The 115,343-nt window shown below is 72.1% G+C and carries 89 protein-coding genes, 2 pseudogenes and 1 riboswitch (2 of these 92 running past the window's edge); of the genes and pseudogenes, 62 read left to right on the top strand and 29 right to left on the bottom strand.

The window, feature by feature from the left end; all coding sequences use genetic code 11:
- From CITRI_RS0102040 to CITRI_RS15905, 6 genes are all read left to right on the top strand, one after another.
- Window positions 1-2,069, top strand: the 3' portion of a protein-coding gene (locus CITRI_RS0102040) for a LuxR C-terminal-related transcriptional regulator (protein WP_141565899.1). 538 nt of this gene lie to the left of the window's left edge; only the last 2,069 of its 2,607 coding nucleotides appear in the window; the start codon falls outside the window, past its left edge; its stop codon occupies window positions 2,067-2,069.
- The gene (locus CITRI_RS20455; protein WP_010142897.1) at window positions 2,066-4,723 is read left to right on the top strand and encodes a LuxR family transcriptional regulator; all 2,658 of its coding nucleotides are present in this window, start codon (window positions 2,066-2,068) and stop codon (window positions 4,721-4,723) included. Before CITRI_RS0102040 ends, CITRI_RS20455 begins: the two co-directional genes overlap by 4 nt.
- A gap of 343 nt (window positions 4,724-5,066) precedes the next feature.
- Window positions 5,067-5,567: a nucleoside-diphosphate sugar epimerase/dehydratase gene (locus tag CITRI_RS0102030; protein ID WP_141565898.1), complete on the top strand. Its 501-nt coding sequence runs from the start codon at window positions 5,067-5,069 to the stop codon at window positions 5,565-5,567.
- Window positions 5,567-6,718 carry a Gfo/Idh/MocA family protein gene (locus CITRI_RS0102025; RefSeq protein ID WP_010142895.1) on the top strand — a complete coding sequence of 384 codons (1,152 nt, stop codon included), beginning with the start codon at window positions 5,567-5,569 and terminating at the stop codon, window positions 6,716-6,718. The genes CITRI_RS0102030 and CITRI_RS0102025 overlap by 1 nt, the downstream gene beginning before the upstream one ends.
- Window positions 6,718-7,902, top strand: a complete 1,185-nt coding sequence (locus tag CITRI_RS0102020) for a DegT/DnrJ/EryC1/StrS aminotransferase family protein (protein ID WP_050813549.1) — start codon at window positions 6,718-6,720, stop codon at window positions 7,900-7,902. Before CITRI_RS0102025 ends, CITRI_RS0102020 begins: the two co-directional genes overlap by 1 nt.
- Window positions 7,899-9,068 carry a glycosyltransferase gene (locus CITRI_RS15905; protein WP_010142893.1) on the top strand — a complete coding sequence of 390 codons (1,170 nt, stop codon included), beginning with the start codon at window positions 7,899-7,901 and terminating at the stop codon, window positions 9,066-9,068. The genes CITRI_RS0102020 and CITRI_RS15905 overlap by 4 nt, the downstream gene beginning before the upstream one ends.
- A gap of 53 nt (window positions 9,069-9,121) precedes the next feature.
- Here the strand turns inward: CITRI_RS15905 and CITRI_RS0102010 are convergent, their stop codons facing one another.
- Window positions 9,122-9,664, bottom strand: coding sequence for a VanZ family protein (locus tag CITRI_RS0102010; protein WP_010142892.1), 543 nt, complete (start codon window positions 9,662-9,664; stop codon window positions 9,122-9,124).
- A 233-nt stretch (window positions 9,665-9,897) separates the two neighbouring features.
- Between CITRI_RS0102010 and glmU the strand changes: the two genes are divergently transcribed.
- Together glmU and CITRI_RS0102000 are read left to right on the top strand one after the other, a co-directional pair.
- A complete protein-coding gene (gene glmU, locus CITRI_RS0102005) occupies window positions 9,898-11,418 on the top strand; it encodes a bifunctional UDP-N-acetylglucosamine diphosphorylase/glucosamine-1-phosphate N-acetyltransferase GlmU (protein WP_050813548.1) in 1,521 nt (506 codons plus the stop codon).
- 73 nt (window positions 11,419-11,491) lie between these two features.
- Window positions 11,492-12,472 carry a ribose-phosphate diphosphokinase gene (locus tag CITRI_RS0102000; RefSeq protein WP_010142890.1) on the top strand — a complete coding sequence of 327 codons (981 nt, stop codon included), beginning with the start codon at window positions 11,492-11,494 and terminating at the stop codon, window positions 12,470-12,472.
- A 135-nt stretch (window positions 12,473-12,607) separates the two neighbouring features.
- Here the strand turns inward: CITRI_RS0102000 and CITRI_RS0101995 are convergent, their stop codons facing one another.
- Window positions 12,608-13,114, bottom strand: coding sequence for a DUF2505 domain-containing protein (locus tag CITRI_RS0101995; RefSeq protein WP_010142888.1), 507 nt, complete (start codon window positions 13,112-13,114; stop codon window positions 12,608-12,610).
- Window positions 13,115-13,203: 89 nt separating this feature from the next.
- Between CITRI_RS0101995 and mfd the strand changes: the two genes are divergently transcribed.
- Window positions 13,204-16,917, top strand: a complete 3,714-nt coding sequence (gene mfd / locus CITRI_RS0101990) for a transcription-repair coupling factor (RefSeq protein ID WP_010142887.1) — start codon at window positions 13,204-13,206, stop codon at window positions 16,915-16,917.
- Window positions 16,918-16,964: 47 nt separating this feature from the next.
- Here the strand turns inward: mfd and CITRI_RS0101985 are convergent, their stop codons facing one another.
- From CITRI_RS0101985 to CITRI_RS15900, 5 genes and pseudogenes are all read right to left on the bottom strand, one after another.
- Window positions 16,965-17,957: an acyltransferase family protein gene (locus CITRI_RS0101985; RefSeq protein WP_010142886.1), complete on the bottom strand. Its 993-nt coding sequence runs from the start codon at window positions 17,955-17,957 to the stop codon at window positions 16,965-16,967.
- A gap of 94 nt (window positions 17,958-18,051) precedes the next feature.
- Window positions 18,052-18,321, bottom strand: coding sequence for a hypothetical protein (locus CITRI_RS0101980; RefSeq protein ID WP_010142885.1), 270 nt, complete (start codon window positions 18,319-18,321; stop codon window positions 18,052-18,054).
- 54 nt (window positions 18,322-18,375) lie between these two features.
- Window positions 18,376-19,026, bottom strand: a complete 651-nt coding sequence (deoC, locus tag CITRI_RS0101975; RefSeq protein WP_010142884.1) for a deoxyribose-phosphate aldolase — start codon at window positions 19,024-19,026, stop codon at window positions 18,376-18,378.
- Between the two features lie 10 nt (window positions 19,027-19,036).
- Complete coding sequence (locus CITRI_RS0101970) at window positions 19,037-20,815, bottom strand: phospho-sugar mutase (RefSeq protein ID WP_010142883.1); 1,779 nt, start codon at window positions 20,813-20,815, stop codon at window positions 19,037-19,039.
- A gap of 19 nt (window positions 20,816-20,834) precedes the next feature.
- Window positions 20,835-21,676 (bottom strand): annotated as a pseudogene (locus CITRI_RS15900) (purine-nucleoside phosphorylase).
- 117 nt (window positions 21,677-21,793) lie between these two features.
- Here CITRI_RS15900 and CITRI_RS0101960 point away from each other — a divergent pair.
- The 3 genes from CITRI_RS0101960 (at window position 21,794) to CITRI_RS0101950 (ending at window position 25,182) form a co-directional block, all read left to right on the top strand.
- Complete coding sequence (locus CITRI_RS0101960) at window positions 21,794-23,200, top strand: NAD(P)H-quinone dehydrogenase (RefSeq protein ID WP_010142879.1); 1,407 nt, start codon at window positions 21,794-21,796, stop codon at window positions 23,198-23,200.
- Between the two features lie 114 nt (window positions 23,201-23,314).
- Window positions 23,315-24,964, top strand: coding sequence for a DUF4389 domain-containing protein (locus tag CITRI_RS0101955; RefSeq protein WP_141565897.1), 1,650 nt, complete (start codon window positions 23,315-23,317; stop codon window positions 24,962-24,964).
- Window positions 24,964-25,182: a PLDc N-terminal domain-containing protein gene (locus tag CITRI_RS0101950; RefSeq protein WP_010142877.1), complete on the top strand. Its 219-nt coding sequence runs from the start codon at window positions 24,964-24,966 to the stop codon at window positions 25,180-25,182. The genes CITRI_RS0101955 and CITRI_RS0101950 overlap by 1 nt, the downstream gene beginning before the upstream one ends.
- Window positions 25,183-25,236: 54 nt before the next feature.
- Here CITRI_RS0101950 and CITRI_RS0101945 read toward each other — a convergent pair whose 3' ends face one another.
- The 11 genes and pseudogenes from CITRI_RS0101945 to CITRI_RS0101895 all read right to left on the bottom strand — a co-directional run bounded on the left by CITRI_RS0101945 (window position 25,237) and on the right by CITRI_RS0101895 (window position 38,028).
- Window positions 25,237-26,292: a zinc-dependent alcohol dehydrogenase family protein gene (locus CITRI_RS0101945; RefSeq protein WP_010142876.1), complete on the bottom strand. Its 1,056-nt coding sequence runs from the start codon at window positions 26,290-26,292 to the stop codon at window positions 25,237-25,239.
- 42 nt (window positions 26,293-26,334) lie between these two features.
- The gene (locus tag CITRI_RS0101940; protein ID WP_010142875.1) at window positions 26,335-26,775 is read right to left on the bottom strand and encodes an Hsp20/alpha crystallin family protein; all 441 of its coding nucleotides are present in this window, start codon (window positions 26,773-26,775) and stop codon (window positions 26,335-26,337) included.
- Between the two features lie 186 nt (window positions 26,776-26,961).
- Entirely contained in the window at window positions 26,962-28,362 is a 1,401-nt protein-coding gene (locus CITRI_RS15895; protein WP_369732060.1) for an MBL fold metallo-hydrolase RNA specificity domain-containing protein, read from the bottom strand.
- Window positions 28,363-28,469: 107 nt separating this feature from the next.
- On the bottom strand, window positions 28,470-29,927 hold the full coding sequence (locus CITRI_RS15890; RefSeq protein ID WP_010142872.1) for an MFS transporter: 1,458 nt from the start codon (window positions 29,925-29,927) through the stop codon (window positions 28,470-28,472).
- A gap of 207 nt (window positions 29,928-30,134) precedes the next feature.
- The gene (locus tag CITRI_RS0101925) at window positions 30,135-31,952 is read right to left on the bottom strand and encodes a biotin carboxylase N-terminal domain-containing protein (protein WP_010142871.1); all 1,818 of its coding nucleotides are present in this window, start codon (window positions 31,950-31,952) and stop codon (window positions 30,135-30,137) included.
- Window positions 31,953-32,096: 144 nt separating this feature from the next.
- A complete protein-coding gene (locus CITRI_RS0101920; RefSeq protein ID WP_010142869.1) occupies window positions 32,097-32,774 on the bottom strand; it encodes a nucleoside triphosphate pyrophosphatase in 678 nt (225 codons plus the stop codon).
- Entirely contained in the window at window positions 32,771-34,486 is a 1,716-nt protein-coding gene (locus CITRI_RS0101915; protein WP_010142867.1) for a DUF885 domain-containing protein, read from the bottom strand. Before CITRI_RS0101915 ends, CITRI_RS0101920 begins: the two co-directional genes overlap by 4 nt.
- Window positions 34,487-34,612: 126 nt before the next feature.
- Window positions 34,613-35,056, bottom strand: coding sequence for a hypothetical protein (locus tag CITRI_RS19540; protein WP_029138965.1), 444 nt, complete (start codon window positions 35,054-35,056; stop codon window positions 34,613-34,615).
- Between the two features lie 188 nt (window positions 35,057-35,244).
- Window positions 35,245-35,508, bottom strand: a complete 264-nt coding sequence (locus CITRI_RS0101905) for an acyl-CoA carboxylase epsilon subunit (RefSeq protein WP_083843224.1) — start codon at window positions 35,506-35,508, stop codon at window positions 35,245-35,247.
- A 56-nt stretch (window positions 35,509-35,564) separates the two neighbouring features.
- Window positions 35,565-37,219 (bottom strand): annotated as a pseudogene (locus tag CITRI_RS15885) (acyl-CoA carboxylase subunit beta).
- Window positions 37,220-37,416: 197 nt separating this feature from the next.
- On the bottom strand, window positions 37,417-38,028 hold the full coding sequence (locus CITRI_RS0101895) for a bifunctional 2-polyprenyl-6-hydroxyphenol methylase/3-demethylubiquinol 3-O-methyltransferase UbiG (RefSeq protein WP_010142865.1): 612 nt from the start codon (window positions 38,026-38,028) through the stop codon (window positions 37,417-37,419).
- Between the two features lie 196 nt (window positions 38,029-38,224).
- Here CITRI_RS0101895 and CITRI_RS15880 point away from each other — a divergent pair, with 196 nt between their 5' ends.
- The 26 genes from CITRI_RS15880 to CITRI_RS15855 all read left to right on the top strand — a co-directional run bounded on the left by CITRI_RS15880 (window position 38,225) and on the right by CITRI_RS15855 (window position 74,551).
- A complete protein-coding gene (locus CITRI_RS15880) occupies window positions 38,225-39,025 on the top strand; it encodes a biotin--[acetyl-CoA-carboxylase] ligase (RefSeq protein WP_010142864.1) in 801 nt (266 codons plus the stop codon).
- Between the two features lie 80 nt (window positions 39,026-39,105).
- Window positions 39,106-39,672, top strand: coding sequence for a PH domain-containing protein (locus CITRI_RS15875; RefSeq protein ID WP_010142863.1), 567 nt, complete (start codon window positions 39,106-39,108; stop codon window positions 39,670-39,672).
- Window positions 39,665-40,945, top strand: a complete 1,281-nt coding sequence (locus tag CITRI_RS15870; RefSeq protein WP_010142862.1) for an adenylate/guanylate cyclase domain-containing protein — start codon at window positions 39,665-39,667, stop codon at window positions 40,943-40,945. Before CITRI_RS15875 ends, CITRI_RS15870 begins: the two co-directional genes overlap by 8 nt.
- A 1,082-nt stretch (window positions 40,946-42,027) precedes the next feature.
- A complete protein-coding gene (locus CITRI_RS0101870; RefSeq protein ID WP_010142861.1) occupies window positions 42,028-47,307 on the top strand; it encodes an Ig-like domain-containing protein in 5,280 nt (1,759 codons plus the stop codon).
- 90 nt (window positions 47,308-47,397) lie between these two features.
- A complete protein-coding gene (locus CITRI_RS0101865) occupies window positions 47,398-48,450 on the top strand; it encodes a MoxR family ATPase (RefSeq protein WP_010142860.1) in 1,053 nt (350 codons plus the stop codon).
- A gap of 70 nt (window positions 48,451-48,520) precedes the next feature.
- A complete protein-coding gene (locus CITRI_RS0101860; protein WP_010142859.1) occupies window positions 48,521-49,780 on the top strand; it encodes a DUF58 domain-containing protein in 1,260 nt (419 codons plus the stop codon).
- Window positions 49,780-51,681 (top strand): transglutaminaseTgpA domain-containing protein, encoded by a 1,902-nt coding sequence (locus CITRI_RS15865; protein WP_010142858.1) that lies wholly within the window; start codon window positions 49,780-49,782, stop codon window positions 51,679-51,681. Before CITRI_RS0101860 ends, CITRI_RS15865 begins: the two co-directional genes overlap by 1 nt.
- Window positions 51,678-52,283 carry a DUF4129 domain-containing protein gene (locus tag CITRI_RS19255; RefSeq protein ID WP_141565895.1) on the top strand — a complete coding sequence of 202 codons (606 nt, stop codon included), beginning with the start codon at window positions 51,678-51,680 and terminating at the stop codon, window positions 52,281-52,283. The genes CITRI_RS15865 and CITRI_RS19255 overlap by 4 nt, the downstream gene beginning before the upstream one ends.
- Window positions 52,284-52,288: 5 nt before the next feature.
- Window positions 52,289-53,578, top strand: a complete 1,290-nt coding sequence (locus CITRI_RS20450) for an RDD family protein (RefSeq protein WP_010142856.1) — start codon at window positions 52,289-52,291, stop codon at window positions 53,576-53,578.
- Window positions 53,575-54,519 (top strand): PP2C family serine/threonine-protein phosphatase, encoded by a 945-nt coding sequence (locus CITRI_RS0101845; RefSeq protein ID WP_010142855.1) that lies wholly within the window; start codon window positions 53,575-53,577, stop codon window positions 54,517-54,519. Before CITRI_RS20450 ends, CITRI_RS0101845 begins: the two co-directional genes overlap by 4 nt.
- Window positions 54,516-54,701, top strand: coding sequence for a hypothetical protein (locus CITRI_RS19535; RefSeq protein ID WP_157998891.1), 186 nt, complete (start codon window positions 54,516-54,518; stop codon window positions 54,699-54,701). The genes CITRI_RS0101845 and CITRI_RS19535 overlap by 4 nt, the downstream gene beginning before the upstream one ends.
- Entirely contained in the window at window positions 54,656-56,368 is a 1,713-nt protein-coding gene (locus CITRI_RS0101835) for an FHA domain-containing protein (RefSeq protein ID WP_010142854.1), read from the top strand. The genes CITRI_RS19535 and CITRI_RS0101835 overlap by 46 nt, the downstream gene beginning before the upstream one ends.
- Window positions 56,358-58,055 (top strand): serine/threonine-protein kinase, encoded by a 1,698-nt coding sequence (locus CITRI_RS0101830; protein WP_010142853.1) that lies wholly within the window; start codon window positions 56,358-56,360, stop codon window positions 58,053-58,055. Before CITRI_RS0101835 ends, CITRI_RS0101830 begins: the two co-directional genes overlap by 11 nt.
- A 53-nt stretch (window positions 58,056-58,108) precedes the next feature.
- On the top strand, window positions 58,109-58,918 hold the full coding sequence (locus tag CITRI_RS0101825; protein WP_010142852.1) for a hypothetical protein: 810 nt from the start codon (window positions 58,109-58,111) through the stop codon (window positions 58,916-58,918).
- Between the two features lie 58 nt (window positions 58,919-58,976).
- On the top strand, window positions 58,977-60,617 hold the full coding sequence (locus CITRI_RS15860) for an arylsulfotransferase family protein (RefSeq protein WP_050813546.1): 1,641 nt from the start codon (window positions 58,977-58,979) through the stop codon (window positions 60,615-60,617).
- Between the two features lie 174 nt (window positions 60,618-60,791).
- Entirely contained in the window at window positions 60,792-63,236 is a 2,445-nt protein-coding gene (gene ligA / locus CITRI_RS0101810) for an NAD-dependent DNA ligase LigA (RefSeq protein WP_050813554.1), read from the top strand.
- On the top strand, window positions 63,233-64,144 hold the full coding sequence (locus CITRI_RS0101805; RefSeq protein ID WP_010142849.1) for an inositol monophosphatase family protein: 912 nt from the start codon (window positions 63,233-63,235) through the stop codon (window positions 64,142-64,144). Before ligA ends, CITRI_RS0101805 begins: the two co-directional genes overlap by 4 nt.
- Before the next feature lie 511 nt (window positions 64,145-64,655).
- Window positions 64,656-66,743: a beta-glucosidase gene (locus CITRI_RS0101800; protein ID WP_029138959.1), complete on the top strand. Its 2,088-nt coding sequence runs from the start codon at window positions 64,656-64,658 to the stop codon at window positions 66,741-66,743.
- 301 nt (window positions 66,744-67,044) lie between these two features.
- On the top strand, window positions 67,045-67,563 hold the full coding sequence (locus CITRI_RS0101790; protein ID WP_010142847.1) for a hypothetical protein: 519 nt from the start codon (window positions 67,045-67,047) through the stop codon (window positions 67,561-67,563).
- 555 nt (window positions 67,564-68,118) lie between these two features.
- Window positions 68,119-68,385, top strand: a complete 267-nt coding sequence (locus CITRI_RS0101785) for a hypothetical protein (RefSeq protein WP_141565893.1) — start codon at window positions 68,119-68,121, stop codon at window positions 68,383-68,385.
- A 62-nt stretch (window positions 68,386-68,447) separates the two neighbouring features.
- Entirely contained in the window at window positions 68,448-69,212 is a 765-nt protein-coding gene (locus tag CITRI_RS0101780) for a nucleotidyltransferase (protein ID WP_010142845.1), read from the top strand.
- 136 nt (window positions 69,213-69,348) lie between these two features.
- A complete protein-coding gene (locus tag CITRI_RS0101775; protein ID WP_010142844.1) occupies window positions 69,349-69,978 on the top strand; it encodes an N-acetyltransferase in 630 nt (209 codons plus the stop codon).
- A 78-nt stretch (window positions 69,979-70,056) separates the two neighbouring features.
- Window positions 70,057-70,353 carry an Asp-tRNA(Asn)/Glu-tRNA(Gln) amidotransferase subunit GatC gene (gene gatC, locus CITRI_RS0101770; protein ID WP_010142843.1) on the top strand — a complete coding sequence of 99 codons (297 nt, stop codon included), beginning with the start codon at window positions 70,057-70,059 and terminating at the stop codon, window positions 70,351-70,353.
- A 5-nt stretch (window positions 70,354-70,358) separates the two neighbouring features.
- Window positions 70,359-71,945 (top strand): Asp-tRNA(Asn)/Glu-tRNA(Gln) amidotransferase subunit GatA, encoded by a 1,587-nt coding sequence (gatA, locus tag CITRI_RS0101765; RefSeq protein WP_010142842.1) that lies wholly within the window; start codon window positions 70,359-70,361, stop codon window positions 71,943-71,945.
- A complete protein-coding gene (gene gatB, locus CITRI_RS0101760; protein WP_010142841.1) occupies window positions 71,942-73,456 on the top strand; it encodes an Asp-tRNA(Asn)/Glu-tRNA(Gln) amidotransferase subunit GatB in 1,515 nt (504 codons plus the stop codon). The genes gatA and gatB overlap by 4 nt, the downstream gene beginning before the upstream one ends.
- A 114-nt stretch (window positions 73,457-73,570) precedes the next feature.
- A complete protein-coding gene (locus tag CITRI_RS15855) occupies window positions 73,571-74,551 on the top strand; it encodes a phosphotransferase (protein ID WP_010142840.1) in 981 nt (326 codons plus the stop codon).
- Here the strand turns inward: CITRI_RS15855 and zapE are convergent.
- Together zapE and CITRI_RS19250 are read right to left on the bottom strand one after the other, a co-directional pair.
- Window positions 74,523-75,572: an AFG1/ZapE family ATPase gene (gene zapE, locus CITRI_RS15850; protein ID WP_010142839.1), complete on the bottom strand. Its 1,050-nt coding sequence runs from the start codon at window positions 75,570-75,572 to the stop codon at window positions 74,523-74,525. The two genes, CITRI_RS15855 and zapE, sit on opposite strands and share 29 nt — an antisense overlap.
- A 29-nt stretch (window positions 75,573-75,601) precedes the next feature.
- Entirely contained in the window at window positions 75,602-76,621 is a 1,020-nt protein-coding gene (locus tag CITRI_RS19250) for an aminoglycoside phosphotransferase family protein (RefSeq protein WP_010142838.1), read from the bottom strand.
- A gap of 81 nt (window positions 76,622-76,702) precedes the next feature.
- Between CITRI_RS19250 and CITRI_RS0101740 the strand changes: the two genes are divergently transcribed.
- A complete protein-coding gene (locus CITRI_RS0101740; RefSeq protein ID WP_010142837.1) occupies window positions 76,703-77,587 on the top strand; it encodes a CPBP family intramembrane glutamic endopeptidase in 885 nt (294 codons plus the stop codon).
- Window positions 77,588-77,703: 116 nt separating this feature from the next.
- Here CITRI_RS0101740 and CITRI_RS0101735 read toward each other — a convergent pair whose 3' ends face one another.
- Window positions 77,704-78,360 (bottom strand): VOC family protein, encoded by a 657-nt coding sequence (locus CITRI_RS0101735; RefSeq protein ID WP_010142836.1) that lies wholly within the window; start codon window positions 78,358-78,360, stop codon window positions 77,704-77,706.
- 140 nt (window positions 78,361-78,500) lie between these two features.
- Window positions 78,501-78,615: riboswitch (SAM riboswitch) on the top strand.
- 72 nt (window positions 78,616-78,687) lie between these two features.
- Between CITRI_RS0101735 and CITRI_RS0101730 the strand changes: the two genes are divergently transcribed.
- From CITRI_RS0101730 to CITRI_RS0101720, 3 genes are read left to right on the top strand one after another with little or no spacing between them, the layout of a single operon-like run.
- A complete protein-coding gene (locus tag CITRI_RS0101730; RefSeq protein WP_010142835.1) occupies window positions 78,688-80,064 on the top strand; it encodes an O-acetylhomoserine aminocarboxypropyltransferase/cysteine synthase family protein in 1,377 nt (458 codons plus the stop codon).
- A 17-nt stretch (window positions 80,065-80,081) separates the two neighbouring features.
- Window positions 80,082-81,203 (top strand): homoserine O-acetyltransferase, encoded by a 1,122-nt coding sequence (locus tag CITRI_RS0101725; protein ID WP_010142834.1) that lies wholly within the window; start codon window positions 80,082-80,084, stop codon window positions 81,201-81,203.
- A 46-nt stretch (window positions 81,204-81,249) separates the two neighbouring features.
- On the top strand, window positions 81,250-81,942 hold the full coding sequence (locus CITRI_RS0101720; protein WP_010142833.1) for an alpha/beta hydrolase: 693 nt from the start codon (window positions 81,250-81,252) through the stop codon (window positions 81,940-81,942).
- Between the two features lie 4 nt (window positions 81,943-81,946).
- Here CITRI_RS0101720 and CITRI_RS0101715 read toward each other — a convergent pair whose 3' ends face one another.
- The gene (locus CITRI_RS0101715; protein WP_010142831.1) at window positions 81,947-82,213 is read right to left on the bottom strand and encodes an RNA-binding S4 domain-containing protein; all 267 of its coding nucleotides are present in this window, start codon (window positions 82,211-82,213) and stop codon (window positions 81,947-81,949) included.
- Between the two features lie 271 nt (window positions 82,214-82,484).
- On the opposite strand from CITRI_RS0101715, the gene CITRI_RS0101710 reads away from it, so the two are divergent.
- From CITRI_RS0101710 to CITRI_RS0101695, 4 genes are read left to right on the top strand one after another with little or no spacing between them, the layout of a single operon-like run.
- Window positions 82,485-83,876: a glycine--tRNA ligase gene (locus CITRI_RS0101710; RefSeq protein WP_010142830.1), complete on the top strand. Its 1,392-nt coding sequence runs from the start codon at window positions 82,485-82,487 to the stop codon at window positions 83,874-83,876.
- 5 nt (window positions 83,877-83,881) lie between these two features.
- On the top strand, window positions 83,882-85,030 hold the full coding sequence (locus CITRI_RS0101705; protein ID WP_010142829.1) for a GNAT family N-acetyltransferase: 1,149 nt from the start codon (window positions 83,882-83,884) through the stop codon (window positions 85,028-85,030).
- A complete protein-coding gene (locus CITRI_RS15845) occupies window positions 85,027-85,476 on the top strand; it encodes a PaaI family thioesterase (RefSeq protein ID WP_010142828.1) in 450 nt (149 codons plus the stop codon). Before CITRI_RS0101705 ends, CITRI_RS15845 begins: the two co-directional genes overlap by 4 nt.
- Window positions 85,477-85,483: 7 nt before the next feature.
- Window positions 85,484-86,893 (top strand): YibE/F family protein, encoded by a 1,410-nt coding sequence (locus CITRI_RS0101695; RefSeq protein ID WP_010142827.1) that lies wholly within the window; start codon window positions 85,484-85,486, stop codon window positions 86,891-86,893.
- A 25-nt stretch (window positions 86,894-86,918) separates the two neighbouring features.
- Here the strand turns inward: CITRI_RS0101695 and CITRI_RS0101690 are convergent, their stop codons facing one another.
- From CITRI_RS0101690 to CITRI_RS0101680, 3 genes are all read right to left on the bottom strand, one after another.
- On the bottom strand, window positions 86,919-87,464 hold the full coding sequence (locus CITRI_RS0101690; protein WP_010142826.1) for a dihydrofolate reductase family protein: 546 nt from the start codon (window positions 87,462-87,464) through the stop codon (window positions 86,919-86,921).
- Window positions 87,465-87,533: 69 nt separating this feature from the next.
- Window positions 87,534-88,706: a hypothetical protein gene (locus tag CITRI_RS0101685; protein WP_010142825.1), complete on the bottom strand. Its 1,173-nt coding sequence runs from the start codon at window positions 88,704-88,706 to the stop codon at window positions 87,534-87,536.
- 116 nt (window positions 88,707-88,822) lie between these two features.
- The gene (locus tag CITRI_RS0101680; protein ID WP_010142824.1) at window positions 88,823-89,851 is read right to left on the bottom strand and encodes an LLM class flavin-dependent oxidoreductase; all 1,029 of its coding nucleotides are present in this window, start codon (window positions 89,849-89,851) and stop codon (window positions 88,823-88,825) included.
- 88 nt (window positions 89,852-89,939) lie between these two features.
- Between CITRI_RS0101680 and dusB the strand changes: the two genes are divergently transcribed.
- Both dusB and CITRI_RS0101670 read left to right on the top strand, forming a co-directional pair.
- Entirely contained in the window at window positions 89,940-91,148 is a 1,209-nt protein-coding gene (gene dusB / locus CITRI_RS0101675) for a tRNA dihydrouridine synthase DusB (protein ID WP_040385337.1), read from the top strand.
- A 58-nt stretch (window positions 91,149-91,206) separates the two neighbouring features.
- Window positions 91,207-92,529 carry a deoxyguanosinetriphosphate triphosphohydrolase gene (locus CITRI_RS0101670; RefSeq protein ID WP_050813553.1) on the top strand — a complete coding sequence of 441 codons (1,323 nt, stop codon included), beginning with the start codon at window positions 91,207-91,209 and terminating at the stop codon, window positions 92,527-92,529.
- Between the two features lie 53 nt (window positions 92,530-92,582).
- Here the strand turns inward: CITRI_RS0101670 and CITRI_RS0101665 are convergent, their stop codons facing one another.
- A complete protein-coding gene (locus tag CITRI_RS0101665; RefSeq protein WP_029138953.1) occupies window positions 92,583-93,449 on the bottom strand; it encodes an NAD-dependent deacylase in 867 nt (288 codons plus the stop codon).
- 194 nt (window positions 93,450-93,643) lie between these two features.
- On the opposite strand from CITRI_RS0101665, the gene CITRI_RS0101660 reads away from it, so the two are divergent.
- The 5 genes from CITRI_RS0101660 (at window position 93,644) to dnaG (ending at window position 101,148) form a co-directional block, all read left to right on the top strand.
- Window positions 93,644-95,044, top strand: coding sequence for an aromatic acid/H+ symport family MFS transporter (locus CITRI_RS0101660; protein WP_010142820.1), 1,401 nt, complete (start codon window positions 93,644-93,646; stop codon window positions 95,042-95,044).
- A 206-nt stretch (window positions 95,045-95,250) separates the two neighbouring features.
- On the top strand, window positions 95,251-96,351 hold the full coding sequence (locus CITRI_RS0101655) for an iron ABC transporter substrate-binding protein (protein ID WP_010142818.1): 1,101 nt from the start codon (window positions 95,251-95,253) through the stop codon (window positions 96,349-96,351).
- A gap of 32 nt (window positions 96,352-96,383) precedes the next feature.
- Complete coding sequence (locus tag CITRI_RS15840; protein ID WP_010142817.1) at window positions 96,384-98,048, top strand: iron ABC transporter permease; 1,665 nt, start codon at window positions 96,384-96,386, stop codon at window positions 98,046-98,048.
- Between the two features lie 49 nt (window positions 98,049-98,097).
- A complete protein-coding gene (locus CITRI_RS0101645; protein WP_010142816.1) occupies window positions 98,098-99,162 on the top strand; it encodes an ABC transporter ATP-binding protein in 1,065 nt (354 codons plus the stop codon).
- A gap of 81 nt (window positions 99,163-99,243) precedes the next feature.
- On the top strand, window positions 99,244-101,148 hold the full coding sequence (gene dnaG / locus CITRI_RS0101640; RefSeq protein ID WP_010142815.1) for a DNA primase: 1,905 nt from the start codon (window positions 99,244-99,246) through the stop codon (window positions 101,146-101,148).
- A 10-nt stretch (window positions 101,149-101,158) separates the two neighbouring features.
- On the opposite strand, the gene CITRI_RS19245 is transcribed toward dnaG, so the two are convergent.
- Window positions 101,159-101,824, bottom strand: coding sequence for a PepSY domain-containing protein (locus tag CITRI_RS19245; RefSeq protein ID WP_010142814.1), 666 nt, complete (start codon window positions 101,822-101,824; stop codon window positions 101,159-101,161).
- A gap of 62 nt (window positions 101,825-101,886) precedes the next feature.
- Entirely contained in the window at window positions 101,887-102,117 is a 231-nt protein-coding gene (locus tag CITRI_RS15835; protein ID WP_010142813.1) for a hypothetical protein, read from the bottom strand.
- 180 nt (window positions 102,118-102,297) lie between these two features.
- Here CITRI_RS15835 and aroQ point away from each other — a divergent pair, with 180 nt between their 5' ends.
- A complete protein-coding gene (aroQ, locus tag CITRI_RS0101625) occupies window positions 102,298-102,753 on the top strand; it encodes a type II 3-dehydroquinate dehydratase (RefSeq protein ID WP_010142812.1) in 456 nt (151 codons plus the stop codon).
- An 86-nt stretch (window positions 102,754-102,839) separates the two neighbouring features.
- On the opposite strand, the gene CITRI_RS15830 is transcribed toward aroQ, so the two are convergent.
- Window positions 102,840-104,249, bottom strand: coding sequence for an MFS transporter (locus tag CITRI_RS15830; protein ID WP_010142811.1), 1,410 nt, complete (start codon window positions 104,247-104,249; stop codon window positions 102,840-102,842).
- 146 nt (window positions 104,250-104,395) lie between these two features.
- On the opposite strand from CITRI_RS15830, the gene CITRI_RS0101615 reads away from it, so the two are divergent.
- The 8 genes from CITRI_RS0101615 to CITRI_RS0101580 all read left to right on the top strand — a co-directional run.
- Window positions 104,396-105,154 carry an IclR family transcriptional regulator gene (locus CITRI_RS0101615; RefSeq protein ID WP_010142810.1) on the top strand — a complete coding sequence of 253 codons (759 nt, stop codon included), beginning with the start codon at window positions 104,396-104,398 and terminating at the stop codon, window positions 105,152-105,154.
- Between the two features lie 30 nt (window positions 105,155-105,184).
- Window positions 105,185-106,084 carry a shikimate dehydrogenase gene (locus CITRI_RS0101610; RefSeq protein WP_010142808.1) on the top strand — a complete coding sequence of 300 codons (900 nt, stop codon included), beginning with the start codon at window positions 105,185-105,187 and terminating at the stop codon, window positions 106,082-106,084.
- Window positions 106,085-106,094: 10 nt separating this feature from the next.
- A complete protein-coding gene (locus tag CITRI_RS0101605) occupies window positions 106,095-107,960 on the top strand; it encodes a sugar phosphate isomerase/epimerase and 4-hydroxyphenylpyruvate domain-containing protein (RefSeq protein ID WP_010142807.1) in 1,866 nt (621 codons plus the stop codon).
- 84 nt (window positions 107,961-108,044) lie between these two features.
- Complete coding sequence (locus CITRI_RS0101600) at window positions 108,045-108,500, top strand: universal stress protein (RefSeq protein ID WP_010142806.1); 456 nt, start codon at window positions 108,045-108,047, stop codon at window positions 108,498-108,500.
- Between the two features lie 269 nt (window positions 108,501-108,769).
- The gene (gene sbnA / locus CITRI_RS15825; RefSeq protein ID WP_010142805.1) at window positions 108,770-109,780 is read left to right on the top strand and encodes a 2,3-diaminopropionate biosynthesis protein SbnA; all 1,011 of its coding nucleotides are present in this window, start codon (window positions 108,770-108,772) and stop codon (window positions 109,778-109,780) included.
- On the top strand, window positions 109,777-112,626 hold the full coding sequence (locus tag CITRI_RS0101590; protein ID WP_010142804.1) for a Pls/PosA family non-ribosomal peptide synthetase: 2,850 nt from the start codon (window positions 109,777-109,779) through the stop codon (window positions 112,624-112,626). Before sbnA ends, CITRI_RS0101590 begins: the two co-directional genes overlap by 4 nt.
- Entirely contained in the window at window positions 112,623-115,202 is a 2,580-nt protein-coding gene (locus tag CITRI_RS0101585) for an amino acid adenylation domain-containing protein (RefSeq protein ID WP_010142803.1), read from the top strand. The genes CITRI_RS0101590 and CITRI_RS0101585 overlap by 4 nt, the downstream gene beginning before the upstream one ends.
- Window positions 115,203-115,230: 28 nt before the next feature.
- Window positions 115,231-115,343, top strand: partial view of a TauD/TfdA family dioxygenase gene (locus CITRI_RS0101580; protein ID WP_029138952.1) — the 5' end (the start) only. It continues 895 nt past the right edge of the window; 113 of the gene's 1,008 nt are visible here — the first part of the coding sequence; the start codon lies at window positions 115,231-115,233; its stop codon lies beyond the right edge, outside the window.

Below are 115,343 nucleotides of genomic sequence, written 5' to 3'. Positions count from 1 at the left end.
TGCTGCGCGCGGGCCTCGTGGCCGGGATCACGGTGCGGCCGTTGACGCCCACGGCCGGTGAGAGGCTGATCGAGGACGTGCTCGACGGTCCGGTGTCCCGGTTCGCGGCGACCGTGCTGTGGCGCCACAGCGGCGGTTCGGTCAGCCGCCTGCGTCAGCTCGCGAGTGACTGCGTGGCCAGCGGCAAGCTGCAGCGTGCCGAGGAGGGCTGGATCATGGTGCCCGGGGCCCTGCCGAGGATGGACCCCACCGGTCTGCTGGCCACCTCGCTGCGGCACCTGCCCGTCCGCCAGCGCTCCCTGCTCGAGATGCTGGCCGTCTGCGGGCCCATGCCCGTCAGCGACCTCATCCACATCGGCTTCGCGCACGAGCTGGACACCTTGCAGGACGGGGGCGCGCTGGAGATCCGCAGCGACCAGTCCGGCCGGATCGCCCGGCTGGACTCCGTGCAGTCGGCGGAGACCCTGGCGGCGATCGAGCCGGACCGCCGCCGCGAGCTGGCCGGCATGCTGCAGGCCCTCGATCCCGGGTACCACAGCGTGCTGCGGGCCGCTGACGAACTGATCATGCTCGGTGACGTCCAGGGTGCGGTGTCCCTGTTCGTGGAATCCGGGTGGCATGCGGCGTCGAACCCCGGTCCGGCAGGGGAGTCCGCCTGGACACACCTGGCCTGGGCCGAGTGCTGTGCCCGGATCGCCATGGGGGACCTGGACGGGGCCGAGGCCGTGCTGACGCGGGCGCCGGTCGCGGATTCCGCGTCCCTGAGCGTGCTGGCGGCCAGCGTGGCCGTGGCGCGCGGCGACCTCCGCGAGGCACACGCCCGGTTGGACCAGGTCCCTGCCGAGCACCTGCCCGAGCTGCTGGCTCCGCGCGGTTCGGACGTCACCGGGGAGTCCGTGCGCTGCCGCGCCCAGGCCCTGCGGGCCGAGGCCCTGGCCCTGGGTGATGACCAGGACGGCGCACTGCGCCTGCTGGACCGGCTCGACGCAGAGCTCACCCGCTTCCACTCCGCCGGGATCATCGACGACGTGCTGAGTCCCGCGGACCGTTCCGTCCTGGCGCAGTCGATGCTGAACGTCCTGCTCGCCTGCGGACAGCTGGACCGGTGCCGGGACCTCGCCGAGACGGTCATCGACGGCCATCACGGGAACCCGCAGTCCGCACAGTACGCAGAACTGGTCCTGACCACGGTCGACGCCATGACCGGAGACCGTGAGCCGGCGTACCGCCGGGCCGCGGGCCTGGTGGCCCAGCTGGAGGCCATGGGCAATCCGCACGAGCTCCAGGCGGCCCGGGCCCTGCTGGTCTTCTGCAGTGACGGTGGCGACGATGGCACGGACAACCGGGCCCCGGAGGTCTTCCAGGCGCTGGTGGACAGTCAGGCCGGGCAGCTGGCGGGTCAGCCCCTCGGCCGGCTCGGCTGGGTGACCGAGTTGTTCCTGGCCCAGGCCACCGCGCGGATCCACTCGCCCGAGGCAAGCCTCGCCCGTATCTCGGCCCTGGCCGACCGGGCTGCCGAGGCCGGCCTGTTCGCCGTCGAGTTCTCGGCCCTGGCGATCGCCTTCCAGTCCGGGGACCTCCTGCTCGCCCCGCGGCTGGCCCAGGCCGCAGCACGCACCCAGACCGCGGCCTCGGCACCCAACCAGCTCCTGGCCCGGTCCGTCCTGGAAGACGACGAGAACCTGCTCGTGCGGGCCCTCGAGGCCCTCGCAGAAGCCGGGTGCGCCTCATACGTCGACCAGGCGGACTCGCCGTTGCTGAAGGGTCTCTCACCCCAGGTGCTGCGCCGGATCGCCGACGCCGCCCCGTCACGGCGGGCGAAGAACGGGCCGGCCGATGACGCCGGCACCGACCCCGAGTGGATGGGCCAGCTGACCCGCCGCGAACGGGAGATCGCCCGGCTCGTCGTCGACGGCAAGACGAACGCGGTGATCGCCCGCATCACCGGCATCTCCATCCGCACCGTCGAGGGACACCTCTACCAGATCTACGCCAAGCTGCAGGTCCGGGGCCGGGCGGACCTGACCCGGCTCGCCGCCGCCCAGGCGCAGCTGCAGGTGGGCCGATGAGCGAGCAGACCACGGGGCTGCGCCCCCAGCACGCGGGGATCCCCACCGATTCCCCTCACCTCACGACGCTCGTCGAGGACTTGCTCGGAGCCGACCGGGCCGGTGCGGTGATCCTGGGCGGCCCCGGCACGGGGAAGTCCTCGCTCGTCCAGGCCGCCCTGGAGATCGCCGGCCTGGCGGACGACGTGCACACCGTCCAGTGCACACCGTCGCTGCGCGAGATACCGTACGGAGCCCTCGTCCCCCTGCTGACCGCACTGGACGAGCTCAACACGCCCGTCGGGGTGTTGCGGGCGCTCCAGCAGCTGGGCACCAACCCGGTGATCGTCGTGGTGGACGTCCAGTACCTGGACGCCGCCAGCGCCTTCGTCCTGGCCCAGCTGGTCCAGAACCGGGCAGCCACCCTGCTGGCCAGCGGGACCGGTCTGCTCGGCCGGGAATCCGGGATCGCGGCGCTGTCCGACACCGGCATGCTCCGCACCGTCCACCTTGGACCCGGTGATCCGGACCAGGTGCGGCGCCAGTGTGAGCAGACGCTCGGTGGCGCCCTGACCCAGGGGGCGGCGCGCACCATCCACGGGATGACCGGGGGCAACCCCCGGCTGGTCCAGGCCTTCCTGGAATCGGCCCTGCACCAGGGGGTGCTGGTCCAGGCCAAGGGCGGTTCGGTCCTGCCGGGCCGCGCCGTCCCCTGGGTCCTGCTCCGTCCGGCCCCGGATCCGGATGCCTGGCTCGTCGACACGGTGGAATCCATGCAGGCCTCGCTCCTGCCCGGAGAGCGGGAGTGCCTGGACCTGCTCGCCCTGGCCGGGGTGGCCTCCCGGGCCCACCTGCGTGCGGTGAGCGGCGACCACGTCCAGGACCTGTTCGAGAACGGTTTCCTCCGGGACGCCGGTGCCGATTCCGTGACCCTGTCCGCCGTCCTGCACGCCGAGGTCCTGCGCTCGTGCATCCCCCCGGGACGCAGCGTGGACCTGTTCACCCGCTGGCAGGCCGTGGGCGGTTCCATCCACGAGCGTCCCACCGCGCGCACCGTGCTGTGGGCCCTGGAGTGCGGGCATCCCGTGGACCTGGGGGACATCATCGCCGCCGGCTACCGGGCGCTGGGGACCAAGGACTGGCCGACTGCGCGGGCCCTGGCCCCGTTCCTGGCCGGGCGAGAGGACCCGCGTGCGGACCTGCTGGTGGCCGAACTCATGCTGGTGGGTGGTCGGACGGGCACGGCCCGGGCCGAACTGGAGGAATTGGCGGCCCGGTCCGATGACCCGGACTACCGGATCGAGGTCTACGGGCTGCTGGCCCTCGACCTCGTCCGCAACGGCCAGGCGCCCCACGGCTGGGCGGCCCTGCCGCAGGCGCTGGCCGGGGTGCGGGCGCGCATGACCACCGAGCCCGCGCTTCCTGAGTCCCTGCGGACCATGGTCAACCTGCTGGTGGACCCGGGCATGGACGACCGGCGCGACGAGCTCCTGGAGCAGTCCCGCCGGTTGATCGAGGACCCCGGCACCGACCCCGGCACCCGGGCCATCCTGCTCCTGCTGCAGTCGGACCTGCTGGGCCTGGCCGGACAGGCCGCGGAGGCCATCGAGGTGGCCCGCTCGGCCCATGAGCTGGCCGTCAGCACGCCACAGTTCTCGGCCAGGTTCGGCATCTACGCCCTGGTCAACCTGGTCCTGAACCTGACGACGGCCGGCGAGCTCGACGAGGCCCGCAGGGTCCTGGACACCCAGGACCGGCTGGGTCCCCGTCAATGGCACCAGCGGGGTGGCACCGTGCTCGCGCTGCGGGCGATGGTGGACCTGGTCCACGGCGGCACCGCGGCGTCGGTCTCCATGCTGCACGACGCCGTGGTCGACCTGCGCCAGTACGACCCGGCGCAGCTGCTGCCGTGGGCTGAGGCCACGCTCACCCCCCACCGGGTGGCGCTGTCCCCGACCCCGGTCGACATCGGTGCCGACGTGCGGGCGCGCCGACCGCAGCGCGGTTCCCGGGGCCGCTGGCTGCTCGCCCTGGCCCTGTTCAGCATCGCCGAGGACCGCGTGAAGGCCATGACGGACGACCACCGGCCCCTGTGGCGTCAGATCCTCGAGGATCCCCGGCTCGACACCGACCCCGTGGTGCGTCGCGAGATCCTGTTCACCCTGTTGGTCCTGCGTCCCCCGCAGGCCGAGGACGACGGCGTGATGTCACGACTGCACGGCATCTGCTCCGGCCTGGACGGTCGCCGGTCCCGGGCGCTCACGCGGGTCCTCGACCCGGCCCTGGACCATGACCCGCGCGGACTGGCCTCGGTGGCCGAGCACACGGCGTCCACCGGGGACATCCTCCCGGCAGCGATCGCCTGGTCCCGGCTGGTCCTGCTGCATCACGGGGCCGGGGACCTGCGACGGCGCGGTGAGGCCCTGCGGAGGCTGAAGCGGCTCCAGGTGTCCACGGGCCTGCAGTTCCCGCCCTTCGTGACCGGCGCCCTGGCCCTCGGCGAGCTGACCGCACGAGAGCAGGAGATCGTGGACCTGGCGGCCGCCGGGATGAGCAACGCCGAGGTGGCCGAGAAGCTCTTCGTCTCCCAGCGGACCGTCGAGGGACACCTCTACCGGGTGTTCACCAAGCTCGGCATCACGGATCGCTCCGAACTGCGCGACCTGCCGGTCTGATTCCTGCGCCGGCGCACCACCACCCCCCGGGCCAGCCGCCCGCGGGTGACATCGGGCCAGGCCCATGCACCCGCGGGCGGCTCACCCGTCCCGGCGAGTGACCGTAGCGAGAGCCCGGGATCCGAGCACGTGCTCTGCGGGGTGATTTAGAGTACGGGCCCACGGATGCGGGAGGCGGGGGCCGATCCTAGGCTCGAGGGGAAGCGAGAGGCCGTCACCCCCGGCGGCCTCCCCGGGCCGGTCGTGCTTCACGCTCATGGGCACACCGGCCCCTCACCCCTGTGGGAGTCCAAATGCCTTTTCCAGCCGATGCCCTACACGGGCCCCGGGTTGAGACATGACCATGGTGCAGACATCCGGCACCGCCCTGTCGAGCGGCCAGCGCACGCAGTACGCCGTCCCGGCCACCCCGTGCCGGGGCAGCCTCCTGGACCGCGCGCTCGTGACGGTCCTGACCGCGCTCCTCCGGATCACCACCCCCGCCGAGCCGGCCCGGCGGCTGCCCGCCGGGCGGCCCTGGCGGGCCCTGGCGCGCCGGAGCCGGCTGGAGGGCCGTGCCCTCTCCGTCGTGGTCGTCGGCGCCCCGGCCGACGTGCGCCAGGTCCTGCACCGGGCCGGGCGGCGGCCCGCCGCCTACACGATCGTGGGCGTGGTGCTGGACGGCGAGGTCGCCTCGGGGGACGCCACCCAGGACTGGGGTGAGGCCCACCGCGCCCTGTGCTACGTGGGAATCGACGAGGTCGATACCGCCGTCAAGGACCTCGGCGCCGACGCCGTCGTCGTGGCCGGGCCGTTGACGCGGGACGACCAGGGCCTCCACGGACCCGGGCCGGGGGTGTACTGATGGGCCTCCCCACCGAGAACACCCTCCGTCCCACCCTGCGCGTGGCCGTGGTCGGTGCCGACAGCGGCACCCCGGGCCTGGCGGGGGCCTTCGCCCAGAGCGCGGACTGGGAGGTCGTCGCCGTCTGTGACGCGGACCGGTCCCGGGCCGAGGGCCTGGCCCGGGAGGCCGGGCACCCTGCCGTGACCACCTCCGTGACCGAACTGCTCGCCGGACACGACGTCGACGCGGTCGTGATCGCGACACCGGCCCCTACGCACCACGGGATCACCCTGCAGGCGCTCGCCGCCGGCAAGCACGTGCTGCTGGAGAAACCCCTGGCGGACACGACCGGGGCCGCCGTCGAGATGGTGGCCGCCGCCGAGTCCCGCGGCAGCGTGCTGATGGTGAACCACGCGTACTGCTACACCCCGGCCGTGCTCAAGATCCGTGAGCTCATCGCCGGCGCTGAGCTGGGCGAGATCCGCTACGTGGACTCCGTCAGGATCAACCACGACTTCGTCCGGTCGGACGCGGACGTGTTCTGGGACCAGGCGGCGCACGACCTGTCCGTCCTGGACTTCGTCCTCCCCGGAGGCCTGGAACCGCAGGTCGTCTCGGCCCAGGGCGCGGACCCGTTGCGCTCGGGCAAGGCCTGCGTGGGTTACCTGAACCTGCCGTTGTCCAATGGCGCCCTCGCCCACGTCCACGTCAACTGGCTGTCCCCGACGAAGGTCCAGCAGATGGTGATCGGAGGCAGCCGGAAGACGCTGATCTGGGACGACCTGAACCCCCAGCAGCGGTTGAGCATCCACGACCGGGATGTCGTCCCGGACCGCCGCCACATGGGCCTGGCCGATGCGGGGACCGGCCCGGGCGTGGCGATCCCGTCCCGGCGGCAGGACCCCTGGTCGCCTCCCCTGAGCGAGTCCACGCCGCTCGCGCTGATGGTCTCGAACTTCGCGGACGCGATCCGCGGTCACCGTCCGGCCCTGACCGACGGCCGGTCGGCCCTGCGCGTGCTGTCCGTGCTGGAGTCGACCTCGACCAGCCTCGCGCGGGGCGGGGCCACGACCGCGATCCCCGACCCCTGGGCCCCGGCCCACGGGGCGTCCGGTGCTGGCGAGACGGCACCGGACACGAGCGAGCGGACCGGACGGGGTGGGACCTGATGAGCAGGATCAGCCTGATGCGTCCCTGGCTCGGGCCGGAGGAGGCGGAGGCGGTCCGCCAGGTCCTCGAGTCGGGCCGGGTCGCCCAGGGCCCAAGCACCGCCGAGTTCGAACGCGCCTTCGCCCAGGCCCAGGGCGTCTCCCACGCAGTCGCCACCTCCTCGGGCACCTCGGCCCTGCACCTGGCGCTCATCGTGGCGGGGATCCAGCCCGGCGATGACGTCATCGTCCCGTCCCTGTCCTTCCTGGCCGTCGCCAACGCGGTGACCTATGCGGGAGCGAGGCCGGTGTTCGCGGACGTCGACCTGATCACCGGCAACGCCACGGCGGAGACGCTGGACGCGGTCATCACGCCCCGGACCACGGCGGTGATCGGAGTCGACCAGGGCGGGATGCCACTGGACCTGGACCCCATCCGCGACCTGTGCGACCGCCACTCGCTGGCCCTGATCGAGGACGCCGACGGCGCGGTCGGCTGTACCTACCGGGATCGTCCGGTCGGGACGGGCGCCGACATCACCGCCTGGTCCTTCCACCAAGACGCGGTGCTCACCACCGGTGAGGGAGGCATGCTCACCACGGACAACCCGGAGTGGGCGGCCCGCGCCCGGCGGCTGCGCGAGCACTCCCTGGACGTCAGCGCGGCCGAGCGCCATGAGTCCGTGCCCTCGGCGCTGGAGCGCTACCCGGAGATCGGCTTCGACTACCGCATGACGGACCTGCAGGCCGCCGTGGGGCTGGTCCAACTGGGCAAGGTGCCGGAGATGGTCCGGCGCCGCAGGGCACTGGCCCATGAGTACCAGGACGTGCTGGCCACGGTGCCCGGGGTGCGGTACGCGGCGGACCCCGACTACGGGCGGGGCAACTTCCAGTCGTTCTGGATCGAGGTCCTGCCCGGATTCCCCCTGGACCGGGACGAACTGCTCGCCTGGCTGGTGGCGGACGGGATCTCGGCCCGGCGGGGCGTCATGGCCTCCCACCGGCAGGACGCCTACGCGGGACACTCCGGGCGGGTGCGGCCGTTGCCCGTGACCGAGCGGTTGACGGACCACACCCTGGTCCTCCCGGTCTTCCACACGATGACGGCCGAGGAACACCGCCGGGTGACCGCGAGCCTGCAGTCCGCCTCCCAGGCGCCGCGGAACCGCCGCGGCGAGGGCACCCCGGGGGTGCCACCCCGATGAGGATCATCGTCTGCCTGCACGACATGGAGGTGGGCGGCAGCCAGCTCAACGCCCTGGACCTGGCCGCCGCCATCCGGGACCGCGGCCATCACGTCATGCTCTACGCCTCGCCCGGCCCGCTGATGGACCGGGTCCATGCCCTGGGCCTGGACCTGACCCTGGCGGGCTCCTCGGCACGTCTCTCGGTGGGCTGGGCGGCCGGCCTGCTCCGGCTGGCCCGCTCGTGGCGGGCCGACGTCGTGCACACCTACGACTGGGGTCCCTCCATCGGGGCCTCCTTCGGAGCCCACGGTCTCATCGGGATCCCCCAGGTGATGACGGTGCCGTGCGCAGACGTCCCGCGGTTCCTGCCCCGGCACCTGGACCTGATCGTGGGCTCGCGGAAGCTGTGGGCGGACACCGGGGACCACCCCCGGCGGCACCTGATGGCGCCGCCGGTGGACACGATCGCCTGCGTGCCCACCGACCCCTGGCCCGCCCGCAGGTCCCTGGGTCTCTCGCCGGAGGACCTGGTGATCTCCCTGGTCGGGCAGATGACCACCGACCTCGACCAGGCCGCGGGCGTCATCGCGGCCATCGCCCACGTCGACCGCCTGGCGGAACGCGAGCCCGCCGTCCTGCTGATCGGCGGCGGCGGGCCCGAGCTCGTGCGCATCCGCGCGGCCGCCCGCCGGGTCAACACCCGCCACGGGCGCCGCGTGGTCCTCGCCACCGGCAGTCTCCCGGACCCGTCCCCGGCCTATGCGGCCGCGGACGTGGTGCTGGGCATGGGCGGTTCGGTCCTGCGGGGCATGGCCTACGCCAAGCCGGCGATCGTGCTGGGTGCGGACGGATTCTGCGAGCCGGTCACCCGGCGGACGATGACGTCGTTCGACTGGCAGGGCTTCTACGGCGTCGGTGACGGCGGGGAGTATGGACTGCTGCCCCACCTGCTGGAACTGGCTGCGGACGCCGCCGAGCGCCGCCGCAGGGGGGAGTGGTCACGCGCGATGGTCGAGGAGCACCACAGTCTGCGCCGCGCGGCCCTGCTCCTGGAGAACATCTACGGCAATGCGCTGGGCCGTCGGCACGGACTCGCCGAGCGCGCCGGTTCACTGGCCCGGTCGGCCGCCGAACTGGGGTCGTTCCTGACCCACCGGGTGCTGGCAGGGCGGCCCGCGGTATGAACCGCCGGGCGCGGTGTCCCCGCCGCGCGGCCCGGGGACACGACGGCGGCCGCTCAGGAGGGAATGCCCGTCCGGCCCCGCTGGCGGGCCGCCTGGACGCCGCGGTAGAGGACCAGGCCGGCCAGGGCGCCCGCGGAGTTGCAGACCAGGTCCCGTACGGTCCCGCTGGTCTCGGCGAGCAGGTAGAGCTGGGTCAGCTCGACCCCGGCGGACCACGCCGTGGCCAGCAGGAGGACCCCCCAGTCCGGCACGCCGGTGCGCGGTGCGGTCCCGGTGCCCTCGCCTCGGCTCCCGCACCGCCCCCACAGGCAGGTCAGCAGGAAGCCGATGGGCACGAAGACCACCACGTTCGCCACGGCCCCGACCCGGTCGAAGGGCAACCCGGCTAGGATCCCCGTCTCGGCGGACCACGCCACGAGGGAGTCGGTGAACTCGGGCAGGCCCGGGGAGGTCAGGCGGACCGAGAGCACCAGGGCGCACACCCCAAGCAGGTAGGTCAGCAGGAGCCAACCGGCCCACTGCCGGCAGCGTGCCCGGCCGAACGGTGCTGCCGTGGATTCTCCCACGCGTGCTGACTCGGCGTTCATCGTCGGCATCTGTGCCCCCCCAGGCGTCCTCCGCGACGCGTTGCCGGTCAACGGTCGCACTGGCTTCACCGTAGGAACGCCCCGCCCGGTCGGCAAGGGCAACACGCATCCCACGGGCCGGACCCCGAGGCGGTCGGGTACCCCCGCCCGGTACCCCTCAGGCCGTCCACGTGGTCCCGAGTGGCGATCACGTGGAGCAGGCGGTCTAGACTGGCCTGCGGCAGTCCCGCCGTGAAGCATCGATGCAGGAGCGTAGATCCTTGACCGAGTCCTCCGTGGCCAGCGCCGCGCCGTCAGCCGTCATCGTCCTGGCAGCAGGCGCCGGTACCCGGATGAAGTCCAAGACCCCCAAGATCCTGCACCGCATCGGCGGCCGCTCCATGATCGGTCACGCGCTCGCCGCCGCGGCCGGTCTGGCCCCGCAGCGGCTCGTCGCCGTCGTCAGGCACCAGCGCGACCTCGTGGCCGGGCACATCACCGCCCTCGCCGACGAACTCCCGGGCCTCGAGGCGGCCACCCTCACGATCGCCGACCAGGACGAGGTCCCGGGCACCGGCCGCGCCGTGCAGTGTGGACTGGAGTCACTCCAGGCCGCCGGGCACCCGGTCCAGGGCACGGTCGTGGTGACCTACGGGGACGTCCCGCTGTTGACCACCGCCCTGCTGGACGAACTGGTCACCGCCCACCAGTCCGAGGGCAACGCCGTGACCGTGCTGACCGCACTGCTCGCCGACCCCACCGGCTACGGCCGGATCCTGCGCGAGGCGGACGGCTCCGTGGCCGGCATCGTGGAGCACAAGGACGCCACCGACGCCCAGCGGCAGGTCAACGAGGTCAACTCCGGCATCTACGCCTTCGACGGCGCCCTCCTGGTGGACGCCCTGTCCCGGGTCACCACGGACAACGCCCAGGGCGAGATGTACCTGACGGACGTGCTCTCCCTGGCCCGCGAGGCCGGCGGCCGGGTCGCCGCGGTCACCACCGAGGACCAGTGGCAGGTCGAGGGCGCGAACGACCGCGTCCAGCTCTCCGCGCTCGGAGCGGAGATGAACCGGCGCACCGTGGAGGCCCACATGCGGGCGGGCACCTCCGTACAGGACCCCGAGACCACCTGGATCGACTCCACCGTCACCCTCGAGCCGGACACCACCGTCCTGCCGAACACCCACCTGCAGGGCACCACGCACATCGCAGAGGACGCCGTCGTCGGTCCGGACACCACGCTGGTGGACACCACGGTGGGCGCCGGTGCGACCGTGACCCGCACCCAGGCGACCGGGGCCGTCATCGGCGCCGGGGCCGTCGTCGGGCCGTTCACCTACATCCGGCCGGGCACGGTGCTGGGGGAGCAGGGCAAGATCGGGGCGTTCTACGAGACGAAGAACGCGGTCATCGGCCGCGGGTCCAAGCTCTCCCACCTCGGTTATGCCGGGGACGCCGAGATCGGTGAGTACACGAACATCGGCTGCGGCAACATCACCGCGAACTACGACGGCGTCGCCAAGCACCGGACCGTGATCGGTGACCACGTGCGCACCAGCTCCAACACGGTGTTCATCGCACCCGTGACCGTGGGGGACGGCGCCTACACCGGCGCCGGCGCCGTGGTGCGCAAGGACGTCCCGGCCGGTGCGCTGGCCCTCACCGTGGCCCCGCAGCGCAACGCCGAGGGCTGGACCGAGGAGCGCCGCCCCGGTTCCCCCGCGGCCGAGGCCGCCGCCCGCGCCCGGTCCGCCCAGGACGCCCCCGGCGACGGCTCCTGAGCCCGCCCCGAGACTCCCACCTCCCCTCCCCACCGGCCGGCACCCCCCGAGAAGAACCAGGAAGCACATCCCCATGAATGAGATCACCCAGCACAGCGAGAAGAAGCTGGTCCTGGCCGCCGGCCGCGCCCACCCCGAGCTGGCGGAGCAGGTGGCCGAGGAACTGGGCACCGAGCTGCTGCCGATGAGCGCCTATGACTTCGCCAACGGGGAGATCTACGTCCGCTCGGCGGAGTCCGTGCGCGGCAAGGACATCTTCGTGATGCAGTCGCACCCGGCGCCGCTGAACAACCACCTGATGGAACAGCTGCTCATGCTGGACTCGTTCAAGCGGGCCTCGGCCAAGCGGATCACCGTCATCTCGCCGTTCTACCCCTACGCCCGCCAGGACAAGAAGGGCCGCGGCCGCGAGCCGATCTCCGCGCGCCTCGTCGCCGACCTGTACCGGACCGCCGGCGCGGACCGCATCATGAGCGTGGACCTGCACACCGCCCAGATCCAGGGCTTCTTCGACGGCCCGGTGGACCACCTGTTCGCCATCCCGCTGTTGAGCGATTACATCCGGTCCCGGACCGGTGGCGAAGAGCTCACCGTGGTCTCCCCGGACACCGGCCGCGTGCGCGTGGCCGAGCAGTGGGCCGAGCGCCTGGGCGGTGCCCCGCTGGCCTTCGTCCACAAGTCCCGTGACCTGACCGTGCCGAACCAGGCCGTGTCCAAGCAGGTCGTCGGCCAGGTCGAGGGCCGCACCTGCGTGCTGATCGACGACATGATCGATACCGGCGGCACGATCGCCGGGGCCGTCCGGGTGCTCGAGGAGGCCGGGGCCAAGGACGTCATCATCGCCGCCACCCACGCCGTGTTCTCCGATCCGGCCGCCCAGCGCCTGGCCGAGTGCGGCGCCCGCGAGGTGGTCGTGACGAACACCCTGCCGATCCCGGAGGAGAAACAGTTCGAGACCCTGACCGTGCTGTCCATCGCCCCGCTGATCGCCCGCGCCATCCGCGAGGTGTTCGAGGACGGCTCGGTCACCAGCCTGTTCGACGGCGTCTCCTGACGCGGGCCGGCCTCGCCCCGGTGGCGACCGGCCGTCCCGGACGCAGCGTTCCGTCCGGGACGAGAGGACCCGTCACCCCGGGAGAGCGGGGTGACGGGTCCTCTCGTTCCGGACGACGGCGCGGGTCCGCGCGGCCTAGCGGTCCAGCCAGTCCGTGACCTCACGCGACTGCCGGGCCAGCACCTTGCCGACCCGCGGTTCGGCGGCCTCGGCCAGCTTGCCGCCGACCAGCGGGATCCGGCACTCCACGTAGCCGTCCACCTGCACGTCGGTACCGGTCTCGGTCGGCACCAGCCGCTGCTCGGCGGTCGCGGTGACCTTGACCGCGGTGACACTGAGCAGCAGCTGCCCGGTCCGCGAGCCGTCCGCCGCGGGGGCGGACCAGTTCTCCTGCTGCTCCACGCTCAGCTTGTCCCCGAGGAACTTGCCGGCGAACTTCTGCACCGTCTCGGGCAGCCGGTGCACCGGCACGGTGCGGAGCATGGTGACGGACACGGGACCGGAGAGTTCGCCCTGGCGTTCGAAGGCGGACAGCTCCCCGCCCAGGCCCTCGGTGACCGTGCGGTTGAACTCCTCGCCCACCAGGGCCTCGAAGACGTCAGCCGGCGGGTGGGTGATGGTGGTGGACTCCTTGAACGCCATGGGGCTCCTCCTGGGGGGTCGGCGGTACGTGGCCTCCGCTGGCAGCGGACGCCGGAGTCGAGCCTATCGGAGCAACTATGCTGGGATGAATGACCACACCCCACCCGCTGGCAGGGCTGTTCCCCGCCCTGCTGCAGGACCCGTCCGTCGCCGCCGCCGTCGTCTCCGCCGGCCGGACCGGAGCCGACCGCACCGAGGACCTCGAGATCAGCCTGCCCGACGGCGCCCGGGCGCCCCTGGCGGCCATGCTCGCCGGCGCGCACCGCGGGATGCCGGGGGTCCCCCAGGACGCCGGGCGGGGCCTGGACCGGCCCGGCGTCGTCCTGCTGGTGACCGCGACCTCCCGGGAGTCCGAGGACCTCGCCGCCGACCTGGCCGGCTGGATGGACCCGGAGACGGTGGCCCACTTCCCGTCCTGGGAGACCCTGCCGCACGAACGGCTCTCGCCGCGCTCGGACACCGTGGGCAACCGCCTGGCGGTGCTGCGCCGGCTGACGCACCCCGGCGAGGCCGGCCGGCCGCCCCTGGCCGTGGTCACCGCCCCGGTCCGCTCGGTACTCCAGCCCCTCGTGGCCGGGCTCGGCGACCTGACCCCGGTGCGCATCTCCGTGGGCGAGGACCACGACTTCGACGCGGTGGTCCAGGCCCTGGCCGACGCCGCCTACTCGAGGGTGGACATGGTCTCGCGCCGCGGGGAGTACGCCGTGCGCGGCGGGCTGCTGGACGTCTTCCCGCCCACCGAGGCCCACCCGCTGCGCATCGAGTTCTTCGGGGACACCGTGGAGCAGATGCGGTACTTTTCCGTGGCGGACCAGCGCTCGCTGCAGGACGCCACCGGTGACGGCTCCGGCCACCCCACCACGCTGTACGCCCCGCCGTGCCGGGAGCTGCTGCTGACCGACTCCGTCCGCCGCCGGGCCCGGGACCTCCAGCCGTCCCTGCCCGGCGCCGTGGACATGCTCGAGCGGATCGCCGAGGGTATCGCCGTGGAGGGCATGGAGTCCCTGGCGCCCGTGCTCGCGGACGGCATGGTCCCGTTCCTGGAACTGCTCCCCGAGGACTCGCTGACCGTCCTGGTGGAACCGGAGAAGGTCCGGCACCGCGCCGACGACCTGCTCAACACCAACGAGGAGTTCCTCACCGCGGCCTGGGCCTCCGCCTCCCAGGGCGGCGCGGCCCCGGTGGACATCACCGCGCTGGGCGGGCCGGGCGCGGACACCGGCCAGGCCGGGGCGGGCGGCTTCGCCACCCTCGCGGAGACCCGGACCACCGCGCTGGGGCGCTTCCAGGGCTGGTGGCAGCTCACCGCGCTGGGGGCCGACGTCGAACTGCTCCCCGACGCCTCCGCGTTGCGCACCGCGTTCACCGAACCGCGCGGCTTCCACGGGGACGTGGACGCCATGATCCAGCACGTCAGCCAGCGGTGCGCCGAGGGCTGGCAGGCGGTCGTGGCCACCGACGGGCCCGGCCCGGCCCGGCGGCTGGCCGAGCTGCTCGGCGAGTCCGGACTGCCCGCCGTCGTGGTGGAGACCGTGCCCGCCGAACCGCAGCCCGGGCAGGTGACCATCACTACCGCCGTCGCCGGTTCCGGCTTCGCGATGCAGCAGGCGAAGGTGGCCCTGCTGACCGAACAGGACCTGTTCGGGCGCAACCGGGTCTCCGGGCCGCGCGGTGCCACCAAGACCCTGGCCCGCAAGCGCCGCAACGCGGTGGACCCGCTGAGCCTGACCGAGGGCGACTACGTGGTGCACAGCCAGCACGGCATCGCCAGGTTCGTGGAACTGCAGCGCCGCAAGGTGGCCGGCGCCGGGACGGCCGGGGGCGCCGGCAGCTCGGCCACGGGAGAGTCCTACCGCGAGTACCTCGTGCTCGAGTACGCCCCGTCCAAGCGTGGGGCGCCGGGGGACCGGCTCTTCGTGCCCACGGACCAGCTGGACCAGGTGAGCCGGTACGTCGGCGGGGAGGCGCCGAGCCTGTCCAAGATGGGCGGTTCGGACTGGGCCTCCACCAAGTCCAAGGCGAAGAAGGCGACCAAGCAGATCGCCGGGGAACTGATCCGCCTGTACTCGGCCCGGATGGCCTCGAAGGGCCACTCCTTCGCCCCGGACACCCCGTGGCAGCGCGAGCTCGAGGAGTCCTTCGCGTTCATCGAGACCCCGGACCAGCTCACCACCATCAACGAGGTCAAGCAGGACATGGAGGCAGCGGTCCCCATGGACCGGCTGATCTCCGGCGACGTCGGCTTCGGCAAGACCGAAGTGGCGGTCCGGGCGGCCTTCAAGGCCGTCCAGGACGGCAAGCAGGTGGCGGTGCTGGTCCCGACGACGCTGCTCGCCCGCCAGCACCACGAGACCTTCACCGAGCGGTTCGCCGGTTTCCCCGTCAAGGTCAGGGCGCTGTCCCGGTTCCAGAACGCCGCGGAGTCCAAGGAGACGCTCGACGGGATGGCCGAGGGCTCGGTGGACGTGGTCATCGGCACCCACCGGCTGTTGTCCAAGGAGATCCGGTTCAAGGACCTGGGGCTGGTCATCGTGGACGAGGAGCAGCGCTTCGGGGTGGAGCACAAGGAGGCGCTGAAGACGATGCGCACCAACGTGGACGTGCTGGCCATGTCCGCCACCCCCATCCCGCGCACCCTGGAGATGTCCCTGACGGGGATCCGGGAGACCTCCACCCTGGCCACGGCCCCCGAGGAACGGCACCCGGTGCTGACCTACGTGGGCCCGTACACGGACCAGCAGGTCACCGCGGCGGTCCGCCGCGAGCTGATGCGCGAGGGCCAGGTGTTCGTGGTGCACAACCGCGTCTCGTCCATCGACAAGGTGGCCGCCCGGATCCGCGAGCTGGTCCCCGAGGCGCGCGTGGTGGTGGCCCACGGCAAGATGGGCGAGAACCGGCTGGAGCAGGTGATGGTGGACTTCTGGGAGCGGAAGTTCGACGTGCTGGTCTCCACCACGATCATCGAGACCGGCCTGGACATCGCCAACGCCAACACGCTGATCATCGACCGCGCCGACGCCTACGGCCTGTCCCAGCTGCACCAGTTGCGCGGGCGGGTGGGCCGTGGCCGGGACCGCGCCTACGCCTACTTCCTGTATGACGCCGAGAAACCGCTGGGGGAGACCGCCCTGGAACGGCTCAAGGCCGTGGCCGCGCACAACGAACTCGGCTCCGGCATGCAACTGGCCATGAAGGACCTGGAGATCCGCGGCGCCGGCAACCTGCTCGGCGGCGAGCAGTCCGGGCACATCGCCGGGGTCGGGTTCGACCTGTACCTGCGGATGGTGGGGGAGGCCGTGGCCGACTTCAAGGGCGGGGAGGAGACCGCCCCCGCCGAGGTCAAGGTGGAGCTGCCGATCAACGCCCACCTGCCGCACGACTACGTGCCGGGGGAGCGGCTACGGCTGGAGGCCTACCGCAACCTGGCCCAGGCCAACGACGACGCCGCGGTCGACGCGGTGGTGGAGGAACTGCAGGACCGCTACGGCGAGCTGCCCGCGGCCGCACAGAACCTGGTGGCCGTGGCGCGGTTCCGCAACGCCGCCCGGGCCGCAGGCGTCACCGAGGTCATGCTGATGGGCCAGAACGTGAAGTTCGGCCCGGCGGACCTGCCCGAGTCCCGGGAGATGCGGCTGAAGCGCATGTACAAGGGGGCCTCGGTCAAACCGGCGCTGAACGCGGTGATGATCCCGCGGCCCAAGACCGCGCCGGTGGGCGGCAAGGACCTCGTGGACCTGCCCCTGCTGGACTGGGCCGCCCAGGTGCTCAAGGCGATCTTCCTGCCGGACCAGCCGGCCGCCTAGGGGCGCCGGCCGCCCGGGTCCGCCGGTCGCGCAGTGCGGTCGGCGGCCTAGTGGTGCCGGCCCGCCAAGTACTCGCGGTGGGCCCGCCAGCGGGCCCACCAGTCCGGGGCCGGGACGCCGGCGAGCCACGGGGACAGCGGGGTGGCGTTGATCAGCAGGCCCACGGACCAGCTGATGAGCAGGCACAGGACGAACTTCGCGGTGTCGTCCAGGACGCCATGGGCCACGAGGGTCTGCAACAGCCACCCGTGGAACAGCACCACCACGGTGCCGGTGCGCACGAGGGCATTGACCGCCGGCGCCGCATCACGGACGAACCGGTCCACCACCGTGCCGAACACGAGCACCAGGCCGGCGGCCATGGCCGTGCCCACCACGGGGCTCAGCAGGAAATGCCCGAACCCGGCGAACTTGATGTTCAGCGGTTCCACGCCCAGGCGCACCGCCAGCAGGCCCAGCAGCAGGATGCAGGTTCCCGTCACGGCCCGGTGCCGGGTGATCCGGGGCTGGACCTGGTAGCGGAACAGCTCACCGGCCAGGACGAAGAACAGGCAGGGCAGGGCCAGTCCCATCCCCAGCGGCGTCCGGCCCAGGAACGAGTCCGGGATCATGGCCAGCAGCAGGCCGCCCACTGAGACCGCCCAGGCCACCCACGGCGGGAAGTACTCGAGCCAGCGGCGCAGCAGCGTCACGAAGAACAGCACCGAGATGAACCAGAAGGCCCACCACGGCGGGGTCTGGTCCGAGCCCCCGTACCAGCCGCTGGCCATCAGGGGCCAGAACTCGGCCGGGGCACCGCGGGTCCACAGCCAGGCCGGCACGCTCATGATCACGGCCCAGACCAGGTAGGGGATCGCCAGGGTCTTCCAGCGGGCGCGCAGTTCGTGGGCGAACGGCCGGCCCAGGGTCCAGAAGTACCCGGTCAGGAAGAAGAACAGCGGCATCCGCCAGATCTCCAGGTACTCGCTGCCGGGCAGCCGCGGCCCGTAGGCGTGGCCGAGGACGACGGCGGCGATGGAGACGATACGCAGAACGTCCACGCCGGTGTTCCGGCGTGGACGTCTGGTGGCCGGCGAGGCCGAGGTGTCTGGGTGGGGGATGGGGCCCTCCGGTCCCGGTGCCCGGGACGTCGGCTCAGTGGCCGCGGCGCGCGACCGTGGTCTCGGCGTGGATGGCCTCGTGGTCCACGGTGTCACCGCGGCCGATGACCCCCTGGGGGATGATGTAGGCGAGCGTGGCCAGGACCAGGGCGGCGATGCCCGGGATCCAGACGCTCTCGAAGTCCCACCAGCCCATGGCGTACAGGGAACCGACGAACAGGGCGAAGCAGACGGCCGTCACCAGGATGTTGCCCCAGAAGTTGCCCTGGCCCGAGTAGCTCTTGGGCTTGCCGTTGACGATCACGATGTCTCCTCAGTACTGGTGCGAGCGATTGCCGACGCGGGACGGGCCCCTGCGTCAGCTCGTCTTCAGGATAGCAAGGGCGGAGCTGGCGCCGATCCTCGTGGCGCCGGCGTCGATCATGTCCAGGGCGTCCTGACGGGTGCGGACGCCGCCGGAGGCCTTGACCCCCACCTCGGGCCCCACCACGCGGCGCATCAGCGCGACGTCCTCGACGGTGGCGCCCCCGGTGGAGAAGCCGGTGGAGGTCTTGACGAAGTCGGCACCGGCCTCGACGGCGGCCCGGCAGGCCAGTTCCTTGGCGGCGTCGTCCAGCAGGCAGGTCTCGATGATGACCTTCAGGATCGCCCCGCCTGCGTGCACCGCCTCGGCCACGGCACCGATGTCCGCCACGAGGGCGGCGCGGTCCCCGGCCAGGGCGGCGGCGATGTCGATGACCATGTCCACCTCATCTGCACCGTCGGCCACGGCACCGGCGGCCTCGGACACCTTGACGGCGGTGGTGGTGGCGCCCAGCGGGAATCCCGCCACGGCACACGTGAGCACGCCGCTGCCGGCCAGGGCCTCGTGCACCGTGGACACCCACACGGGGTTCACGCAGACGCTCTTCACCTTCGCCGCGGCGGCCTCGGCGCACAGGTCCAGGATGTCCTGGCGGGAGGCCTGGGGCTTGAGCAGGGTGTGGTCGATGTACTGGGCGAGATCCATGGGCTCCAGCCTACTGGCCCAGGGCCTCGGCCACGGACCGCTCCAGCTGCTCCAGGGCGGCGCCGGCCTCGGCGCGGACCGCGGGCAGGTCGGCCGCGGAGTCGACCGGACGGACGACCTCCAGGTAGCACTTGAGCTTGGGCTCGGTCCCGGAGGGGCGCACGACCACCCGGGAGTCGTCCGCGGTGGTGTACATCAGGGCATCGGTCGCCGGCAGGCCGCGGTAGCCCTGGGACAGGTCCACCGCCGCGGTGACGTCATGACCGGCGAGGCTGGTGGGCGGCGTGACCCGCAGCCGGGTCATCATCGCCTCCAGCAGGGCCGTGTCCGCCACCCGGAGGGAGAGCTGGCCGGTCACGGTCACGCCGAACTGCAGGGCGATCGCGTCCAGGACGTCCAGCAGGGTCCGGCCCTCGGCCGCGAGCGAGGCCGCCATCTCGGCGGCCACGAGGGCCGCCGTCATCCCGTCCTTGTCCCGCACCAGGTCCGGGGCCACGCAGTACCCCAGCGCCTCCTCGTAGCCGTAGCCCAGCCCGGGGACCCGGCCGATCCACTTGAAACCGGTCAGCGTGGTCTCGTGGGTCACGCCGAGCTCCGCGGCGAGCCGGGACAGCAGCCGGGAGGACACCACCGAGCTGGCCATCACGGCCCCGGTCGGACGGAGCCGGTCGATCAGCTGGTGGCCGAGCAGCACGCCCACCTCGTCACCGGTGAGCATGCGCCAGCCCGGCCCGCCCGTGCCCGCCCGGTCCGGGCGCTGCGGGACCGGGACGGCCAGGGCCAGCCGGTCGGCGTCGGGGTCGTTGGCGATCACCAGGTCGGCGCCGCGTTCGGCCGCCGCGGCGAGCGCGAGGTCCATGGCGCCGGGTTCCTCGGGGTTGGGGAAGGCGACCGTGGGGAACGCGGGATCCGGCTCGGCCTGCTCGGGCACCACGTAGGGCCGGGCGAAGCCGGCGTCCTCGAACAGGTCGGGCAGCACCGCCCCGCCCACGCCGTGCAGGGGGGTGTACACCACGTCCAGGTGCCGCGCGGGGACGGTGACGGAGTGGTCCGGGGTGGCCAGGACCACGCGGGCCGCGAGTCGGTAGGCGCCCACGATGCCCTCGTCCAGCACGGTCCAGCCGTCGGCGGCCAGCGGGATGGACTCCAGGCGGGCGGCGTGGTCGATGTGGCCGGCGATCTGCGCGTCGGACGGGGTGGTGATCTGTGCCCCGCGCCCGGCCTCGTCCGTCATCCGCCCGCCGAGGTAGACCTTGTAGCCGTTGTCGGCCGGCGGGTTGTGGCTGGCGGTGACCATGACGCCGGCGTCGGCGTCCAGGTGCCGCACGGCGAAGGCGAGCACCGGGGTGGGCAGGGGCCGTGGCATCAGGACCGCCTCCAGGCCGGCGGCGGCGAAGACGGCCACCGAGTCCAGGGCGAATCGCTCCGAGCCGCGGCGGGCGTCGTAACCGACGACGACGCGCGGCGGGCGGGCGGCGTCCGCCCCGGCACCCCGGGCGTCACCGAGCCGGGCCAGCAGGTAGCGCGCCAGGCCGGCCGCGGTGCGCCGCACGACGGCACGGTTCATCCGCGCCGGGCCGGGGCCCTCCTCGGCGCGCAGCCCGGCGGTGCCGAAGGCCAGCGGGCCGGCGAACCGGCTGGTCAGGGAGGCGGTCGCCAACGGGTCCCCGGCCCGCGCGGCGACGATCTCGGCCTCCAGGAGCGCGCGGTCGCGGTCGTCGGGATCCTGGCGGGCCCAGTCCTCCGCGGCGGCGAGCAGTTCCGGATCCGGTCCCGGGGTGTCAGTCATGTCCTGCCCTTCCGCGTTCTCAGATGCGTTCGATGATCCCGGCCAGCAGGGCGGAGATCCGGGGGCCGGCGTCACGGCCGGCCTGGACCACCTCGTCGTGGCTGAGCGGCTCGCCGCTGAAGCCGGCCGCGGCGTTGGTCACCAGCGAGATCCCGAAGACCTCCAGCCCGGCGTGCCGGGCGGCGATCGCGTCCAGTGCGGTGGACATCCCGACCAGGTCGCCGCCGATCGCCTTGGCGTAGCGGACCTCGGCGGGGGTCTCGTACTGGGGCCCGGCGAACTGCACGTAGACGCCCTCGGGCAGGCCCGGGTCCACCGACCGGGCGATGTCCCGGATCCGCGGGGAGTACAGGTCCGTCAGGTCCACGAAGTTGGCACCGGCCAGGGGGTGGCCCCCGTGAGGTTGATGTGGTCGGCCACCAGCACCGGCGTTCCGGGACCCCACTCGGGGACCAGTGAACCGCAGCCGTTGGTGAGCACCACCGTCTCCACGCCGGCAGCGGCGGCGGTGCGGACCGTGTGCGCCACGGCGCCGGCGTCGCGGTGCTCGTAGTAGTGCGTCCTCGAGCCGAACACGAGTGCCCGCCGGCCGTCCGTGAGCCGCACGGAGCGCACCGTGGGGTTGTGGCCGGGGACGCTGGGCGCGGCGAAGCCGGGCAGGTCGGCGGTGGGCACGGTGTGGGTGGTCTCGCCGATCAGCTCGGCGGCCCCGCCCCAGCCGGACCCGAGCACGACGGCGATCCGGTGGCTGTCCGGGCCCGTCAGCCCGGCCTCGGTGGCGTGCGCGAGGGCGACCGCGGCCCGGCGGGCCTCGTCGAAACCGGGGTGGTCGCCGACCAGGGGGGAGGAGTCGGTGGGCAGGAGGTTCGTGGAAGGGTCCGTCACGTCGCATATCCTACGCGGCGGTCACCGGGGCCATCCCGGCCGGGCCGCGGTGGCCGGCCGGGCGGTTTCCACAATCCCCCGCGGTTGGACAGAATGGGGACCGTGACCAGCACCCAGATCATCCCCCATCCATCCCTGACGATCATCGGCGGCGGGCCGGGCGGCTACGAGGCCGCCATGGTGGCCGCCAAGCTCGGGGCGAAGGTGACCGTCGTCGAGCGCAAGGGCATGGGCGGCTCGGCGGTGCTGACCGACGTGGTCCCCTCCAAGACCCTCATCGCCACGGCGGACTCGATGCGCCGCGCCGGCCGCGCTTCCGGACTCGGGGTCACCCTGGGCGAGTCGGTGCCGAAGGCGGACATGAAGGTCGTGGACCAGCGCCTGCTGGCCCTGGCGCTGCAGCAGTCCCGGGACATCCATCGGGCGCTGGAGCGCCTGGGCGTCCGGGTGATCATCGGCGAGGGACGCGTGGCGGGCCCCACGACCGTCGAGGCCACCACGCCCGCGGGCACCGAGACGATCGAGTCCGACGCCATCCTCGTCTCCACCGGTGCGGATCCCCGGGAGCTGCCGACGGCCCGGCCGGACGGTGAGCGGATCTTCAACTGGACCCAGGTCTACAGCCTGACCGAGGTGCCCGAGCACATGATCGTGGTGGGCTCCGGGGTGACGGGTGCCGAGTTCGCCTCCGCCTACAACCTGCTGGGCGCCCGGGTCTCCCTGGTCTCGTCCCGTGACCGGGTGCTGCCGGGGGAGGACCAGGACGCCGCGGCGGTGCTGGAGGACGCCTTCGTCGAGGACGGCGTCACCGTGATCGGCAAGACGCGCGCGGAGTCCGTCGAGCGCACCGCGGACGGCGTGCGCGTGCACCTGACCGGCGGCAGGGTGCTGGAGGGAAGCCACTGCCTGGTGGCCGTGGGCGGTGTGCCCAACACCGCCGGCATCGGGCTGGAGGAGGCCGGGGTCCGGCTCACCGACTCCGGGCACGTCGCGGTCGACGGCGTCTCCCGCACCTCGGTGCCCACGATCTACGCCGCCGGCGACTGCACCGGGGTGTTCGCGCTGGCCTCCGTGGCCGCCATGCAGGGGCGGGTGGCCGTGGCCCACCTGATGGGTGATGCCGTCAAGCCGTTCCAGCCCCACCTGGTCTCCTCGAACATCTTCACCTCGCCCGAGATCGCCACCGTGGGGGTCACGGAGGCCCAGATCGCCTCCGGCAAGTACCAGGCGGACACCATCAAGCTCGACCTGGCCACCAACCCCCGGGCGAAGATGCAGAACGTCACCCACGGTTTCGTCAAGATCTTCGCCCGCAAGGGCTCCGGCACCGTGATCGGTGGCGTGGTGGTGGCCCCCCGGGCCTCCGAGCTGATCTATGCCCTGGCCCTGGCGGTCACCCACAAGCTCCACGTGGATGACCTGGCCAACACCTACACCGTGTACCCCTCGGTGTCCGGCTCGATCTCGGAGGCCGCGCGGCGGCTGCACGTCCACCTGTAGCCGGCGGGACGGTCCGGCGCGGCGCCCCGGGGGCGGCGGGCGGCTCTGGATCTGGGGACGGGGCAGCCACTAGAGTCCGGGCCATCCGGCCCAGTCCGTCTCGAGGTGATCGCGATGACCGCCTATCCCGCACCGCCTACGGCGCCCTCCGTCCCGGACCCCTCACCGTCCACCCGGATGAGACCGGGCCACTGGGTGCTGCTCGTCCTCGGCGTGCTCCTGGGCATGCTGGGCCTGGGACTCACCGTCGGTGGTGCGGTCCTGCTCCGCGCCGATGCCGCCCAGCAGGACGGCCGCTACCTGCTGGGGGACACCGAGAGGTACCGCAGCGCCGGTTACGCCATGGTCAGTCCCGCCGTGGTGATCGACGCCGGTGAGCCCGTCACGTCCGGAACCGTGGACCTCTCGGACCTCGGCAGCGTGCAATTGCGGGCCAGCCCGGTGGTCCCGCAGGACGTGGTCTTCGTCGGCATCGCTGAGGAGACTGATGTCCGGGAGTACCTGGCCGATGTCCCGCGCTCGCTCCTGCTCGCCACCGACTGGGACGCGCCCCGGGCCTGGCCCCGCAGCATCCCGGACGCGTATCCCGACGACTGGGACTGGGACTCGGGCAGGATGCGCGACGACGTGCCGGTCACGCCCGGCGATCGCCGGCCGGGTCCGCCGGTCGAGGAGGACTTCTGGGCCGTCTCCGCATCGGGCGCCGGGCCGCAGGAGATCACGTTCGCCCCGCAACCGGGGCGGTGGACCCTCGTCGTGATGAACGCGAACGCCGACCGGCCGGTCTGGGTGGACCTGCAGGCCGGGGCCCGCTCCCAGCTGATCGGCCCGGTCGGCAACGGACTGCTGTGGGCCGGCCTGATCAGCACTGTCACCGGCATTCCGCTGGTGCTCCTCGGGACAACGGGCCTGGGCCGGGACATCGAGCCCGCGGCGCGCGTCGGGAGGGATCGCCGCCGGCAGGGGCCCGGTGCGGCTCCGGCGTCGGTTCCCGGGTCCGGGCGTCTGCCGAGGGGCGCATCCCCAGTGCGCTTCACCGGCCGACTGGACCCGCCGGTGTCCCGTTGGCTGTGGCTGGTCAAGTGGCTGCTGGCGATCCCGCACTACATCGTTCTCGCCCTCCTGTGGTTCGCGCTGCTGGTGACCACGGTCGCGGCCGGGATCGCCATCCTGTTCACCGGCCGGTATCCGCGGGGCTGGTTCGCCTTCACGGTGGGGGTGCTGCGCTGGTCGTGGCGGGTAGGGTTCTACGGATACTCGGCCCTGGGCACGGACCGGTACCCGCCGTTCACCCTGGCCCGCGCCGACTATCCGGCCGGGTTGGACGTGGCCTACCCGGACCGCCTGTCGCACGGACTGGTGCTGGTGAAGTGGTGGCTGCTGGCCATCCCCCACCTGCTCATCGTCGGTATCTTCACGGGTGGCTCGGGCATCGGCTGGGGCTACTACGCGGGCGGTTCGGGCCTCGGCTGGGGTTTCTCGCTGCTGGGAGTGCTCATCCTCGTCGCGGCCGTCGCCCTGCTGTTCACCGGCAGGTACAGCACCGGGCTCTTCGACTTCGTCGTGGGCCTGAACCGCTGGACGTACCGGGTCTCGGCGTACGTCCTGCTGCTGCGGGACGAGTATCCACCGTTCCGGCTCGACCAGGGCCCGGTGGAACCGGTTTCCGTCGCGCAGCAACAGGCAGCCCCCGGGGCCGGTCCGCCCGGCGGGCCGGCCGGGTCGCGGCCGTCCTCCACGGGGCCGGATCCCCGGGTGCCGTGATGCGCGCGCACCGGAGGTGGCGTGACCTCAGCCCGCGTCAACAGGCCGGGGTCCTGACCCTGGCCTCGGTCCAGGTGTCCCTGGCCGTCACGGCATGGGCGGACCTGGCCCGCCGGCCGGCCGGCCAGGTCAACGGTCGCAAGGGGGTCTGGGCCGTGGTCATCGCCCTGAACTTCGTCGGCCCCGTCCTGTACTTCCTCCGCGGCCGCCGTCGGTGAGCCGGGTGGCGAGCGGGGACGGGCAGATGCGGCCCGTGGACGGCCCCCGGGCGATCACCTCGTGATGACGACCTTCAGCGCCTTGGTCTCGGCCGGGCGGGCGAAGGTGTCGTAGGCGTCCATGACGTCGTCGAACGTGAACCGGTGGGTGGCGAACTGCTCGGCCGGCAGCCGTCCGCTGGCCACCAGCCGCAGCAGCATGGGCGTGGTGTTCGTGTTGACCAGCCCGGTGGTGATGGTGAGGTTCTGGATCCAGAGGTCCTCGAGGTGGAACTCCACGGGTGCGCCGTGGACGCCCACGTTGGCCACGTGGCCGCCCGGCCGGACCAGGTCCAGCGCCATCTGGAAGGTCTCGGGGACACCGACGGCCTCGACGGCCACGTCTGCTCCGCGTCCCTCGGTCAGGTCGTCCACGACGGCGCGCCAGTCCGGTGAGGACGTCAGGACCGTCTCCGTGGCGCCGAAGGACCGGGCCAGCTCCAGGCGCGTCTCCTCCAGGTCCAGGGCGAAGACCCGCGCGGCACCGTGGAGGGACGAGGTGAGGATGACGGCCAGTCCGATCGGACCCGCGCCCACCACGGCGACCGTGTCCCCGGGCTGGACCTGGCCGTACCGCACGCCGATCTCGAAACCGGTGGGCAGGATGTCCGAGAGCATGGTCCCCTGCGTGTTGGAGACACTGTCCGGGAGCCGGTGCAGGGAGGTGTCCGCATAGGGGATCCGCACGTACTCGGCCTGGGTGCCGTCGATCAGGTGGCCCAGGACCCACCCGATCCCGGACTGCCCCTCCGGTCCGAGGCAGTGGGAGTTGAGCCCGGCGATGCAGTACGCGCACCGGCCGCAGGAGGAGATGCAGGACACCAGTACCCGGTCCCCGACGCCCACCCCGGTCACGGCCGGTCCCGTCTCCACCACCCGGCCGACTCCCTCGTGGCCCAGGACGCGCCCCGGCCGGACGGCCGGGACGTCGCCCTTGAGGATGTGGAGGTCGGTGCCGCAGATCGTCGTGGTCTCGATCTCCACGATGGCGTCCGTGGGCTGCTGGACGGACGGGTCGGGGACCTCGGTCCAGGACTTCTGCCCCGGTCCGCCGTAGACCATGGCCTTCATGCGGGACTCCTCCTTCGTGGGACGCCGGGATCCGGCGCGGTCCTAGGCGCGGTTGATCGGGATCTTGCGACCGGTGGTGTCCTCCGCGGGGGGCGTGGGGACCGGAACGGTGATCTCCAGGACCCCGTCCTTGTAGGAGGCCTTGATGTCCTCGGCCGTGGCGTTGGCCGGCAGGGGCAGGCTCCGGTAGAAGGACCCGTAGCGGAACTCGGAGCGGAACCCCTCCTTGTCCTCGTGGCGCTCCTCCTGGCGGCGTTCGGCGCTGATGGTCAGCATGCCCTCGGCCACGCTGATGTCGATGTCCTGGTCCGGGTCGATCCCGGGCAGTTCGGCACGGATGCACAACTCGTTCTCGCGGGCCTCCTCCTCGACCCGGATCATGCCCTTGTCCAGTTCGCCCTCGAACAGCCGCCGGAAGGTCTCCGGCATGTCGAAGGGCATGCGGCGTTCGGGGAAGTGGCCGCGCCTCAGCAGGTCGCTCATGATGTCCGTCCTCCAGTGCTTCGGTGGTGTGGGCGGGCACGCTCCGGAGGATCACGGACGGCCCATGGGCCCGGGTACGGGCCCATGGTAGGTATGGCCACGGCGCGCTGTGAACATCCCACGGCCCCCCTCGACCGGACACCCGCACCGCCCCGGCACCGCCCGGTGCCGGGGCTCCGGATCGTGTCAGATCCGCACGCGCTCCAAGTGCTCGGGCGTGCGCGCGCGCCAGCCCAGGGAGCGTTGCAGCCGGGCGCGCAGGGCATCGGAGGCCACCCGTTCCCCGTGCACCGGGTAGACGACGTCCGGCGGGCGGGGGGCGGCGGCGATCCAGGAGAACAGTTCGTCGGCATCCGCGTGCGCGGACATGCCGTCGATCGACACCACCTCCGCGTGGATGGGGACGTCGGCCCCGAAGATGCGCAGGGAGTCGGCGCCGCTGAGCAGCGCGGAGCCGCGGGTCCCCACGGCCTGGTACCCCGTGAGGACGATGGCATTGCGCCGGTCGGATCCGTAGGCGACGACGTGGTGCAGGATCCGTCCGCCCGTGAGCATGCCGCTGGCGGAGAGGATGATCATCGGCCCGCCGCGCAGGTTGAGCAGCCTCGACTCGTCCGGATCGCGGACGAGCCGGGCGAGCCCGTACATCCGGCGCAGTGCGCGCGCGTCCAGGCGGTGCTCCTGGGGATAGCGCTGGTAGATGGCCGCCGCGTCGATGGCCATCGGGCTGTTCAGGTACACGGGGATGTCCGGGATCCGTCCGCCCTCCAGCAGCCGGGAGAGGTGGTAGAGGACCGTCTCGGTGCGTCCCACCGCGAACGCGGGGATCAGCACGACACCGCCCCGCTGCGCCGTGCGGGTCACGATGTCGGCCAGGACGTCCTCCGGGGCCTGGTCCGGGTGGAGCCGGTCGCCGTACGTCGACTCGGTCACCAGGACGTCGGCCTGCTCCAGGGGCCGTGGCGGGAGCATCAGCGGGTCGTGCTGGCGTCCGAGGTCACCGGTGAAGCGCACCGATCGCCCGCCGGCCTCGAGACGCACGCCGGCGGCGCCGAGGATGTGTCCGGCGGGGATCATCGTGAAGCGGACGCCCTCGCCCAGCTCCCGCGGGGCGTCGAAGTCGACGCGGACGAAGCTCTCCAACGACCGTTCCGCGTCCGCCGCCGTGTACAGCGGCCGGGGCCTGGCGTGCTTGGAGTACCCGTAGCGCGCCGCGCGTCGGGCCTCCTCCTCGGCGAGATAGCCGCTGTCCGGAAGCATGATGGCGGCCAGGTCGGTCGTTCCCGGGGTGGCGTAGACCGGCCCGCGGAAGCCGTCGCGCACCAGGGCGGGGACATACCCGGTGTGGTCGAGGTGCGCATGCGTGAGGACGATCGCATCGATCGAGTCCGGCCGGACGGGGAAGGGGCCCGGTTGCGCTCCCGCAGCACCTTCAGGCCCTGGAACATCCCGCAGTCCACCAGCACGCGCGTGGAGGGCGTCTCGACCAGGAACCGCGAGCCGGTGACCGTGTCGGCTCCGCCGAGGAACCGCAGGGTCACCCCCGGATCGCCGGCCTTGTGCTCGACCATGGCCGCAGGCTAGCACCCGCCACCGGCGGGCCGGCAGGGCTGGTCTGCCGGACACGACGCCGGCCCGGAACCCTCGCGTGGGAAGGTGCCGGGCCGGCGTCGTGCTGGGAGGCGATCAGCCGATCACGGCTCGGAGACGATCTCCTCGGCGATGGCCCGGGACTGGGCGCTGTCGGAGTCCAACGACTTGGTCTTCGTCTCCGGCGCCAGCACCAGGGCGACCAGCGTCAGCACGGAGGCGAAGGCCAGGTAGTAGCCGACGTGGGCCACCGAGTAGTTCTGCACCAGCCAGGCGGCCACGAACGGCGTCAGGGCCGCACCGAGGATGGAGGAGACGTTGTAGGCGACGCCGGAACCGGTGTACCGGGTGTTGGTCGGGAACAGTTCCGGCAGGACGGCGGACATCGGGCCGAAGGTCAGGCCCATCAGCGTCATGCCGACGATGAGAAACAGCATCATCTGCACGCTGTTCAGGTCGGTGCCCTGGCCGATGGACTCGGCGCTCAGCCACCAGCCGAACGTCAGGCCGAAGGCCAGGAGCAGCACGGTGATGACGATCAGGGTCGGCTTGCGGCCGAACCGGTCGGCGAGCAGGCCGGCCACCGGTACGAACGCCGCGAAGAACAGGATGCCGATCAGCTGCAGGACGAGGAAGTCGGAGTAGGGCACGCCGAGCCCGCCGGTCTTCTCCGGGTTGCCGATGGCGTAGGACAGGATCCAGGTCGTCATCAGGTAGAACAGCACGTAGGTGGCCAGCATGATGAAGGTGCCCAGGATGAGCTCCCACCAGTTCTTCCGGAACACCTCGCCCAGGGGCGCCTTGACGCGCTCGTCGTTCTCCACGGCCCGGCGGAACACCGGGGTCTCCTGCAGGCGCACGCGGACGTACATGCCGATGGCGACCATCAGGATCGAGAGCAGGAACGGCAGGCGCCACACCCAGGTCAGGAACGGCCCGTCCATGTCCGGGTTCGTGGAGTCGTGGTTGAAGGCCAGGGTCAGGATCAGGAACAGGCCGTTGGCCAGCAGGAAGCCGATCGGGGCGCCGAGCTGGGGCCACATCGCCGCCCAGGCGCGCTTGCCCTCCTTGGCGGTCTCGGTGGCCAGCAGGGCCGCCCCGGACCACTCACCGCCCAGGCCGAGGCCCTGGCAGAAGCGCAGGATGGTCAGCAGGGCCGGGGCCCACAGGCCGATCTGGTAGTAGGTCGGCAGCAGGCCGATGAGGAACGTGGCGATGCCCATGGTCAGCAGGGAGCCGATCAGGGTGGCCTTGCGCCCGATCCTGTCGCCGAAGTGGCCGAACAGCACGGAGCCGACGGGCCGGGCGACGAAGGCGGCGCCGAAGGTCGCCATGGACGCGAGCAGGGCGGCGCCCTCGTCCCCCGAGGCGAAGAAGATCAACGGGAAGACCGAGACGGCCGCGGTCGCGTAGACGTAGAAGTCGTAGAACTCGATCGAGGTCCCGATCAGCGACGCCAGCACCACGCGCGAGCGGGGGACACCCAGCTCGGCGGTGCCGTCGTCCTTGGCGTCGACCGGTTCCGGCGAGGCCGGACCGTCGGTGGACAGGTCAGCGGGCATGGCAAGACTCCTCGGGAAGGCAATGATGATGGCCGCGTGAACGGGCGGGACCGGCGGCCCGGGGCCGACGGGGCGGGCCCGGTGCGGTGAGCGGGAGGGCCGGTGCGGGTTCTACGGCCCCACCATCCTATGCGCATGGTCAGCATGCGGACAGTCCGTCCACATCCTGAGACGCTCTGGACGCCGGCGGAGTTCTGGTCCCCGGTGTCAGTCCCCGATGACGGCGATGGCGGCGCCCGCCGTCACCGTGGCCCCCGGGGCGGCCGCCAGCTCGGTGATCGTGCCGGACTTGTGGGCGGTGAGCGGCTGCTCCATCTTCATCGCCTCCAGCACCACGATGAGGTCCCCCTCGGCCACGGTGTCACCGACCCCCGCGGCGACCTTGACGATGGTGCCCTGCATCGGTGAGGTGAGCGTGTCCCCGTCGGTGGCCGCGGCCGTCACGCCGCGGCCTCCGCGGGCCTTGCGGCGCCGGCTGCCGGCCCGGGCGTTGCCCGCCGCGGTGGAGATGGCGCCGAGGATGGCCGGCAGCGTGACCTCCACGCGCCTGCCGTTGACCTCGACGGTCACCGAGCGGCGGTCCTCCGTCCCGGGCTGGTCCGAGGCGGCGACGGGTGCCGCGAACGCCTCGATGGTGTTCTCGAACTCGGTCTCGATCCACCGCGTGTGCACGGTGAAGGCGGATCCGTCCCGCGGGGCGAACGCCGGATCGGCCACCACGGCGCGGTGGAACGGCAGCACGGTGGGCATGCCGGCGACCTGCATCTCCGCCAGCGCCCGCCGGGAGCGTTCCAGGGCCTGTTCGCGGGTGGCGCCCGTGACGATGAGCTTGGCGATCATCGAGTCGAAGTTCCCGCTGATGGTCTCGCCCTCCTCGACGCCGGTGTCCACGCGCACGCCCGGACCCGAGGGCAGCCGGAACCGGGTCAGGGTGCCGGGGGCCGGCATGAAGTCCCGGCCGGCGTCCTCCCCGTTGATGCGGAACTCGAGGGAGTGGCCCCGGACCTCGGGGTCCCGGTAGCCGAGCTCCTCACCGCGGGCCAGCCGGAACTGCTCGCGGACCAGGTCCAGCCCCGTGACCTCCTCGGAGACCGGGTGCTCCACCTGCAGCCGGGTGTTGACCTCGAGGAAGGAGATGGTGCCGTCCGCGCCGACGAGGAACTCGCACGTCCCGGCGCCCACGTAGCCGGCGGCATGCAGGATGTCCTTGGAGGCGGCGTACAGCCGCTGCTGCTGCTCGGCGGTGAGGAACGGGGCGGGGGCCTCCTCCACGAGCTTCTGGTTGCGGCGCTGCAGGGAGCAGTCGCGGGTGGAGACCACCACCACGGTGCCCGCGTGGTCGGCCAGGCACTGGGTCTCCACGTGGCGGGGCGCGTCCAGGAAGCGCTCCACGAAGCACTCGCCCCGGCCGAAGGCTGCCGTGGCCTCGCGCACCGCCGACTCGAACAGCTCCGGGACCTCCTCGCGGGTCCGGGCCACCTTGATGCCCCGGCCGCCGCCGCCGTGGGCCGCCTTGATGGCCAGGGGCAGGCCGTGCGCGTCGGCGAAGGACAGCACCTCGTCGGCGTCGGCCACGGGGTCGGCGGTCCCGGGGACCAGGGGGGCGCCGACCTCCTGGGCCAGGTGCCGGGCCGAGACCTTGTCCCCGAGCCGTTCGATGGCGGCCGGCGGGGGGCCGATCCACACCAGCCCGGCGGCCTCGACCGCCCGGGCGAAGTCGGCGTTCTCGGACAGGAACCCGTAGCCCGGGTGCACGGCGTCCGCGCCGGCGGTCCTGGCCGCCGCCAGGATCCTCTCCTGCGCCAGGTAGGACTCGGCGGCGCTCGCCCCGCCCAGGGCGATGGCGTCGTCGGCCATCCGCACGTGCAGCGCATCGCGGTCCGGCTCGGCGTAGACGGCCACGGCCGTGAGCCCCTCGTCGTGGGCCGCCCGGATGACCCGGACGGCGATCTCCCCGCGATTGGCCACCAGCACCCGCGAGAAGCGGCGCGGGGCGGTGGTGGCGTTCGGCGTCGTCTGGGGCATCGGGCGGGGACTCCTTCACAAGCGGTTCGCGTCAGGAGCCTGTCGGTCCGTACCGGACACCGGCTGCAGGCTCACCTGCCCGAGCCTAGACCGGGCCGTGGGATTCCTACAGGATCCGGCGCGGTTTCCCCGCGTCGGCCGCCCTCACTTGTAGGAATCCCACAAGTCGGTGATGGACCAGCCCAACTGGTGCAGCAGGCCGCGCAGCGTCGAGACGGACACCCCGATCACGGCGTTCGGGTCCCCGTGCACGGCCGAGACGAAGGCGGCGCCCCGGCCGTCGATGGTGAACGCCCCCGCGCACTGCAGCGGCTCCCCGGAGCCGACGTACGCGGTGATCTCCGCCTCCGTCACGTCCGCGAAGGTGACCGAGGCGGTCGCCAGCGCGGTCGCGGACGGTGCGCTGCCGGCATCGGGCCCGTGGAGCCCGGCCGTGGCGTGGTGGCTGGTGTCGATGAGCGAGTGCCCGGTGTGCAGCTGTCCGGTGCGTCCAGACTGCAACCGCCAGCGTTCCCGCGCGACCCCTTGCTCGTAGGGCTTGCCGTAGGCGGTCCCGTCCAGCTCGAACACCGAGTCGCAACCCAGCACCAGGGCCCCGGCGGCCTCCGGGCGCGTGGCCACGTCCTCCGCCTTGGCGTGGGCCAGCAGCAGGGCGAGTTCGGCCGGTCCGGCCAGCGGGTGGGCCTCGGTGACCGCGTCCTCGTCGACCTCTGAGACCACCACGGTGAACCCGATCCCGGCGGCCTCGAGGATCCGCGCCCGGGCCGGGGAGGCGGAGGCCAGGACGAGCCGGGGTGCGGCTGCGGCGGGCGGGACGGTCATGCCAGTGCCTCGCGCAGGGTGTCCAGGCCCATCGACCCCAGGCGCAGCGCGCGCGTGTGGAAGTCCTTCAGGTCGAAGGTCCCGCCCGCGTGGCCGGCGCGGGCGGCGTGCTCGGCACGGATCTGCTCCCAGATGCGCTGGCCGATCTTGTAGGCCGGGGCCTGGCCGGGCCAGCCGAGGTAGCGGATGAACTCGAACCGTACCTGGCCCGGGGTGTCGTTGATGTGCTCCTGCAGGAAGGCGAAGCCGGCCTCCGGGGTCCAGGTGCCACCGCCGTACTCGGCCGGGGCCTCGAAGCCGCAGTGCACGCCGATGTCGAACACCACGCGGGCCGCCCGCATCCGCTGGGCGTCGAGCATCCCGAGGTGGTCTCCCGGGTCCTGGAGGAACCCGAACTCCTCCATCAGCCGCTCCGCGTACAGGGCCCAGCCCTCGCCGTGACCCGAGGTCCACAGCGCGTTGCGCCGCCAGTCGTTGAGCTCCTCCCGGTTCAGCATGGCCGTGGCGACCTGCAGGTGGTGGCCGGGCACGCCCTCGTGGTAGACCGTGGTCTTCTGCTCCCACGTGGTGAAGGAGTCCTCGCCGGCGGGCACGGACCACCACATCCGGCCGGGGCGGGAGAAGTCCTCCGAGGGACCGGTGTAGTACACGCCCCCCTCCTGGGTGGGGGCGATCATGCACTCGATCCGGTCCATGGGCGCCGGGACGTCGAAGTAGGCGCTCATCGCCTCCAGTGCGGCGTCCGAGGTGGCCTGCATCCAGTCCCTGAGCGCACCGGTGCCCTCCAGGCGCCGGGCCGGGTCGGCATTGAGCACCTGCCGGGCCTCCTCGATGCCCGCCCCGGGGCGGATGGCCTGGGCGTCGGCCCGCTGGGCGGCCACGATCCGCGCCAGTTCCTCCAGGCCCCACTGGTAGGTCTCCTCGAGGTCCACGCTGGCCCCGAGGAACTCCCGGGAGGCCAGGGCGTAGTAGTCCCTCCCGACCGCGTCACGCTCCGGGGCGGCCTCGCGCAGCTCCTCCTTCAGGAACGTGGCCAGGGACCGGTACGCCTCCCCGGCGCGCAGCGCCCGGCCCTCCAGTTCGGTCAGCAGGGACGAGGGCACGACGCCGGCCGCCTGGGCCCGCTCGACCAGGCCCGGGAAGAAGCCCCCGGGGGCGGAGTGCGCCTCGGCCTGCTCGATGACGATGTCCACCTGGCGACGGGCCGGGACCTGACCGGCGTCCCGGGAGTGCAGCAGCGACGCGCGGTAGCCCTCCAGGGCGGCCGGGAGGTTCGCCAGGCGTCCGGCGACGTGCTCCCAGTGCCCGGCGGTGTCCGTGGGCATGAGGTCGAAGATCTCGCGGATCCCCTGGGCGGGGGAGGCCAGGTTGTTCAGCTCCGTGCGCTGCGTGGCGGTGATCTCCCGCTGCAGTCCGATCCGCTCGCGCATCGCCGCGGCGGTGACCCGGTCGACCTCGTCGGCCGGGTGCAGGGCGTCGAGGTCGGCCAGGACCCGGCGGTCGAGGTCGTCCTGGGCGGCGGTGCCGGCCGGGGAGTAGTCCGCGTACTCGGTCTCGTGGCCGGGGTGGCCCAGGGCCGTGGCCTCCTCCGGGTTCAACGCGAGGGTGTCCGCGAAGTAGCGGTTTGCGAGCTCGTCGATGGCGCTGGGCCGGCGGGTCAGGCCGGTGGCGCCCGCGGAGGCGGTGGGCTGGTTCTCGTGCGCTGCGTTCACCCCTCCGAGCGTAGTCGACCAGGTGGCGCAGGCCACGGCGGGTCTACGACGGGGGTCACGGCGGGCCCGTGGGCCCCGCCGTGACCCCCGCTCGCCGTCGCGCGGGCCAGGACCGCGCGAGGGCGCTCACTCGTCGTCGTGGTTGTCGTCCTCGCTGAACGCGATCACCCCGGCCGCCACGGCCTGGTCGCAGGTCTCGGTGCCGCACGCGGACACGGAGACCCGGACCACCGCGTCACCCTCCTCGAAGGCGAGGTAGTCCCCGGCGGCCAGGAGCACCACGTCGACGGACTCCTCGCCGGCCGCGCACTCGACGGTCGTGGAGTACCCCATGCCGGTCGCCACCTTGTCCCCGCCGGTCCGCTGGGCGGCCTCGACCCAGACGTTGGCGGACCAGCCGGCGTCGCAGTCGAAGTCGACCGAGAGCGAGACCCCGGCGCCGTCACCCAGCAGGGTGCCCTCGTCCGGCAGGGTGGCGCTCGTGGCGGCCTGGGCGGCCGTGGCTCCGACGAAGGCGGTGAGCAGGGTGGCGAATCCGGCCACCGTGAACGTGCGGGACAGGGTTTTCATGATGGATCCTCGGTCGAGAGTGGTGGGACGGAACCGGTGTCTCATGAGGCGTGCGGCGGGGAGGACACGGGAGGCTGGATGCCGCGGCGTGTCGCGCGGGGGTGGCCACATCATAGGTCCGGCACCCGCCGGGCAGACAGGGTTGGGCCGCCCCGGACCCACCGCCCGGGGCGGGGACCCGGCACCGGTCAGCTCGCCCCGGCGGCGTGCCTCCAGGAGTCGGAACCGGGGCGGGCCCACAGGCCCAGCCGGCGGCGGCGGTCCAGCGTGCGGTCCGTGCCGTCCGGTCCGGTGTCCCCGTTCCCCCGGTCTCCGGCCTGGGCGGCCAGGGCCTGCAGGACGGCGGTCAGGGCCGCGGTCTCCTCGGCGTCCAGGGTCCCGCGGATGACCACCGTGGGCTCCTCGCCGGTGTCCGTGTCCGTGTCCGTCCCGTGGTTCGTCAGCGTGCTCATCTCCAGGGTGCTCCTCTCCGTGGTGGTGCCTTGCGTGGTGGTGCCTTGCGTGGTGGTCACAGCGGGATGTTCCCGTGCTTGCGGGCGGGCCGGGCCTCGCGCTTGTGGAACGTGGCGCGCAGGCCGCGTACCAGCTGGACGCGCGTCTCGGCGGGGTGATGACGGCGTCCACGTATCCCCGCTCGGCCGCCTGGTAGGGGTTGAGCAGTTCGGCCTCGTAGTCCTCCACGAGCTCGGCGCGCTTGGCCTCGACGTCCCCGCCCGCGGTCTCCACCGCCGTCAGCTCGCGCCGGTAGAGGACGTTCACGGCGCCCTGGGCACCCATCACCCCGATCTGAGCGGTCGGCCAGGCCAGGTTGACGTCCGCGCCGAGCTTCTTCGAGCCCATGACGATGTAGGCCCCGCCGTAGGCCTTGCGGGTGATGACCGTCAGCTTCGGCACGGTGGCCTCGGCATAGGCGTAGATCAGCTTGGCGCCGCGGCGGATGATGCCGGAGAACTCCTGGTCGGTGCCGGGCAGGAAGCCCGGGACGTCCACGAGGGTGACGATCGGGATGTTGAAGGCGTCGCAGAACCGCACGAACCGGGCGGCCTTCTCCGAGGCGTTGATGTCCAGGGTGCCGGCGAACTGCATCGGCTGGTTCGCCACCACCCCCACCGTCCGGCCCTCGATCCGACCCAGGCCCGTAATCACGTTGGGGGCGTAGAGCTCATGGACCTGGAGGAAGTGGCCCTCGTCCAGCAGGTGCTCGATCACGGTGAGCATGTCATAGGGCTGGTTCGCCGAGTCCGGCACCAGCGTGTCCAGCTCGAGGTCCTCGTCGGTGACCTCGAGCTCCTCCACGAACGCCTCCGCGGGAGCCTCGGCCAGGTTGTTGGCCGGCAGGAACTCGAGCAGTTCCCGGACGTACTCCAGGGCATCCTCCTCAGTGGGGGCCAGGTAGGCGGCCGTGCCGGTGGCCGTGTTGTGCTGCCGGGCGCCCCCGAGGGTCTCCATGTCCACGTCCTCACCGGTGACGGTCCTGATGACGTCCGGCCCGGTGATGAACATGTGCGAGGTCTGGTCGACCATGATGATGAAGTCGGTCAGTGCGGGGGAGTAGGCGGCGCCGCCGGCGGAGGGCCCCATGATCACGGAGATCTGCGGGATGACCCCGGAGGACATGACGTTGTTGCGGAAGATGTCCGCGAACATCGCCAGCGAGGCCACGCCCTCCTGGATGCGGGCGCCACCGCCGTCGTTGATGCCGATCACCGGACAGCCGTTGCGCGCGGCGAACTCCTGGACCTTGACGATCTTCTCGCCGTTGACCTGGCTGAGGGAACCGCCGTAGACCGTGAAGTCCTGGGAGTACACGGCCACCAGCCGGCCGTCCACGGTGCCGTACCCGGAGACCAGGCCGTCGCCGACCGGCCTCTTGCGCTCCATCCCGAACGCCGTGGTGCGATGCACCGCCAGGGCGTCGAACTCCACGAAGGACCCGGGGTCCAGCAGCAGGTCCACGCGCTCGCGGGCCGTGTGCTTGCCGCGCTCGTGCTGCCTCTCGACGGCGGCCCGGCCGGCGGGCAGGGCCGCCTCGGCCCGGCGCCGGGCCAGGTCCTGCAGCTTGCCTGCCGTGGTCGTCAGGTCCGGTGCGGCCTCGTCCGGGCTCGTCCCGGTGCCGGCCTGGGCAGGAAGGGTCACGGGTCCTCCGTCGCTTGGATCATTCATACAAGTCCAGCCGGGCGGCCCGAACCCCTCGGGGCGCGGACCGCCGCTGTCATCGCCCCAGTCTAGGCAGGCACGGCCGGGACTCCGTTGTAGGAACCACACAACGTGCGCCCGCCACGCTCCGTCGAAGCCGATGCGCACCGGGAGGCCCGCCACGCCGCGGGGCCGGTCCCGGGGCGGGATCCGGAGGCGTGCGTTCACCGGGCCATGCCGCGGACGGCCCAGGAGCGCGCGAGCAGGGAGATCCTGCCGTGCGTGCCCCCGGGCAGGGCCTGCTTGAGCCTCCGGCACAGCGCGTCCCGGTGGTCCTCGTCGAGGGTGGCCAGGTAGGCCGGGGCGGGTCCGTCCCCCGTGAGCAGGGGCTGCCAGTAGTCCTCGAACCCCGCCAAGACGGTGCGCAGCCACACCGGCTCCACGCGGACCCGCCGCAGACCGGCCCCACGGAACAGTCGCTCCAGGGCCTCGGGCCGGCACAGGGGGAAGCGCCGGGCCTCGTCGAGCTCACGGGCACGGTGGTCCACCGCGGCGGCCGTGGTCCAGAACCGGTCCACGAAGCGCGCCCGCGGGTCCGGCACGTGCTCGCGTGCGTACTCGATGAACGGTTCCGAGGGGTCGCAGCCCAGCACGGATGCCGGATCGGCCTTCGCGCAGAGGGCGGCGGTGAGCGCGCCGGTGCCACAACCGACGTCCAGCCAGTGTCCTCCCGTCGGGGCCTGGAGCCACTGGAGGAAGCGCGGTGCCAGCAGGCGGCTCCACCGCCCCATGAACCGTTCGTAGGCGGTGGGCCTGGCCCACTGGCCACCCGTCATGTCCGACCCCGTTCACCAGTCGCCGAAGCGGAGGGCACGAGGCTACCGCCGTGCCGGGCGGTGGCGTAGGTCCACCGGACGGACGGGCGGAACGGGGTATACCTGTGGTCATGGACAGTGACACGCCCCCCGCCGCAGCCCGTCCCCCGTCCCGGAGGTCACCTGGCTCGACCACGCCGGTTCCACGCAGCAACTCGTGCTCGAGGCCGCCGCGGACGCGCCGCGGGACTGGCCGCACCTGCGTGCCGTGGCCACCCTGGACCAGCGCACCGGACGGGGACGGCAGGGGCGTGACTGGACCACGCCGGCCGGCACCGCCCTGTCCGTGTCCGTCGTGCTGCGGCTCCGGGTGCCCTTCCGGCACTGGAGCTGGGCCACCCTGATCGCGGCCGCCGTGACCGCCGGGGAACTCGACCGGCGGGGGATCGCCGCCACGGTGAAATGGCCCAATGACGTGCTGGCCCCGGACGGCCGCAAGCTCTGCGGCATCCTCGCCGGGGTGCTGCCGGACCAGTCCGGGATCGTCCTGGGGCTGGGGCTCAACCTGGACTTCGGTCCCGAGGGGCCCCCGGTCCCCACCGCGACGTCGATGGCGGAGTGGTTGCCCGGCGATGCCGGGGACCACGGGCCGGCGGGCGGGACCTCCGCCCTCGCCGTCGACGTCCTCGACGCCCTCCTGCGCTCCCTGGGCGAGGCCCTGGCGGCCTTCGAGGCCGCCATCGGCGGTCCCGGTGCCGACCCCGACGCCGACGTCGACGGGACGCACCCGGCGGTGGGCGCCGTCGTCGAGCGGCTGGGCACCCTGGGGGCGGAGGTCCGGGCCGAGCTGCCGGGCGGGACCACGCTGGCCGGCACCGCCCGGGGGCTGGGGCCGGGCGGGACCCTGCTGATCGAGCCCGCGGACCGTGGGAGGATAGGGGCAGCGGTCGCCGGTGCCTCCCGGCGGGGTGAGTTGCTGGAGGTCTCCGCCGCCGACGTCGTGCACCTGCGCCGCTGACTCAGGGGACCGTGACACAGGACCGTCACACAGGGAAGGACGCTACGGACGTGGGATTGCGGTTGTCACCAGAGGAACAGGTGCGCGTGCGCACCCGGGCCCATCCGCGCGCCCTGACCATGCCCGTCCTGCGGCTGATGCTCATCGCCCTGGCCACCGGGTACCTCCAGGGCGTCCTGGCCCGCGGCGACCTCCCCGAGGCCCTCGTCCAGGCGCGATCATGGCTGACCGGCGCCGTCTGGGTGCTCGCCGCCCTGGCCCTGCTGTTCGGTTGCCTGCGCCCGGCCTGGCGGTGGCTCACGCGCACGACCGTCCTCACCAGTCTCCGGATCGTCCAGCGCGCCGGCCCGGGCCGGTCCCGGGAGCGCGCCCTGCACCTGTTGGCCGTGTACGACGTCCGGCTGCGCCAGCGCCGGGGCCAGCGGATGGCCGGTGCCGGGGACCTCGTCATCGAGCACGGGGCCGGTTCCCAGTGGGTGCTGGCCGGGATGCCGGAGGCGGTGCGGTTCCGCGAGCTGATCCTGCGCGAGGTGGCCTCCCTGCGCCGGCAGCTGGCGGAGCAGGCCGCTCCGCCGTACTCCTCGTACACGGTCTCGCCGGCCCCGGCATCCCCCGGTTCCGCCGCGGGCGGTGGTCACCATGGCTGAGGACCCGTCCCGCGCCGACGGGCCGGCGGGGCCCGCCGGCCACGCCGATGAGCCCTTCCCCGTCACCTCCCCGCTGCCGGTGATCCCGGTGGGCGGCGAGCCGACGGCACCGCAGTCCCCCGGGGAGCCGGGCGCGGCCGGGGTGGCCCCCGGGCCGTCCACGGAACCGGAACCGGCCGAGGCGCCGCCGGACACCACCGCCACCTCGTCGCTGGCCATCCAGGAGGACCCGGCCACCTGGACCCAGGCGATCTCCGCCCTGGAGACGGACCTGCTCGGCGGCCCGCGCACGCTGACCCGCCGCGAGATGGCCGGCGAGCTCGGTGTCTCACTGATCTCCGCCCGCAAGCTCTGGCGGGCCCTGGGGTTCCCGAACGTCCAGGACGGGGACCGGGCCTTCACGCCGAAGGACACGGCCGCGATCGGCACCATGATCGACCTGGTGCGCCGCGGCGTGCTCAACGAGGAGACCGCCATCTCGCTGACCCGCTCGATCGGCCAGATGACGGACCGGATGGTCGTCTGGCAGATCGAGGCGCTCGTGGAGAACAAGATCAGCGAGGAGGGCATGACGGACCCGGAGGCCCGCCGTGCCGTGGTCGGCATGCTCCCCGAGATCATCGAGCCGCTCGAACAGGTGATGGAGTACTCCTACCGCCGCCAGCTCAACTCGGCCCTGCAGCGACTGACCGTCCGGGCCGAGGCGGGACTGGCCGCCAGCGCCATCGGCCGGGACGGGTCCGAGGACGACGCCCCGCTGCCGCTGGCCCGCGCCGTGGGCTTCGCGGACATGGTCTCCTACACCTCGCTCTCCCGGCGGATGAACGAGCGCACCCTGGCCCAGATGGTCCAGCGCTTCGAGAACAAGTGCGCCGAGATCATCTCGATCGGCGGCGGCCGGCTCGTCAAGACCGTCGGGGACGAGGTGCTGTTCAACGCCGAGACCCCGGAGGCCGGGGCGCAGATCTCGCTGGCGCTGGCCAAGGCGATGAGCGAGGACCCGGTGCTGCCCTCCGCCCGGGTGTCCCTCGTCTGGGGGCGCGTGCTGTCCCGCCTCGGGGACATCTACGGACCCACCGTGAACCTGGCCTCCCGACTGACCGCGCTCGCCGACCCGGGCAGCGTGCTGGTCGACGCGATGACCGCGCTGGCCCTGGAGGGGGACGAACGCTTCGTCCTGATCCCGCAACCGCCGCAGATGGTGCGCGGCTTCGGTGAGATCCGTCCGTCCATCCTGATGTCCGGTACCGGCGAGGGACTCGTCGTCGACTGAACCCCGCCACACCACGCCCGATGGGGAGAACTCCCCATGTCGGATGCGGTTGTGGCCGTGCGCCACCGGATAGACTCACCGGGGCGGCCCGTGGGTCCACGGACCCCGCGCGCTGAATGGTCACTATGGGGGGTCATCGTGAATGCAGGTTTCGGTGCCGGACGCCAGGGTGCCCTGAAGGCCACCGCGTTCGTCGGGGTATCCGCGCTCGCCGTCACCGGCGCCATCCTCTACCCGGGCTTCCAGACCGCGGACGTGGACCTCAATGACGGCGGCGTGTGGGTGGTGAACCGCGAGGAGAGCAAGGTCGCCCACCTCAACTACCAGTCGCAGACCCTCGACGGCGGCGTCACCACCACCATGACCGAGTACGACCTGGCCCAGCACGCGGACCAGGTCTACCTGCGGGACCGCGAGATCGGCGCCCTGGTCACCGTGGACCCGGCCGCCTTCGAGCTGACGGACGAGAACATGCTGCCGGCCAACGCGGGCTTCTCCTACGGCCAGGACGTCGTGGCCGTCGTCGATGCCGAGCGCGGGCGCGTGTACGCCGCGTCCGGTCCAGAGGTGGGCGCGATGTCCTCTGATGGCGCCGAACCGCTCTACGAGGCGGAGGGCCGCGTGGCCGCGGCCGTGGGCCGGGACGACACCGTGTGGATCGCGGACCTGGACGCCGACCTCATCACGGGCTTCCGCCCCCTGACCGAGTCCGAGCGCCGGGAGGCGGCCGCGACCGAACGGGTCGGCACGGGGGCGGACGGCGGGCAGGGGGAGGACGGCGCCGCCGGCGCCGGGGACGCCTCGCCCGGACAGCCGGCCGGATTCCGCGAGATCGTCTCCACCGAGGTGGACGGTCTCAAGGGCCTCGCGTCCCCGCAGGTGTCCGCCGTCGGGGACACCGGCGTCGTGTTCGACGCGGCCTCCGGCACGCTGGTGACCTCCGAGGGGCGGTCCTCCACCGTCGTCGACCCGGCGGGGGAAGGCTCCAGGCGCCCGGACCGGAGGCGGCCGGCGCCGTCGTCGCGCTCGCCAACAAGACGGCCACCGTCCCCCTGGACGGGGGCGAGGCCACGTACTCAGCCGTGGAGGCCACGGGCACCCCGGTCCAGCCGGTCCGCGTGGGCACGTGCACGCACTCCGCCTGGCAGGGGTCCGGCCTGTACCAGCGGGACTGTGATGACGACGCCCAGGACGTCACCGAGCGCATCCCCGAGATCCCCGCCGCCGCGCAGCTGGTCTTCCGCGTCAACCGGGACGTGGTGGTCCTCAACGACATCTCGCAGGGCAACACCTGGCTGGTCCAGGACGCCATGAAGATCGTCAACAACTGGGCCGACCTGGAACCGCCGAAGGGCGAGGGCGAGCAGGAGGAGGAGGAATCGGACGAGATCACCGAATCCATCGAGCTGCCGGACCGCCAGGAGGAGAACCAGAGGCCGGTGGCCCGGGACGACTCCTTCGGGGTCCGGGCCGGCCGGACGACGGCACTGCCCGTGCTGTTCAACGACGTGGACCCGGACGGGGACCTGCTGACCGCCGCGCTGAAGGGCGACCAGCCGACGGTCGGCACCCTGCAGCCCATCCATGACAGCACCGGCTTCCAGCTCGTCGTCCCCCCCGACGCCACCGGCAACGCCTCCTTCACCTACGAGGCCGACGACGGCCGGGGCGGCACGGACACCGCCCGGGCCACTGTCCGGGTGGTGCCCGAGGCCCAGAACGGCGCCCCCGAGCAGGAACGCGTGACCACGCTGCGGGTCCAGGCCGGCACCGAGGTCTCCCAGAACATCCTCACCGACTGGCAGGACCCCGACGGGGACGACCTGCAGCTGATGGGGGCCGTCTCCGAGGACGGGGACGTCGTCCGGGTCCGGCCGGACGGGGTGCTGACCTTCGAGGACGTGGGCAAGTCGACCGGCACCAAGGAGCTGGAGATCACCGTCTCCGACCGCCGCGAGTCCGCCACGGGCCGCGTGGTGATCGAGGTGCTGCCCGAGGGATCCGCCCCGCCCATCACCGCCACCGACCACGTCACCGTGAACCTGGGGGAGGAGGCCACCTTCTCACCCCTGGCGAACGACTTCGACCCCACCGGTTCCGAACCGCGCCTGGCCCACGTGGACCCGGTCTCCGGCGCCGAGGTCGAGATGAACCCGGACACGGGCACCGTCTCGTTCCGCTCCGGCCAGGAGAGGACCTTCTACCTGAAGTACGTCGCCACCAACGGCCCGGCCTCCGCCCCGGGACTGATCCGGGTGGACGTGAAGGACCCGGAGAAGAACCCCGGAGCGCCGATCGCCGTACGGGACGTGGCACTGGTGCCGGCCACCGGGGACGTGCTGGTCAACATCCTGGGCAATGACACCGACCCCGAGGGCGGGGTGCTGGTGGTCCAGCAGGTCGACGTGCCCCAGGACGCGCCGATCGGGGTCTCGATCGAGCGCAACGCCGTGCTGCGCGTGACCGACCAGCGGGGACTGGCCGAGCCGCTGACCTTCTCCTACACCGTGACCAACGGGACCGCCGCCTCCACGGGCGAGGTCACCGTCATCCCCATCCCGGCCCCGGAGTCGATGGAACCGCCGCGGCCGAATCCGGACACCGCCGTCGTGCGGGCCGGTGACGTGGTCACCGTGCCCGTCCTGGACAACGACGTGCACCCCAACGGGGCCGAGCTCACGCTGGAACCGGTCCTGGCCGAGGGCGTGGACGAGGCGGACGGGCTGATCTCGGTGGCGGACAACATGGTCCGCTTCCGTGCCGGCCAGGAACCCGGGACCGTCTCCGCGGTGTACACGGTCTCCGGGCCGGACGGCCAGGAGGCCTCCGCCCGGGTCACCTTCCACGTCACCGCCGTGGACCTGGAGGGCAACTCCCCGCCCACGCCCGAACGCGTCGAGGGACGCGTCTTCGCCGGGAACACCGTGGCCATCCCGATCCCGCTCAACGGGATCGACCCGGACGGTGACTCGGTGTCCCTGGTGCAGCTCCAGACCCCGCCCTCGCTGGGCACCGCGAAGGTGACCGCGAACTCGATCGAGTACACCGCCGCCGAGGGCACCGCCGGCACGGACGCCTTCACCTACGTGGTGGAGGACCGCCTCGGGGCCCGGGCCACCGGCACGATCATGATCGGGATCGCCCCCGTGGCCAAGGAGAACACCCCGCCGGTGGCGGTCAACGACTCGATCCGCGTCCAGCCCGGCCGGCCGGTGGCCGTGGACGTGCTGGCCAATGACACGGACGCCGACGGTGACGAGCTGCGCTTCCTCGAGACGCTCGAGGCCACCGAGGGCTCGGACGCCGCCCTGGTGGACGGGCGCATCCTGCTGACGTCCCCGGTCGAGGCCGGTTTCGTCACCGTGCGGTACGGCATCACGGACGGCCGCGGTGGCACGGACACCGGCACGCTCACCGTCGAGGCGGACCCGGAGGCCCCGCTGCGGGCGCCGATCGCCAGGGACGACCGCGTCTCCTTCCAGGAGACCGTGGACCACGACGAGGTCACCGTGGACATCCTGGGCAACGACGAGGACCCGGACGGCACAGCGGACGACCTCGCGGTGACCCTGCCGGACGATCCGGAGGGCGTGGGACTGACCGAGGACGACCAGCTGGTGGTCCCCGTGGAGGCCAACCCGCAGATCATCACCTACCGGCTCACCGACGCCGACTCCCTCTCCTCCTACGCCTTCGTGATCGTGCCGGGCTCGGGCGAGGCCCGCCCCGCGCTGCGCTCGGACGCCCCGCTGGAGGTGACGGCCGGGAAGGACCTGAGTCTCGACGTCGGCGAGCTCGTGGTGGTGCGCGACGGACGTGCCCCGCGGCTCACCGAGGAGGCGAAGGTGACCTCCTCGCCGCAGTCGGAGGCCGACCTGGTCCGTTCCGCCACCGAACTGGTCTTCCGCGCGCCCCGGGACTACGCCGGCGTGGCCTCCGTCAGCTTCGAGGTCACGGACGGTTCGGGGCCGGACGACCCGGACGGGCTGAAGTCCGTGCTGACCCAGCCGATCCGGGTGATCCCGCCGCCGGAGGAGGAGTTCAACACCCCGCCCACCCTGCAGTCCAACTCGCTGGAGGTGGCCGCCGGCGCCGAGCCCGCCCGGCTGGACCTGTCCCAGGCCGCCGCCGACCCGGACCCGCAGGACGCCGGGAACCTGGAGTTCGCGCTCGGCGCCGTGGACATCGAGGGCGTGGACGTGAGCCTGGAGGGCTCGGTGCTCTCGGTCCGGGCGGACAACCGCACCCCGAAGGGGACCCGGGGCACCGCCCAGGTGTCCGTCACGGACGGCAGGTCCGAGCCCGTGGCCGCCCGGGTCGCGATCAGCGTCAACGCCTCCGACCGCGAGCTCGCCGTGGCCAACCCGGACACCGTCGCGGACGCCCACCAGGGCCGTGCCGAGACCGTGGCGGTGCTGGCCAACGACGTCAATCCCTTCGAGGGGGAGGGGCCGCTGTCCCTGCGCGCGGCGACCACCCAGGAGGGGCAGGGACGGGTGGAGGTCGCAGGGTCGGACGTGGTCGTCACCCCCGCGCAGGACTTCGTCGGCCAGATGCGCGTCCAGTACACGGTCGGGGACCTGACGGAGGACCCCGACCGTGAGGTCCAGGGCACCATCACCCTCAACGTCAAGGGCGCGCCGGAGGCACCGGGGGTGCCCCGCGTGGATTCCGTGGGGGACGGAGAGGTCGTGCTGACCTGGGACGCCCCCGCCAACAACGGCTCCGCCATCACCGGGTACACGGTCTCCGCGTCCGGGGTGGACCAGCAGTGCCCGGCCACCACGTGCACCATCGCCGGGCTGACCAACGACCAGGAGTACACGTTCACCGTGACCGCCACGAACGACGTCGGCGAGTCCGATCCGTCCGTGGCCTCGGCCCCGGCCCGGCCGGACGTCGAGCCCGAGCAGCCGGCGCCGCCCACGGGCACCGACGGCGACCGCACCGTGGACCTGTCCTGGACCGCACCGGTGAACCGCGGCTCACCCATCACCTCATACACGGTGGAGATCTCCCCGGCCCCGGCCGACGGCGTCAGCCAGCGGTCCGTCTCCGGCACCTCCACGACGTGGGACGGGCTGACCAACGGCACCGCCTACCAGTTCCGGATCCAGGCGGTGAACGACGCCGACCGGCCCTCCGAGTTCTCCGGCTGGTCCTCGTCCGTCACTCCGGCCGGGGCTCCGATGCAGCCGCTGGCGCCCTCGGCCGCGCGCGCCCAGTCGGCCGTGAACGGGGGAGTCATCGACGTCTCCTGGGGAGCCCCGGACGCCAACGGCGCCACGATCACGTCCTACGACCTGCACGTCCACGAGGGCGGGACCAGGGTGCGGACCATCGCGGGTATCCCCGGGACCTCCCAACAGGTGACCGGCCTGAAGACCACGTCCTCGTACTCGTTCGCCGTGGTCGCGCAGAACCGGGTCGGTGACTCCGAGCCCTCGGCCCGGTCCACGGCGGTCACTCCCTATGGACGGCCGAAGGCCCCCTCCACCCCGAAGATCGCCGCCACCGGGAAGGACCACCAGATCACGGTGGACTTCACCCCGGGCTCGGCCAACGGTTCACCGATCACCGGGTACCAGTACCAGGTGAACGGCGGCGGCTGGCAGGGGATCGCGGGGCCCGGGAGCACCATCAACGTCGGCTCCAACGGCACCAACGTGACGGTCTCCGTGCGGGCGCTCAACGCCGCCGGCGCCGGAGACCCCTCGGGCGCCTCCAACCAGACCAGCGCGTACGGCCCCATCAGGGACGCCGCGAACGTCAGGTCCTCCGGCGGCGAGAAGAAGGTGGTCCACACCTGGAACCCGAACGTCCGCGACTACGAGAACGGCCGGGGCCTGACCATGACGGTCACGGTGGACGGCCGGCAGGTCGACGCGACGGCGGGGTCCCACACGGCCAAGGTCGGGTACAGCACCACCTCGAAGGTGGTGGTGCGGGTCCAGACCACGCTGGAGACCTCGGCGCAGCAGTCCAGGCAGTGGTCCGGCAAGGCCGCCTCGGACAAGGCACCGCCGCCCCCGCCACCACCGGCCAAGCCGAGCGGGGTCACCCAGCGCGGGACACCCGTCAGTGAGAGCGGCTGCAACATCAACTGCCACAAGCTGCGGGTCTCCGTCCAGGACTTCCCCCCGGGCACCCACACGGCCAAGTGCTGGGCCTCCGGGGGAGAGGCCGGGTCCGGACGCACGATCGGCTCGGGCAACTCCTACGCCATCTCGGTGGGAGCCAACGGGCGCGGGTCCGGGGACCTGAACTGCTGGGCCGGCAACGCGTACTTCGACCAGGTCTGGGCCGTGTTCGACGGCAGCGGTGTCAAGACCACGCCCATCAGGCCGTGGCCGGGGTACTGAGACCCGGCCCTGCGCCAGCACACTGACCACCAGCACCAGCACCAGCACCAGCACCAGCACCAGCACCACCAGCGAAGGGGACGACGCACCATGACCATGACCACTGAACAGGCCGAGTGGTTCGCCGGCACGTTCGAGAAGATCTCGGACAACATCGGCCAGGCCATCCTGGGCAAGGAGGACGTCATCTCCCTGGTGCTCACGGCGATGCTGACGGACGGCCACGTCCTGCTGGAGGACGCGCCCGGCACCGGCAAGACGATGCTCGCGCGGTCGCTGGCCGCCACGGTGAAGGGCACGCACTCGCGCATCCAGTTCACCCCGGACCTGCTGCCCTCGGACGTCACCGGCGTGACGATCTACGACCAGAGGACCCAGGAGTTCGAGTTCCACCGGGGACCGATCTTCGCCAACATCGTGCTGGCCGACGAGATCAACCGGGCCTCGCCGAAGACCCAGTCCGCGCTGCTGGAGGTGATGGAGGAGGCCAGGGTGACGGTGGACGGCGTGACCTACGCGAACGAGCGCCCCTTCATGGTGATCGCCACCCAGAACCCGATCGAGCAGGCCGGCACCTACAGGCTGCCCGAGGCCCAGCTGGACCGCTTCCTCATCAAGACCTCGATCGGCTACCCGGACCGCAGCTCCACCGTCGAACTGCTCTCCGGCGCCGCCACGAAGGACCGCTCCGGTGCCCTGAGCCCGATCATCACCACCCAGGCCATCCGGGACATGGCCGAGCTGGCCACCACCGTCCACGTGGACGGGGCCGTGCTGAACTACATCGCGGAGCTCGCCGAGCAGACCCGTGACGCGGACGAGACCCGGCTGGGTGTCTCGGTGCGCGGCGCCATGGCCATGGTCCGCGCAGCCAAGGTGCGCGCCGCCTCGCAGGGACGCAACTACGTGCTGCCGGACGACGTCAAGGACCTGGCCCCGCACGTGTGGACCCACCGCTTGGTGCTGGACCCGGAGGCCGAGTTCGCCGGGGCCACCGCCGGAGCCGTGCTCATACGCGTCCTGGCCCAGGTGGGTGCCCCGCAGCACCGCGCCGAGGCACCGGTCCCGGTGGGCGCCGTGATGTCGTCCGGCGCCCCCGAGGACACCGTGGCGCGGAGCGGTTCCACCGCCGCCGGGGCCTGAGGTGCCGACGTCACGGATGGCCACGGAACGGAGCGCCCCGCAACGGCAGCCCCGTCCACGAGGGGCCGGGGTGGCCGGCGTCCTGAGGGAGCGGTGGAGGCGGCTGGGAGAGTCGGCCGCCATCATCACGGGGCCGGTGCTCGAGTCCGCCGCCGGCTGGTGGGCGCGGTCCGCCCGCCCGGTGCTCGAGGTGGTCTCCCCGCTGGGGTGGATCGTGCTGGCGGTGACGGTGACCGCCTGGACGGTCGGACTGACGCTGGGCTGGGCGGAGGCGCTCGTCGCCGGACTGGTCGGCGTCCTGCTGCTGTTGCTGGCCATCGGCTTCATCCTCGGCCGCTCCTCCTACCGGGTGGACCTGGACCTGGCCCGTTCGCGGGTGGCCGTCGGGGACCGGGCGGTCGGGGCGATCGAGGTGACCAACACCGCGGACCGCGCCCTGCTCCCCGTGGCGATGGAGCTGCCCGTGGGGCGGGCCACCGCCGTGTTCCAACTGCCCCGGATGCGCCCGGGCGCCGTGCACGAGGACCTGTTCACCATCCCCACGCACCGCCGCGCGGTGATCGTGGTCGGGCCGGTGCGCTCGGTGCGCCAGGACCCGCTGGGCCTGCTGCGCCGCCAGCTGAGGTGGACCGAGCCGCAGGACCTGTACGTCCACCCGCGCACCGTGGCCCTGCAGGGGTCCTCGGCCGGGTTCATCCGGGACCTGGAGGGACTGCCCACGAAGGACCTCTCCAGCGCGGACGTCTCCTTCCACGCCCTGCGCGACTACGTGCCCGGTGACGACCGCCGCCACATCCACTGGAAGACGGTGGCCCGCACCAACACGCTCATGGTCCGCCAGTTCGAGGAGACCCGGCGCGCCCACCTGGCCATCGCCCTGTCCACCAACACCGCCGAGTATGCCACCGAGAACGACTTCGAGCTGGCCGTCTCCGTGGCCGCCTCGATCGGCCTGGAGGCCTTCAAGGAGCAGCGCAACCTCTCCGTCCGCACCCATGCCGGGCCGATCCACACCGAGACCGGCCGCACCATGCTCGACGACATGACGCGGATCGAGGGCAGGCCGTTGCGCGGCACCAGCCTGGACGTGGCCCGAGAGACCGCGGACCACGTGCCCAACGCCTCGGTGTTCTTCCTGGTCACCGGCAGCCAGCCCAGCCCCGGTGAGCTGCGCCGGGCCGCCAACGTGGCGCCGCCCGGGGTCCGCGCCTTCGCCATCCGGTGCGCCCACGGGCTGGAGACCGGGCGGGCGAGTATCGGGGACCTGACGGTGGTCTCCCTCGGGGACCTCCAGGACCTGGGCCTGGCGCTGCGGAAGGCGGCGGCGTGATGGCGGGGGCCCGGACGGGGCTCCGGGAGAGGGGCCTGCGCCACCCCCGGGTGCAGGTGGTCGTCGACGCCGCCGTGCTGACCGTGCTGCTGGGCCTGGGGATGCTCGGCTTCCACGACACCTTCGCCGGGGACCCCCGGTACCTGACGGCCGGTTTCGGGGGGATCGTCCTGGGCCTGGCCGTCGCCCTGGCGAGCGCCTCCCGGCGATGGGGCCCCTGGCTGACCTCCGGCGTGGTGATCGCGGTCTACCTGGCCGCCGGCCTCGTCCTGGCCACCCCCGCCGGCCCGGCCTCGGGACTCCTGCCGGGCGCGGACGCCCCCGGGGTGCTGCTCACGGGGCCGGTGACCACGTGGAAGGACATCCTGACCGTCGCGGCGCCGGTGGGCGTCCACGGCGGCATGCTGGTGGCCCCGTACCTGTCCGGGCTGCTGACCGCCGTGGTGGCCGGCCTGCTGGCCTGGCGCGTGCGGGTGCCGTACTGGACGCTCGTCCCGGTGCTGGCGATGACCGCCGTCGGCATCCTGTTCGGCACCAAGGACGCCCCCATGGCCCTGCTGCGGGGCATGGTGCTGGTGATGGCCGCCGTCGTCTGGCTGGCCTGGCGACGGCACCGGATGCGGGTGCACGGGACCCGGGCGTCCGCCGACACCGCCACGCTGACCCATCCGGCCACCGCGCGCCGGCTGGTCTGGCGACGGGTCGGCCTGGGCGCCGGGGTGCTGGCGGTGGCCGGACTGCTGACCGCCGCGGCCTCGCCGCTGCTGCTGCAGGACCAGGACCGCAAGGTGCTCCGGGACGTGGTCGAGCCCCCGATCGAGCTGTTCGACTACCCGAGCCCGCTGATGAAGTTCCGGCAGTACGTCAAGGACCAGCACGAGGAGGTCCTGTTCACGGTGGACGGGCTCCCCGAGGGCAAGCGGGTCCGGCTGGCCGCCCTGGACGCGTACGACGGCATGGTCTACACGGTGAACCCCCAGGCCGGTGGGCACTTCTCGCCGGTCGGTGACGCCTCCCGCCTCTCCGCTGCCGAGGCCCCGGTCCTGCCGAACCGCCAGAACGGGTCCCTGGAGATCACCATCGGGGCCTACGACGGCGTCTGGCTGCCCGGGGGCGGGAAGCTGACCGGGGTGGCCCTGTCCGGGCCGCGGGCCGGCGAGCTGTCCCGGTCCCTGTACTACAACGACGACAACGAGACCGCCCTGTCCGCCATCCCGCTGCAGTCCGGGGACTCCTACACCGCCGAGGTCGTCTACCCGGTACAGGTCGACCCGGAGGACCTCGAGGACCGGGACTTCGCCACGGTGGTCATGCCGGAACTGGCCGGGGTGCCGCAGGTGGTCCCCGAGAAGGCGGCCGAGCTGACCGGCCGGCAGGACTCCCCGTTCGGCATCGCCGGCGGGCTGGCGTCCACCCTGCACGAGTCCGGGGCGTTCTCCAACGGCCGCGAGGGTGAGGTGACCTCGCTGTCCGGGCACTACGCCGGGCGCATCACCCGGTTGCTGGACGCGGAGCAGTGGATCGGCGACGACGAGCAGTACGCCGTGGCGATGGCCCTGATGGCCCGTTCCCTGGACATCCCGGCCCGCGTGGTCATGGGCTTCTACCCGGAGAACCACCCCGAGGGCGGCGGGCCGGTCCAGATCAAGGGCAAGGACGTCCACGCCTGGGTGGAGGTCAACTTCGAGGACATCGGCTGGGTGGCCATGGACCCCACCCCGGACAAGGACAACGTCCCGACCCCGCCGCAGCAGCAGCCGCAGTCCACGCCGAAGCCGCAGGTGCTGCAGCCCCGCCCCCGCCGCAGGAGCAGGCCGACCTGCCGCCGGACACCGCGCCGGAGCCGCAGGACGCCGAGCAGGAGGAGCGCTCCTGGTGGGACCGGTGGGGAGCCGTGGTGATGATCGTCGTGTACTCGATGATCCCCGTCCTCGTCCTGATGATCCCGCTGCTGGTGATCGCGCTGCTCAAGGCCCGGCGGCGCACGCGGCGCCGTCGGGCGGACAGCCCGGCCGGGCAGGTCTCCGGCGGCTGGTCCGAGGTGCTGAGCCTGGCCGCGGACCTGGGCTCGGAGCCGCAGCGCACCGGCACCCGGCGCGAACACGCCGCCGCACTGGGCGCCGCCTTCCCGACGACGGCGGCCGGCACCACCCTGCTGGCCCGCCGCGCCGACCACGCCGTCTTCGGCCCCGGGGAGCCGACCGAAGCCCAGGTGGCCGAGTACTGGGAGCGGGTGGACGAGAACATCGCCGGCATCCGAGGCTCGGTGGGCGGCTGGCGACGGCTGCGGGCGAGGTTCTCCCCGCGGTCCCTCGTGCTCGAGGCCCGCGCCCGGCGCCGACAGCGGCACCAGCTGCGGAGCCAGCAGCGCCTGGCCCGCCGCGCGGCGGCCTCCGGGCGCCGGGCGGAGGAGCGCGCTGCCGAACGGCGGTCACGCCCCGCCCGGCGTGGCGGTGGCACCCGAGCAGTCCGTACAGTGGACGACCAAGCGAGCAAGGAATAGGAACCGTGCAGAGAACCCTCAACCTGGTCAACGCACCGGCCGGAAAACGGCTGGCGGCCTGGCTGATCGACCAGATCATCCCCGCGGTGGCCGTGGGCGTGGTCTACGCGGTCACCGTCCCGGCGGTCCTGACCGGGGCCGGCAGCGCCCGGCAGGACGCGCTGGTCACCCTCTGGCTGGGCATGCTCATCGCCGGCGTGCTGTCCCTGGCCTATGCGGTCTGGCTGTGGGGCTGGCAGGCCTCGGCCGGCAAGACGCCGGGTCACCTGCTCCTCGGGCTGCGCATCACCTCCGAGGAGGGCACGCCCGCCGGCTGGGGGCCGATCTTCCTGCGCTCCGTGCTGATCGGGGTCAGCGGGCTGGTGCCGGTGGTCGGGCCGGTGCTCATGCTGCTGTCGAACACCTGGGACACCAACCACCAGCGCCAGGGCTGGCACGACAAGGTGGCGCGCACCCTCGTGCTGGACGTGCACACGGGACGCAACCCGCTGACCACCGGCGGACTGTTCGGACCGTCCACGTTCGCCCCCGGCGCCCTGAGCCCCGGAGACCCCGGCCACCCCGAGACCGGGATGACCGCCCCGGCCCTGACCCGCTGGCCCGCGTTCACCGCGGCCGCGGCCGGGCCCATCACCACCGTCCCGGGGGACGGGCGGAGCCCGTCCCCCGACGCGTCCGGCCCGTCGTCCCCGGACAACCGGCCCGCCCCGCCGTCAACGGCCACGCCGCCGGCGCCGACGTCGGCCCCCGAGCCCGGGACCGTCCGGCCGGAACCCGCCCACGCGGCGACCGTGCGCCCCACCGCGGCACCGACCGCCGCCCCGCGGACGCCCGTGCCCGCCGGCTCCGGCCACTCCTCGGGGTACCGGGAGGACCGGGTCATCCTCGTGGGTGGCGCCGGATCGGCCGCGGACCCGGACGAGGAGCTGGGCTCCACCCAGCTGCGCAGCCGGCCCGCCGGACCCGCCGCGGTGAGGCTGCGCTTCGACGACGGCCAGGACCACGAGCTCTCCGGATCCGCCCTGGTGGGACGCAATCCCTCCGCGGCCGCCGGCGAGACCGTGGACCTGCTCATCCCGTTCGCGGACATGGGGCGGTCCGTGTCCAAGACTCACCTGCACCTGACGGTGGACTCCGCCGGCGTCTGGGTGACCGACCGCAACTCCACCAACGGCTCCGGCATCACCCCGCGCGGCGGGCAGCGCCGGCGGCTGGAACCGGGCCAGCCCGTGCTGGCCCCGGTGGGGACCACCGTCCACTTCGGCGACCGCTCCTTCACGGTGTCCGCTGCATGACCCTGGAGACTGCCATCGACGCGCCCCAGAGACCCTTCCGCCTGAACTACGGGTTCGGCACCCATCGTGGACTGCGACGGCAACTGAACGAGGACTCCCTGGTGGTCACCGGGAACCTGTTCGCCGTGGCGGACGGCATGGGCGGACACGAGGCCGGCGAGGTGGCCAGCAGGATCTGCGTGGAGACCCTCGCCTCGGGGGTCAAGCAGGTCCGGGACGACCTCACGGCCGAGCAACTGCAGCACCTGATGGTCGCCTCGGACGACGCCATCCGCAGGGTCGCGGACTCGCGGGCGGGGACCACCCTGGCGGGGGCCGCGATCGTGCGGGAGCGGCAGGGGCTGTACTGGATGGTGTTCAACGTGGGTGACTCCCGCATCTACCGGATGTCCGAGGGACGGTTCGGCCAGGTCAGCGTGGACCACTCCGAGGTCCAGGAGATGGTGGACGCGGGCTACCTGAGCAGCCAGGAGGCCCGGCACCATCCCCGCCGGCACGTGATCACCCGGGCCCTGGGCACCGGTGAGGCGTCGGAGGCGGACTTCTGGATGCTCCCGGTCCATGACGGGGACCGACTGATGATCTGCTCGGACGGACTGACCTCCGAGGTGGACGACGACGAGATCCTGCGGGAGCTCACCGCCCACCACGCGCCGCAGGACGCGGTGGACGCGCTGATCCGCAGTGCCCTGCGCGGCGGCGGCCGGGACAACATCACGGTCATCGTGGTCGACGTGGAGGACACCGAGGCCGAGGAGGACCGCAGCATCACCTCGCCCCGGGCCCTCCACTCCGAGGAGCAGCAGACCACCCGGCCCCGGTTCGGGTCCGGCGAGACCGGAACGCTGGTCGGCGGCGTCTCGGGTGATGGCGACGCCGGCACCTCGGACGCCGCGACGGGCGGCACCGGTCCGGGCGACGGGGGAGGGGAACGACCATGACAGCGACCGTGATGGTCCGCTACAGCGCCGGGCCGTGGCTCGGGCTGGTCCGGGGCCGGTCCCTGGTGGCCCTGCCCGCGGACGCCAGCGAGGAGACCGCCGCCGTCCTCTGGGACCTGCTGGCCGGGACCCCGGGGTGGAGCACCTGCTCGCCACCGTCCTCTCCGGCCGCCTGGACCTGACGGGGATGCCCGCGTTCGCCATCGTCTCCTACGCGGGCCAGGACGTGCACGCCATCCTGCGCGGGGACGTCCACCTGCGGATGACCGGAGTGGACGACATCGAGACCCGGCTGAGCGGGACCGGGGTCTCGACCTGGGCCGAGCGGATCGTCCCCGGGGTCCGTTCCTTCGAACTGCTCGTGGACGACGCCCTGCCCGATGCGGAGGACCTCCCGCTGGAGGCCGGCGCCGTGCGGTTGGCGGCCCTCCAGGCCGACCTGGTGTCCGCCGCATCCGGGAACCCCGAGCCCTGCCCGGAACGCCGGGCGGCCGACCACCTCGCGCCGAGCGCGGCCCCGACTCCCGCGGCCCCCCTGACCGGCCCGGGAGCCCCGTCGGAACCGGGGCGGGCAACGGACCCGGTCCCTCCCGCGGAGTCCGCCGACGTGAGGGACGGCGCGGTGACCGAGGACGGGGAGGACGGCGCGGGTCACGCGGCACCCTCGCTGGGCGAGCAGCCGGACGGGGAGTCCGACATCGACATGACCATCGCCCCGGACACCGCCGAGTACCTGTCATCGCCCTCCGCCTCCGACGCACCGGAGTCCTCCGGCCGGACCACCCTGGTCCAGCCGGCCGAGGACGGGACGGCGTCACGCGAGGAGACCGACGTCGAGGCACCGTCCGAGACCGGCCCCGGGGAGGACGTCGAGCGCGGCACGGTCGCCGACCCGGCCCCCGCGTCCGCAGCGTCCGCCGCGTCAGCACCGGTCCGGCCGGCCTCCCGGGCGCCCGAACCCCAGGAGCTCATCGACTCGGTCCCGTGGCTCGCCGCGGCCCGGCGCGCCGTCCCCGCCCCGGAGCAGCCGGGTGCGGGAGGGCCGGACTGGGGACGGCCGGATGAGGGCCGGCCGGACGGGGGATCCCCCGTGCCGACCGTCCCCGCCGAACCGGGCCGTGCGGGCACCCTGGGGGCGCATCCCGAGGACGATGTCGATGCCGACACCGTGCTGTCCCCGTCGGCGGCCGCGCTGGCCGCGGCCGGTCCGACACCCGCCGACCGGACCCCCGCACCCCCATCGGAACCCGCACCGGGGATCCCGACGGCCGTGCCCGCGGACCCGGACCACGACGGTGAGACCGTCATGAGGTCGGACCTGGACCTGGCCGGCGTCGAGACCGTGGGCCCGGCCGTGCCCGAGGCCCCGGCGTCTCCCGCGACCGGACCCATGGTCCTGGCGCGGCAGTGCTCCATCGGGCACGCCAACCCGCCCACGTCCAGCACCTGCGCGCGTTGCGGGCAGTCGCTGGGGGGAGAGGCCCGCCAGGTTCGCCGTCCGGCCCTGGGCCGGATCCGGATGTCCACGGGCGAGGTGCTGGAGCTGGACCGGCCGGTGGTCATCGGCCGCCAGCCGCAGGCCCACCGCGTGGGGTCGGGCACCATGCCGCGGATGATCCAGGTCCGCAGTCCCCACGGGGACATCTCCCGCTCCCACTGCGAGGTGGTCCTCGAGGGCTGGCACGTGCAGCTGCGAGACCTCAAGGCCACCAACGGCACCGTCCTGATCCGCGAGGGCGCCGCCCCCGCCGGTTGGGCCAGGGCGAGGCCGTCATGGTCCTGGACGGGGACATCGCCGACCTCGGTGACGGCGTCTCCCTGCGGTTCGAGGCGATTCCGTGAGCTCTAAGCGTCCCCCGGCGCCGCCTCCGCAGATCGCCGGGTACCGGTACCTCAGCCTGCTCGGATCCGGTGGGTTCTCGGACGTCTACCTGTACGAACAGGACCGGCCCCGGCGCAAGGTGGCCGTCAAGGTGCTGCTCGCCGGGTTGCGGACCGAGCGCGCCCGCCAGTCGTTCGAGTCCGAGGCCAACCTCATGGCCCAGTTGTCCTCACACCCGTACATCGTCACGATCTACGAGGCGGACGTCACCGAGGACGGCCACTCCTACCTGGCCATGGAGTACTGCTCCCGGCCCTCGCTGGACATCCGTTACCGGCGTTCGCGGCTGGGCGTGGACGAGGTCCTGGCCCTCGGCGTCCAGGTGTCCTCGGCCGTGGAGACGGCGCACCGGGCCGGGATCGTGCACCGGGACATCAAGCCGGCCAACATCCTGACGACCGACTACAACCGGCCCGCCCTGACCGACTTCGGCATCTCCGGCACCACGGACATGCTGGACGAGGACGCCGGCATGTCCATCCCCTGGTCCGCGCCGGAGGCCTTCACCGGCGGGTCCCCGGACGGGGTGGCCATGGACGTGTGGTCCCTCGGAGCCACCCTCTACACGCTGCTCGCCGGCCGGTCCCCGTTCGTGCGGCCCGGGGCGGACAACTCACAGCGGGAACTGGTCTCCCGGATCGGCAGGGCGCCCCTGCCGCCCCTGAACCGTGCGGACCTGCCCGCCTCCCTGGAACTGGTGCTGGCCACCGCGATGGCCAAAAACCCGGTCTCGCGCTTCCCCTCCGCCCACGCCCTGGCGCTGGCCCTGCAACGGGTCCAGTCCGAGCTGGGCCTGTCCGTCACCCCCTTCGAGGTGATGGACGAGTCCGGGTCCCTGGAGGCCGAGGGCGACGCGGTCGAGGAGGGCGGCGAGGCCACCCGTGTGCGCCAGGTCGTCTCGATCGACCCGGACCGCGGCGCCACGGACACCTCGCGGCTCTTCCCGCCGATGCCCCCCGCCGCCGCACCGGGGCGCCCCGCCGCGGACGACGTCGACGACGCCACCGTCATCCGGCCCGGCCGCGGCACCCGGGGACACGTGGGCTCGACGCCGGCCGGCACGTCCGCGGATGACGATCCCACGATCATGGGCGGGCGGATCGGCGGCGACCTGGCCGGGGTCCGGGCGCCGTCGCGCCGTTATCCCGAGGCCGGCGGGGAGTGGGAACCCGACGGCACCACCGCTCACCGCGTCGAGGAGAGGTCCGGGGCGTCCCCGGCCATGGCATGGGTGACCGAGAACAGGACGGGGATCATCGCCTCGCTCGTGGTGCTGGTCCTCGGGGTGGCCGCGGCCGTGTGGCTGGCCGGCAGCCTCTCGTCCCGTCCCGTCCCGCACACCGCGCCCACGATGATCTCCGAGTCCCCGGCCCTGCCGCTGCCGGAACCGGAGCGACCGGTGCGTGCGGCCGAGGGGGTGTCCGGTACCCGTCAGGGGCAGGACGCGGTGTTCACCTGGACGAACCCGGAGCCGACGCAGGGTGACGAGTACCTCTGGCGGACCACCACCGCCACCGGCAAGGGCAGGATCACCACCGCCGAGAAGACCTCCGCCACCACACCGGTCCTGGAGCAGGACCGCACCTGCATCGAGGTCGTGGTGGTGCGCGCCAACGGCAAGCAGTCGGATCCGGCGGTGGGGTGCGTGGAGTGACCGCGGTGCCCCGGACGGGCACCAGGACGGCAGGACACAGGACGGGGGACATCATGGAGGGGGAACCGACGATGGATGCTGGCGGGAGCGTCGCACAGGACGGCGGAGGACGGCCGGATCGGCCGGGACAGCGGCAACCGCCGCGGAGCGGCACGGGGGCCGACGAGCTGACGGTCTGCTTCGTCGGGGAATGGTACGAGGTCTCACCGCACGCGGTGTTCACGATCGGTCGTGAGGGAGACCTCGAGATCGACGACAACCCCTACCTGCACCGCCGGTTCATGGAGATCCGGCAGATCGACGGGCTGTGGTGGTTGACCAACGTGGGGTCGATGATCTCCGCCACCGTGGCCGACGCGTCCGGCGGCATGCAGGCCTGGGTCTCGCCGGGCTCGCGCATACCGCTGGTGTTCGGCCAGCTCAACGTGGTCTTCACGGCGGGCCCGACCACCTACGAGTTCTCCGTCCACCTGAAGAACCCGTCCTTCCTGCACCAGTCGAACGGGACCGAGGGGGTGGGGGAGACGACCATCGGCCCGGTGCTCTTCACCCCGTCGCAGAAGGCCGTCATCGTGGCGCTCGCCGAACCGATCCTGCGGCGCGGGGGGACCGGGTTCTCCACCGTCCCGTCCTCCGCCAGCGCCGCCCAGCGACTGGGCTGGCCGCTCACCCGGTTCAACCGGAAGCTGGACAACGTCTGCGACAAGCTCGACCGGGTGGGCGTGGCCGGCCTGCGCGGGGGAGGGGGCCGGCTGGCCACCAACCGGCGCACCCGCCTGGTCGAACACGCCGTGACCTCGCATCTGGTCACCGCGGACGACCTGACGCTGCTGGACCAGGCGCACGGCGCCGAGGAGGACTGAGATCGCGGCGCCCGCCGGACCTTGGTCCGGCGCCGGGGCCTCCGGTAGACACTGAGGGGTGCGGGACAGGTCGGTCGTGCGGCGCGGATCGGTCCGCCGGGGCTGGCTCGCCATGCTCGCGGTGGCCGCGTTCGCCGCTGCGGTCTCGGCGTGCCTGCCGGGCCCGGACCCCGGGTCCGGGCAGGAACCGGGGAACGATCCCGGTGCGCAACCGGTCCCGCACCAGGATTTCGTCAGCCGCCCGGACCTGTTGCCGCCGGCCGTGAGACTCACCGAGGGGCCGGCGTGGTCCGACGAACACGCGATAGCCGGGCAGTTCACCTTCCTGACCCCCAACTACGGGACCGAGACGCCCTCGGACGGTGCCGTCATCCTCGACGCCCACGGTGAACTCGTGTGGATGAGTCCCTCCCGAGAGGACGTCGAGGACGACGAGTACTTCGACCTGCGCGTCCAGGCGTACCGCGGCGAACCCGTCCTGACGGTCTACCGGGGCACCAGTGAGCAGGGCCGGGGCGACGGGGAGATCCTCGTGCTCGACGGGTCCTACGAGGAGATCGCCCGGGTGACGACGGGCGGTTCGCTGGGCCCCGGTCAGGCCGACTTCCACGACTCGACCATCACGCCCGAGGGCACCATGCTCATCGGCGCCTACGTGGTCACCCCGGCGGACCTCGGCGAGGTGGGCGGACCTCGTCACGGGTACGTCGAGGACGCCGTGATCCAGGAGGTCGACATCGCCACCGGCGAGGTCCGGTTCGAGTGGAGCGCCCTGGACCACGTCCCCCTGACCGAGACCGTGCTGGACTTCGCGCGGGAGCAGGCGGAGGTCGCCGAGGAGGCCGCGGAGGAGGGGACCCAGGCCCGGCGGCTCGGCACCCGGGACGAGCCCTTCGACTACTTCCACATCAACTCGATTGCCGAGGACCGGGACGGTGCGCTGCTGGTCTCCGCTCGGCACACCAGCGCCGTCTACCGGATCGAGCGCGGCACCGGGGAGGTGGACTGGACCCTGGGCGGCTCCGCGGGCGACTTCCGGATGGGCGAGGGCGCCTCCTTCGCCTGGCAGCACGACGCCCGGCGCGCCCCGGACGGCACCCTGACACTGCTGGACAACCACGCGGGTGGTCACGAGGACGACGCCTCCTCCCGCGGTCTGCGCCTGGCCCTGGACGAGGAGGCGATGACGGCCGAGGTGGTCACCGAATACCTGCCGCCCGCCGAACGGAAGGCCAGCAGCATGGCCAACGCCCAGCAACTGCCGGACGGCGGCATGCACATCGGCTGGGGCGCCCGGCCGTTCTACTCCCGGTACACCCCGGACGGAGAACTGGTCGTGGACACCTGCCACGGGGACGAGTGCTACGGCGAGGGCTACGAGGGCGGTGGCGGCAGCTACCGCGCCTACGCGTTCGACTGGGAGGGGCGGCCGGCGTCCGATCCGGACGTGGCCGTCCGGCAGGAGGACGGCGGGCGCATCGCCTACGCCTCCTGGAACGGGGCCACCGAGGTGGCGCAGTGGCGGCTGCTGGCCGGCGCGGACCGGGGAGGCGCCGTGCAACAGGCCACGGTCGCCCGGGACGGCTTCGAGACCGCGATCCCGGTCACCGGCCAGGACCCGTACCTGGCCGTGGAGGCCCTGGACGCGGACGGGCAAGTGCTGGGGACGGCCACTCCCGCCGCGGAACGGGGTGGTTGAACCGCCCGGTTCACAGGCCCGGCAGGGACTCCGGGATCGCGTCCTCGTAGACCGTGTAGGACGTCATCGCCTGCGTCAGCTCTCGGTCCTCACCGGTCCCGGGCATGACGCGCGCCGCGTCGGCGCCCGGAGAGCGTGGAGGCGTCCTAGGCTGGAGCGGTGAGCACGCAGCAGATGGACCGAGATCCCGAGGTCGACGCCTCCGTCCAGCCCGAGGCCGGGGACATCCCCACCGAGGCCCTGCGGGAGAGGTACGAGCACCTCGTGGACGAGGTCCGCAAGCACCGCGTCGCGTACTACCAGAACGACGCCCCGCTGGTCTCGGACGCCGAGTACGACGCGCTCTACCGCAGCCTCGAGGACCTCGAGGCCCTGCACCCCGAGATCGTCTCCAACGACTCGCCGACCCAGGAGGTCGGCGGCGAGGTGTCCACCGCCTTCGCCCCGGTCACCCACCTGGCCCGGATGTACTCCCTCGACGACCTGTTCTCCATCGAGGAGCTGCGGTCCTGGTACGCGAAGACCTCGGCCTCCATCGAGGCCATCGCCCCGGGCACCACGCCGCGCTGGCTCGTCGAGGTCAAGATCGACGGCCTGGCCGTGAACCTGCTCTACCGCGACGGCCGGCTGGTCCGTGCCGCCACCCGCGGTGACGGCACCACGGGTGAGGACGTCACCCACAACGTGATGACCATCAAGGACATCCCGCAACAGCTCTCCGGATCCGGCTGGCCGGCCGAGATGGAGGTCCGCGGGGAGATCTTCATGCCCACCTCCGACTTCCGGGCCTTCAACCAGCAACGGGCCGAGGCCGGCCTCGCCCCGTTCGCCAACCCGCGCAACTCCGCGGCCGGGTCCCTGCGCCAGAAGGACCCCGCGGAGACCGCCAAGCGTCCACTGAGCATGTTCGTCCACGGCATCGGCGCCCACTCCGGCCTGGAGGCCGGCTCCCAGCACGCCACCTACGAGCTGCTCGCCGGCTGGGGCCTGCCGACGAGCCCCTACACGCGGATCGTGGAGGGACTGGACGGCGAGGACGGAAGCCCCGACGGCGGCATCCTCGCCTTCATCGAGGACCACGGCCAGAAGCGCCACGACCTGGTCCACGAGATCGACGGGATCGTCATCAAGGTCGACTCCTTCGCCCTGCAGCGGGCCCTGGGCCACACCTCGAGGGTGCCCCGGTGGGCCGCCGCGTACAAGTACCCCCCAGAGGAGGTCCACACCCGGCTGCTGGACATCCGGGTCAACGTGGGCCGCACCGGCCGTGTCACCCCCTACGCGCTGATGGAGCCGGTGGTCGTCGCCGGGTCCACCGTGTCCATGGCCACCCTGCACAACCAGGACGTGGTGAGGGCCAAGAACGTGCTCATCGGGGACACGGTGGTGCTGCGCAAGGCGGGGGACGTCATCCCGGAGATCGTCGGGCCCGTCCTGCCCCTGCGCGAGGGCAAGGAGGTCGGCACCGGACCGGAGGCCGCGCTGCGCGAGTTCGTGATGCCCACCGAGTGCCCGTCGTGCGGCACCACCCTGGCCCCGGCCAAGGAGGGCGACGTGGACCTGCGCTGCCCCAACGCGCGCACCTGCCCCGCCCAGCTCACCGGCCGCATCGAGCACGCCGCCTCCCGCGGTGCCTTCGACATCGAGGCCCTGGGCGAGGAGGCCGCGCTCTGGCTGACCAACGGCCCCGGCCCGGACCCCGCCGAGAACGGGGGCCGTGTCCGCCCCGAGGGGCCCGGCGTCCTCACCTCCGACGCCCAGCTCTTCGACCTGGTCCACCCCCAGGACGATGGGCTCCGGGACGACCTGCGCCGCCGGCTGGGCGAGGTGCGGGTCTGGCGGGAGAAGCGCAAGCGCGTGGACGGCAGGATGGTCCCCTCCGGCCAGTGGGAGCTGAAGCCGTACTTCTGGACCCAGGGCACCGCGAAGAAGCCCTCGGAACCCACAGCGAACACCCTCAAGCTCTTCGACGAGCTCGAGAAGGCCAAGTCGCAGCCGCTCTGGCGCGTTCTGGTGGCCCTGTCCATCCGGCACGTCGGCCCGACGGCGGCCCGGTCCCTGGCCACCGCCTTCGGCTCCATGCGGGCGCTGGCAGACCTGGTCACCACGGTTCCCGAGGGGCTGAGTGCCGAGGAGGCCCGCGCCGCCGCCCAACAGCGCCTGGCCGACGTCGACGGGGTCGGCCCGATCATCGCCGAGGCCGTCATCGAGTGGTTCGGCGAGGACTGGCACGCGGAGATCGTCGAACGCTGGCACGATGCCGGCGTCGTGATGGAGGACGAACAGGACGAGGACACCCCGCGCACCCTGGAGGGCCTGACCGTGGTGGTCACCGGGTCGCTGGAGGAATTCAGCCGTGACTCCGCCAAGGAGGCCATCATCGTCCGCGGCGGCAAGGCCTCCGGTTCGGTGTCCAAGAAGACCGACTTCCTCGTGGCCGGCGAGAACGCCGGTTCCAAGCTGGACAAGGCCGAGTCCCTGAAGGTCCCGGTCCTGGACGAGGCCGGCTTCATCCGGCTGCTGGCCGAGGGACCGGCGGCCGTGCAAGACCCCGCCGCCCACGAGGACCCCGACACCGATGGAGAGGACACCATGACCGACAACGAGGAGCAGCGATGAGCCGCGGACTGCTGGCCGTGGCCCGGGCCGCGGCCCGGGCGGGAGCGGCCGTACTGGCCGAGCGGCCCCTGAGCCCGACCCCGGCCACGCGCCAGGACCTGGGCGCGGACACCAAGAGCTCCGGTTCGGACTGGGTCACCGACTACGACCGCCGGGCCGAACAGGCCGTCCGCGAGGTCATCACCGCCTACCGCCCGCACGACGCGATCTCGGGGGAGGAGTACGGGCACACCGAACCGGCCACCCCCTCGGGATACCGGTGGTCCATCGACCCGCTGGACGGGACCACGAACTTCATCCGCGCCATCCCGCAGTTCTGCACCTCGGTGGCCGTCGAGGGCCCCGGGGAGGACGGGGACGAGGGGGTGCGCTGGCTGGCCGGCGCCGTCGTCGCCCCCGCCCTGGGCCGCAGCTGGTACGCGGCCGCGGGCCAGGGCGCGTTCTCCACCGTGGACGACGCCGTCACCGGGACCTCGGGGGAGCCGGTCCGCCTCCATGGCCCGGTCTTGGGCCGGTCCGGCCGGCTCCTGGCCAGCGGCTTCGGCTATGCCGGGGCGCGCCGCGACTTCCAGTTGCGCGCCCTCGCGGCCATCCTGACGCACTTCGGGGACGTGCGGCGGATCGGCTCGGCCGCCCTGGACCTGTGCATGGTGGCCGACGGCACCCTGGACGCCTACGCCGAGTTCGGCATCCAGGAGCATGACTGGTCCGCCGGCGCCCTGATCGCCGAGGAGGCCGGAGTCCCGGTGCGGCGGCCCGCGCACGCCGACGGCACCGACCACCCGGACTGGACGGTGGCCGGCCTACTGGACCCGGACGCGGGAGGCGGGACCGGGGACGCCGCCGACCGGCGGGCCTGGGCCGACGCCGTCGAGGCCCTGTTGCCCGGGGGCCCGGAGCAGGCCTGACCGGTTGATCCCGGGCGCCAGGTCCGCCAGGGCTCCCAGACCGGACCCGCCGGGGTGGGCGCCGGCACCGTGTTCCCGCCCGCCGAGACCAGGATCATCGTGGCTCACCGCCCCCGCCGATGTTGCCGCCCTGCGCGGGTTTCCCGCGGCGCCCTTCAGGCCGCGGTGAAGGTTGTGCCTCAACGCTTGCGATGTCCTGTGGAGCCGACTCAGACTTGATACGGGTCCGCATGAACTCACGAGCCGGGGAACTTCCCATGCCGGACTGTGACGTGGAGGACGTTCAGGGGCCTCATGCCCAGTACCTGGCCTGGGGGGAACCCCACCTCTGAGCAACGCGTCAGGCGCTGAAGCGGAATGGTGACCGGGCCCTGCTGGCCCCGCCCCCGCCGATGACCAGCCGAATGATCGACCGACCACATGTCGAGGAGGCGAGGTCGTGGAGGTGAATCCGGACGCCGGGAGGGTGGATTCCGCGGCGGACCGCAGGGCACGAGAGACCGAGGAGCAGATGACCGATGATGAGCGGTTCTCGCTCGTCATCAGTGTCCTTGGTGCTGTACCGGGAAGTGCGGCGGCCAGCACGCGCGATCCTCGCATCCCTGAAGACGTCATGATGAGCGCGGGGTACACCCCCGGGGTGCCGCGTCTGGGGATTCCCGCGATTCAGAGCAGTGATGCCAGCATGGGCGTGACCAACCCCGGCTACCGGCCGCAGGACAAGGGCGCGACGGCGTTCCCGTCCTTGATTGCGTTGGGGTCGAGCTTCAACCCGCAACTGGTGCGGGAGGGAGGCGGGGCGATTGGCCGCGAGGCGCGGGACCGGGGGTTCAATGTCCAGCTCGCCGGTGGCTGCAATCTGGCGCGGGACCCGCGCAATGGCCGCAATTTCGAGTACTACTCCGAAGATCCGTACCTGAGCGCGGTGCTCGCGGCCGCGCAGGTCCAGGGCATCCAACGCCAGGGCGTCATCTCGACGCTGAAGCACTACTCGCTGAACTGCAACGAGACCAACCGCCACTGGCTGGATGCCATCATCGACCCCGACGCGCACCGAGAATCGGATCTGCTGACCTTCCAGATCGCCATCGAACGCTCCCAGCCCGGCGCGATCATGAGCGGCTACAACAAGATCAATGGCGAGTACGCCGGCGGCAACCAGCACCTGCTCAACGAGGTCCTCAAAGGGGCCTGGGACTATCCGGGGTATGTGATGTCCGACTGGGGGGCAACCCCGCAGTGGCAATTCGCGCTCAAGGGCCTCGACCAGGAGTCCGGTCTCCAGGCCGACACGTTGTTGTGGGGCAGGCAACCCTTCACTGACGAACTCAGGGAGGCCCATGCCCGCGGCGAGCTGCCCGCGGACCGGCTGTCGGACATGGTGCGCCGCATCCTGCGGTCGCTGTTCGCGGTGGGTGTCGACCGATGGGGACCAGCTCCGGACGTTGACATGGCGCAGCACCAGCGGATCGCCCTGGAAGGGGCCCGGCAGGGAATCGTGCTGCTGAAGAACAACGGTGTGTTGCCGATCCCACCGGACAGGCCCCTGAAGATCGCGGTTATCGGAGGTTACGCGCAACTCGGTGTCATCAGTGGTACCGGTTCGGGTGCGGTGGCCCCGGTGGGCGGCTTTGCCGGCGTGATCAAGATCGGCGGAGCAGGCGTCATGGGCAAGCACCGCAACCTGTTCCTGTTCCCGCCCTCTCCGCTCGAGGAGCTGGCCAAGGCCCTGCCTCATGCGCACATCGACTTCGACCCCGGGTACACGCCGGCAGAGGCTGCCTTGACGGCGAAGCGCTCCGATGTGGTGATCGCCTTCGGGATCCGCGTCGAGGGAGAGGGGTTCGACAACGCCGATCTCTCCTTGCCGTGGGGCCAGGACGCGGTCATTGACGCAGTCGCCTCGGCCAACCCGAACACGATGGTCGTCCTGGAGACCGGAAACCCGGTGTCCATGCCATGGCGTGACAAGGTGGCGGCGATCCTGCAGGCATGGTATCCGGGACAGGCCGGCGGGCAGGCGATCGCCGAAGTGCTCACCGGTGCGGTCAACCCGTCCGGACGCCTGCCGGTCACCTTTCCGGAGGGCCTTGAGCAGACACCCCGGCCAGAACTGCCCGGACTGGGGACGCCCTGGGGCACCGCTGTGACGATCGAATACAACGAGGGCGCCGAGGTCGGCTACCGCTGGTTCACCAAGACCGGGGCGACACCGATGTACGCATTCGGCCACGGGCTCAGCTATACCGTCTTCAAGTACAGCGACCTGAAGGTCACCGGCGGCGACACGGTCACGGCGGCGTTCACCGTGACCAACACCGGCGACAGGCCCGGTGCCGACATACCGCAGTTGTACCTCACCGAGGCGGCCGGCGATCAGCGGCGGCGGCTGCTCGGCTTCGAACGCGTGCACCTCCAGCCCGGCGAATCGCACCGGGTCACGCTGAATGCCGAACCGCGGCTCCTGGCGCGCTTCGACGGCACCGCCGGCAAGTGGCGCATTGCCGCAGGCACCTACAAGGTCGCGGTCGGCAGATCCGCCAACAGCCTCGACCTCACCGCCGAGACAGCGTTGACGAGCGCCCTGTTCGGCGCCTGACTTCGAGACCGACGAGCCACGACCGCCACAGGACCCCGCACGCAGGAACGGACCTGTCGAGCGCTCGGCCAGATCGGGCGGCGAAGTCCCCCACCGGTGTGCCACCAACCAGGCAGGTGTGACGAATGGGCAAGACTTCGGCTCCGCGGTTCGAGGATCCTCTAGGCGCGACGACCGCGGAGGAAAAGGCGTTGCAGTTCTCCTGTGCGCCCGTGCCCTCCATGTGCACCGGGCAAGTCCACTCCGTCTACACTGTCGAGCGCGCCTTCCTCACGGTCGCGACGGTCGGGTGGCAGATTTCATGACGCCGATCTCACCAGATGCTCCCGACACGCCCACCGACCACGGACACACGCGGGAGCTTCGCAGGGAGGGCCTGACCACGGCCCTCTACGTCGCAATCTGCGTGGTCGCAGCCCTGATCGCCCTGCCCGAAACAGCGGACCCGCACCTACCCGTGCTCGGTGTCATCTGGGGCATCAGCATCGGATTGGCACTCGCCCACTGGTTCGCGTTCCGACTCTCGGCGCGGATGGTGGGCGCCGGGAAAGTCAGTCCCGAGGACGTGCAGTCGGCCACCGTGCAGCTGGTCGGCGCAGCGGCGACCGCACTGCTCGCCTCCCTTCCGGTGGTGTTCCTGCCCGCCTCCCTCGAGGTCGGGATGTCTCTGCTGGCGCTCTCCATATTCATCAGCGTCGTCGGGTACCACGTGGCGCGCGCTGGCGGTGCGACGCGCCCGCGTGCCTTGGTCTACGCACTGGCGGTGCTGGTCATCGCCGTCGGGACCGCGGCGTTGAAGAACATCCTTTCCGGCCACTGAGCAGGCGTCGTCGGGGAGGCACTGGGTGGGGGAACCCGTCGGGGTGGTGTCCGTGGCACTCGGGCTGGCTGAGGCCACCGGGGGGCGCTGAGGTCCAAGAAGCGGCCGAGGCCGTGCGCACCAGTCAGCGACGAGGACGCAGACCGGGCGGCGGGGGAAATGGAGCCCGTGCGCGCTCCGAGCCCTCCACGCCAAGGCCACGGGGGGCCTTCGATATTGCCGGCCGGTTACGTCGTGCCTCACCACTCGGCTCGTGCCCGCCCCACAAGTCGATCCCCCCGGAGTTCACGGACTTCTTCGACCCAGCGGCGTCATGGCTCATGCGTTCACGCTATCGGCCTGACGAGGACGGAAACCGTGATGATACGCCTGCATACAACCAGATAGCTTTGACCGCCTGGGGACCCTCAAGCGGAACGCACGGTAAGTGGAGACGCACGGTGCGGCTGGGAAGACCAGCGAACCCACGGTTCTTTGTCGATATGGGTCAGCGTGCGATGAACTGGACCCATGGGGTTATTCCTAGGGTCAGGCGCGTGGCTGATCGGGACCGTCATGTTCACCCTCACGTTCCAGCAACTGCGCGAAGCGAATCCCGGCGACAAGATCCCCCAGTTCTGGGGTCGCCCCAGACATCATCCAGGCAGGGTGTACGTGTATCGAACCGTTGCGCTCTTCTTCCTGATGCTCTCGGCCTATTTCTGGCTGGAGAGCCTGGGCTACTGGGCGCTGGGGCTGTCCTTCATTGTCGCGGCCATCCCCGCAGCGGTGCTCAACACTCGCCACAATCGACGGGTTCAGGCACACGGCGGTGATGGGTGATGTACGGTCTCCCCGCGGCTGTCCCATGTCTCCAACCCTCACCGGCCCGGCGAAGTACCAACGTGGAGGCCTATCTCGAAGCCGTCGTCAAGACTGCCCGCCAGGTGCTCGGCACCGGGTTCGTCGGGGCGTACGCCGCCGGATCGTTGGCCCTGAACGCGTTCCAACCCGGCCGCAGTGACATCGACATCGCACTGCTCTGCAGCGATCCACTGGGTGAGCCCGTCAAGCGTGAGTTGATCGCCCGGTTGCGGCACAGCGCCCTGCCGTGTCCGGCCCGGGGGCTGGAACTGGTCGTCTACACCCTGGACACGGCACAGTCGGGCACCGCGAGACCGGGTTTCGAACTCGAGTTGAACGACGGCCCGGCCATGGCCTTCCGGCAGAGCCTCCAACCAGCGGACCGCCCGGTGGCCGACGGGACCTTCTGGTACGGGCTGGACCGCAGCATCCTGCATCAGGGCGGCCGGGTGCTGGCGGGGCCACCGGCAGCAGAGGCCTTCGCCGAGCTACCCCCGGATGAGCTGCGGAGCCTGCTGATCGACTCGCTGCGCTGGTGGATGGCGCTGCCCGCCCAGACGGAGGACTGCCCCGCGGCCGGGGCCGACGACGCGGTCCTGGGGGCCTGCCGGGCACTGGTCCGGTATCGCCACGGCAGGTGGCTGTCCAAGGTTGCCGCCGGCCGCCAGCTCCTCGAGGCCGGCTACCGGCCGGTCGAGGCCATCGAACAGTCCATGGCCACCCGCTCCGGTGGGCCCCCGCCCTCAGGCCGGCAAGCCCGGACGTTCCAGGAAGGCGTGCTGAGGGAGATCCTGACTTCGGCCTGACTGTCGGCATGACCATCACCCGACGGGCTCGCCCAGGCCCGGCGGCGTCGGGGACGCACTGGTGATCACTGCCGTGCGCCGGGCACCGCTCGGTGCCGTGCTCGCCACCCACCGAGGCCACGCGTAGGATTTCGGCGTGCCCCATGACGACCACGGACCGATCGCCGACCAGACGCATCCCGGGCTTCCCGAGGACGACCGGCCTCCGCTGACGTCCCGCGTGGACGGGGTGACCGTCCGCGACGCCCGCGAGGAGGACCACGCCGCGATCGCCCACCTGACCGTGGCGTCCTACGTGGACGGCGGGCACGTCCACCCCGAGGACGCCTACATCGAGCATTTGCAGGACGTCGCCGGCCGAGCCGGCCTGGCGCGCGTGCTCGTGGGCGAGGTCGAGGTCGGTGAGGGCCGGGACGCGCGGCGCGTCGTGGCCGGTTCGGTGGTGCTGACGCTGCCGGGCATGCCGATGTCCGAGACCGCCCGGGACGGGGAGTTCGAGTTCCGGATGCTGGCCGTGGACCCCGCCGTGCAGCGCCGTGGCGTGGCCCGTGCCCTGGTCCGTGCCGCGATCGACCGCGCGCAGCAGCTGGAGGGCATCGAGGCGGTGGTGCTCACCACCATGGAGACCATGACCTCGGCCCACCGGCTGTACGAGTCCGAGGGTTTCGTCCGGGTCCCGGAGCGGGACTGGCGCCTGTCGGACATCGGCCAGGAGCCCACGGACGGCACCGACCAGCTCTACTGGGTGTTCCGCCGGCCGGTGTGAGCCGGGCCCGGCCCGCACTGCTCCGGGACTAGACTGGTCCACCGAACCACACCATCCGCGGAAGACCACAGGAGACCCATGTCCGCCATCACCCGTGAGGACGTCGCCCACCTGGCGCGACTGGCCCACATCCGGATGGACGAGCAGGAGCTGGACAAGATGTCCGGTGAACTGGCCGTCATCATGGATGCCGTCGCCGCAGTCAGCGAGGTCGCCGGGGACGACGTGCCGCCGACGTCCCACCCGATCCCCCTGACCAACGTGTTCCGGGAGGACGAGCCGGGGGAGATGCTCTCCCAGGAGCAGGCCCTGGCCATGGCCCCGGAGGCCGAGGACGGCCAGTTCCGGGTGCCCGCGATCCTCGAGGGGGAGTGACACGCATGACCGAGTCGACTGAACTGATCCGCCTGACCGCCCTCCAGATGGCCGAGAAGCTGCGGGCCGGGGAGATCACCTCCGTGGAGCTGACCCAGGCCCACCTGGACCGGATCGCCGCCGTGGACGGCGGGGAACGCGGCATCCACGCCTTCCTGCACGTCAACCCGGACGAGGCGCTTGCCGTGGCGGCCGAGGTGGACGCGATCCGCGCCGCCGGCGGCGCCGAGGCCGAGGCCCTGCACCCGCTGGCCGGCGTGCCGGTGGCCGTGAAGGACAACATCGTCACCGTCGGCCAGCCGACGACCGCCGGTTCGCGGATGCTCGAGGGCTGGATGAGCCCCTATGACGCCACCGTGGTGACGAAGCTGCGCCGGGCCCGGTTGCCCATCCTGGGCAAGACCAACCTGGACGAGTTCGCCATGGGCGGCTCGACCGAGCACTCCGCGTTCGGCAACACCCGCAACCCCTGGGACCTGGACCGGATCCCCGGCGGTTCCGGCGGCGGGTCGGCCGCGGCCATGGCCTCGTTCATGGCACCGCTGGCGCTCGGCTCGGACACCGGGGGCTCCATCCGCCAGCCGGGTGCCGTCACCGGCACCGTGGGCGCCAAGCCCACCTACGGCGGGGTCTCCCGCTACGGCGTGATCGCGATGGCCTCCTCCCTGGACCAGATCGGCCCCGTGGCCCGGACGGTGCAGGACGCCGCCGCCCTGCAGGAACTGCTCGGGGGCCACGACGCGAAGGACTCCACCTCACTGACCGAGCCCCTCGAGGGACTGCTCACCGCGGCGCGGCAGCACGACGTGACGGGCCTGCGGATCGGCATCGTCTCCGAGCTCAAGGGCGAGGGCTACCAGGAGGGTGTCCTCGAGCGCTTCCGCGAGGCCGTGACGATCCTGCGGGACGCCGGTGCCGAGGTCATCGAGGTCTCCTGCCCGCACCTGAAGTACGCCCTGGGCGCCTACTACCTGATCATGCCGTCGGAGGCCTCCTCCAACCTGGCCAAGTTCGACGGCGTCCGGTACGGCAACCGCGTCGTCCCCGAGGAGGGTGGCACGATCGAGCAGGTCATGGGCGCCACCCGCGCGGCCGGCTTCGGCGAGGAGGTCAAGCGCCGCATCATCCTGGGCACCTACGCCCTCTCGGCCGGGTACTACGACGCCTACTACGGCTCCGCGCAGAAGATCCGCACGCTCGTGCAGCGGGACTTCGACGAGGCCTTCTCGAAGGTCGACGTGCTCATCTCCCCGACCTCCCCGACCACGGCCTTCGGCCTGGGCGAGAAGATCGACGACCCACTGGCGATGTACCTCAACGACGTCGCCACCATCCCGGCGAACCTGGCCGGCATCCCCGGCATCTCCGTGCCCGGCGGACTGGCCGAGGGCCTGCCCGTCGGCGTCCAGTTCCTCGCCCCGGCCCGCGGCGACGCCGTGATGTACCGGGCCGCCGCGGCCCTGGAGATCCGCCTGGAGGAGGCCTGGGGCACACAGCTCTGGGCCCAGGCGCCGGACCTGGACGACACCCGCAGCACCCAGCCGGCCGGCGTCGGGACCGCTGACCGCACCGCAGGAGGAGAGAACCGATGACCGCCGTCACCGACGAGGTGCTCACGTTCGACGAGGCGATGGCCGAGTTCGACCCGGTCCTGGGCTTCGAGGTCCACGTGGAGCTCAACACCAAGACCAAGATGTTCTCCTCCGCCGCCAACGCCTTCGGGGATGTGCCCAACACCAACGTCACCGAGGTCGACCTGGGCCTGCCCGGCGTCCTGCCGGTGGTCAACGGCAAGGCCGTGGAGTACGCCATCAAGCTCGGACTGGCCCTGAACTGCCAGATCGCCGAGACGTGCGGCTTCGCCCGGAAGAACTACTTCTACCCGGACACCCCGAAGAACTTCCAGACCTCCCAGTACGACGACCCGATCGCCCACGACGGCTGGCTGGACGTCGAGCTGGAGGACGGGACGGTCTTCCGCGTGGAGATCGAGCGCGCCCACATGGAGGAGGACGCCGGCAAGCTCACGCACGTCGGTGGCGCCTCCGGCCGCATCCAGGACGCGGCGCACTCGCTCGTGGACTACAACCGCGCGGGCGTTCCGCTGATCGAGATCGTCACCAAGCCGATCGCCGGGGTGGGGGAGCGGGCGCCGGAACTGGCCCGCGCCTACGTCACGGCCGTCCGGGACATCGTGAAGAACCTGGGCATCTCCGACGCGCGGATGGAACGCGGCAACGTGCGCTGCGACGCCAACGTCTCGCTGATGCCCAAGGGCACCGCGGCCTTCGGCACCCGCACCGAGACGAAGAACGTGAACTCCACGCGCGCCGTCGCCCACGCCGTCACCTACGAGATCCAGCGCCAGGCGGCCATCCTCAAGGCGGGCGGCTCGATCGTGCAGGAGACCCGGCACTGGCACGAGGACACCCGCACCACCACCTCGGGCCGGCCGAAGTCGGACGCGGACGACTACCGGTACTTCCCGGAGCCGGACCTGGTGCCGATCGTGACCACGCCCGAGTGGATCGAGGAGCTGCGCGCCCAGCTGCCCGAGCCGCCCGCCGAGCGCCGCAAGCGCCTGAAGGCCGACTGGGGCTTCTCGGACGAGGAGTTCCGGGACGTCGTCAACGCCGGCGTACTGGACGAGATCGCGGACACCATCGCGGCCGGGTCCACCGCCGCCGCGGCCCGCAAGTGGTGGATGGGCGAGATCGCCCGCCTGGCCAACGTGGAGGGCAAGGACATCCCCGAACTCGGGGTCTCCCCGGCCGACGTCGTGGAGGTCGAGGCGCTGATCGCCGAGAAGACGATCAACGACAAGATCGCCAAGCAGGTCCTGGGCTTCGTGGCCGCCGGCGAGGGCTCCCCGCGGGCCATCGTCGAGGCCCGCTCGCTCGCGGTCGTCTCCGACGACGGCGCCCTCACCACCGCGGTGCAGGACGCCATCGCGCAGAACCCGGGCGTGGTGGAGAAGATCAGGGGCGGCAAGCTGCAGGCCATCGGCGCCCTCATCGGCCCGGTCATGAAGGCCACGCGCGGCCAGGCCGACGCCGGGCGCGTGCGCGAGATCGTCATGGAGCAGCTGGGCATCACGGAGTAACCCCCGGGACACCCCACGCCACGACCGGGAGGTCGACGGCTGACCCGCGGGCCCGGAGACGGGCCGGTCCACGTCAGCCCTCGACCTCCCGTCGTCTCCAGGAGAGGCCGGGAGATGCCGCGTCACCGCCGGTCCGGCGAACCGGACGTCACGGCCGGACTCGTCCGCGCCCTGCTGGCGTCCCAGCACCCGGACCTGGCGGCGCTGCCGATCGGTGGGGACGTGGACCCGGCCCCGGGCGGCGGCGTGGTCCGCGGCTGGGACAACACGATGGTCCGGCTGGGGGAGGACCTCGCCGTCCGCCTGCCCCGGCACGACGCCGGCCAGGCCCTCCTCGACCGGGAGGTCGCCTGGCTGCCCCGCGTCGCCGAGCAGACCGGGCTGAGGCTCCCGCGCCCCGAGCGCACCGGGGCCCCCGCGGCCGGGTACCCCTACCGGTGGGCCGTGGTGCCGTGGGTGGCGGGCACCCCGGCGGCACGCCGCCCGGCCGGGGCCCGGGACGCCTACGCCGCCGCCCTCGCGGGGTGGCTGCGACGCCTGCACGTCCCGGCCCCGCCGGACGCCCCGGACAACCCGTTCCGCGGCGTGCCGCTGGCCGCGGCCGCCGATCGCTTCGATGCGCGCTGGCGGGCCCTGCGACCCCACTGCCCCGAGACCCTGGTCCGGGCGGTGGACGCCGCCTGGCAGGAGGCACAGGCGGCCGGGGACCACACGGGCCCGCCGGTCTGGCTCCACGGGGACCCGCACCCGGACAACACGGTGCTGGCGGAGGACTCCACGGGCACTCCGCTCGAGTCGCCGGAGCCGGTCCTGGTCGACTTCGGGGACCTCTGCGCCGGGGATCCCGCCTCGGACCTGGGGATCGTGCTGACCCACTTCACGCCCGCCGGGGCCGCCGCGTTCCGGGCCCGTTACGAGGCGGGCCGGGCCCCGGACGATGACCTCTGGCGCCGGGCCACGGGGTGGTCCCTGGCCGTGGCGACCGTCTTCGCCGCCCAGCCGCCGGAGGACGTCCTGCACGCGATCGGCTGGGGCTACCTGCGGCAGTGGGGTCCGCGGACGGGACTCAGCCCCGCAGCAGGCTCAGCCGGCTGAGGAACCGGTCGGCGTCGCGCGGGAGGCGCCCCGGCCCGGCCCAGTCATCCAGGGGCAGGGCCGCGGTGACGTCCAGGCGCAGGTCCGCGTCCACGAGCACGTCCACGAGGAACGCGAACCGCTGGAAGGACTGGTCGTCGATGTCCTCCGGGGCCGGGACGCGCAGCAGTCTCCAGTGGTCGTACTCCCGCGCCAGCCCGAGGTAGTCGTGCACGGAGACCGGGTGCTCGCACAACTGCGCGAACGTGGCGGTGAGGACTCCCGCAGCGGGATCCGCGGCGGTCACCCGCAGCCGCCGGGTACCGCTGGTCCCCACCGGCACGCTCGCCCCCGTCGCGGGCCCGGCACCGTTCGTCCCGGTACCGTTCGTTGTGCCAGCGGTCAGCCCGGCACCGTTCGGCCCGTCACCGGTCAGCCCGGTCCCGTCCTGCCCCGCGCCGGCGGCCGTCCACGTCCCGGCCGCGAACCCGCGGTCGGCGCCCCGGGTCAACGGCCGGTAGTCGACGCCGTCGGGGACCTGCCGCACGGTGAGACGCTCCTGGATCAGCCCGATGACCGGTTCGAGGTGATGGTGGAACAGGGGATCCGGCAGCAGGTCCGCGGGCGGGTAGTTGGAGGTCAATAGCACCCCGGCCTCGAGGTCCAGCAGGGCGGGCAGTACCCGGCGCAGCAGGTGGGCGTCGCCGACGTCGTGGACGTGGAACTCGTCGACGTACACCAGCCGGGCGTCCCCCAGCAGGCGCCGCAGGGCGCTGTCGACGCTGACCTGTCGTCCGGCCGGGGCGCCGGTCACCGACTGGGTGACCTGGCCCAGCAGGGCGTGCATGTGCATCCGCACCTTGGGCACCTCGGCCGCGTCGAAGAACCGACCGCTGATCCACGTCTTGCCCCGGCCCACCCCGCCGTGCAGGTAGACCCCGTGTGCGTGCCGGGAGCAGAGCAGCCGCACGGTCTCGCGCTGCCCCGCGTCGAGCTGCTTCGCGTCGGCCTCCAGCGCTGCGGTCAGCGTCGCGACGCGCACCCGGGGCCACGGGGAGTGACGCCGGCCCCTCACCGGACGCCCGCCGTCAGCGCCGCCACGGCCCGGCCGATCCGCGGCAGCACCTTGCGCAGCAGCTTCGGCCAGTTCGCCGGGCCGGCTCCGGTGGACGGGTCCTCGCGGCCGGCGGCATCCGCCAGGGTCTCCAGGGCCGTCCAGCCGAGCCAGACCCGGGCCCGCCACGCCTCCGCCGGGTCCCGGGCGATCGACTCCAGCCTCTCTTCACCGTGCCACAACGAGAGGTAGGCCGGGTTCAGGGCGGGGTCCCAGGCGCTGGCCAGGTCCCAATCGAGGATCCCGGTCAGGGCCCAGTCCCCACCGGAACGCTCCCAGCGCATGTTGTGCCCGGCCAGGTCCCCGTGCACCAGGGACGGGGCCACCACCGGGTCCTGCGTCCACGCGGTCAGGGTGGCCAGCAGGTCCCCGGCGGTCTCGGGGAAGGCCGCCGCGGTCACCGCCGGATGGCCTGCGACCCACTCACCGTCCCACAACTGCCCGCCGTAGGTCTCCCGCAGGCGCGCGGGCAGCTGGCACACCGTCCGCACGCGTTCCGCCGTCCACGGCCCGCGGTAGGCGAACGGCGGGCCCAGGTGCGGTTCCAGGGCGGTGGTGTCCACGGCCGCCAGCGCCTCGCACAGTCCGCGCAGCACCACCGGATCACCCTCGTGCGGGGGATGCGCCCGGCCGGGCAGGTACTCCTGCACCACGGCGGCGGTCCCGGCCCCACCGCTGACCACCTCGGTGAGGGGCACGGGCACGGCGACGGGGAGCTGCGCCGTGCTCGCCAGGGCCTGGACGAGCTCGACGTTCGCCGGCAGCCGCTCGGCGGCCACCGCGTTCCGGGCCATCCTCACCGCCCCCACACCGGGCAGCACGAGCACGCGGTGGAACTGCCCGCCCTCCTCCACGGTGCCGGCGGACCAGTCCGCCGTGGCCAGCCGGTCCGCCGCCGCGGGGGAGGCGCTGCCCAGCGGACGCGCGGAGGCGGCACGGGCGAGCGCGAGGTCGGCGGCGGTGGGTGGGGAGGCCATGGGTCCACGGTAATCGGGCCCGGGGCCGCGATCCGCCCCTCGCTGCAGGTGCCCCTCGGCGACCCTTCCTACACTGGTGCGGTGAGCACCCCCGCAGCCTCCCGGCCGACCGACCGCCTGCGCCCCTCGGCCATCACCCCACCGTCGGCCGGAACGGTCCGCTGGGAGATCGCGATCGTGCTCGGGCTGTCCCTGGGCCAGTCGGCCGTCTACGCGATCGTCAACCTGCTGGAGAAGATGAGCCGGGGCCCGCTGTCCGGGCAGACCACCACGCTGAACCCGCCGCTGGCGGACCGGCAGTACTGGGACCTCACCTACCAGCTGCTGGACATCGTCTTCGCCCTGGTGCCGGTGCTGCTGGTGTTCCACCTGCTGGTGATCCGCGGCCGCAACCCGTTCCGGACCTTCGGCCTGGACGCCCGTCGTCCGGGGGCCGACCTGGCCTGGGGCGGGGCCCTGTTCGTGGCGATCGGCCTGGGGACCCTGGCGGTCTACGCGGCCGGGCGGGCGGCCGGGGTGACCACGGCCATCGTGGGCAGCGCGCTGGACGATTACTGGTGGACCGTCCCGGTCCTGGTGCTCTCCGCGCTGCGGCACGCGCTGCTGGAGGAGGTCATCGTGGTGGCCTGGCTCTTCGACCGGCTCGGCTACCTGCACCAGTTGAGGTCCGGGCTGGACCCGGCTCGGCCCGGTGAGCCCGGTGGGCTGCGCACCTGGGCGAGCGGCGCCGTCGTCCCCCTGAACACCACGGCCGTGGTGGTGGGATGCGCGGTCCTGCGCGGGGCCTATCACCTGTACCAGGGGATCGGGCCGGGAGTGGGGAACCTGCTCATGGGCCTGGTGTTCGGTGCGCTGTACGTGCGCTACCGGCGGGTGATGCCCCTGGTCGTGGCGCACCTGCTGCTGGACGTGACCGGGTTCGTGGCCTATCCGGTCCTGGCCCAGCTGGGGCTGTTCGGCACCTGAACCCGGCCCGCGCCGCCGGTTCCGGTCGGCTCCGCGCGGGATCGGCGGGTGTCCTGGACGCGAAGGCCCCCGCCCACCGGGCCGAGGGCCGGGAGGGGCGGGGGCCGTGGGGCGCGTCAGAGGGTGACGGTGCCCTTGGGGGTCTCGAAGGTGACCTCGAGGATGCCGGGCGTGCCGGAGGGGGACTCGTAGATGACGTTGAGGTCCTCGACCCTCTGCTCGGGGTCGTCCAGTCCCAGCCAGCCCCGCACCCGGTCCCGCGATCCGGCGATCGTGATGGAGGACAGTTCCGCCTGCGGCTCCGCGGCGCGGGAGGGGTGCAGCTCCTCCATGCCGTCATCCCAGCGCAGCAGGTAGGGCACCTGCGGGTCGGCGATGAGGCCCTTGATGCCGATCTGGCGCCAGGTCAGCTCGCGGCCGTCCGGGAACTTACGGTTGCCCGGAACGGACTGGCGTTCCAGCCGTTCCTCGAACGGGGCCAGGTCGTCCACGGCCACGCACCAGCCCATCCAGCCGCCGCCCATCTCGGAGCGGGCGCGCACGGCCTGTCCGAACGGGGCCTTGCCGGAGGAGGGGTGGTCGAGCACCTCGACGACCTCCAGGTACTGGTGCTTGCGCAACGGGAAGATGGCGTTGCGGGTGCCGAAGCGGGGGTGGACCCCGCCCTTGACTCGCTCGATGCCCAGGGCATCGGCGATCCGGGCCACCGCGGCGGGGAGGCCCTCTTCGGGGCCGACGGCGTACGAGACGTGATCAAGGCGCATCATGTCCATATCGTCCCACTTCCCCGTGGCGGAGATCGCTTAGGTTACCCTCACTTGAAAAGTTGCGCAGATCACACTCCGGCGGGGCGGCGGTCACACTGTGACCGAACGGGATGACCCGCTCGCACCGATCTGGCAGACTGGGCGCAGGTCATGAGCGCCAGCATCGAGCCCCGGCTTGCTGGCCGGCAACCCTCCAGCTCGCGGTGGGGTGCCCCGGGTGAGGACCTGGCGGGTGTCGACCGGCACCTGCAAGCGCGGGCCACCACGGCGCGGCATGCTTCACGGCACCGTGATGCCACCGGGTGGCCCTGGACGGATACAGGAGCCATGTCGATGACCGACACCCCGAACCAGGCCACCCCGGACACCGACCCGGCCGGCGCCACGGACTCCGCCGCGAACTGGGGCTTCGAGACCCGGCAGGTGCACGCCGGCATCCCGGAGGTCAACCCCTTCGGCGCCACCGCGCTGCCGATCATCCAGTCCAACTCCTTCGACTTCCCCTCCCACGAGGTCGCCGCCGACCGGTTCGCCCTGAAGGACCTCGGGCCCATCTACACCCGCATCGGAAACCCGACCCAGGAGGCCGTGGAGGGCAAGATCGCCGCCCTCGAGGGCGGCGCGGGCGCCCTGCTGCTGGCCTCCGGGCAGGCGGCCACCACCTTCTCCGTGCTCAACCTCGCCGGTGCGGGGGACCACGTGGTGGTCTCTGCCTCCCTCTACGGCGGCACCCAGAACCTGTTCAAGCACACCCTGGCCAAGATCGGCATCACCACCACCTTCGTCCAGGACCCGGACGACCTGGACGAGTGGGCGGGCGCCATCCAGGACACCACGAAGCTGTTGTTCGCCGAGTCCCTCGGCAATCCGCGCGGGGACGTGCCGGACCTGCGGGGCATCGCCGACGTCGCCCACGCCGCCGGCGTGCCGTTCATCGTGGACAACACCCTGGCCACCCCCTACCTGCTGCGGCCGATCGAACACGGCGCGGACGTGGTCGTGCACTCGGCCACCAAGTACCTCGGCGGCCATGCCGTGGCCATGGGCGGGGTCATCGTGGACGCCGGGACCTTCGACTACGCCTCCCAGCCGGAACGCTTCCCGGGCTTCAACACCCCGGACGAGAGCTACAACGGACTGGTGTTCGCCCGGGACCTGGGCGTCGGGGGCATCCTCGGGGCCAACCTCGCCTACATCCTGAAGGCCCGCGTGCAGTTGCTGCGCGACTTCGGCAGCTCGATCAGCCCGTTCAACGCCTTCCTGCTCAACCTCGGCCTGGAGACCCTGTCCCTGCGGATGGAGCGTCACGTGGCCAACGCGCAGAGGGTCGCCGACTACCTGGACGGCCACGCCCAGGCCGAGGCCGTGATCTACCCGGGCCTAGCCTCCAGCCCCTGGTACGAGCGCGCGCAGCAGTACCTGCCCCTGGGCGCCGGCGGCTTCGTGTCCTTCGAGATCGCCGGTGGCCGCGAGGCCGGCGCGCGGTTCGTTGACGCCCTGCGCCTGCACCACCAGGTGGCCAACATCGGCGACATCCGTTCGCTCGTCATCCACCCGGCCTCCACCACGCACTCCCAGCTGACGGAGGACGAGCAGCGCGCCGCCGGTGTCACCCCCGGCCTGGTCCGGCTCTCGGTGGGCGTGGAGAGCATCGATGACATCCTGGCGGACCTCGAGGAGGGGTTCGCCGCCGCCAACGTCAGCGCGTGAGGCACGGAGGGACCCCCATGACCATGACCAGCCCCCACCAGACCCGCACCGCCCTTCCCGACGGCGGCCTGCACTCCCGGCGGATCGGCGCCTTCGACTTCGAGGCCGGCGGGCACCTGCCCGCCGTGGAGATCGCCTACGAGACCTGGGGCACGCTGAACGCGGACCGGTCCAACGCCGTGCTGGTGCTGCACGCCCTGACCGGTTCCACCCACGTGGCCGCCTCCACCGGGGAACCGGAGGCCGGCTGGTGGGAGGGCATCATCGGACCGGGCGCGCCGGTGGACACGGACCAGTGGTTCGTGGTGGCCCCCAACATGCTGGGCGGCTGCTACGGGACGACCGGTCCGTCCTCGCTGGACGCGGACGGCACCCCGTGGGGTTCGCGGTTCCCCTTCACCACCATCCGGGACTCCGTCCACGCCGAGGCCCGGCTCGCGGACGCCCTGGGCATCGAGGCGTGGCATGCCGTGATCGGCGGCTCGATGGGCGGGGCCCGCGCCCTGGAATGGGCCGCGACCTACCCGGGGCGGGTCCGCGGCATGGCCGTCATCGCCTGCGGCGCCCACTCCACGGCCGAGCAGATCGCGTTCGCCCAGGCCCAGGTCCAGGCGATCACGCTGGACCCGGACTTCCAGGGCGGTGACTACTACGGCCGCTCCCGGCCCGACGCCGGCCTGGGCATCGCCCGGCGGATCGCGCACATCACGTACCGCTCCGAGCCGGACATGGGGTCCCGGTTCGGGCGGAGCCCGCAGCAGGACGAGGACCCCTTCGGCCACCCGCTGCGCCGGAGCGGTCGGTACCAGGTGGAGTCCTACCTGGACCACCAGGCGTCCAAGCTCGCCGGACGCTTCGACGCCAACAGCTACCTGGTGCTCACCGAGGCGCTGATGAGCCATGACGTGGCGCGGGGCCGGGGGAGCGAGGAAGAGGTGCTGGCCGGGATCCCCGCCGCGGCGTTCATCGCCGCGGTCGACTCGGACCGGCTCTACTTCCCGGGCCAGTCCCAGGAACTGGCCCGCCAGCTGCCCGGGGAGGTGCCGGTGTTCATGATCGACTCGCCGATCGGCCACGACGGGTTCCTGACGGACATGGACCAGGTGGCCGGGGAGATGAAGCGGGTCCTGAGACTCTGACCGGTCGGATTGATCGGCTCTCGCCGGGGGCCTCTACCCTGTGGGTATGACTGATGCCGCCGCTGCCGCCACCCCCGAGCCGTTCGTCCGCTGGTCCCGTCCCGAGGTCGAGCGCGCGGGCACCCCCCTGCTGGTGGTGCTGCACGGCTACGGCGCGGACGAGAACGACCTGTTCGGGATCGTCCCCGAACTGCCGGGCAGGTTCACCATCGCCTCGGTCCGGGCCCCGCTGGCCATGGACCACGGCGGGTTCACTTGGTTCCCGCTGAGCACCTCGATGACCTCCTCGCCGCTGGCGGTGCGCGCCGCCGTCGAGGACCTGCAGGCCTGGGTGGACACCCAGCGCGAGCAGTTCTCCAGCGTCTCCCTGCTCGGGTTCTCTATGGGGATGGCCATGGCCACCTCGCTGCTGCGGCTGGACCCGGAGGCCTACTCCTGCGTGGTCGGTCTCTCCGGCTTTGCCGTGAACCCGGCCCAGGACGGCGCGGCGGCGAGTGCGGGCACCGGGCCCCTGGCCGGGTTCTTCGATGACGAGGCCGTCAAGCGGGTGAGGCCGAAGGTGTTCTGGGGCCGGGACCAGGCCGATCCGGTCATCACCCAGGACAAGGTCGAGTACACCCACGCCTGGATGAACGAGCACGTGGACCTGACCAAGGTGCTCTACGCGGGGATCGGCCACGGCATCGGCCCGCAGGAGCTGCGGCACGTGGGGGAGTACCTGGACTACGTGGTCCGGTAGCCCCTCAGCGGTCCGCCGGGACCACCTTCACGGCCTCGCCGGAGAACTCGATGATGTCCCCGTGGTGCAGCTGGCGGCCGCGGCGCGTCTCGGGGTCCCCGTTGACCTGCACCAGTCCGGCCTCGATGACCACCCGCGCGTCGGCCCCGTCCTCCACCAGGTTGGCGAGCTTGAGCGCCTGCCCGAGCCGGATCACCTCGTCACGGATCTCGAGCCGCGTCGGATGGGACGCCGGGGACTGGGGTGCGTGGCGGGCGGTGTGATCGGACATGACTCCATTGTCGCCGATCACGCGGGGAATGGGTGAGGAATTATCCGCCTCCGTGCGGGAGCGCACCGAGGGCGCCGGGCGCGGCGCCCGTCCCCGTCGTGCCCAGCCACGGGGAGCGCACCGCGGTGGTGGCGGTTCAGTGCCGGGGCGGCCGGGCACCTAGACTGTCTGACGTACTCGCCGGTCTCGCACCGGCTGCCCCGCCCGACCCACCAGCACCAGCGCGGGCCGCCGCCAGCGGCCGATGCGCAGACACGGATGTGATGCCCCCATGGCCCCCAAGTCCACCCTCGACCAGGTCATCTCCCTCGCGAAGCGACGCGGATTCGTCTTCCAGGCCGGAGAGATCTACGGCGGTTCCCGCTCGGCGTGGGACTACGGGCCACTGGGCGTGGAGCTGAAGGACAACATCAAGACCCAGTGGTGGAACACCTTCGTGCGCGGCCGGGAGGACATGGTCGGACTGGACTCGTCCATCATCCTGCCCCGCGCCGTCTGGCAGGCCTCGGGCCACGTGGACACGTTCACCGACCCGCTGGTCGAGTGCCTCTCCTGCCACAAGCGCCACCGCCAGGACCACCTCATCGAGGCGTTCGAGGCGAAGAAGGGCCGCCGGCCCGAGGGCGGCACGGACGGCATGGACGAGATCGTGTGCCCGGACTGCGGGACCCGCGGGCAGTGGACCGAGCCGCAGACCTTCTCCGGGCTGATGAAGACCTTCCTGGGACCGGTGGACAACGAGGAGGGCCTGCACTACCTGCGCCCCGAGACCGCCCAGGGCATCTTCGTGAACTTCCTCAACGTGGTGGGCGCCGCCCGCAAGAAGCCGCCGTTCGGCATCGGCCAGATCGGCAAGGCCTTCCGCAACGAGATCACCCCCGGCAACTTCATCTTCCGCACCCGCGAGTTCGAGCAGATGGAGATCGAGTACTTCGTCCACCCGGACGAGGCCAAGGGCCACTTCGACACCTGGGTGGAGGCCTGCTGGAACTGGTTCATCGACCTGGGGATCAACCCGGACAACATGCGCCGCTTCGACGTCCCGGACGGCGAGCGCGCCCACTACTCCGACGCCACCATCGACCTCGAGTACCGGTTCGGCTTCCAGGGCTCGGAGTGGGGCGAGCTGATGGGCATCGCCAACCGCACCGACTTCGACCTGAACTCCCACACGGCGGCCTCGGGCACCAAGATGCAGTACTTCGACCAGGGCACGGGCGAGCGGTACACCCCGTACGTGATCGAGCCGAGCTTCGGGCTGACCCGCTCCATGATGGCGTTCCTGGTGGACGCCTACCGCGAGGAGGAGGCGCCCAACGCCAAGGGCGGCACGGACATCCGCACCGTGCTGGGCCTGGACCCGCGGATCGCCCCGGTCAAGGCCGCCGTGCTGCCGCTGTCCCGCAAGGAGGAGCTGGTGCCGACCGCGAAGAGGCTCGCCGACGAGCTGCGCGGGGTCTGGAACATCGACTATGACGACGCCGGCGCCATCGGCCGCCGCTACCGCCGCCAGGACGAGATCGGCACCCCGTACTGCATCACCGTGGACTTCGACTCGCTCGAGGACCAGGCCGTGACCATCCGGGAGCGGGACACCATGGCCCAGGAGCGCGTGGGCCTGGACCAGGTGCGCGGCTGGCTGTTCGAGCGGCTGGCCCAGTGACCCCGGTGGACACGGACCAGCCCGTGAACGTCACCCTGCGGCCCTGGGCCGAGGGGGACGACCTGCGGCTGCTGCAGACCTGGGGTGACCCCTCGGACCCGCAGCAGCACCAGGACCGCACCCTGTTGCGCCCCTCCCACGACGGCGGTTCGGCCGCGGGTGCCGACGGCTGGGTGCGCTGTCTGGTAGCCGAGGACAACGGCGTCCCGGTGGCGGCCGGGGTCGTCTCCACCTCCCGCGTGCACCCGAAGCGGCTGTGGTTCTACGCCGAGACGGCCGCGCCCGTGCGCCACCGCGGCATCGGCACGATGCTGCTGAACGCGCTGCGCGCGGAGGCGGACGTGGCCGTGGAGACCATCGGGACCGTCGAGCTCAAGACGCGGCTCGCCGTGGGGCACGAGGGGAAGGTGCCGGACGGCGCGGAGGCGACCCAGCGGTTCCTGGCCGGCCACGGGTTCCGTGAGGTCCAGCGCTCGCGGCGCATCGTCGTCGACTCCGGGGTGCTGGCACCGCCGGAACTCTCCGAGGGCGGGATGACGCTGGAGGAGGCGGCCACCGGCTCGGTGGAGCTGACCCAGGCGGTGTCCGTGTTCTACCAGGCGGTGCACGACTGGGACCCGGCCGAGATGACCGTGGGACGGGCCCAGCAGCTGCTGCTCGGCCCCCAGACGGGTGCCTCCGGGGCCGTGGTGCTGCGCAACCGGCCGAAGGCCGAGGGCGGCACGATCACGGCGTTCGCGATCTCCTACACCCCGGAGCGCACCGAGGACCCCACGGACGTGCTGATCGGCTGGGACCCCGAGCTGGCCCCCGCGGACGCGCAGTTCGCCGCGGGCGCCCTGCTGGCCATGCTCACCGCCCAGTACCCGGTCCAGGTGGAGGCCGACGACGCGATGACGGCGCTGACCCCCATGCTCGACCAGCTGCTGTCCACCGGGCACGCCCGGGTGCTGCTGGACACCCGGATCTGGGCGACCGACCGGTCCGAGGACCGCGAGCCCGCCCGGGACGCCGCGGTGGAGGGCGCTGCCGGACCGGGGGCCGAACCGGGTCCCGACCCGGCCGACCTTCCGGACCCGCTGGCCGGGTCCGGGGCGGACTCGGCCGCGGACCCCGACGAGACCGAGGGCGAGCGCGAGGGGGCACCGCTGTGACCGATCCCCAGGACGCCGCGGCCGGCACCGCGGTTGACCCCGCCGTGCGCGCCGAGCGGGCCGCCGCCATCCTCGCGGTGGACACCCCCGTGACGGACCAGGGCATCACGTTCGTCGCCGGGGACGACGCCGGGTGCACCATGGCCATGACGGTGCGGTCCCGGCAGTGCAACTCCCACGGGATCTGCCACGGCGGGATCACCATGCTGCTGGCGGACACCGCGGCGGCCTACGCGCTGAACACGGGGGAGGAGTCCCCGCGCTGGGTGACCTCCCACTCCAGCTCGTCGCTGCTGGCGCCCGGGCGTGAGGGGGAGGTGCTCACCGCCACCGCCGAGATCGGCACCGGCAGCGGGTCCTCGCGGATCGTGGACGTGCGGGTGACCGAGCCGGACGGGACCGTGGTGGTGGAGATGCGCAACGTCATGGTCCGGCTGCGGGGCTGACCGCCCGGTGCAGGACAGCCTCCCGGGCGGCCACGGCCATGGCCACGGCCTCGACGCCGGACCCGGGGCCGACGCCGCGCTGACCGGCCCCGGCGGGTCGCGCCGCCGCGTCGTCACCGCCCTGGCGGCGATCCTCGTGCCCGTGACCCTGCTGCTGGTGGCCGCCATGATCGCCCTGTGGCCCTCGGGGTCCCACCGGGAGCTGTCCCTGGCCGATCCCTACGGCACCGCCTCGGGGGTGACCCTGTTCTCCGGGACGGTGACCGCCGTCGAGCCGAGGGACTGCGGGCCGCAGGCCGGGGCCCTCGAGACCCCCGGCGGTGCCGTGGTCGGTGAGGGCGCGGCGGCGCAGGTACGGTGCGTGGACGCCATCGTGGACCCCGACGGCGGCGGCACCGACGCCGCGCGGGTGCCGGTCCCGCCCGAGGTCGGCGCCAGCAGGGACGTGTCCGTGGGCGACCGGATCAAGGCGCTGGACCTGTCCGCGCTGCCCGGCGGCACCGCCGACGCCGACGCCGGCGGGCCGGCGGCCGGGGCGGGGGCCTCCGGGGCGGTCGACCACGTCTTCGTGGACTTCGAGCGGGCGGTGCCCGTGGTGGCGCTGGCCGCGCTCTACGCCCTGGTCGTGGTGCTGGTGGCGCGCTGGCGCGGGGTGCGGGCGATCCTGGGCCTGGGCCTGGCCTTCACGGTGCTGTTCTGGTTCATGGTCCCCGCCCTGCTGGAGGGCGGGCCGCCGCTGTGGGTCGGCCTGGTGGGCTGTTCGCTGATCATGGTGGTGGTGCTGTACTTCGCCCACGGGTTCTCCCTGCGCACCACCACGGCCCTGCTGGGCACCCTGATCGGGCTGGGGCTGACCGCGGTCCTGGCGGCCTGGGGCACGGACGCCGCCGCCCTGACCGGGATGGGCGACGAGTACTCGTACGTGCTGGCCGCCGTGGCCCCCGAGGTGCGGCTCAGCGGGATCGTGCTGTGCGGGCTGCTGGTGGCCGGCCTCGGGGTGCTCAACGACGTCACCATCACCCAGTCCTCGGCCGTCTGGGAACTGCAGGCGGCCAATCCCCGGGCCTGCGCACGGGAGCTGTTCGCGGCCGGGATGCGCATCGGGCGGGACCACATCGCCTCCACCGTCTACACCATCGCCTTCGCCTACGCCGGCGCGGCCCTGCCGCTGCTGATCGTGGTCTCCCTGTACGACCGGTCCTTGGCCGACACCCTGCTCTCGGCCGAACTGGTGGAGGAGGTGGTGCGCATCCTGGTCGGCTCGATCGGCCTGGTCCTGGCCATCCCGGTGACCACGGCGATCGCGGTGGGCGTGGCCAAGGCGGTGCAGGTGCAGGTGCAGGTGCCGGCGCCGGCGCAGGTGCGGGCTGGTTCCGACCGTCCCGGGAGGGGACAGCGGGCCGACGCCGGACGGTGACCGGCCCGGATGCTTCCCGGGACAGCTAGTGCCTCGGCTGGTACCGGAGCGCCACCGCGCCGGAGGTGAACTCCTTCCGGTCCAGCAGGCGCAGCTCGAGGCGCTCGGTGAGCCCGGCGAACGGCGTCGGGCCGTGGCCGGCCAGGACGGGATGCACCACGAACTCGTACTCGTCGATGAGCCCGAGCTCGGCCAGCGCCCGCGGGAGCGTCACACCGCCCACGTAGAGCCCCTCGCCCGGTTCGTCCTTCAACCGCCGCACGGCCTGGCCCAGGTCCCCGCGCACGCGCTCGGCGTTCCAGTCGACCGTCTCCAGGGTGCTCGAGACCACGTACTTCCTCGCCGCGTCGATCGTGCGCCCGAAGGGTTGCGTCCAGTCCGGCATCGCCTCGGAGGCCGGCGGACGCCACGCCTGCTCCATCATCTGGTACGTGACGCGGCCGAGGATGAGCGCGTCGGCGTGCGCCAGGATCCCGGCATGGTGGGCGTGCAGTTCCGGGTCCGTGAGGACGACCCGGTGGTCGCAGCACCCGTCGAGGGTGACATTGATGGAGAACCGCAGCGGTCGCATGGCGCCACGCTAGTGAGGGGGCCGCGGCCGGGGAATGCATGGTCCCCGCCCGGTACCGGTCAGTGGCGGTCAGCGCCGGTAGGTGCTCGGCCAGGCCGCGCGCAGGCGGCAGATCCGTCCGTCGGCGGTGCGCTGCAGGCGCCCGGTGACGAGGCCCTCGAGCAGTCCCTCGTGCAGGCGCTGGTCCATCCGGGGCCTGGGGGAGGGGATGAAGGTGCCGTTCGGGACGACGTCCTGGATGACCTTCCGGACGTTCTCCGGCAGGCTCTGCACACCGCGGACGATGCCCGCGTTGAGGCTCTCGGTGATCCCGGCCCCGAAACCGCCGGTGGCACCCAGCAGGGTGCGGGCCTCCTCGAACAGTTCCTCCTCGGGCAGGCACCTGCCGTCCGGCAGCAGGGACCACAGGGCGTTGGCGATCTCCACGGGCGGGGCGTCGTCCAGGGGCAGGTCCGCGGGGCGTCCGAAGGTGCGGTAGACACCCCAGTGCTCGACCTCCGTGGAACCGGGCCAGAGGAATCCGTGCCGGTCCACCGTGTACCGGTGGGTGGCCATGAGCCGGTCGAGGGCCTTCTGGGCGCGGTATGCGGCGCCGGGGCCGTCGGCGCGTTCCCGCAGTGCCTTCAGGGCCCTCTCCCGGCGCAGGGGGTAGGTCGCATCCAGGAAGTCCTTGACGGCGCGTTCGGCGTCCCGTGCGGTGACGGCACCCATCCGGGGCAGGACGGCCGGCCGTCCCCAGCGGGGATCGAGCAGGAACTGGGGGTGGGGGACCTGCAGGGTGCCCGGCGTGCTCCACCCGGTGGTGCGGACGGCGCGGTCGGCGTCCCGATAGGCGTCCTCGACCCTCTCCACCAGCAGCTCGAGGGACTCCAGGTCCTGGTCCGTGGGGGCGAGTCGGGAGGCCGTGTCCCCGGTGCCGGGGTCCCGGCCCCGGGCACCGGGGGCGGGGTCCACGGACCGTTCCAGGGCGTACTTGTCCCGGGCGGCGCGCTTGAGGGTTCCCGAGAAACCCCGGACCACGGGGCTGGACCGGTCCAGCCACCCCGGGGCCGCGAGGGCGTCACCCGGGCTGCGGTCGTAGCGTTCGGCGTCCATCGTCACGCGGTGGAAGCGCCGTTCCAGTTCCCGCCAGCGCTCCTGCCGGCCGGTGAGCTGGCTGCGCCGGACGGCGGCGACGCCGGCCCATCCGCCGACGCCGGCCACCACGACGCACACGATGAGCATGATGACCCAGAGCTCCATGGGGTCAGGCTCCCGTCTGCCGGCGGTGGGGGGTGCGGGGCGATCGAGCCCAGCCCTCCAAGGCTACCAACGTGCCCGGGCAGACACCGGGTGCCGCGGGAGGGGCCGTGCACCGGTCACTGCCAGCCGAGCACCCTGGCCAGTCCGGCCCACTGCGCGAACAGGTGCGCGTTGTACTCCACGCCGAGCTGGTTCGGGTTGGCCAGCAGGACCCAGTCCGCGGCCTGGACGGCCTCGTCCCCGCGCAGCAGGTCGGCGACCTCGTCCGGGGTGCCCGAGTACGTCGGCCCGCTGCGTGCCCGGCCGCCCTCGAGGTGACCGAAGGAGTCCTTGGCCTCCTTCCGCCCCCCGAAGTACCGGTCGTCCTCGGCCGAGACGATGGGGAACACCGATCGGGTCACGGCGGTCATCCCGCCTGTGGTGTGGCCGGACTCGGCGTAGGCGGCTTTGTACTGGGCGATCTGGTCGGCCTGCTGGACGTGGAAGGGCCGGCCGTCGTCCTGGAGGAGCAGGGTGGAGGAGAGCAGGTTGTACCCCTGCTGCGCAGCCCGCACGCCGGAGGCGATGGTGCCCGAACCCCACCAGATCCGGTTGACCAGCCCACGGGACTGCGGCTGGATGGGCAGCATGTCCTGCCCCGGGGGCGCCCAGCCGGAGTTCGGGTCGGCCTCGGCGATCATCTCCCCGGAGACGGCCTGCCGGAACCGCCGGCCCCGTTCCTGCGCCAGGTCCGACCAGCTCTGTCCGTCCTCCACCTCGTAGCCGAACTGGTGCTGGCCGTCCCGCGCCGCCTCGGGCGAGCCGCGGGAGATGCCCAGCTGCAGCCGGCCGCCGGAGATGAGGTCCGTCGTCGCGGCCTCCTCCGCCATGTAGAGGGGGTTCTCGTACCGCAGGTCGATCACGCCGGTGCCCAGCGCGATGGTCCGGGTGACCGCACCCATCGCGGCCAGCAGGGGGAACGGGGAGGAGATCATGTGCTGGAAGTGGTGTGACCTGACCCAGGCGCCGTCCATGCCGGCCTCCTCCGCGGCCACCGCCATCTCGATGGTCTGGGTCAGCGTCGCACCGGGATCCGGGGTGCGGGACCCGGGCGCGGAACTCCAGTGCCCGAAGTTCAGGAACCCGATCTTCTTCCGTTCACTCATGGTTGGCATAACACCCCATCCACCGGGGATCTTCCACCCCCCGTGGACGGCGCGGCGGCGCACGGACATCTCTGGGATAATGGGTGCAATGACTGCCGTGACTGACGCTTCCCCCGTTTCCCAGCACGCGGCCCCGACTCCAGGACGACTCAACCTGCCCGCCCTGCAGCTGGGCCCGCTGACCATCGACGTGCCCGTGGTGCTGGCCCCCATGGCCGGGATCACCAACACCGCCTTCCGCCGGCTCTGCCGCGAGTACGGCGGCGGCCTCTACGTCTCCGAGATGGTGACCGCCCGCGCCCTCGTGGAGCGCCGGCCCGAGTCCCTGCGGATCATCCACCACGACCCGGACGAGACGCCGCGCTCGGTGCAGGTCTACTCCGTGGACCCGGTCACCACGGGCCAGGCCGTGCGGATGCTCGTCGAGGAGGACCGGGCCGACCACGTGGACCTGAACTTCGGCTGCCCGGTGCCCAAGGTCACCAAGCGCGGTGGCGGCTCGGCCCTGCCGTGGAAGTCGGAGCTGTTCGCCTCGATCGTCGGCGCCGCCGTGCGCGAGGCCTCGAAGAAGGACATCCCGGTCACGGTGAAGATGCGCCGCGGCATCGACGAGGACCACCTGACCTACCTCGACGCCGGCCGCACCGCCCGGGACCTGGGCGTGGCCGCCGTGGCCCTGCACGGGCGCACCATGGAACAGCACTACTCCGGCACCGCGGACTGGGACTCCATCGCCCGGTTGCGCGAGGCCCTGCCGGACATCCCGGTGCTGGGCAACGGGGACATCTGGAGTGCCGAGGATGCCATCGCCATGGTGCGGCAGACCGGTGTGGACGGTGTCGTCATCGGCCGCGGCTGCCAGGGCCGGCCCTGGCTCTTCGGGGACCTGCAGAACGCGTTCGAGGGCTCGGACAAGCGCTTCCGCCCCGGCCTGGCCACCGTCGCCGACACCTTCTACCGGCATGCCGAGCTGCTCGTGGACACCTTCGGCGGGGACGAGGACAAGGCCCTGCGGGACATCCGCAAGCACGTGGCCTGGTACTTCAAGGGCTATCAGGTGGGCGGGGAGCTGCGGGCGAAGCTCGCCCAGGTGCCGGACCTGCTCACCCTGCGGGCCCTGCTGGACGAGCTGGACCCCACCGCCCCGTACCCGGGTCCCGACGCCGAGGGGCCGCGCGGGCGCGCGGGCTCGCCCAAGCGCCCCCACCTGCCCGAGGGGTGGCTGGACTCCCGGGAGCTCAACGCCGAGCAGAAGACGATGATCGCCGCCGCCGAGCTGGACGTCTCGGGTGGCTGAGCCGGCGTCGTCCTCCGCGCCCCTGGCGCCGCGCGGACGGCCGCGGGCGCACCAGGCCGTGCTCTTCGGCCCCGAGGGCCGCCCGCCCTACGCGGGCAGGCCGGCCGCCCTGCCCGGTTACTCGGCCTGGGACCGCGAGCGCTGGCTGCCGGAACCGCCGAAGAGCTCGTACCGCTCGGACTTCGAACGGGACCGGGCCCGCATCCTGCACTCCTCCGCGCTGCGCCGACTGGGGGCCAAGACCCAGGTGGTCGCCCCGGACGAGGACGACTTCGCCCGCACCCGGCTGACCCACTCCCTCGAGGTGGCCCAGGTGGGCCGGGAACTGGGACGGTCCCTGGGCTGTGACCCGGACGTGGTGGACGCCGCCTGCCTGTCCCACGACCTCGGACACCCGCCCTTCGGGCACAACGGGGAGCGGGCGCTCAACGCGCTGAGCCAGGACATCGGCGGCTTCGAGGGCAACGCCCAGACCCTGCGGTTGCTGGCCCGGCTGGAGACCAAGAAGTTCTTCGGCGACGGCACCTCGGCCGGGCTGAACCTGACCCGCGCCTCGCTGGACGCCTCCTGCAAGTACCCGTGGGCCCGCGAGGACGCCCCGCTGGACCCGGACGGCCGGCGCAGCCGCAAGTTCGGCGTCTACGCGGACGACCTGCCGGTCTTCGCGTGGTTCCGCCGGGGCGTCACCGGCCTCCGGAAGTCCATGGAGGCCCAGGTCATGGACCTGGCCGACGACATCTCGTACTCCGTGCACGACGTCGAGGACGGGATCGTCAACGGCCAGTTCCAGCTGCACTGGCTCCAGGACGCCTCCCACCGGGAGCTCGTGGTCGAGCGCACCCTGCAGTGGTACCTCCCGGAGACCGATCCGGCCGAGGTCGAGGCCGCGCTCGAGCGGCTGGAGGGCACCTCCGTGTGGGTGGCCGAGGCGGACGGCACCCGGCGCTCGCGGGCCGCGCTGAAGGACATGACCAGCCAGCTCATCGGCCGGTTCTCCAACGCGGCGTTCGACGCCACCCGCGAGGTGTTCGGCAACGACCCGCTCACCCGGCACGGGGCCGATGTGGTGGTCCCCGCCGAGACGGCCATCGAGATCGCCACCATGAAGGGCATCGCCGCCGCCTACGTGATGAGTTCCGAGGCCCGCCAGCCCCTCTACGCCCGTCAGCGGGAACTGCTCACCGAGCTGGTGGACCTGCTCTGGTCCACCGGGGACCGCTACCTGGACCCGATGTTCGCCCAGGACTGGCGGGAGGCCGCGGACGACGCCGCCCGCCGTCGCGTGGTCATCGACCAGGTGGCCTCGCTGACCGACTCCACGGCCCTGGAGTGGCACGCCACCCTGGTCCGTGGGGAGCAGTTCTCCCGGACCTGGGTCTGATCCCTCGCCCGTCCAGGCCCGTCCGTGTCCGGCCCCCCCCGCGGGCATGGCCCTCATCCTAGGGCGGCCCGGGCCAGGGCCGGCAGGACCGTGCCGGCGGTGCCGGGCACGTGCACGGTGGCGGCGGTGGAGAACTCGGTCGCCTCGGGATTGACCTCGACAACGGCGGCTCCGGCGCCCAGCGCGACGTACGGCAGCGAGGCGGCCGGCTGCACGACGGCCGAGGTGCCGACCACGACGGCGAGGTCACAGGTGTCCAGGGCGGCGTAGGTGTCCTGGAGGGCCCGTTCCGGCAGCATCTCGCCGAACCAGACGATGCCCGGCCGCAACCGTCCGGTCCCGCACGCGGGGCACGGCGGCGGGGTCCGCCGCAGCAGCTGCTCCAGGTCGGCCTCGCTGCCGGCGGCCGGGGCGGCGGGGCCCTCCGGGCCGGCCGCAGTGTCACCCGCCGAGCCCGGATCGTGGCTGGCCTCCGTGCCGCAGTCCGCGCAGCGGTAGTCGAACAGGGAACCGTGCAGGTGGGCCAGCACGTCGGCACCGGCGCGCTCGTGCAGGTCGTCCACGTTCTGGGTGGAGATGACCAGGGATCCGGCCTCGGGGACGCTCCGGGCCCGCTGCCAGGCGGCGATCGCCCGGTGTCCGGCGTTCGGGGAGCAGGACCGCACCAGCCGGGCCCGCCACTGGTACCAGGACCAGACCAGGCCCGGATCGGCGTACCAGGCGTCCTCGGTGGCCAGCTGCTCGGGGCTGTACCGCTCCCACAGCCCGGTCTGCGCGTCCCGGAAGGTGGGCACGCCCGACTCGGCGCTCATGCCGGCGCCGGACAGCACGACCACCCGCCGGGCGTCACGGGCCAGGGCGATCGCCTCGGGGAGGCCGGGAATCTCGGGGTTCTGCTCGGGACACGTCACAGGGCCCATCTAAGCAGGACCCTCCCCGGAACCGGGTGGGCCGGGTCTCCCCGTGCTGTGAGCCCGGTGACAGACTTTCGTATACGTAAGGTAAACTGGTCGCTCATCGTGTGAGCGCCGTCATGGCCACCCATGACGCAGGACTCGTCGCCAGCGTCCCGCGCCCCATCCCCGTCGAACGATCGCCCCGTCCCGGAGGTTCCATGTCCACGTCCACCACCACCCGCCCCGCCGGCGGGTCCGGTTCACTCGTGTTGCGCGGCCGCAACTGGGTGGCCCCGCTGTGCTGGTTCGCCGTCTTCCTCGACGGCTTCGACGCCGTCGTCCTCGGCGCCATCATGCCGATGCTCACCTCCGACCCCACCATGGGCATCGACAACGCCGACGGCACCGTCATCGCCACCGCCGGGCTTGTCGGCATGATGGTGGGCGCCCTGGGGATGGGCTGGCTCACGGACAGGTTCGGCCGCCGCAAGCTGCTCATCGGCGCCGTGATCGCCTTCTCCGTGCTGACCTTCGTCACCGGTTTCGCCCAGGACGCCTTCACCATCGGCCTGCTGCGCTTCCTGGCCGGCCTCGGCCTGGGCGGCTGCCTGCCCACCGGCATCTCCATGGTCACGGAGTTCGCCGGGCACCGGAAGGGTTCCAACGCCACCACGCTGATGATGACCGGCTACCACGTGGGCGCCGTCGTGACCGCCCTGCTGGCGATCTGGGCCGCCGCCAACACCGTCTCCGGCTGGCGTGAGATGTTCTTCATCGGGGGCCTGCCCGCCCTCGTCCTCGTGCCGCTGATGTGGCGCTTCCTGCCGGAGTCCCCGGACTACCTGCTCTCCAGGGGCCGGATCCAGGACGCCCACACCGTGGCCGCGCACTACGGCGTCGAGATCGACGAGGACCCCGAGCGCGCCTTCGCCGATGCCTCCCCGGAGCGTGCCGGCACCGAGAAGCAGGGCGCCTCGCTGCTGCTCTCCGCGGCGTACCGCCGCAACACCGTGTTCATGTGGATCGCCTCCTTCATGGGGCTGCTGCTCGTCTACGGCCTGAACACCTGGCTGCCCCAGATCATGCGTGCCGCCGACTACGACCTCGGCAATTCCCTGGGCTTCCTCGTGGTGCTCAACGCCGGCGCGGTCATCGGCCTGCTCGTCGCGGGACGGGTGGGGGATGCCATCACCCCGCGCAACGCGGCCATCATCTGGTTCCTGGCCTCGGCCGTGCTGCTGGCCGCCCTGGCGATCAAGCTGCCGCTGCTGGGCATCTACGTGATGATCTTCATCACCGGCTGCTTCGTGTTCTCGGCGCAGAACCTGGTCTACGCCTTCGCCGCCACCAACTACCCGCCGAAGGTCCGCGGAACGGCCCTGGGCATGGCCGCCGGGGTGGGCCGCCTGGGCGCCATCTCCGGGCCGATCATGGGGGGCACCCTCGTCACCGCGGGGATCGCCTACCCCTGGGGCTTCTTCGGCTTCGCCGTCGCGGGCGCCCTGGGTGGCCTGGCGGTGACCGGCATGAGGACGATGCGCCGCGCGCAGCGGGATGGCTCCGGGAGCGATTCCGGCTCGGTCACCGGACACGCCGGGCGCACCCCGGCCGGGGTGTAGTCCTCCCCAGGTCACCGAGGGGTCGGCCCCGGGGTGGTCTCGTCCGACGGGATCACTGCCGGGGCCGTCCTATTGCGCAAGGGGGGCGTTGTGTATTCTGGGTGCTGCTCGGGTTAGGTGAGACTTACCTCACTCCCGGGGCCTCGGCGGACCCGGAGGGGCGCGCCGGGATCTCCCCTCCAGAAGTCCGGACAGGAAGTCAGCCGATGAACCACCGCCGTACCCCCGTCGCCCTCACCCTCCCGATCGCCGTGGTCCTCGGCCTGACGGCTTGCTCGGGCGGACAGCCCTCCACGGACACGGCCACCGCGCCGGCCCCGGACGCCACCGGGGCCACCGCGGAGGGGACCGCAGGGGCCCCGGCCGAGGGGGACGGCCAGTTGACGCTCTACTCCGGCCGCAACGAGGAACTCGTCCAGCCGATCCTGGACCGGTTCACCGAGGAGACCGGCATCGAGGTCGACGTGCGGTACGGCGACACCGCCGGCATGGCAGCCCAACTGCTCGAGGAGGGCGACCGGTCTCCGGCCGAGGTGTTCCTGGCGCAGGACGCCGGTGCCCTGGGCGCCGTCTCGCAGGCCGGACTGCTCGAGGCCCTGCCCCAGGAGACCGTCGACGCGGTGCCGGAGTCCTACCGCTCCACGGACGGCGACTGGGTGGGCCTCACGGGCCGGTCACGGGTCCTGGTGTACAACCCGGACCAGGTCTCCGAGGACGAGCTGCCGCAGTCGGTGGACGAGCTCGTCTCGGAGGAGTGGAGGGGCCGGGTCGGGGTCGCGCCGACCAACGCCTCGTTCCAGTCGTTCATCACCGCGATGAGGGTCATGGAGGGCGACGAGGCGGCCCGGGCGTGGCTGGCGGACCTGGCCGCGAACGACCCCCAGATCCGGGAGAAGAACGGCCACATCGTGGCGGACGTGGACTCGGGCGACATCGACGCGGGCCTGGTCAACCACTACTACGTGCACGAACTCGCCCAGGAGAAGGGCGTGGACCCGGAGGACCTGTCGGTCCGCATGCACTTCTTCGGGGCCCAGGACACCGGCGCCCTGGTCAACGTCTCCGGTGCGGGGCTGGTGGGGGACCAGCCCGACGGCGACGCCCAGGCCCTCATCGACTACCTGCTGTCCGAGGAGGGCCAGGCCTACTTCGTCGAGGAGACCAATGAGTACGCGATGATCGAGGGTGCGGAGGCACCCCAGGGCGTGCCCTCCCTCGACGAGCTCGAGGCACCCAAGGTCGACCTCAACGACCTCGACGACCTGGAGCAGACGATCGAGATGATCACGCAGGCGGGGTTGCTCTGACCTCCGCCCGCCGTCACCCCGCGCTGACCGCCGTGGCCCTCGTGGCCACGGCGGTCGCGCTGATCCCCCTGGGCTACCTGCTGCTGCGGACCGGCCAGCAGGGGTTGCCGGCCTGGCTGGACACCGTGTTCACGTGGCGGTCCGGCCGGCTGGCGGCCACCTCGGTGGCCCTGGCCGCCGTCGTCACGGCCGCGAGCCTGGTGATCGGGGTGGCCGGTGCCTGGCTGGTCACCAGGACCGCCGTCCCCCACCGTCGGCTGCTCGCCGTCCTGCTGGCCCTGCCGCTGGCCGTGCCCTCCTACGTGGCCGCCTTCACCTGGGTGTCCGTGGCCGACCTCTGGAACGGGGCGCCCGGCGGGCGCTTCGAGGGCTTCACGGCAGCGTGCGTCGTCCTGACCCTCTACACCTACCCGTATGTCTTCCTGCCCGTGGCCTCGGCGCTCAGCCGGGTGGACGCGGGGCAGGAGGAAGCGGCGCGCTCCCTCGGCCGGGGGCCGTTCAGCACGCTGATGACCGTCACGCTGGCCCAGGTGCGGCCGGCGATCGTGGGAGGGGGCCTGCTCGCCTCGTTGTACGTCCTCTCGGACTTCGGGGCAGTGTCCATCCTCCGGCTCGACACGTACACCCGTGCCATCTACACGGCGCACACCGTGGGGTTCAACCGGGACCAGGCACTGTCCCTGGCCACCCTGCTTGTCCTGCTGACCGGACTCATCCTGTGGGGCGAGGGGGCCACGCGCCGGGCGGGCACCCGCTACGCCTCCACCCGGCCGGGCCGGCCCGCCGCGGTGGCCGACCTGGGCGCCTGGCGCTGGCCCGCCGCCACCGGACTGTGGGCCGTGGTCCTGGTGGCCCTGGGGGTCCCGGCGGTCTCCCTGGTGCGGTGGACCGTGGCCGGCACCTCCCTGGCCGATGCGTGGGGGCGCATCGGCGAGGCCGCGGCCGGTTCCCTCACGCTGTCCCTGCTCGGCGCCTGCGTGACCATGGTGCTGGCCCTGCCCATCGGGATCCTCGTGGCCCGGCACCACGGGCGGCTGACCCGGTTCGTCGAGCGGGCGGTCTACCTCGCGCACGGGCTGCCCGGCATCGTGGTGGCCCTGGCCCTGGTGTTCTTCGGCGTCACCGTGGTCCTGCCCCTCTACCAGACCTCCTGGCTGGTGGCCCTGGCCTACGCCACCCTGTTCCTGCCCCTGGGCGTGGCGGCCGTCTTGGGCGCCGCCGCCCAGGCCCCGCCGTCCCTGGAGGAGGTCGGGCAGTCCCTGGGGGCCACCCCCGCGGAGGTGTTCCGGCGGGTGACCGTGTCGCTCACGCTCCCGGGCATCGGCGCCGGCGCCGCACTGGTCTTCCTGGCCGCGATGAAGGAACTGCCGGCCACCCTGCTGCTCCGCCCCACCGGGATGGAGACCCTGGCCACCCGGCTGTGGAGCGCCACGGGCGTCGGGCGGTACGCGGAGGCGGCACCCTACGCGCTGTTGCTGGTCCTCCTCGCGGCGGTCCCGACCTGGGTGATCGTCCAGCGCTCGGGGATCGTCCGGCCGGCTCCGTCCGGCGCGACCCCGGCCGAGGACGGCATGCTCCTCGCACCGGCGCCCGCGGCACCCCTGATGGTCGACTCCGTGTCCGGCGAGGTCGGAAACCTCGGGGCCGTCACGGGCACCACCACGCTCCGACGACCCGCAGAGGACGTTCAGTCATGAGATCCACCGTCAACCCCGCCCCCTGACAGGGTCCGGACCCCGGGACCCGGTGTCGCGCCCCCGGCTCGCGGTGGACCTGGCGGGGGTCGCGAAGTCCTACGGGTCCCGCCCCGTCCTGCAGGACGTGGGCCTGCAGCTCGAGCAGGGCGGCTTCCTGGCAGTGCTGGGTCCGTCTGGCTGCGGCAAGACCACCCTGCTGCGCTGCATCGCCGGCTTCGAGCGCATCGACGGCGGGCGTATCGCCCTGGGCAACCGGGCCGTGGCCCTCCCCGGGACGCACGTGCCCGCGCACCGGCGCCACGTCGCCGTCGTGCCGCAGGACGGGGCCCTCTTCCCGCACCTGTCCGTGGCCGGGAACGTGGGGTTCGGCCTGGCGAGGACGCAGCGACGAGGGGACGCGCGCATCGAGGAGTGCCTCGCGCTGGTGGACCTCGCCGGGCTGGGCGACCGCATGCCCCACGAACTCTCCGGCGGCCAGCAACAGCGGGTCGCCCTGGCGCGAGCCCTGGCGCCGCGGCCCCGGCTGGTCCTGCTCGACGAGCCCTTCGGCGCCCTCGACGCCTCGTTGAGGGTGGAGCTGCGCCGTGACATCCGGGCCGCGCTCCACGAGGACGGGGCCACCGCGATCCTGGTCACCCACGACCAGGACGAGGCCCTGTCCATGGCCGACCGCGTCGTGGTGCTGCGCGAGGGCCGGGTGCGCCAGGACGCGGTTCCCTCGACGGTCTACGCCCAGCCCGCGGACTCCTGGGTGGCGTCCTTCGTGGGCGACGCCGACCTGTTGCCGTTCACGGGTGCGGACCCGGCCGGACGGGTCCGCACCGCGGTCGGCCCGGTGGAGGTCCGCTCGGGCGGGCCGGGGGCCACGCACCTGGTCCTGCGGCCGGAGCAGGTCCGCATCGACCCGGCGGGGACCGGGACGGGCGAGGGCCCCGTGGCCACCGTGCGGGACGTGGAGTTCTACGGCCACGACACGCTCACCGCCCTGGCCCTGCCGGATGGGACCGTGATCCGCTCGCGCTCCCTCGCGGCACCGGCCTCGGTCGGTGACAGGGTCCGGGTCCGCGTGGTGGGCCCGGTCTGGGCCGTCCCCGACGGCGGACACGCACGGTGACCCCGCCCGGCGGTCTGATGGACGACCGGACCGGTGGATGGCCGGGCCGGGCGTGCCCCGTCCACGCCTAGACTGGAGGGCATGGCAGGTCTGATCAAGCGCGAGGACATCGATCGTGTCCGCGAGCGCACGGACCTCAAGGAGATCGTGGACGCCTTCGTCACGCTCCGGGGCGCCGGGGTGGGTTCCTACAAGGGCCTCTGCCCGTTCCACGACGAGCGCAGTCCCTCCTTCCACGTCCGCCCCTCGGTGGGGACCTACCACTGCTTCGGCTGCGGGGAGTCCGGGGACGTCATCAGCTTCCTGATGAAGATGGAGCACACCACCTTCGCCGAGACGGTGGAGCGGCTGGCGGCCAAGGCCGGGATCGAGCTGCACTACGAGGACGGCGGGACGGGCCCGGACCGGGAGCAGGTCGGCCGGCGCCAGCGGCTCCTGGAGGCCAACAAGGTCGCCGACGAGTACTTCCAGTCCCAATTGCGCACCGAGGGTGCGGCCACCGGGCAGCAGTTCCTGGCCGGCCGCGGCTTCACCTTCGAGCACGCGGTGCAGTTCAACGTGGGCTACGCGCCGCAGGGCTGGGACAACCTGCTGGGCCACCTGCGCCGCAAGGGCTTCCGGGACGACGAGCTGAAGCTCACCGGACTGTTCTCCGAGGGCCAGCGCGGGATCTACGACCGCTTCCGCGGCCGGCTCGTCTGGCCCATCCGGGACATGACCGGGGCCACGATCGGTTTCGGCGCACGCAAGCTCTTCGAGGACGATCCCGGGCCGAAGTACCTCAACACCCCGGAGACGCAGCTCTACAAGAAGTCCCAGGTCCTCTACGGCATCGATGCGGCCAAGCGGAACATCGCGAGGAAGCGCCAGTTGGTCGTGGTGGAGGGGTACACGGACGTGATGGCCGCGCACCTGTCCGGCGTGGACACCGCCGTGGCCACCTGTGGCACCGCGTTCGGCTCCGACCACGTCAAGATCGCCCGCCGGCTGATCTCGGACGATGGCACCGGCGGGGAGATCATCTTCACCTTCGACGGCGACGCGGCCGGCCAGAAGGCCGCCCTGCGCGCCTTCGAGGAGGACAGCAAGTTCCTGGCCAGGACGTACGTGGCCGTGGAACCCTCAGGGCTCGACCCCTGCGACCTGCGCCAGGAGAAGGGGCCGGAGGCCGTGGTCGCCCTCATCGACTCGCGCCGGCCGCTGTTCGAGTTCGCCATCAAGGCGGGGATGAAGAACTTCGACCTGGACACCGTGGAGGGCCGTTCCGGCGCGCTGCGCCATGCCGCCCCCATCGTGGCGGGGATCCGGGACTCCGTCGTCCGCCCCGGGTACGAGCGGGAGCTGGCCGGGTGGCTGGGCATCGACCAGTCGACCGTCCACCAGGCCGTGCAGCGCGCCCAGCGCGGCGTGGCGTCATCGGCGGACGCCCGGCGGGGGGAACGGCGGTCACCGGCGGGGGAGGATCACCGGCCCGACGGCGACCCGGCCGCGCCCGGGCGGCCTCCCGGGTTCCAGCGTCCGGACGCCCGCGACCCCGCCGCACGGATGGAGAAGGAGGCCCTCGAGGTGGTGCTGCAGCAGCCGACGCTGCTCTCCGCCGAGCAGTGGCAGGCGTTCTACTCGGCGGACTTCAAGGTGCCGGCCTACGCGGTGGTGCACTCCGGGATCCGTGCGGCCGGGATGGCCGGGGCCACCCCCTCGCAGTGGGTGGAACAGGTCCGCCAGGAGGTGCCGGTGGAGCTGGCACCGCTGGTGGGGGAGCTGGCGGTCACGCCGTTGCCGGCCCGCACGGACGAGGACCTGATCCGCTATTGCCGGGACATCATGAACCGGTTGTTCGAGCTGCAGATCACCCACCAGAAGGCCGAGCTCATGGGCCGGCTGCAGCGCATGGGCCCCGCCGGGGACCCCGCCGAGTTCGCGGCCCTGAACCGGCAGTTGCTGGACCTGGAGATGAAGCGGCGGTCCCTGCGCGCGCGGGACTGAGACCGCCCGCTCAGCGGTCCGGGGTGACCTCGCCGGTCATGGCGTCGACGTGCAGCTTCTCGCCGTCGTCGCCGTTCTCGCGGTCCAGCTCCACCTTCCAGACGAGGGTGCCGTCCTCGTCCTCCAGCTCCATCTCGTCGATGAGCTGGCCCTCACGGCCCTCCAGGGCAGCCTGGGCCGCGTCCTCGGCGGTGACGCGGGCATCCCGCGCGCTGCGGAGGTGGTCGTCGGTGCCGTCCCTGTCGTCCTCGCGGACCGAGCCGTCCGTCATGACCGTGAACTCGAGGATCTCACCCTCCAGGTGGGCCTCGACCTCGTAGGCCGAGCCGTCGTCCTCCCGGTCGACCTGGACGACGAAGGCATCCGGGTGCTGGCCGTAGACCGCGTCGATCGCGGCGTACACCGGATCCTCACCGGTGGTGCCGGTGGCCCCGGTGGGGCTCGAGGTGCCGTCCTCGGTCGGCGTGCCGGTGCCGGGGGTGGACGCGGCGGGCGAGCTCTCGATCGGGGCAGTGGTCGCCGTGGCGGTCGTGGTGGCGCCGCCGTCCGCCGGGGTGTCGCCGGCCTCCGGCTCGGTGGTGGCGCACCCGGTCAGGAGTGCCAGTGCCAGCAGGCCGGTCCCGGTCATCGCGAGCGACTTGGTGTACGTGGTCTGGGTTCCCGTGGTCTCCGTCATGGCCTCAGTCTTTCCGATCGATGTGAGATGAGTATGAGAATCCTGTGATAGCTCGGCGGCGCTCAGCCGGCCGGGGCCGCCTGGGCCGCCTGGGCGGGGACGGACGGGGTCGTCCCGGTCCCGCCGATGAACTCCCCGACCTCGAGTCTCCCCACGCGCAGTTGCTTGAACTCCGCCCTGCCGACCACCAGGCGGCCGATGGCGAGGGCCCCGACGGCCAGGGCGCCGATGGCCAGGCTCCCCACCGCGAATCCGCCGACGGCGGCTGCTCCCAGTGCGATCTTCTCCGGCATGTGACCACGCTCCTGGATGTCCGGCCCGGCTCTGGGCCCGCCGTCCTCGCTGACCCCGGGAAGGGGGCGCACCGGCACTGCCGGCAGGCTCTCATGGGCGAGAATGGGAGGGCAACCCTTGACCGGCCGGGCCGGGGCCGTCCCGCACCGGCCCGCCCGCCCCGAACCCTGGAGGACCCGATGGCCGATGCCGCCGACAAGCCCGTGTTCGTACTCAACGGACCGAACCTGAACCTGCTGGGCCAGCGTGAACCGGAGAAGTACGGCAGCACCTCCCTGGAGGAGGTGCGCACGATGTGCGAGCAGACGGCCGCAGAGCACGGCCTGGGCGTCGACTTCCGGCAGTCCAACCACGAGGGCACCCTGGTCGACTGGATCCAGGAGGCCCGCACGGCCGGCCGCGGTATCATCCTCAACCCGGCCGGGTATACCACCACGTCCATCGCGATCCTGGACGCGCTGCTGGCGGCCGAGCTGCCGGTGATCGAGGTCCACGTGACGAACATCCACCAGCGGGAGGAGTTCCGGCACCACTCCTACGTCTCCAAGGCCGCCACGGCGGTCATCGCCGGTGCCGGCGTGCACGGGTACCAGCTGGCCCTGCAGCACATGGCCCGGCTGGTGTCCGGGCAGTAGGACCCCCCCGCACGACGACGGCGCCCGCGAGTGTCGCGGGCGCCGTCGTGGTGGTGCCGGGAGGGCCGGTCAGCCGGCCGGTGGCATCACCGGGCGCTGCCGGCGGGGGTGGCGGTCCGGTCCAGCCGGGCGAGCTCGGCCGCCTCCGTGCGGGTGGTGTGCAGCTCGTCGATCCCGTCCAGGGTGAGGTCCTTGGTCTCCTTGGCCGTCAGCGCCGCCGCGGCGGAGATGGCGCAGGCGACGCTCACGACGATGGCCACCGCCAGCCAGTTCGTGCCCTCGGCGCCGGCCACGGCCGAGGCGACGATCGGCGTCAGGCCCCCGGAGATGGCGAAGCCGATCTGGGTGCCCATGGCCAGGCCGGTGACGCGCACGCGAGTGGGGAACATCTCGGCGTAGAACGAGGGCCAGATCCCGTTCGCCAGGGAGTAGAAGCAGCCCGAGAGGATGGCGCCGAAGAGGAAGATCAGCGTCCAGTTCCCCGCCTCGATCGCGGACAGGTACGGGTACATCATCACGGCCGGGCCGATGACGCCGGCGAGGAACACCGGCTTGCGCCCGATCCGGTCCGCCAGCAGGGCCGCCAGCGGGATGACCACCAAGGCCACGGCGTTGGCCAGCACGGCGACCCACAGCATGGTGGGGCGGTCCAGGCCGACCACCGAGGTGGCGAAGGACAGCGACCAGACCAGGAAGACCACGTTGACGGTGTTGATCATCGCGGCGCAGGCGATGCGGATGACGGCGGCCTTGTGGTACTTGACCATCAGGGCCAGCGGGGTGGCCGGCTTCTCACCGTGCAGTTCAGCCTTGGCCTGCTCGAACGCGGGCGGCTCCTCGAGGCGGCGCCGGATGATCCAGGCGACCACGACCACCACGGCCGAGAGCCAGAACGGAATGCGCCAACCCCAGGAGAACAACTGCTCCTCGGTGAGGAACAGCGTGAAGGGGATGAACACGGCGGTGGCCAGCAGGGTGCCGAACTGGGTGCCCTGCAGGGTCCAACTGGTGGTGACGGCGCGCCGGTCCTCCTGCGCGTGCTCCAGGGAGACCGAGATGGCGCTGGACTGTTCCCCGGAGGCGGAGAGTCCCTGGATGACGCGGCAGAGCACCAGCAGGGCCGGGGCGAGCAGGCCCGCCTGGTCGTAGGTGGGCAGGCAGCCCACGAGGAAGGTGGCACCGCCCATCATGAACAGGGTCAGCATCAGGACGAACTTCCGGCCCATCCGGTCGCCCAGGGGGCCCATGATCAGGGCGCCGAGCGGCCGCACGACGTAGGCGACGCCCACGGTGCCCATCGACAACAGGATCGCCACGCCGGGGGAGGCGTCGTCCGGGAAGAACAGGTGGTTGAGCACGAGCGCCGCCGCAGTGCCGTAGACCGCGAAGTCGTAGTACTCGAGGGCGGAACCGATCCAGGCGGCCAGCGCGGCCTTCCTGGGGGTCTTGACGTGGGCGGCGCCGTGGGCGCCGGCGTCAGGGGATGCATGGGTCATGACGGAATCCTTGGGTTGTGCATCGTCAGGGGGAGAGCGGGGGTGAATCCCATCCGCTGATGCGAAGTTCTCGAATAATGGGAGTAACTCCTGTATGTTAGGAATGAGCATGGCGCACATCACAGCGGAGTGTCAAGGAGGCACGCATGGCGACGGTCCAGACCGGCACGGTCGGCAAGGCCCTGGAGGTCCTCACCGTGGTCGGGGAATTCCCCGACGGCGGGACGGCCGCACAGGTCGCCCAACGGGTGGACTACCCGTTCAGCACCGTGCACCGGCTGCTGTCCACCCTGACCGAGACGGACTTCCTGTCCTACGACCCCCGGGACAAGCGCTACTCGCTGGGGCTGCCCGTCTTCCAGCTGGGCCAACAGGTGGCGCACCGCCGCGGGTTCACGGCCACGGCCGCCGCGGTGCTCTCGAGACTGACCGAGACGACGGGGGAGAGCTCGATCCTGTCCGTGCTGGACCGCGGGCGCGCGCTGACCGTCCACACGGTCGACGGGCCGCAATTCCGCACGACCACCGATCCCGGGGGATACAGCCCGCTGCACACCAGCGCGATCGGCAAGGCCCTGCTGGCCTTCACGGACGAGGAGACCCGGGAGCACCTGCTCGCGACCGTGGACCTGACGCCCCGCACCGAGCACTCGGTCACCGACCGCTCCGTCCTCGCCCGTCAGGTCGCCGAGGCCCGCGAGCAGGGGTGGGCCGGGCAGTCCGAGGAGAACGACATCGGCATGGCCGCCATCGCGGTCCCGGTCCAGGACCCCTCGGGAGGCCTGATCGCGGTCGTGGCGCTGGCGGCCCCACTGTTCCGCTGCGACCTGGAGGGGCTCAAGGGCCACCTGCCCGCGCTCCTGACCGCCGCCCACCAGCTCTCGATCCAACTGCCCCCGCGCTGAGGCGCGTCCACCCACCGCGAAGGAAACCGCATGAGCACAGTCGCAGAGTCCTACCTCGTCGGGTTGATCGGGGACGGGATCACCGCCTCGCTGACCCCGCCGATGCATGAGAGGGAGGGACGCGAACAGGGATTGCACTACCTCTACCGCCCCGTGGACGTGGCCGCCCTAGGGTTCACCGGGGAGGAGGCGCAGCGCCAGGCGCCCCTGCTGCTGGAGTACGGCCGCCGGCTGGGCTTCAACGCCTTCAACATCACGCACCCGTTCAAGCAGACGATCATGGCGCACCTGGACGAGGTGGACGGGGACGCGCGGAACCTCGGGGCCGTGAACACCGTCGTGTTCGCCGGCGGGCGCTCGGTGGGTCACAACACGGACTTCTCCGGGTACATCACCGGCCTGCGCACCACGCTGCCGGAGGCGGACCTGGCCTCGGTGGTCCAGCTGGGTGTCGGCGGCGCCGGCTCGGCCGTGGCCTACGCCCTGCTGCGCGCCGGTGCCGAGGAACTGGTGCTGATCGACCTCGACGCGGACCGGGCCGGTGCGCGGGCCGCCGACCTGCAGGAGCAGTTCCCGGCCCAGCGGGTGTCCGCCCGGCCCCACGGCGACCTGCGGCAGGCCCTGGCGCGGGCCACCGGGTTCGCGCACTGCACGCCCGTGGGCATGCACCTGCACCCCGGCATGCCGGTGGCCGCCGAGTGGCTGCGGTCGGGGATGTGGGTCTCGGACGTGGTCTACCTGCCGGTGGACACCGAGCTGATCGTCGCCGCACGGGACCGGGGTTGCGCCGTGGTGGACGGCGGGACCATGGCCGTGGGCCAGGCCGTGGACGCCTTCGGCCTGGTGACCGGGCGCCCGGCCGACGCCGGGCGGATGCGCCGCCACTTCCTGGAGCTGGTGGCCGCCCGGTCGACGGGGCGGGGTGCGTAGAGTGAGCGCCGTGAGGACCTCCATCGCCACCGTCTGCCTGTCCGGAACCCTCGAGGAGAAGATGCGCGGCGCCGCCCAGGCGGGCTTCGACGGCATCGAGGTCTTCGAGCCGGACCTCGTGGCCTCCCCCCTGTCCCCGGAACAGGTCGCCGACCTCGCCGGGGAGCTGGGACTGACCCTGGACCTGTACCAGCCCTTCCGCGACCTCGAGGGGGTCGAGACCGAGGTCTTCGCCGCCAACCTGCGCCGGCTCGAGGCCAAGTTCCGGCTGATGCGGCGCATGGGCATGGACTTGATCCTGCTGTGCTCCAACGTCGGCACCGCCACCCGGTGGGAGGACGAGGTCGCGATCGACCAGCTGCGGCAGGCGGCCGACCTGGCGGCCGGCTACGGCATCCGCATCGCCTACGAAGCGCTGGCCTGGGGACGGTACGTGAGCACCTACGAACACGCCTGGAGCCTGGTCGAACAGGCCGACCGGCCCAACCTGGGCGTGTGCCTGGACTCCTTCCACATCCTCTCCCGCCGCGGTGACGTCACCGGGTTCCGGTCCATCCCGGGGGAGAAGATCTTCTTCGTGCAGCTGGCCGACGCACCGAACCTGCTGCTGGACCTGCTGTCCTGGTCCCGCCACCACCGCACCTTCCCCGGCGAGGGCGCCTTCGACCTGGTCGGGTTCTACCGGGAGCTGGTCGCCACCGGGTATGCCGGACCGCTGTCCCTGGAGGTCTTCAGCGACGTCTACCGGCAGACGGACACCCCGCGCACGGCACTGGCGGCCATGCGCTCCCTGCACTGGCTGCAGGAGGCGACGGCGCACCCGGACGAGGCGGCGGACCTGCAGCCGAGGGGCTGGGACTACGCCGAGGTGCTGGCCGCCGAGCCCCAGGACGTGACCGAGATCCTGGCCGCCCTGGGCTTCCAGGACCGCGGTCCGCACCGGACCAAGGACGTCCGGCTCTACGCCGCCGGAGACGCCCGCGTGGTGCTCAACGGCCGGCCCCGGCCCCGCGGGGAGGACGGGTCGGAACTGGTGGGCCTGGGCCTGCAGGTCCCGGACCCCCGGGCCACGATGGACCGCGCCCGGCTGCTGCAGTACCCCGTGGCCTGGCGCTCCAACCGGGCGGACGAGATGGTCCTGCGCGGGGTCACCGCCCCGGACGGCTCGGAGCTCTTCGTCGCCCCGGTGCCGGACGAGGGCCGGGAACCGGGCTGGACCGGGGAGTTCGGGCCGGACGCCACCGGCCGCGGCACGGGACCCCTGCGCGCGGCGGACGCGCCGGCGTCGTCCGCAGGTGAGTCCCTGATCCTGGGGGTGGACCACGTCAACCTGGCCCAGCCGTGGCAGTGGTTCGACGAGGGCGTGCTGTTCTACCGGGCGCTGTTCGGCCTGCACGCCCGGGCCAACAACGAGGTGGCCTCACCCCAGGGACTGGTGCGGTCCCAGGTCGTGCAGACGGACGACGCCTCGGTCCGCCTGGCCCTGAACATGCTGCCGCAGGTGCTCGAGGGCACGGACGAGGGACGGCGACGGCGGCGCGCCGACTTCCCGGAACACGTCGCCTTCCTGTCCTCGGACGTGGCCGAGGTCGCCCGCCGCGCCCGGCGGGCCGGCCTGCGGTTCCTGCCGATCCCGGCGAACTACTACGAGGACCTGCACGCCCGCTTCGACCTGGACGAAGGCCTGTTGCGGGTGCTGCGCGAGAACGACCTGATGTACGACCGGGACGAGCGGGGGGAGTTCCTGCACTTCTACACCCGCACCATCGGCAGCGTCTTCTTCGAGGTGGTCGAACGCCGCGGCGGGTACGACGGCTACGGCGCGATGAGCGCCCCGGTGCGCCTGGCCGCGCAATACGACGTGGACCGGCAATAGCCGACGGGCGGACGTTGTGCGGGCCCCGCCGTGGAGCCTACGGTGTCCGCACAACCGGACACCGGTACCCGAGGGAGCTCCACGATGCAGACATCACAGCCGATCGTCGTCGGGGTCGACGGCTCCGAGGCCTCCCTGGAGGCGTTACGCGAGGCCGGCCGGATGGCCGGCCTGATGGGATGTCCGCTGAAGGCGGTGACCCTGTGGGACCTACCGGTCACGGCGTCTGACTACCCATACCCCCTCGAGGGCACGTTCGAGGATGCTGCCCGGGAGCGGCTCGACCAGGCCCTGGCCGCCGTATTCGGGGCCGAGCTGCCTCCGGGACTGGAACGGGAGGTCCGCAGCGGTTCGCCGGCGCGGGTGCTCCGGGACCTCAGCGAGGGCGCCCGGATGGTGGTGGTCGGCAGCCGGGGCCATGGGGGCTTCGTCGGCCTGTTGCTGGGTTCGGTCAGTTCTGCCGTGGCGGCCCACGCCCGGTGCCCCGTCCTCATCACGCACCGGCCGGTCCCCGAGCCGGCCTCCGCGCCGGCCGGCTGAAAACCGTCAGGCCCCCGTCCCGCACCGCCGGACGGGGGCCTTTTCGCGCGTTGGCCGGCATCCGGGCAGGCCACCCGGCACTCCGGCCTCCAAGGGTGCCGGCACCCGGGTGGACGGGGTCCGAGTACGCCGCAGAAAGTACCCCGCATACCGCTGTGTAGGTATTCCCAAAATACCGAGGCGGGAGGATTCTTTCTCGTGTTTTCGAATCCACTCTTGATGGGGAGCGGTCCTGGGGCCGCGCATAGGGCAAGAGATCGAGGAACATCATGACCATCATCAAGGAACCGCACCTGTTCAACGAGCAGAGTCTGTTCATCGACCTGGAGGGAGTACTCGGGAGGCCGCTCTACCTGAAGATCGAGGGATTCAACCTCGCCGGATCGATCAAGCTCAAGCCGGCCATGGAGATGGTCGAGCGGGCCGAGCGGGAGGGGAAGGTCGGCCCCGGTTCCGTGCTCGTGGAGTCCTCCTCGGGCAACCTCGGCGTCGCCCTCAGCATCATCGCCGCCAGCAAGGGATACCGCTTCGTGTGCGTGATCGACCCGCGCTGCAACCCCGCGACCCGTCAGCTCATGGAATCACTCGGGGCCCAGGTCGACCTGGTCACGGACCCCGATCCCGTGGACGGCCTGCTCGGGGCCCGGCTCAACCACGTCCGCGCACTGTGCGAGTCCGACGACCGGTACGTCTGGCTGAACCAGTACGCCAACCCCGGCAACTGGGGAGCGCACTACCGCTGGACCGCACCCGAGATCGCCGCGCAGTTCCCCGGGCTCGAGGTGTTGTTCGTCGGGGCCGGGACCACGGGCACCCTGATGGGGTGCGCCCGGTACTTCCGTGAGCACCGGCCGGACGTGCGGATCGTCGCGGTCGACGCCGCCGGATCCGTCTCCTTCGGTGGCCCGCCGGCCACCCGCCTGATCCCGGGCCTGGGCATGAGCGTGCGGCCGCCCCAGCTCGACGAGTCACTGGTCGACGACGTGGTGCTCGTCGAGGAGGTGGACACGGTGCGCACCTGCCACCTCCTGGCCTCTCGCGGGTTCCTGTTCGGCGGCTCCACCGGGACCGTGGTCCACGGCGCCATGACCTGGCTCGCGGACCACCATGCCCAGCACGTCACCGCGGTGGCCATCTCCCCGGACCTGGGCCGCCCGTACCTGGACACCGTCTACGATCCCGACTGGGTGCTCGACCACTTCGGGGCCGAGGCGCTCACCGGGGCCGACGCGTCGGCATCGACGGTGGTCAACTCCTCGCCGGGGAGCGTCGCGCAGTGAAGAAGCTCGTCGACACCCTGCCGATGTCCACGGCTCCCCGTGTCCCGGCACCCAGCGTTCACCCCGCCATACCGGAGACCGGGGGTGCCGCTGCGGACCGTCCACTCGAGCGTCGCCTGGCCCAGCTCCTCGCCTCCGTGGTGCAGCGGGAGGAGGTGCCCGTGGACGCCAACTTCTTCGAGGACCTGGGTGCGGACTCGCTGGTGATGGCGCAGTTCTGTGCCCGGGTGCGCAAGCAGCCGGACCTGCCGTCGGTGTCCATGAAGGACGTCTACCGGCACCCGACGATCGCGACCCTGGCTGGGGCCCTGGCGCCAGCAGAGGCCGCTCCGGCGTCGGTGCAGGCCCGGCTGGCGGAAGTACTGGTCGGTGTGCTGGACCGTCAGGATGTACCCGTGGACGCGAACTTCTTCGAGGACCTCGGTGCCGACTCCCTGGTGATGGCGCAGTTCTGCGCCCGGGTGCGCAAGGCGCCGGACCTACCGGCGGTGTCCATGAAGGACGTCTATGCCAGCCCGAGCATCGCGGCGCTCGCGGCGGCGCTGCACGATCCCTCGCCGCAGGTGGAATCGCAGGAGTCCTCCCCTGTACTGGCGGCCGTGCCGGAGACACCGGCGCCCATGGACGCACGGACGTGGGAGTACGTGACCTGTGGCGTCCTCCAGGTGCTCGTCTACGTCGGATACAGCATGGGTGCCGCCATGGTCGCGGTCGCGTGGTATCAGTGGATATTCCCGGAGGCCGGGCCGGGCAACCATCACTGGGTGGGCCACGGGATCAGCCTCTGGGAGATCTACCTGCGCTCTACCGCCTACGGTGTGGCCCTGTTCGCGTTCCTGTGCCTCCTGCCGGTGGCTGCGAAGTGGATCATCATCGGGCGCTTCCGACCCCAGGAGATCCGCATCTGGAGCCTGGCCTACTTCCGGTTCTGGCTGGTCAAGACGCTGATTCGCACCTCCCCCCTGGCGCTGATGACCGGTTCACCGCTGACGACCTTCTACCTCCGGGCCCTGGGCGCGAAGGTAGGACGCAACGTGACGATCCTGACCACTCATCTGCCGATCTGCGCCGATCTGGTCACCATCGGCGACGGGACGGTGATCCGCAAGGACGTGTTCGCCAACGGCTACCGTGCCCACGGCGGCGTCATCCAGATCGGCGGGGTGACTCTGGGCCACGACGTGCTCGTCGGCGAGGGCAGCGTCCTCGACATCAATACGAGCATGGGTGATCGCACTCAACTGGGCCACCGATCCACCCTGTACACCGGCCAGATGGTGCCCGCGGGTGAGCGGTGGCATGGTTCACCGGGGAGGCGGACGGACGTGGACTACGCCACGGTCGAGACCGTGCCCCTCCGGTCGTGGCGTCGGGGCGCCTACGCCACGTATGAGCTCGTCGCCATGCTCGGACTGGGCCTTCCACTGGTACAGACGATTCTGCTGGTCGTTCTGGCCCATCCACGTGTGGCAGCACTCCTGGAGGCGAATCCGCACGCCTTCACCGACTGGGTCTTCTACGCCGACGTCGTCGCCTTCGCCGGCGTGGGCGTCCTCGGTGGAACGATCGTCGCACTGGTCATCATGTCGACCCTGCCCCGACTGCTTCAACTGGGCCTGAAACCCGACACGGTGTATCCGCTGTTCGGGGTCAGGCATGCCGCAGAGCAAGCGGTGACAAGACTGACGAACAGCCACGTGCTCAACATTCTCTTCGGCGACAGTTCGTACGTCGTGAACTACATGCGGGCCATCGGGTACGACCTGAAGGAGGTCGATCAGACGGGCTCGAACATGGGAACGTCCTTCAAGCACGACAACCCGTTCCTGTCGACGATCGGCACCGGCACGATGATCGCCGACGGGGTTTCGTTCATGAATACCGACTACTCCGCGACGTCCTTCAAGCTCGGCCGGGCGGCGATCGGAGCGCGTAGCTTCCTGGGCAATTTCGTTCTCTATCCGGCCGAAGCCAAGGTGGGCGACAACTGCCTGCTCGGGACCAAGGTGATGGTCCCCATCGACGGTCCGATGCGTCATGACGTGGGCCTGCTTGGTTCACCGCCGTTCGAGATCCCTCGCTCGGTCCTGAGAGACACCCTTCCGGAGGAGCATGTGGACCGCGCCCACTTCCTCCGCGACCTCTCGTCCAAAAACGAGCACAACCTGCGTACGATGGCGCTCTTCCTTCTGGTCCGATGGCTCGACGCCACGATTGCCCTGCTGGCAGCGTTTGCCGCCCTTGAACTGTTCGACCGTTTCGGTGTCTTCGCCTTCACGGCGTCGTTCGTCCTGACCCTGATGGTCAGCCTGCTGTTCTACGTCGGCGTCGAGCACCTCGTGACGCGGTCCCGGGCACTGCAGCCCCGTTTCTGTTCCATCTACAACCCGTACTTCTGGTGGCACGAGCGGTACTGGAAACTCCACATCCCGAGTCGCCGCATGGCCCTCCTCAACGGGACACCGTTCAGGCCGCTGATGATGCGGCTGGTGGGCGTGAAGATCGGGGCCCGGGTCTTCGATGACGGTTGCGAGATGACCGAACGGAGCCTGACGACGATCGGCTCACGGTGCACGCTGAACGTGCAGACCCTGATCCAGTGCCATTCCCAGGAGGACGGCGCGTTCAAGTCCGACCGCTCTGTCCTGGGCGACGACGTCACTCTCGGTGTCGGCGGTCTCGTCCACTACGGGGTGACCGTCGAAGACGGTGTCGTCATCGCCGCCGACTCCTTCGTGATGAAGGGGGAGACGCTCGCTCGGGGATCCCTGTGGGGTGGCAACCCGGCCCACGAGGCGCGTTCTGCCATCACGCCCGCCAGCAGTCCGGAAAGGACCCGGTCATGACCACCACCCCTCCAGCCACCTGCCGGGCTGCTGCCGACCCCTCGCCAGAGCGCGCCAGTGACCGGCAGGCCCTCCCGGAGACCGCACCGACGAGGATTCCTCGGTGGACGAGGGACCCCTGGCACGGCCAGGGGACAGTCGAGGTGGTGGTGCCGGAGGATCTGCGCACAGGCGTGGGCACCATGGCACGAGACTTCGGAGTGACCCCCGGTTCGATCTGGCTAACGGTCCATGCGAGGGTGCTCGGGGCCCTCGCGGGTGAGACGGAGGTGACCTCCGGTCGAGTGGGTCTGGAAGGGGCCGGACGTTACACCCTGGATCTGGACCAGCCGTCGTGGCGAGTTCTTGTCCGCGAGATGCATGCCAGGCTGAACCATGCTCGCACGCAACAGTCCGGCCTGGGACAGGCTCCTCATCAGGAGAGTGCTCCCGCGTACGAGGTGGTGTTCGACACCCGGCACGACGGGGATTCCCGATCACTGTCCGAGGACACGGTCCTTGGACTGTTCCTCCGTAGTGTGCCCGAAGGCTGGGTACTTCGCCTGCGGTACCGACGGAACGTCCTGGATGCCGACGCCGCACTCAGGATCGCGGGTTATCACCTGACGGCACTCCGTCACCTGGTCACTGAGCCCGAGGCGGGCCCCATGGACGCCGGCTTGGTCGGTCCGGACGAGCAGCGTTTCCAGCTTGAACAACTGGCCGGGCCCGTGCGGTCCAGGCCTCCGCGACGCTTCCACCAGTTGTTCGAGGACCAGGTCCGGCAACATCCTGAGCACATCGCTGCCATCCAGGACACGCGACAGTGGACCTACGCGGAGCTGAACGACCGTGCCAACAGGATCGGCCGTGCCCTCCTCGCCCGTGGACTGCAGGCTGAGGACATCGTGGCGGTCGTCGCCGAGCGGAACCTGGAGTGGATGGCCGCCGTAATAGGCATCTTCAAGGCCGGAGGTGCATACCTGCCGTTCGAGCCGCACTTTCCCGCCGACCGGATTGCCAGGACGCTCACCCGGGCCAACTGCCGGATGGTGCTCACCGAGGAAGGCAGCACCGACTCACTGGACACAGCGCTCGTCAAGATGCCGGCGGTCACGAAGCTGCTCATGGAGGACGTGGAGGCAGAAGGGCATGCCGCGCACGACCTCGCGGTGCAGGTGCGTCCGGATCAGTTGGCCTACGTCTACTTCACCTCAGGCTCAACGGGGGAACCGAAGGGGGCGATGTGCGAGCACGAGGGGATGGTGAACCATCTCTACGCCAAGATCGAGGACCAGGGGATCGGCCCCGGTGACGTCGTCGCCCAGAGCGCTCCCCAGTGCTTCGACATCTCACTCTGGCAACTGGTCTCGGCCCTCGTCGTGGGTGGTCGAACGCTCATCATCGGACAGGACCGGATCCTCGACGTCGAACAGTTCGTCGACACGGTGGAACGGGGTGGGGTGGCGGTCTTCCAGGTCGTCCCGTCGTACCTGGAAGCGGTGGTGGCATATCTGGAGAGCGAGCCCCGTGAACTTCCGCACCTTCGCTGTGTCTCAGCGACGGGGGAGGCCTTGAAACCGGAATTGGTGCGGCGGTGGTTCAACGTGGTACCTGCCGTCAAACTCGTCAATGCCTACGGACTGACGGAGACCTCGGATGACACGAACCATGAAGTCATGACCACCGCGCCGGCCGGTGACCATGTGCCATTGGGCCGGCCGGTCCCGAACGTCCGGATCTACATCCTCGATGAGCGGCAGCGGCTCGCACCGCTCGGGGCACCGGGCGAGATCGCCTTCTCCGGCGTGTGTGTGGGGCGCGGATACATCAATGATCCGGAGCGGACGGCGCAGGCGTATTCCACGGACCCCTTCGTGGAGGGCGAACGACTCTACCGGGCGGGTGACTACGGACGCTGGTCACCGGACGGAAAACTGGAATACCTGGGGCGGCACGACCACCAGGTCAAGATCTCCGGATTCCGCATCGAGATCGGTGAGATCGAGAACGCGCTGTTGCGTGTTCCCGGTGTTCGCGACGGCGCCGTCGTCGTCGGCCAGGCAGATCAGGCCAAGTTCCTCGTGGCCTTCTATTCCGGACATCGGCCACTCGAGGTCGACGAGATCCGCCAATACGTGGCCGCGCGGGTCCCGGCCTACATGGTCCCGACGGCGTACCGGTGGCACGAGAGCCTTCCCCTGACCGCCAACGGGAAGATTGACCGGAAGGCCTTGAGCCGCATGGCGCACGAGGCCGTGCCTGAGGCCGACGACATATCGATGGAGGCACTCACGAGTACCGAGGCGCGACTTGCCGGAGCGTGGGGGACGGTCCTGGGCATATCCCCGAGCCGGATCGGGAGACGCGATTCGTTCTCCGAATTGGGCGGCACCTCCCTGTCAGCGGTGAAGCTTGTCGTCCTACTCAAGCGTGCCCTGTCCCTGCAGGACGTGCTGCGGACGCCGGTTCTGGCCGACATGGCAACACTGCTCGGTGACTCAGGTCACGGGCGCCCCGTTGAACCGGCCGCGCCTCCACAGGCAGGAAGCGCCACCGAACCTGACCCAGCTCCAGACACCACGAGAACCAGTTGACCCACTCGATACTCCGAAAGGACTCCCGATGTCGTCTCCTCCACCCAAGATCCAGGTAGATGTGGATCACCAAACCGGTCGGCCTCCGATGCTTACCCTCACGGACGGCCATGATCCCGTTCAATGGGCCGAGCAGCAGCG

This window comes from Citricoccus sp. CH26A, assembly GCF_000224415.1.
Taxonomy (GTDB): Bacteria; Actinomycetota; Actinomycetes; order Actinomycetales; family Micrococcaceae; genus Citricoccus.
The sequence above is the reverse complement of the archived record's forward strand: the minus strand, read 5'-3'. Positions and strand labels throughout refer to the sequence as shown.

What these genes read in the sequence shown, in the direction of transcription:
- CITRI_RS0101660 (WP_010142820.1), top strand. Translation starts at nt 93,644, where the DNA reads ATGTCCACGTCCACCACCACCCGCCCCGCCGGCGGGTCCGGTTCACTC.
- CITRI_RS19250 (WP_010142838.1), bottom strand. Translation starts at nt 76,621, where the DNA reads ATGGCCTCCCCACCCACCGCCGCCGACCTCGCGCTCGCCCGTGCCGCC.
- ligA (WP_050813554.1), top strand. Translation starts at nt 60,792, where the DNA reads ATGGACCGAGATCCCGAGGTCGACGCCTCCGTCCAGCCCGAGGCCGGG.
- CITRI_RS0101665 (WP_029138953.1), bottom strand. Translation starts at nt 93,449, where the DNA reads ATGGGCCCTGTGACGTGTCCCGAGCAGAACCCCGAGATTCCCGGCCTC.
- CITRI_RS19535 (WP_157998891.1), top strand. Translation starts at nt 54,516, where the DNA reads ATGACAGCGACCGTGATGGTCCGCTACAGCGCCGGGCCGTGGCTCGGG.
- CITRI_RS0101940 (WP_010142875.1), bottom strand. Translation starts at nt 26,775, where the DNA reads ATGAGCGACCTGCTGAGGCGCGGCCACTTCCCCGAACGCCGCATGCCC.
- CITRI_RS0101610 (WP_010142808.1), top strand. Translation starts at nt 105,185, where the DNA reads ATGAGCACAGTCGCAGAGTCCTACCTCGTCGGGTTGATCGGGGACGGG.
- CITRI_RS0101730 (WP_010142835.1), top strand. Translation starts at nt 78,688, where the DNA reads ATGACCGACACCCCGAACCAGGCCACCCCGGACACCGACCCGGCCGGC.
- CITRI_RS15855 (WP_010142840.1), top strand. Translation starts at nt 73,571, where the DNA reads ATGCCGCGTCACCGCCGGTCCGGCGAACCGGACGTCACGGCCGGACTC.
- sbnA (WP_010142805.1), top strand. Translation starts at nt 108,770, where the DNA reads ATGACCATCATCAAGGAACCGCACCTGTTCAACGAGCAGAGTCTGTTC.
- CITRI_RS0101865 (WP_010142860.1), top strand. Translation starts at nt 47,398, where the DNA reads ATGACCATGACCACTGAACAGGCCGAGTGGTTCGCCGGCACGTTCGAG.
- glmU (WP_050813548.1), top strand. Translation starts at nt 9,898, where the DNA reads ATGCAGGAGCGTAGATCCTTGACCGAGTCCTCCGTGGCCAGCGCCGCG.
- CITRI_RS0101585 (WP_010142803.1), top strand. Translation starts at nt 112,623, where the DNA reads ATGACCACCACCCCTCCAGCCACCTGCCGGGCTGCTGCCGACCCCTCG.
- CITRI_RS15905 (WP_010142893.1), top strand. Translation starts at nt 7,899, where the DNA reads ATGAGGATCATCGTCTGCCTGCACGACATGGAGGTGGGCGGCAGCCAG.
- dnaG (WP_010142815.1), top strand. Translation starts at nt 99,244, where the DNA reads ATGGCAGGTCTGATCAAGCGCGAGGACATCGATCGTGTCCGCGAGCGC.
- CITRI_RS0101690 (WP_010142826.1), bottom strand. Translation starts at nt 87,464, where the DNA reads ATGCGACCGCTGCGGTTCTCCATCAATGTCACCCTCGACGGGTGCTGC.
- CITRI_RS15835 (WP_010142813.1), bottom strand. Translation starts at nt 102,117, where the DNA reads ATGCCGGAGAAGATCGCACTGGGAGCAGCCGCCGTCGGCGGATTCGCG.
- CITRI_RS0101735 (WP_010142836.1), bottom strand. Translation starts at nt 78,360, where the DNA reads ATGGACATGATGCGCCTTGATCACGTCTCGTACGCCGTCGGCCCCGAA.
- CITRI_RS0101995 (WP_010142888.1), bottom strand. Translation starts at nt 13,114, where the DNA reads ATGGCGTTCAAGGAGTCCACCACCATCACCCACCCGCCGGCTGACGTC.
- CITRI_RS0101825 (WP_010142852.1), top strand. Translation starts at nt 58,109, where the DNA reads ATGGAGGGGGAACCGACGATGGATGCTGGCGGGAGCGTCGCACAGGAC.
- CITRI_RS0101710 (WP_010142830.1), top strand. Translation starts at nt 82,485, where the DNA reads ATGGCCCCCAAGTCCACCCTCGACCAGGTCATCTCCCTCGCGAAGCGA.
- gatA (WP_010142842.1), top strand. Translation starts at nt 70,359, where the DNA reads ATGACCGAGTCGACTGAACTGATCCGCCTGACCGCCCTCCAGATGGCC.
- CITRI_RS0101720 (WP_010142833.1), top strand. Translation starts at nt 81,250, where the DNA reads ATGACTGATGCCGCCGCTGCCGCCACCCCCGAGCCGTTCGTCCGCTGG.
- CITRI_RS0101895 (WP_010142865.1), bottom strand. Translation starts at nt 38,028, where the DNA reads ATGACGGGTGGCCAGTGGGCCAGGCCCACCGCCTACGAACGGTTCATG.
- CITRI_RS0101960 (WP_010142879.1), top strand. Translation starts at nt 21,794, where the DNA reads ATGGGGACCGTGACCAGCACCCAGATCATCCCCCATCCATCCCTGACG.
- CITRI_RS0101945 (WP_010142876.1), bottom strand. Translation starts at nt 26,292, where the DNA reads ATGAAGGCCATGGTCTACGGCGGACCGGGGCAGAAGTCCTGGACCGAG.
- CITRI_RS0101725 (WP_010142834.1), top strand. Translation starts at nt 80,082, where the DNA reads ATGACCATGACCAGCCCCCACCAGACCCGCACCGCCCTTCCCGACGGC.
- CITRI_RS19245 (WP_010142814.1), bottom strand. Translation starts at nt 101,824, where the DNA reads ATGACGGAGACCACGGGAACCCAGACCACGTACACCAAGTCGCTCGCG.
- CITRI_RS0101845 (WP_010142855.1), top strand. Translation starts at nt 53,575, where the DNA reads ATGACCCTGGAGACTGCCATCGACGCGCCCCAGAGACCCTTCCGCCTG.
- CITRI_RS0101680 (WP_010142824.1), bottom strand. Translation starts at nt 89,851, where the DNA reads ATGAGTGAACGGAAGAAGATCGGGTTCCTGAACTTCGGGCACTGGAGT.
- deoC (WP_010142884.1), bottom strand. Translation starts at nt 19,026, where the DNA reads ATGGATCTCGCCCAGTACATCGACCACACCCTGCTCAAGCCCCAGGCC.
- dusB (WP_040385337.1), top strand. Translation starts at nt 89,940, where the DNA reads ATGACTGCCGTGACTGACGCTTCCCCCGTTTCCCAGCACGCGGCCCCG.
- CITRI_RS0101800 (WP_029138959.1), top strand. Translation starts at nt 64,656, where the DNA reads ATGACCGATGATGAGCGGTTCTCGCTCGTCATCAGTGTCCTTGGTGCT.
- mfd (WP_010142887.1), top strand. Translation starts at nt 13,204, where the DNA reads ATGACCACACCCCACCCGCTGGCAGGGCTGTTCCCCGCCCTGCTGCAG.
- CITRI_RS0101950 (WP_010142877.1), top strand. Translation starts at nt 24,964, where the DNA reads ATGCGCGCGCACCGGAGGTGGCGTGACCTCAGCCCGCGTCAACAGGCC.
- CITRI_RS0101790 (WP_010142847.1), top strand. Translation starts at nt 67,045, where the DNA reads ATGACGCCGATCTCACCAGATGCTCCCGACACGCCCACCGACCACGGA.
- CITRI_RS0101905 (WP_083843224.1), bottom strand. Translation starts at nt 35,508, where the DNA reads ATGAGCACGCTGACGAACCACGGGACGGACACGGACACGGACACCGGC.
- CITRI_RS0102030 (WP_141565898.1), top strand. Translation starts at nt 5,067, where the DNA reads ATGGTGCAGACATCCGGCACCGCCCTGTCGAGCGGCCAGCGCACGCAG.
- CITRI_RS0101925 (WP_010142871.1), bottom strand. Translation starts at nt 31,952, where the DNA reads ATGCCCCAGACGACGCCGAACGCCACCACCGCCCCGCGCCGCTTCTCG.
- CITRI_RS15830 (WP_010142811.1), bottom strand. Translation starts at nt 104,249, where the DNA reads ATGACCCATGCATCCCCTGACGCCGGCGCCCACGGCGCCGCCCACGTC.
- CITRI_RS0102025 (WP_010142895.1), top strand. Translation starts at nt 5,567, where the DNA reads ATGGGCCTCCCCACCGAGAACACCCTCCGTCCCACCCTGCGCGTGGCC.
- CITRI_RS0101785 (WP_141565893.1), top strand. Translation starts at nt 68,119, where the DNA reads ATGTTCACCCTCACGTTCCAGCAACTGCGCGAAGCGAATCCCGGCGAC.
- CITRI_RS15890 (WP_010142872.1), bottom strand. Translation starts at nt 29,927, where the DNA reads ATGCCCGCTGACCTGTCCACCGACGGTCCGGCCTCGCCGGAACCGGTC.
- CITRI_RS15865 (WP_010142858.1), top strand. Translation starts at nt 49,780, where the DNA reads ATGGCGGGGGCCCGGACGGGGCTCCGGGAGAGGGGCCTGCGCCACCCC.
- CITRI_RS19540 (WP_029138965.1), bottom strand. Translation starts at nt 35,056, where the DNA reads ATGAAAACCCTGTCCCGCACGTTCACGGTGGCCGGATTCGCCACCCTG.
- CITRI_RS0101685 (WP_010142825.1), bottom strand. Translation starts at nt 88,706, where the DNA reads ATGGAGCTCTGGGTCATCATGCTCATCGTGTGCGTCGTGGTGGCCGGC.
- CITRI_RS0101970 (WP_010142883.1), bottom strand. Translation starts at nt 20,815, where the DNA reads ATGACTGACACCCCGGGACCGGATCCGGAACTGCTCGCCGCCGCGGAG.
- CITRI_RS0101805 (WP_010142849.1), top strand. Translation starts at nt 63,233, where the DNA reads ATGAGCCGCGGACTGCTGGCCGTGGCCCGGGCCGCGGCCCGGGCGGGA.
- gatC (WP_010142843.1), top strand. Translation starts at nt 70,057, where the DNA reads ATGTCCGCCATCACCCGTGAGGACGTCGCCCACCTGGCGCGACTGGCC.
- CITRI_RS15870 (WP_010142862.1), top strand. Translation starts at nt 39,665, where the DNA reads ATGGCTGAGGACCCGTCCCGCGCCGACGGGCCGGCGGGGCCCGCCGGC.
- gatB (WP_010142841.1), top strand. Translation starts at nt 71,942, where the DNA reads ATGACCGCCGTCACCGACGAGGTGCTCACGTTCGACGAGGCGATGGCC.
- CITRI_RS0102020 (WP_050813549.1), top strand. Translation starts at nt 6,718, where the DNA reads ATGAGCAGGATCAGCCTGATGCGTCCCTGGCTCGGGCCGGAGGAGGCG.
- CITRI_RS0101655 (WP_010142818.1), top strand. Translation starts at nt 95,251, where the DNA reads ATGAACCACCGCCGTACCCCCGTCGCCCTCACCCTCCCGATCGCCGTG.
- CITRI_RS0102000 (WP_010142890.1), top strand. Translation starts at nt 11,492, where the DNA reads ATGAATGAGATCACCCAGCACAGCGAGAAGAAGCTGGTCCTGGCCGCC.
- CITRI_RS0101615 (WP_010142810.1), top strand. Translation starts at nt 104,396, where the DNA reads ATGGCGACGGTCCAGACCGGCACGGTCGGCAAGGCCCTGGAGGTCCTC.
- CITRI_RS0101715 (WP_010142831.1), bottom strand. Translation starts at nt 82,213, where the DNA reads ATGTCCGATCACACCGCCCGCCACGCACCCCAGTCCCCGGCGTCCCAT.
- CITRI_RS0101920 (WP_010142869.1), bottom strand. Translation starts at nt 32,774, where the DNA reads ATGACCGTCCCGCCCGCCGCAGCCGCACCCCGGCTCGTCCTGGCCTCC.
- aroQ (WP_010142812.1), top strand. Translation starts at nt 102,298, where the DNA reads ATGGCCGATGCCGCCGACAAGCCCGTGTTCGTACTCAACGGACCGAAC.
- CITRI_RS0101955 (WP_141565897.1), top strand. Translation starts at nt 23,315, where the DNA reads ATGACCGCCTATCCCGCACCGCCTACGGCGCCCTCCGTCCCGGACCCC.
- CITRI_RS20455 (WP_010142897.1), top strand. Translation starts at nt 2,066, where the DNA reads ATGAGCGAGCAGACCACGGGGCTGCGCCCCCAGCACGCGGGGATCCCC.
- CITRI_RS0101600 (WP_010142806.1), top strand. Translation starts at nt 108,045, where the DNA reads ATGCAGACATCACAGCCGATCGTCGTCGGGGTCGACGGCTCCGAGGCC.
- CITRI_RS0102010 (WP_010142892.1), bottom strand. Translation starts at nt 9,664, where the DNA reads ATGCCGACGATGAACGCCGAGTCAGCACGCGTGGGAGAATCCACGGCA.